The organism is Rhizobium sp. ZX09 (assembly GCF_017357485.1).
GTDB lineage: Bacteria > Pseudomonadota > Alphaproteobacteria > Rhizobiales > Rhizobiaceae > Agrobacterium > Agrobacterium pusense.
Genome location: NZ_CP031364.1, coordinates 626,116 through 737,293, shown reverse-complemented (window position 1 = coordinate 737,293; position 111,178 = coordinate 626,116). Strand labels below are relative to the sequence as shown.

Annotated in this window: 121 protein-coding genes, 2 tRNA genes and 1 other RNA gene (2 of these 124 running past the window's edge); 87 read left to right on the top strand and 37 right to left on the bottom strand. The window is 58.5% G+C overall.

What is annotated here, in order from left to right:
- Positions 1-1,017, top strand: the 3' portion of a protein-coding gene (locus tag BTN45_RS18115) for an FAD-binding dehydrogenase (protein WP_207590405.1). The gene continues 630 nt to the left of window position 1, outside the view; the window shows 1,017 of its 1,647 coding nt (coding positions 631-1,647); its start codon lies off the left edge, out of view; the stop codon is at positions 1,015-1,017.
- 1 nt (position 1,018) lies between these two features.
- Here BTN45_RS18115 and BTN45_RS18110 read toward each other — a convergent pair whose 3' ends face one another.
- Entirely contained in the window at positions 1,019-2,818 is a 1,800-nt protein-coding gene (locus BTN45_RS18110) for an ABC transporter transmembrane domain-containing protein (protein ID WP_207590403.1), read from the bottom strand.
- Positions 2,819-3,078: 260 nt separating this feature from the next.
- Here BTN45_RS18110 and rpmE point away from each other — a divergent pair, with 260 nt between their 5' ends.
- Entirely contained in the window at positions 3,079-3,300 is a 222-nt protein-coding gene (gene rpmE / locus BTN45_RS18105) for a 50S ribosomal protein L31 (protein WP_003497640.1), read from the top strand.
- 152 nt (positions 3,301-3,452) lie between these two features.
- Here the strand turns inward: rpmE and BTN45_RS18100 are convergent, their stop codons facing one another.
- From BTN45_RS18100 to BTN45_RS18090, 3 genes are all read right to left on the bottom strand, one after another.
- Complete coding sequence (locus BTN45_RS18100) at positions 3,453-3,968, bottom strand: DUF1465 family protein (protein ID WP_003506184.1); 516 nt, start codon at positions 3,966-3,968, stop codon at positions 3,453-3,455.
- A 401-nt stretch (positions 3,969-4,369) separates the two neighbouring features.
- Entirely contained in the window at positions 4,370-4,561 is a 192-nt protein-coding gene (locus tag BTN45_RS18095; RefSeq protein WP_207590397.1) for a DUF1192 domain-containing protein, read from the bottom strand.
- Positions 4,558-5,847 (bottom strand): MFS transporter, encoded by a 1,290-nt coding sequence (locus BTN45_RS18090; protein WP_207590396.1) that lies wholly within the window; start codon positions 5,845-5,847, stop codon positions 4,558-4,560. Before BTN45_RS18090 ends, BTN45_RS18095 begins: the two co-directional genes overlap by 4 nt.
- Before the next feature lie 137 nt (positions 5,848-5,984).
- On the opposite strand from BTN45_RS18090, the gene BTN45_RS18085 reads away from it, so the two are divergent.
- Positions 5,985-6,140 carry a hypothetical protein gene (locus tag BTN45_RS18085; RefSeq protein WP_004445774.1) on the top strand — a complete coding sequence of 52 codons (156 nt, stop codon included), beginning with the start codon at positions 5,985-5,987 and terminating at the stop codon, positions 6,138-6,140.
- Between the two features lie 54 nt (positions 6,141-6,194).
- Here BTN45_RS18085 and BTN45_RS18080 read toward each other — a convergent pair whose 3' ends face one another.
- The 5 genes from BTN45_RS18080 to tkt form a co-directional block, all read right to left on the bottom strand.
- A complete protein-coding gene (locus BTN45_RS18080) occupies positions 6,195-7,220 on the bottom strand; it encodes a class I fructose-bisphosphate aldolase (RefSeq protein ID WP_004445772.1) in 1,026 nt (341 codons plus the stop codon).
- A 191-nt stretch (positions 7,221-7,411) separates the two neighbouring features.
- Positions 7,412-8,614, bottom strand: coding sequence for a phosphoglycerate kinase (locus tag BTN45_RS18075; protein WP_207590395.1), 1,203 nt, complete (start codon positions 8,612-8,614; stop codon positions 7,412-7,414).
- Between the two features lie 67 nt (positions 8,615-8,681).
- Positions 8,682-10,547 (bottom strand): potassium/proton antiporter, encoded by a 1,866-nt coding sequence (locus BTN45_RS18070; protein ID WP_207590394.1) that lies wholly within the window; start codon positions 10,545-10,547, stop codon positions 8,682-8,684.
- 315 nt (positions 10,548-10,862) lie between these two features.
- Positions 10,863-11,873 (bottom strand): type I glyceraldehyde-3-phosphate dehydrogenase, encoded by a 1,011-nt coding sequence (gene gap, locus BTN45_RS18065; RefSeq protein ID WP_004445768.1) that lies wholly within the window; start codon positions 11,871-11,873, stop codon positions 10,863-10,865.
- Positions 11,874-11,935: 62 nt separating this feature from the next.
- Entirely contained in the window at positions 11,936-13,918 is a 1,983-nt protein-coding gene (gene tkt / locus BTN45_RS18060; protein WP_004445766.1) for a transketolase, read from the bottom strand.
- A 324-nt stretch (positions 13,919-14,242) separates the two neighbouring features.
- Here tkt and BTN45_RS18055 point away from each other — a divergent pair, with 324 nt between their 5' ends.
- The 7 genes from BTN45_RS18055 to BTN45_RS18025 all read left to right on the top strand — a co-directional run bounded on the left by BTN45_RS18055 (position 14,243) and on the right by BTN45_RS18025 (position 19,099).
- Positions 14,243-14,515 carry a DUF4164 domain-containing protein gene (locus BTN45_RS18055; protein ID WP_004445765.1) on the top strand — a complete coding sequence of 91 codons (273 nt, stop codon included), beginning with the start codon at positions 14,243-14,245 and terminating at the stop codon, positions 14,513-14,515.
- Between the two features lie 10 nt (positions 14,516-14,525).
- Positions 14,526-14,903 carry a cell division protein ZapA gene (locus tag BTN45_RS18050; RefSeq protein WP_004445763.1) on the top strand — a complete coding sequence of 126 codons (378 nt, stop codon included), beginning with the start codon at positions 14,526-14,528 and terminating at the stop codon, positions 14,901-14,903.
- A 76-nt stretch (positions 14,904-14,979) separates the two neighbouring features.
- Positions 14,980-15,138, top strand: a non-coding RNA gene (ssrS, locus tag BTN45_RS18045) — 6S RNA.
- A gap of 229 nt (positions 15,139-15,367) precedes the next feature.
- Positions 15,368-16,630: a hemolysin family protein gene (locus BTN45_RS18040; RefSeq protein WP_004445761.1), complete on the top strand. Its 1,263-nt coding sequence runs from the start codon at positions 15,368-15,370 to the stop codon at positions 16,628-16,630.
- Positions 16,630-17,247, top strand: coding sequence for a 5-formyltetrahydrofolate cyclo-ligase (locus BTN45_RS18035; protein ID WP_207590393.1), 618 nt, complete (start codon positions 16,630-16,632; stop codon positions 17,245-17,247). Before BTN45_RS18040 ends, BTN45_RS18035 begins: the two co-directional genes overlap by 1 nt.
- Positions 17,248-17,319: 72 nt before the next feature.
- A complete protein-coding gene (locus BTN45_RS18030; RefSeq protein ID WP_004445757.1) occupies positions 17,320-18,144 on the top strand; it encodes a TIGR00282 family metallophosphoesterase in 825 nt (274 codons plus the stop codon).
- Between the two features lie 112 nt (positions 18,145-18,256).
- Positions 18,257-19,099: an MBL fold metallo-hydrolase gene (locus BTN45_RS18025; RefSeq protein ID WP_112556209.1), complete on the top strand. Its 843-nt coding sequence runs from the start codon at positions 18,257-18,259 to the stop codon at positions 19,097-19,099.
- Positions 19,100-19,136: 37 nt separating this feature from the next.
- Here BTN45_RS18025 and BTN45_RS18020 read toward each other — a convergent pair whose 3' ends face one another.
- On the bottom strand, positions 19,137-19,640 hold the full coding sequence (locus BTN45_RS18020; protein WP_004445753.1) for a pyridoxamine 5'-phosphate oxidase family protein: 504 nt from the start codon (positions 19,638-19,640) through the stop codon (positions 19,137-19,139).
- A 198-nt stretch (positions 19,641-19,838) separates the two neighbouring features.
- On the opposite strand from BTN45_RS18020, the gene BTN45_RS18015 reads away from it, so the two are divergent.
- A complete protein-coding gene (locus BTN45_RS18015) occupies positions 19,839-20,585 on the top strand; it encodes a YebC/PmpR family DNA-binding transcriptional regulator (RefSeq protein WP_004445751.1) in 747 nt (248 codons plus the stop codon).
- Positions 20,586-20,640: 55 nt separating this feature from the next.
- On the opposite strand, the gene BTN45_RS18010 is transcribed toward BTN45_RS18015, so the two are convergent.
- On the bottom strand, positions 20,641-21,642 hold the full coding sequence (locus tag BTN45_RS18010; RefSeq protein WP_004445749.1) for an LLM class flavin-dependent oxidoreductase: 1,002 nt from the start codon (positions 21,640-21,642) through the stop codon (positions 20,641-20,643).
- Positions 21,643-21,865: 223 nt separating this feature from the next.
- Here BTN45_RS18010 and ruvC point away from each other — a divergent pair, with 223 nt between their 5' ends.
- The 24 genes from ruvC to BTN45_RS17890 all read left to right on the top strand — a co-directional run bounded on the left by ruvC (position 21,866) and on the right by BTN45_RS17890 (position 46,160).
- Positions 21,866-22,378, top strand: coding sequence for a crossover junction endodeoxyribonuclease RuvC (gene ruvC / locus BTN45_RS18005; protein WP_207590391.1), 513 nt, complete (start codon positions 21,866-21,868; stop codon positions 22,376-22,378).
- Positions 22,379-22,407: 29 nt separating this feature from the next.
- Positions 22,408-23,025: a Holliday junction branch migration protein RuvA gene (ruvA, locus tag BTN45_RS18000; RefSeq protein WP_207590389.1), complete on the top strand. Its 618-nt coding sequence runs from the start codon at positions 22,408-22,410 to the stop codon at positions 23,023-23,025.
- 122 nt (positions 23,026-23,147) lie between these two features.
- The gene (ruvB, locus tag BTN45_RS17995; RefSeq protein ID WP_004445743.1) at positions 23,148-24,188 is read left to right on the top strand and encodes a Holliday junction branch migration DNA helicase RuvB; all 1,041 of its coding nucleotides are present in this window, start codon (positions 23,148-23,150) and stop codon (positions 24,186-24,188) included.
- A gap of 52 nt (positions 24,189-24,240) precedes the next feature.
- Positions 24,241-24,459 (top strand): DUF2945 domain-containing protein, encoded by a 219-nt coding sequence (locus tag BTN45_RS17990; RefSeq protein WP_207590387.1) that lies wholly within the window; start codon positions 24,241-24,243, stop codon positions 24,457-24,459.
- 33 nt (positions 24,460-24,492) lie between these two features.
- On the top strand, positions 24,493-25,074 hold the full coding sequence (locus tag BTN45_RS17985) for a DinB family protein (RefSeq protein WP_207590385.1): 582 nt from the start codon (positions 24,493-24,495) through the stop codon (positions 25,072-25,074).
- Entirely contained in the window at positions 25,071-25,595 is a 525-nt protein-coding gene (locus tag BTN45_RS17980; protein WP_077985784.1) for an NUDIX hydrolase, read from the top strand. The genes BTN45_RS17985 and BTN45_RS17980 overlap by 4 nt, the downstream gene beginning before the upstream one ends.
- Complete coding sequence (locus BTN45_RS17975; RefSeq protein WP_207590383.1) at positions 25,592-26,128, top strand: NUDIX hydrolase; 537 nt, start codon at positions 25,592-25,594, stop codon at positions 26,126-26,128. The genes BTN45_RS17980 and BTN45_RS17975 overlap by 4 nt, the downstream gene beginning before the upstream one ends.
- Complete coding sequence (gene ybgC / locus BTN45_RS17970; protein WP_004445735.1) at positions 26,125-26,565, top strand: tol-pal system-associated acyl-CoA thioesterase; 441 nt, start codon at positions 26,125-26,127, stop codon at positions 26,563-26,565. Before BTN45_RS17975 ends, ybgC begins: the two co-directional genes overlap by 4 nt.
- A 261-nt stretch (positions 26,566-26,826) precedes the next feature.
- Positions 26,827-27,546 carry a protein TolQ gene (gene tolQ / locus BTN45_RS17965; protein ID WP_003523238.1) on the top strand — a complete coding sequence of 240 codons (720 nt, stop codon included), beginning with the start codon at positions 26,827-26,829 and terminating at the stop codon, positions 27,544-27,546.
- 57 nt (positions 27,547-27,603) lie between these two features.
- Entirely contained in the window at positions 27,604-28,065 is a 462-nt protein-coding gene (gene tolR, locus BTN45_RS17960; RefSeq protein ID WP_004445732.1) for a protein TolR, read from the top strand.
- A gap of 9 nt (positions 28,066-28,074) precedes the next feature.
- Positions 28,075-29,244: a hypothetical protein gene (locus BTN45_RS17955; protein ID WP_072493288.1), complete on the top strand. Its 1,170-nt coding sequence runs from the start codon at positions 28,075-28,077 to the stop codon at positions 29,242-29,244.
- 20 nt (positions 29,245-29,264) lie between these two features.
- A complete protein-coding gene (gene tolB / locus BTN45_RS17950; RefSeq protein WP_004445729.1) occupies positions 29,265-30,572 on the top strand; it encodes a Tol-Pal system beta propeller repeat protein TolB in 1,308 nt (435 codons plus the stop codon).
- Between the two features lie 209 nt (positions 30,573-30,781).
- The gene (pal, locus tag BTN45_RS17945; RefSeq protein ID WP_004445728.1) at positions 30,782-31,315 is read left to right on the top strand and encodes a peptidoglycan-associated lipoprotein Pal; all 534 of its coding nucleotides are present in this window, start codon (positions 30,782-30,784) and stop codon (positions 31,313-31,315) included.
- A gap of 158 nt (positions 31,316-31,473) precedes the next feature.
- Positions 31,474-32,481, top strand: coding sequence for a tol-pal system protein YbgF (ybgF, locus tag BTN45_RS17940; protein WP_004445726.1), 1,008 nt, complete (start codon positions 31,474-31,476; stop codon positions 32,479-32,481).
- A 31-nt stretch (positions 32,482-32,512) separates the two neighbouring features.
- Positions 32,513-33,853: a tRNA lysidine(34) synthetase TilS gene (tilS, locus tag BTN45_RS17935; RefSeq protein ID WP_207590381.1), complete on the top strand. Its 1,341-nt coding sequence runs from the start codon at positions 32,513-32,515 to the stop codon at positions 33,851-33,853.
- 154 nt (positions 33,854-34,007) lie between these two features.
- Complete coding sequence (gene ftsH / locus BTN45_RS17930; protein WP_004445722.1) at positions 34,008-35,972, top strand: ATP-dependent zinc metalloprotease FtsH; 1,965 nt, start codon at positions 34,008-34,010, stop codon at positions 35,970-35,972.
- 190 nt (positions 35,973-36,162) lie between these two features.
- On the top strand, positions 36,163-37,515 hold the full coding sequence (glmM, locus tag BTN45_RS17925; protein ID WP_004445721.1) for a phosphoglucosamine mutase: 1,353 nt from the start codon (positions 36,163-36,165) through the stop codon (positions 37,513-37,515).
- Between the two features lie 186 nt (positions 37,516-37,701).
- Complete coding sequence (locus tag BTN45_RS17920; protein ID WP_004445720.1) at positions 37,702-38,541, top strand: outer membrane protein; 840 nt, start codon at positions 37,702-37,704, stop codon at positions 38,539-38,541.
- Between the two features lie 212 nt (positions 38,542-38,753).
- On the top strand, positions 38,754-39,932 hold the full coding sequence (locus BTN45_RS17915) for a phosphoserine transaminase (protein ID WP_022563040.1): 1,179 nt from the start codon (positions 38,754-38,756) through the stop codon (positions 39,930-39,932).
- A gap of 83 nt (positions 39,933-40,015) precedes the next feature.
- Complete coding sequence (serA, locus tag BTN45_RS17910; RefSeq protein WP_003506257.1) at positions 40,016-41,611, top strand: phosphoglycerate dehydrogenase; 1,596 nt, start codon at positions 40,016-40,018, stop codon at positions 41,609-41,611.
- Positions 41,612-41,832: 221 nt separating this feature from the next.
- Positions 41,833-42,906: a Tim44 domain-containing protein gene (locus BTN45_RS17905; protein WP_022563039.1), complete on the top strand. Its 1,074-nt coding sequence runs from the start codon at positions 41,833-41,835 to the stop codon at positions 42,904-42,906.
- A gap of 448 nt (positions 42,907-43,354) precedes the next feature.
- Positions 43,355-44,545: an OpgC domain-containing protein gene (opgC, locus tag BTN45_RS17900; RefSeq protein ID WP_022563038.1), complete on the top strand. Its 1,191-nt coding sequence runs from the start codon at positions 43,355-43,357 to the stop codon at positions 44,543-44,545.
- A gap of 206 nt (positions 44,546-44,751) precedes the next feature.
- Positions 44,752-45,948 (top strand): tRNA 2-thiouridine(34) synthase MnmA, encoded by a 1,197-nt coding sequence (gene mnmA / locus BTN45_RS17895; protein WP_207590377.1) that lies wholly within the window; start codon positions 44,752-44,754, stop codon positions 45,946-45,948.
- 135 nt (positions 45,949-46,083) lie between these two features.
- A tRNA-Met gene (locus tag BTN45_RS17890) sits at positions 46,084-46,160 on the top strand.
- Here the strand turns inward: BTN45_RS17890 and BTN45_RS17885 are convergent.
- The 13 genes from BTN45_RS17885 to BTN45_RS17825 all read right to left on the bottom strand — a co-directional run bounded on the left by BTN45_RS17885 (position 46,117) and on the right by BTN45_RS17825 (position 53,149).
- Positions 46,117-47,718, bottom strand: a complete 1,602-nt coding sequence (locus BTN45_RS17885; protein WP_207591674.1) for a recombinase family protein — start codon at positions 47,716-47,718, stop codon at positions 46,117-46,119. The genes BTN45_RS17890 and BTN45_RS17885 overlap by 44 nt on opposite strands.
- Before the next feature lie 139 nt (positions 47,719-47,857).
- Complete coding sequence (locus BTN45_RS17880) at positions 47,858-48,124, bottom strand: hypothetical protein (protein ID WP_207590373.1); 267 nt, start codon at positions 48,122-48,124, stop codon at positions 47,858-47,860.
- Entirely contained in the window at positions 48,121-48,555 is a 435-nt protein-coding gene (locus tag BTN45_RS17875) for a hypothetical protein (RefSeq protein ID WP_207590372.1), read from the bottom strand. The genes BTN45_RS17880 and BTN45_RS17875 overlap by 4 nt, the downstream gene beginning before the upstream one ends.
- On the bottom strand, positions 48,552-49,001 hold the full coding sequence (locus tag BTN45_RS17870; protein ID WP_207590371.1) for an ASCH domain-containing protein: 450 nt from the start codon (positions 48,999-49,001) through the stop codon (positions 48,552-48,554). The genes BTN45_RS17875 and BTN45_RS17870 overlap by 4 nt, the downstream gene beginning before the upstream one ends.
- Positions 48,998-49,447, bottom strand: coding sequence for a hypothetical protein (locus BTN45_RS17865; RefSeq protein ID WP_207590369.1), 450 nt, complete (start codon positions 49,445-49,447; stop codon positions 48,998-49,000). Before BTN45_RS17865 ends, BTN45_RS17870 begins: the two co-directional genes overlap by 4 nt.
- Before the next feature lie 72 nt (positions 49,448-49,519).
- Positions 49,520-50,425, bottom strand: coding sequence for a DUF2303 family protein (locus BTN45_RS17860; RefSeq protein WP_207590367.1), 906 nt, complete (start codon positions 50,423-50,425; stop codon positions 49,520-49,522).
- 59 nt (positions 50,426-50,484) lie between these two features.
- Positions 50,485-50,817 (bottom strand): hypothetical protein, encoded by a 333-nt coding sequence (locus BTN45_RS17855; protein WP_037089328.1) that lies wholly within the window; start codon positions 50,815-50,817, stop codon positions 50,485-50,487.
- Between the two features lie 28 nt (positions 50,818-50,845).
- On the bottom strand, positions 50,846-51,046 hold the full coding sequence (locus BTN45_RS17850) for a hypothetical protein (RefSeq protein WP_207590365.1): 201 nt from the start codon (positions 51,044-51,046) through the stop codon (positions 50,846-50,848).
- Between the two features lie 65 nt (positions 51,047-51,111).
- Positions 51,112-51,294, bottom strand: coding sequence for a hypothetical protein (locus BTN45_RS17845; RefSeq protein ID WP_207590363.1), 183 nt, complete (start codon positions 51,292-51,294; stop codon positions 51,112-51,114).
- 61 nt (positions 51,295-51,355) lie between these two features.
- Positions 51,356-51,502: a hypothetical protein gene (locus BTN45_RS17840; RefSeq protein ID WP_155276033.1), complete on the bottom strand. Its 147-nt coding sequence runs from the start codon at positions 51,500-51,502 to the stop codon at positions 51,356-51,358.
- A 2-nt stretch (positions 51,503-51,504) separates the two neighbouring features.
- Positions 51,505-51,927, bottom strand: a complete 423-nt coding sequence (locus BTN45_RS17835; RefSeq protein ID WP_207590361.1) for a tellurite resistance TerB family protein — start codon at positions 51,925-51,927, stop codon at positions 51,505-51,507.
- A gap of 250 nt (positions 51,928-52,177) precedes the next feature.
- The gene (locus tag BTN45_RS17830) at positions 52,178-52,483 is read right to left on the bottom strand and encodes a hypothetical protein (RefSeq protein ID WP_207590359.1); all 306 of its coding nucleotides are present in this window, start codon (positions 52,481-52,483) and stop codon (positions 52,178-52,180) included.
- A gap of 18 nt (positions 52,484-52,501) precedes the next feature.
- Positions 52,502-53,149 carry a LexA family transcriptional regulator gene (locus BTN45_RS17825; protein WP_207590357.1) on the bottom strand — a complete coding sequence of 216 codons (648 nt, stop codon included), beginning with the start codon at positions 53,147-53,149 and terminating at the stop codon, positions 52,502-52,504.
- A gap of 84 nt (positions 53,150-53,233) precedes the next feature.
- Between BTN45_RS17825 and BTN45_RS17820 the strand changes: the two genes are divergently transcribed.
- The 32 genes from BTN45_RS17820 (at position 53,234) to BTN45_RS17665 (ending at position 80,161) form a co-directional block, all read left to right on the top strand.
- Positions 53,234-53,455, top strand: a complete 222-nt coding sequence (locus BTN45_RS17820; RefSeq protein ID WP_207590355.1) for a hypothetical protein — start codon at positions 53,234-53,236, stop codon at positions 53,453-53,455.
- A gap of 209 nt (positions 53,456-53,664) precedes the next feature.
- A complete protein-coding gene (locus BTN45_RS17815) occupies positions 53,665-54,162 on the top strand; it encodes a hypothetical protein (protein WP_207590353.1) in 498 nt (165 codons plus the stop codon).
- A complete protein-coding gene (locus BTN45_RS17810) occupies positions 54,159-54,410 on the top strand; it encodes a hypothetical protein (RefSeq protein WP_078053411.1) in 252 nt (83 codons plus the stop codon). Before BTN45_RS17815 ends, BTN45_RS17810 begins: the two co-directional genes overlap by 4 nt.
- Positions 54,410-55,795 carry an SAM-dependent methyltransferase gene (locus tag BTN45_RS17805; RefSeq protein WP_207590351.1) on the top strand — a complete coding sequence of 462 codons (1,386 nt, stop codon included), beginning with the start codon at positions 54,410-54,412 and terminating at the stop codon, positions 55,793-55,795. The genes BTN45_RS17810 and BTN45_RS17805 overlap by 1 nt, the downstream gene beginning before the upstream one ends.
- Positions 55,792-56,427, top strand: coding sequence for a DUF4031 domain-containing protein (locus tag BTN45_RS26395; RefSeq protein ID WP_246751705.1), 636 nt, complete (start codon positions 55,792-55,794; stop codon positions 56,425-56,427). Before BTN45_RS17805 ends, BTN45_RS26395 begins: the two co-directional genes overlap by 4 nt.
- Positions 56,424-57,065 carry a hypothetical protein gene (locus BTN45_RS17795; protein ID WP_246751704.1) on the top strand — a complete coding sequence of 214 codons (642 nt, stop codon included), beginning with the start codon at positions 56,424-56,426 and terminating at the stop codon, positions 57,063-57,065. The genes BTN45_RS26395 and BTN45_RS17795 overlap by 4 nt, the downstream gene beginning before the upstream one ends.
- The gene (locus BTN45_RS17790) at positions 57,062-57,355 is read left to right on the top strand and encodes a hypothetical protein (protein WP_207590349.1); all 294 of its coding nucleotides are present in this window, start codon (positions 57,062-57,064) and stop codon (positions 57,353-57,355) included. Before BTN45_RS17795 ends, BTN45_RS17790 begins: the two co-directional genes overlap by 4 nt.
- A complete protein-coding gene (locus tag BTN45_RS17785; RefSeq protein WP_207591670.1) occupies positions 57,355-58,623 on the top strand; it encodes a helix-turn-helix domain-containing protein in 1,269 nt (422 codons plus the stop codon). Before BTN45_RS17790 ends, BTN45_RS17785 begins: the two co-directional genes overlap by 1 nt.
- The gene (locus tag BTN45_RS17780) at positions 58,613-59,299 is read left to right on the top strand and encodes a transcription termination/antitermination protein NusG (protein WP_207590347.1); all 687 of its coding nucleotides are present in this window, start codon (positions 58,613-58,615) and stop codon (positions 59,297-59,299) included. The genes BTN45_RS17785 and BTN45_RS17780 overlap by 11 nt, the downstream gene beginning before the upstream one ends.
- 244 nt (positions 59,300-59,543) lie before the next feature.
- Positions 59,544-60,113: a hypothetical protein gene (locus BTN45_RS17775; protein WP_207590345.1), complete on the top strand. Its 570-nt coding sequence runs from the start codon at positions 59,544-59,546 to the stop codon at positions 60,111-60,113.
- A gap of 161 nt (positions 60,114-60,274) precedes the next feature.
- Positions 60,275-61,009: a MerR family transcriptional regulator gene (locus tag BTN45_RS17770; protein WP_246751703.1), complete on the top strand. Its 735-nt coding sequence runs from the start codon at positions 60,275-60,277 to the stop codon at positions 61,007-61,009.
- A complete protein-coding gene (locus BTN45_RS17765) occupies positions 60,924-62,705 on the top strand; it encodes a phage terminase large subunit family protein (RefSeq protein WP_207590343.1) in 1,782 nt (593 codons plus the stop codon). Before BTN45_RS17770 ends, BTN45_RS17765 begins: the two co-directional genes overlap by 86 nt.
- The gene (locus BTN45_RS17760) at positions 62,705-62,899 is read left to right on the top strand and encodes a hypothetical protein (RefSeq protein WP_112200667.1); all 195 of its coding nucleotides are present in this window, start codon (positions 62,705-62,707) and stop codon (positions 62,897-62,899) included. Before BTN45_RS17765 ends, BTN45_RS17760 begins: the two co-directional genes overlap by 1 nt.
- The gene (locus tag BTN45_RS17755; RefSeq protein ID WP_207590341.1) at positions 62,899-64,440 is read left to right on the top strand and encodes a phage portal protein; all 1,542 of its coding nucleotides are present in this window, start codon (positions 62,899-62,901) and stop codon (positions 64,438-64,440) included. Before BTN45_RS17760 ends, BTN45_RS17755 begins: the two co-directional genes overlap by 1 nt.
- Positions 64,427-65,077, top strand: a complete 651-nt coding sequence (locus BTN45_RS17750) for a hypothetical protein (protein ID WP_207590339.1) — start codon at positions 64,427-64,429, stop codon at positions 65,075-65,077. Before BTN45_RS17755 ends, BTN45_RS17750 begins: the two co-directional genes overlap by 14 nt.
- 99 nt (positions 65,078-65,176) lie before the next feature.
- Positions 65,177-66,832 (top strand): hypothetical protein, encoded by a 1,656-nt coding sequence (locus tag BTN45_RS17745; RefSeq protein ID WP_207590338.1) that lies wholly within the window; start codon positions 65,177-65,179, stop codon positions 66,830-66,832.
- Between the two features lie 76 nt (positions 66,833-66,908).
- Positions 66,909-67,232, top strand: coding sequence for a DUF2190 family protein (locus BTN45_RS17740; RefSeq protein ID WP_142841016.1), 324 nt, complete (start codon positions 66,909-66,911; stop codon positions 67,230-67,232).
- Between the two features lies 1 nt (position 67,233).
- Positions 67,234-67,611 (top strand): hypothetical protein, encoded by a 378-nt coding sequence (locus BTN45_RS17735; RefSeq protein ID WP_207590336.1) that lies wholly within the window; start codon positions 67,234-67,236, stop codon positions 67,609-67,611.
- An 8-nt stretch (positions 67,612-67,619) separates the two neighbouring features.
- Complete coding sequence (locus tag BTN45_RS17730; protein WP_207590334.1) at positions 67,620-68,366, top strand: hypothetical protein; 747 nt, start codon at positions 67,620-67,622, stop codon at positions 68,364-68,366.
- Positions 68,366-68,917 carry a phage baseplate assembly protein V gene (locus BTN45_RS17725; RefSeq protein ID WP_112495636.1) on the top strand — a complete coding sequence of 184 codons (552 nt, stop codon included), beginning with the start codon at positions 68,366-68,368 and terminating at the stop codon, positions 68,915-68,917. The genes BTN45_RS17730 and BTN45_RS17725 overlap by 1 nt, the downstream gene beginning before the upstream one ends.
- Positions 68,918-68,927: 10 nt before the next feature.
- Complete coding sequence (locus BTN45_RS17720) at positions 68,928-69,125, top strand: hypothetical protein (RefSeq protein WP_207590329.1); 198 nt, start codon at positions 68,928-68,930, stop codon at positions 69,123-69,125.
- Entirely contained in the window at positions 69,076-69,453 is a 378-nt protein-coding gene (locus BTN45_RS17715) for a GPW/gp25 family protein (RefSeq protein WP_207590328.1), read from the top strand. Before BTN45_RS17720 ends, BTN45_RS17715 begins: the two co-directional genes overlap by 50 nt.
- A gap of 2 nt (positions 69,454-69,455) precedes the next feature.
- Positions 69,456-70,403, top strand: coding sequence for a baseplate J/gp47 family protein (locus BTN45_RS17710; RefSeq protein WP_246751702.1), 948 nt, complete (start codon positions 69,456-69,458; stop codon positions 70,401-70,403).
- Complete coding sequence (locus BTN45_RS17705) at positions 70,400-71,065, top strand: phage tail protein I (protein WP_207590327.1); 666 nt, start codon at positions 70,400-70,402, stop codon at positions 71,063-71,065. The genes BTN45_RS17710 and BTN45_RS17705 overlap by 4 nt, the downstream gene beginning before the upstream one ends.
- A 12-nt stretch (positions 71,066-71,077) precedes the next feature.
- Positions 71,078-73,342: a hypothetical protein gene (locus tag BTN45_RS17700; RefSeq protein WP_207590326.1), complete on the top strand. Its 2,265-nt coding sequence runs from the start codon at positions 71,078-71,080 to the stop codon at positions 73,340-73,342.
- 10 nt (positions 73,343-73,352) lie between these two features.
- Positions 73,353-73,526: a hypothetical protein gene (locus BTN45_RS17695; RefSeq protein WP_207590324.1), complete on the top strand. Its 174-nt coding sequence runs from the start codon at positions 73,353-73,355 to the stop codon at positions 73,524-73,526.
- Between the two features lie 61 nt (positions 73,527-73,587).
- Positions 73,588-74,991: a hypothetical protein gene (locus BTN45_RS17690; RefSeq protein ID WP_207590322.1), complete on the top strand. Its 1,404-nt coding sequence runs from the start codon at positions 73,588-73,590 to the stop codon at positions 74,989-74,991.
- A gap of 59 nt (positions 74,992-75,050) precedes the next feature.
- Positions 75,051-75,425: a hypothetical protein gene (locus tag BTN45_RS17685; protein WP_207590321.1), complete on the top strand. Its 375-nt coding sequence runs from the start codon at positions 75,051-75,053 to the stop codon at positions 75,423-75,425.
- A 109-nt stretch (positions 75,426-75,534) separates the two neighbouring features.
- Positions 75,535-76,998: a phage tail protein gene (locus BTN45_RS17680; protein WP_207590320.1), complete on the top strand. Its 1,464-nt coding sequence runs from the start codon at positions 75,535-75,537 to the stop codon at positions 76,996-76,998.
- A 12-nt stretch (positions 76,999-77,010) separates the two neighbouring features.
- Entirely contained in the window at positions 77,011-77,523 is a 513-nt protein-coding gene (locus tag BTN45_RS17675; RefSeq protein WP_207590319.1) for a phage major tail tube protein, read from the top strand.
- A gap of 75 nt (positions 77,524-77,598) precedes the next feature.
- The gene (locus tag BTN45_RS17670; RefSeq protein WP_207590318.1) at positions 77,599-77,868 is read left to right on the top strand and encodes a phage tail assembly protein; all 270 of its coding nucleotides are present in this window, start codon (positions 77,599-77,601) and stop codon (positions 77,866-77,868) included.
- A gap of 124 nt (positions 77,869-77,992) precedes the next feature.
- Positions 77,993-80,161 (top strand): phage tail tape measure protein, encoded by a 2,169-nt coding sequence (locus BTN45_RS17665; protein WP_207590317.1) that lies wholly within the window; start codon positions 77,993-77,995, stop codon positions 80,159-80,161.
- Here BTN45_RS17665 and BTN45_RS17660 read toward each other — a convergent pair.
- On the bottom strand, positions 80,158-80,526 hold the full coding sequence (locus tag BTN45_RS17660; RefSeq protein WP_207590316.1) for a hypothetical protein: 369 nt from the start codon (positions 80,524-80,526) through the stop codon (positions 80,158-80,160). The genes BTN45_RS17665 and BTN45_RS17660 overlap by 4 nt on opposite strands.
- Before the next feature lie 33 nt (positions 80,527-80,559).
- On the opposite strand from BTN45_RS17660, the gene BTN45_RS17655 reads away from it, so the two are divergent.
- The 6 genes from BTN45_RS17655 (at position 80,560) to BTN45_RS17630 (ending at position 83,793) form a co-directional block, all read left to right on the top strand.
- The gene (locus BTN45_RS17655; RefSeq protein WP_080810740.1) at positions 80,560-81,024 is read left to right on the top strand and encodes a phage tail protein; all 465 of its coding nucleotides are present in this window, start codon (positions 80,560-80,562) and stop codon (positions 81,022-81,024) included.
- 4 nt (positions 81,025-81,028) lie between these two features.
- Positions 81,029-81,241 (top strand): tail protein X, encoded by a 213-nt coding sequence (locus BTN45_RS17650; RefSeq protein WP_207590315.1) that lies wholly within the window; start codon positions 81,029-81,031, stop codon positions 81,239-81,241.
- A 2-nt stretch (positions 81,242-81,243) separates the two neighbouring features.
- On the top strand, positions 81,244-82,404 hold the full coding sequence (locus BTN45_RS17645; RefSeq protein WP_207590313.1) for a contractile injection system protein, VgrG/Pvc8 family: 1,161 nt from the start codon (positions 81,244-81,246) through the stop codon (positions 82,402-82,404).
- A gap of 43 nt (positions 82,405-82,447) precedes the next feature.
- Positions 82,448-83,089 carry a M15 family metallopeptidase gene (locus BTN45_RS17640; protein ID WP_207590311.1) on the top strand — a complete coding sequence of 214 codons (642 nt, stop codon included), beginning with the start codon at positions 82,448-82,450 and terminating at the stop codon, positions 83,087-83,089.
- Positions 83,089-83,334 carry a hypothetical protein gene (locus BTN45_RS17635; RefSeq protein ID WP_162736230.1) on the top strand — a complete coding sequence of 82 codons (246 nt, stop codon included), beginning with the start codon at positions 83,089-83,091 and terminating at the stop codon, positions 83,332-83,334. The genes BTN45_RS17640 and BTN45_RS17635 overlap by 1 nt, the downstream gene beginning before the upstream one ends.
- Positions 83,335-83,469: 135 nt before the next feature.
- Complete coding sequence (locus tag BTN45_RS17630; protein WP_207591660.1) at positions 83,470-83,793, top strand: phage holin family protein; 324 nt, start codon at positions 83,470-83,472, stop codon at positions 83,791-83,793.
- Between the two features lie 165 nt (positions 83,794-83,958).
- Here BTN45_RS17630 and BTN45_RS17625 read toward each other — a convergent pair whose 3' ends face one another.
- The 4 genes from BTN45_RS17625 to BTN45_RS17610 all read right to left on the bottom strand — a co-directional run bounded on the left by BTN45_RS17625 (position 83,959) and on the right by BTN45_RS17610 (position 85,644).
- Positions 83,959-84,624: a hypothetical protein gene (locus tag BTN45_RS17625; protein ID WP_207590309.1), complete on the bottom strand. Its 666-nt coding sequence runs from the start codon at positions 84,622-84,624 to the stop codon at positions 83,959-83,961.
- An 86-nt stretch (positions 84,625-84,710) separates the two neighbouring features.
- The gene (locus BTN45_RS17620; RefSeq protein WP_207590305.1) at positions 84,711-85,019 is read right to left on the bottom strand and encodes a hypothetical protein; all 309 of its coding nucleotides are present in this window, start codon (positions 85,017-85,019) and stop codon (positions 84,711-84,713) included.
- Entirely contained in the window at positions 85,019-85,246 is a 228-nt protein-coding gene (locus tag BTN45_RS17615; RefSeq protein ID WP_207590304.1) for a hypothetical protein, read from the bottom strand. The genes BTN45_RS17620 and BTN45_RS17615 overlap by 1 nt, the downstream gene beginning before the upstream one ends.
- Positions 85,247-85,404: 158 nt before the next feature.
- Positions 85,405-85,644, bottom strand: coding sequence for a hypothetical protein (locus BTN45_RS17610; RefSeq protein WP_207590303.1), 240 nt, complete (start codon positions 85,642-85,644; stop codon positions 85,405-85,407).
- Positions 85,645-85,939: 295 nt separating this feature from the next.
- On the opposite strand from BTN45_RS17610, the gene BTN45_RS17605 reads away from it, so the two are divergent.
- The 4 genes from BTN45_RS17605 to BTN45_RS17590 all read left to right on the top strand — a co-directional run bounded on the left by BTN45_RS17605 (position 85,940) and on the right by BTN45_RS17590 (position 89,963).
- Positions 85,940-88,399 (top strand): SIR2 family protein, encoded by a 2,460-nt coding sequence (locus tag BTN45_RS17605; RefSeq protein WP_207590301.1) that lies wholly within the window; start codon positions 85,940-85,942, stop codon positions 88,397-88,399.
- A 144-nt stretch (positions 88,400-88,543) separates the two neighbouring features.
- The gene (locus BTN45_RS17600) at positions 88,544-88,804 is read left to right on the top strand and encodes a hypothetical protein (protein WP_207590299.1); all 261 of its coding nucleotides are present in this window, start codon (positions 88,544-88,546) and stop codon (positions 88,802-88,804) included.
- Complete coding sequence (locus BTN45_RS17595; RefSeq protein WP_207590297.1) at positions 88,804-89,142, top strand: hypothetical protein; 339 nt, start codon at positions 88,804-88,806, stop codon at positions 89,140-89,142. The genes BTN45_RS17600 and BTN45_RS17595 overlap by 1 nt, the downstream gene beginning before the upstream one ends.
- 515 nt (positions 89,143-89,657) lie before the next feature.
- Entirely contained in the window at positions 89,658-89,963 is a 306-nt protein-coding gene (locus tag BTN45_RS17590) for a hypothetical protein (protein WP_207590295.1), read from the top strand.
- A 28-nt stretch (positions 89,964-89,991) separates the two neighbouring features.
- On the opposite strand, the gene BTN45_RS17585 is transcribed toward BTN45_RS17590, so the two are convergent.
- Positions 89,992-90,066, bottom strand: a tRNA-Gly gene (locus BTN45_RS17585).
- Between the two features lie 254 nt (positions 90,067-90,320).
- On the opposite strand from BTN45_RS17585, the gene BTN45_RS17580 reads away from it, so the two are divergent.
- From BTN45_RS17580 to pbpC, 6 genes are all read left to right on the top strand, one after another.
- A complete protein-coding gene (locus BTN45_RS17580; RefSeq protein ID WP_207590293.1) occupies positions 90,321-90,830 on the top strand; it encodes a prolyl-tRNA synthetase associated domain-containing protein in 510 nt (169 codons plus the stop codon).
- 53 nt (positions 90,831-90,883) lie between these two features.
- Entirely contained in the window at positions 90,884-91,852 is a 969-nt protein-coding gene (gene trxA / locus BTN45_RS17575; RefSeq protein WP_207590291.1) for a thioredoxin, read from the top strand.
- A gap of 67 nt (positions 91,853-91,919) precedes the next feature.
- A complete protein-coding gene (locus BTN45_RS17570; RefSeq protein WP_022563035.1) occupies positions 91,920-92,591 on the top strand; it encodes an LON peptidase substrate-binding domain-containing protein in 672 nt (223 codons plus the stop codon).
- A gap of 10 nt (positions 92,592-92,601) precedes the next feature.
- Positions 92,602-92,790 carry a Trm112 family protein gene (locus tag BTN45_RS17565; protein WP_035209134.1) on the top strand — a complete coding sequence of 63 codons (189 nt, stop codon included), beginning with the start codon at positions 92,602-92,604 and terminating at the stop codon, positions 92,788-92,790.
- Between the two features lie 119 nt (positions 92,791-92,909).
- Positions 92,910-98,366, top strand: coding sequence for an alpha-2-macroglobulin family protein (locus BTN45_RS17560; protein WP_207590289.1), 5,457 nt, complete (start codon positions 92,910-92,912; stop codon positions 98,364-98,366).
- The gene (pbpC, locus tag BTN45_RS17555) at positions 98,363-100,441 is read left to right on the top strand and encodes a penicillin-binding protein 1C (protein WP_207590287.1); all 2,079 of its coding nucleotides are present in this window, start codon (positions 98,363-98,365) and stop codon (positions 100,439-100,441) included. Before BTN45_RS17560 ends, pbpC begins: the two co-directional genes overlap by 4 nt.
- A gap of 118 nt (positions 100,442-100,559) precedes the next feature.
- Here pbpC and BTN45_RS17550 read toward each other — a convergent pair whose 3' ends face one another.
- Together BTN45_RS17550 and BTN45_RS17545 are read right to left on the bottom strand one after the other, a co-directional pair.
- Complete coding sequence (locus BTN45_RS17550) at positions 100,560-100,859, bottom strand: hypothetical protein (RefSeq protein WP_004445697.1); 300 nt, start codon at positions 100,857-100,859, stop codon at positions 100,560-100,562.
- A 679-nt stretch (positions 100,860-101,538) separates the two neighbouring features.
- Positions 101,539-102,702: a M20 aminoacylase family protein gene (locus tag BTN45_RS17545; protein ID WP_004445691.1), complete on the bottom strand. Its 1,164-nt coding sequence runs from the start codon at positions 102,700-102,702 to the stop codon at positions 101,539-101,541.
- Positions 102,703-102,866: 164 nt separating this feature from the next.
- Here BTN45_RS17545 and BTN45_RS17540 point away from each other — a divergent pair, with 164 nt between their 5' ends.
- Both BTN45_RS17540 and BTN45_RS17535 read left to right on the top strand, forming a co-directional pair.
- Positions 102,867-103,985 carry a D-alanyl-D-alanine carboxypeptidase family protein gene (locus BTN45_RS17540; protein WP_168246997.1) on the top strand — a complete coding sequence of 373 codons (1,119 nt, stop codon included), beginning with the start codon at positions 102,867-102,869 and terminating at the stop codon, positions 103,983-103,985.
- 192 nt (positions 103,986-104,177) lie between these two features.
- Positions 104,178-105,320, top strand: coding sequence for a GTP-binding protein (locus BTN45_RS17535; protein WP_207590285.1), 1,143 nt, complete (start codon positions 104,178-104,180; stop codon positions 105,318-105,320).
- Positions 105,321-105,525: 205 nt separating this feature from the next.
- Here BTN45_RS17535 and BTN45_RS17530 read toward each other — a convergent pair whose 3' ends face one another.
- The 5 genes from BTN45_RS17530 to BTN45_RS17510 all read right to left on the bottom strand — a co-directional run bounded on the left by BTN45_RS17530 (position 105,526) and on the right by BTN45_RS17510 (position 109,433).
- Entirely contained in the window at positions 105,526-105,777 is a 252-nt protein-coding gene (locus tag BTN45_RS17530) for a sulfurtransferase TusA family protein (protein ID WP_207590283.1), read from the bottom strand.
- Positions 105,774-107,069 carry a murein L,D-transpeptidase family protein gene (locus tag BTN45_RS17525; RefSeq protein WP_006697153.1) on the bottom strand — a complete coding sequence of 432 codons (1,296 nt, stop codon included), beginning with the start codon at positions 107,067-107,069 and terminating at the stop codon, positions 105,774-105,776. Before BTN45_RS17525 ends, BTN45_RS17530 begins: the two co-directional genes overlap by 4 nt.
- Before the next feature lie 191 nt (positions 107,070-107,260).
- Positions 107,261-108,214: an acetyl-CoA carboxylase carboxyltransferase subunit alpha gene (locus tag BTN45_RS17520; protein ID WP_004445681.1), complete on the bottom strand. Its 954-nt coding sequence runs from the start codon at positions 108,212-108,214 to the stop codon at positions 107,261-107,263.
- Positions 108,215-108,276: 62 nt separating this feature from the next.
- Positions 108,277-109,263, bottom strand: a complete 987-nt coding sequence (gene xerD, locus BTN45_RS17515; protein WP_207590281.1) for a site-specific tyrosine recombinase XerD — start codon at positions 109,261-109,263, stop codon at positions 108,277-108,279.
- Positions 109,260-109,433, bottom strand: coding sequence for a hypothetical protein (locus tag BTN45_RS17510; protein WP_034497628.1), 174 nt, complete (start codon positions 109,431-109,433; stop codon positions 109,260-109,262). Before BTN45_RS17510 ends, xerD begins: the two co-directional genes overlap by 4 nt.
- Before the next feature lie 188 nt (positions 109,434-109,621).
- On the opposite strand from BTN45_RS17510, the gene BTN45_RS17505 reads away from it, so the two are divergent.
- Together BTN45_RS17505 and aroB are read left to right on the top strand one after the other, a co-directional pair.
- Entirely contained in the window at positions 109,622-110,203 is a 582-nt protein-coding gene (locus BTN45_RS17505; RefSeq protein WP_004445677.1) for a shikimate kinase, read from the top strand.
- Between the two features lie 5 nt (positions 110,204-110,208).
- A protein-coding gene (aroB, locus tag BTN45_RS17500) for a 3-dehydroquinate synthase (protein ID WP_207590280.1) crosses the window boundary here: on the top strand, positions 110,209-111,178 show its 5' portion. Its footprint extends 164 nt past the window's final position; only the first 970 of its 1,134 coding nucleotides appear in the window; the start codon lies at positions 110,209-110,211; its stop codon lies off the right edge, out of view.

The window sequence follows — 111,178 nt, the reverse complement described above, 5'->3', positions numbered from 1 at the left end:
TTCAGTATTTCCGCTGCTGCGGTCATTGTCAGTTCCGGCGGCATCGGCGGTAATCAGGAGCTGGTGCGGCGCAACTGGCCCGTGGAACGACTGGGCCAGCCGCCGCAAAACATGGTTTGCGGTGTGCCGGCGCATGTGGACGGCCGCATGATCGCCATCACCGAGGCGGCGGGTGGCGGGGTCATCAACCGTGACCGCATGTGGCATTACACCGAGGGTGTCAAAAACCACGACCCGATCTGGCCAGGTCACGGCATACGCATTCTGCCTGGTCCTTCGTCCTTCTGGTGCGATGCGAATGGTGACCGGCTTCATGCGCCGGCCATGCCTGGCTTTGATACGCTTGGCACACTGAAGATGCTGGGTGAACGTGGCAGCGGTTACAGCTGGTTCATTCTGACCAAAGCGATCATCAAGAAGGAGTTCGCGCTTTCAGGTTCGGAGCAGAATCCTGATCTGACGGGCAAGAATATGCGCCTGTTGCTGAAAAGGTTGGGAAAGGAGCCGCCTGGACCCGTGCGGGCTTTCATGGAACGGGGCGAGGATTTCGCCGTTCGTGATACGCTGGAAGAATTGGTGCCTGCGATGAACGCCATCGCCGGAAATGATCGTCTGGACACCAACCACATCCGCCGGCAGATCGAAGCGCGCGACCGCGAGATTGAAAACGGCTTTAGCAAGGATACGCAGGTAACGGCAATCCACGGTGCGCGCCGTTACCTCGGTGACCGGCTGATGCGGACGGCGAAACCGCATCGCCTGCTCGATCCTGCCATGGGGCCTTTGATTGCCGTGCGTCTGCATGTGCTGACGCGCAAGACCCTGGGTGGCCTGCACACCGACCTTGAGGCGAGGGTGCTGGACGCCGGCGGTGAGCCGGTGCCGGGGCTTTATGCCGCTGGCGAGGTGGCTGGTTTCGGCGGTGGCGGCATGCATGGATATAACGCGCTTGAAGGCACTTTCCTTGGAGGATGCCTGTTTTCCGGGCGCGTTGCGGGGCGCAGCGTGCTGACGTAACTCAGGCCTGTGCGCGCAGTTCTTCGGGCCCGGTCTGGAATTGCAGACGGGCGAGCCGGGCATAGAGACCGTTCTGGCGAATGAGACTCTGATGCGTGCCTTCCTCGATGATGCGGCCTTCATCCATCACCAGAATGCGGTCGGCTTTGAGAACGGTGGCAAGGCGGTGGGCGATGACAATGGTGGTGCGGCTGCTCATGAGCTCATCGAGAGCCTTCTGTACCAGTGTCTCGCTTTCCGCATCGAGCGCCGAGGTGGCCTCGTCCAAAAGCAGGATAGGTGCGTTGCGCAGGATGGCGCGGGCAATGGCGATGCGCTGGCGCTGCCCGCCGGAAAGTGTTACGCCGCGCTCTCCCACCTGGGTGTCATATCTGTCGGTAAGGCGTTCGATGAAGCTGTCGGCCTGCGCGGCGATGGCGGCGGCGCGCACTTCTTCCCGTGTCGCGTCAGGCCGTCCAAAGGCGATATTGTCATGGATGGAGGAGGCGAATATAGCCACATCCTGCGGGACGATGGATAGACGCGCCCGCAGATCGGCGAGCTTGACGTCGCGGATATCAGCGCCGTCAATGGTGATACGGCCCTGCTGCGGATCGTAAAAGCGCATCAGCAGCGAAAAGACCGTGCTCTTGCCCGCACCGGAGGGTCCGACGATGGCGACGGTTTCGCCGGCACTGACTTTGAAGGAGAGGCCGGAGACGATCGGCCGTCCTGCCGCGAGCGGGTAGACAAAATCGACATTTTCGAATGCGGCTTCGCCACGCGGTGGCTGGGGCAGAGTGACGGGCGCGGCGGGATCGAGAACCGGCGAGCGCTCGTCCAGCAGTTCGGACAGCCGTTCCGCCGCGCCGCCGGCCTGCGCCAGTTCTCCCCAGACTTCCGAGAGCTGGCCAAGGCCGCTGGCCGCGATGACCGAATAAAGCACGAACTGACCGAGCGTTCCCGCGGTCATGCTACCGGACAGGACGCTTTGCGCCCCATACCAGAGAATGCCGACAACGCTGCCGAAGACGAGCGTGATGGCGACGGCGGTGAGGATGGAGCGTGCGCCGATGGCGGCGCGTGCGCCTTGATAGGCCGCTTCCACCGAAGCGCCATAACGGGCATTCGCCAGCGTCTCGGCATTGAAGGACTGTACGGTGCGGCTCGCCCCAATCGTCTCGGAAGCATAAGCGGCGGAATTGGCCAAAGTGTCTTGTGTCATGCGGGAGCGGGCGCGAACCGAGCGCCCGAAGGCAATCAGGGGAAAAACGATAAAGGGAATGGCCAGCAGCGCGAGGCCGGAAAGACCGGGGCTGGTATAGATCATCATCGCCACGGCGCCGCAGCACATAATGATGTTGCGCAACGCCACCGACGCAGATGAGCCGAATGCGGAGCGGATCTGCACCGTGTCAGCCGTCAGTCGCGAGGTGAGCTCGCCTGAGCGGTTGGCATCGAAGAATTGCTGTGACAGCGTGGTGAGGTGGGCGAACACATCGCGGCGCAGATCGGCGACGACCCTCTCGCCGATCGTCATGACATAATAATAACGCATGGCGCTGGCGAGTGCGAGAACAACCGCAATGGCCAAAAGCATGGCGAAGTAGCTGTTGATCATACCGCCATCAGGCGTTTGGAAACCGTGATCGATGATGCGGCGAACGGCGAGCGGCAAGGCGAGAGTCGTGGCGGAAGACAGAACAAGTGCAAAAAGAGCCGCAGCCATCAAGCCACGATAACGCCTGAGATAAGGAAACAGGCCAAGGAGCGGTTTCAGGCTTCTCTGTTTCACCGCTTTATGCTGTTCGATGTCTGCCACGTCCTCTACGCTCCTCGTTCTCCGCCATTTTTCGGCCTTTTGCGGGCGAATTTCCGGTCTGCGGTAAAATTCCTGCCCGGCAGCCATCTCCTTTCACAAGGGGATAGCAGGCTCTTGTTATCTCGGCGACCTTCATGTATAGGCTCCGCATCGAATTGGGAAGCCATAGCCCATCTGGACTATGGCTTCATTTATTGAATTGGCTCAGTTGACGCAATTGCGGCAAATGGACCGCACGTCACTTAACCAGGAAGATTGTCATGAAGGCTGATATCCATCCCGATTATCACACGATCAAGGTGGTCATGACCGATGGCACCGAATACGAAACCCGCTCTACCTGGGGTTCGGAAGGCGCCGTCATGAACCTTGAAATCGACCCCAAGTCCCATCCGGCATGGACGGGCGGCAACCAGCAGCTTATGGACCGCGGTGGTCGCGTTTCCAAGTTCAACAAGCGTTTCGGCGGCCTCGGCCTCTGATTCCCTTGCGGACGGATTGTTAAAAAAGCCCGGTTTGACCGGGCTTTTTTGTTGCGCTGTTTTGGCGTCGGCATCTACCCGCATGACCGCTGAAACAAAAAAAGCAGGCCGGCGAGCCTGCTTTCAAATTGTCCACTCAATGTGGTGTTTTCTCAGTTGATCGAGAAAGCCGTGCGCAGAAGGTTGAGCTGCGCCTGAACGCTGTTCTCATTGTCCGGCACCTTCGCGGCTTCGGAGGGGCGATAGATTTCGCGGTCGAGCAAGGCGATGCGGTTCTGGAGACGCAGCGAGCGCTCGATAAGATCGCGGAAGGACTCCGGCAGGTCGTTCCAGCCGGGCGCGTTGCGGTCGACGTTAAAGCTGTCGAGGCGAACCTTATTCTTCTCGCTCAAAACCTGATCTCGGGTCATTTCACCGTTGTTGACGGCGCGCTGGAGAAGCAGCCAGGAGGCCATCTGCATCAGGCGAGTCGTGAGGCGCATCGATTCCGCGGCATAAAGCACTGAGGCCATGCGCGGCAAAACTTTCGAGGCAGCGCGGCCGGCGCCGTCGAGATAGCTTGCAGTTTCCTCGACCAGGGTCATGCCTTCGGTATAGAGGGTCTTGAACTGGTTGGAAGCAGCCGCGCGCCCCGCAAAGCTTATGGTATTTAAAACCTGTTCCGACATTTCTTTAAATCCCTGCTCACGCACCACACTGTCAGGCAACGACGATCCGGATATTTTGTTCCGGCCTTTAGTGTTTTCAGGATGGTATCTTTACCTGAAATGCGCAAGGCAATTATTAAAGAAGGGTTAATACCCACAGTTTTACCGAAGCCGGCGGCGGCAAAAAAAGAGCCGCGAAAGCGGCTCTCAAGGTAAAACAGGGAGAAAAATCAGACCAATTCGCCGAATGGAGAAGATGCCTGAAATCCAGAAGAACTGGACATGTATAGTAATCTCTCAGAAAGCTTAATTTTTGGTTAATGGTAAACGAAAGACTGACCCAAAACCTCTTATTTTGGAACGCACGTTGAACCGATTCTGCCGTTAGGCACGTGCGGGCCGGGTTTATTGGTCGCCGCGCATCAGGATCGGAAAAGATTCTCCGCCGCCTGTCTTCCCGCGGATTTCCGCTTTCTTTCCTCTTCGAGTCGGGTGATTTCGGCGTGGAGAAGCTCGATCCGGCTGTCCAGTTCGTCCACGGAGAGGAGGCTGAGATCGCTGCCAATCTGGTGCGCAGCGGGTTTTTGCGGGCGGTCGTCGTCAAAGAGGCTCATATGCCTGCTCCTTTTTCCACGTAGTCCCCCTCCTCGCCGGGATATTGCGGCGCGCGCGGGTCAAGCGCAATACTCTCCGGTGTCACCAGCGGCGAAGGCGTCGTCGGCATCATCGTCGAGAAATTGTCCTTCTCGTCGGTTGAAAGCGCGGCGCGCCTGCGGCTTCTGATAATGGCATAGGCAGTAATCAAAATATGGGCGACGGCTGTGACCAGAAACAGCGCATAGGGCCCGGAATAGGTCATGACAGCGCCGCCGAGCGTCGGTCCGATAATGGTGCCGACGCCGTAAAGCAACAGCAACCCGCCTGAAACCTTGACGAAATCCTCGGACGCCGCAAAGTCGTTGGCGTGCGCCACGGCTATGGGATAGAGCGCATTGGCGGCTGCACCGTAAACGGCGATCATCGGAATCAGAACGTAGACGTGATGCGGCTGCACGGCTGCGACCGCAAGTCCCGCGACGGCGCCAAGCCCCGCGAGGCCGGCCAGCACGTAACGACGGTCTATCCTGTCCGAAAGGCGACCCGCCGGGAACTGCGCCAATGCGCCGACGAAAATCGTGACGGACACCATGATGGCGATCATGGTCGGATCCAGGCCTGCCCGGGCACCGAAGACGGCGCCGAGCGTGCCGTAAGCACCGTTGGCGATGCCGATCATCAGAATGCCGACGAAGGAGACCGGGGAGTTGCGATAGAGCGCCGGCAAATCCAGTTTCACCTTCTGCAAGGGCTGTGGACTGGCCGCCTTTGAAAGCGTTGCCGGCAGAATGGCGATGCAATAAATGATGCCGCAGATCATGAACAGCGAGGTATTGCTGATATCTCCCATCGGCACGATCATCTGTCCCGCCACGACGCCCAGAAGCGTGATGGCGATATAGAGCGAAAAGATCATGCCGCGGCTTTCGTTCGTGGCGCGCTCGTTCAGCCAGCTTTCGATGATCATTGAGGTGCCGGCGGTGCAGAAGCCGGTAAGCGCACGCAGCGTAATCCACCAGACGTCATCAACGATGAGACCGGTCATGAGCACGGTCAGGCATACCAATGCGACGAAAGACGCAAAAGCCCGCACATGGCCAGCACGGCGCACGATGGCCGGCGCGACAAAACAACCAACAACGAAGCCCGCAGCCCAGGAGGTTCCGAGGAAACCAAGTATCTCGTTGGAGTAACCTTCTGCCGAGCCACGCACTGGCAGAACGAGGCCCTGAAGACCGTTGCCGAGAAAGAGAAACAGAGTGCTGGATAAAAGAGCGAATACGGGTAGAAGATTTCTGCTCATGACAACACTCTCATGCGTTCGGACGGACGGTCGGACAGGTCATACAACGGGAGTTACCCGAATGAGTTGCACTCTTCTGGTGAACGGTAAAAATGTCCAGCCTGTGACGATGCAGAAATAAAGAAAAGGCTCAATAAATGACGAAGGCGATCGGCCTTTTTTTACTGCTGGCCATGGCCGTCCAGATTATCCGGCCGCTCGGCCTGCCGGGGCTGAAGAAACGGGGCGATTGCTGGAAGATAGCGGTTGCCGCCTTTGTCATCTGGTCGGTAACGCTGCTTCTGCGCCCATAAGAAAAAGCCGCCCCGGGAGACGGCTTTCATTCACTAAAGCTCTGGAGCGAAGCCTCAGGCTGCCTTTTCGAGTTCCTGCTTCCAGTTGCCCTTGGCCGCTAGACTGTTCATGGCGGCGCGGTGCGTGAAGGCGCGCTGGCCGGCAGCGACATTCTCCTGCTTGCCGCCCCAGGTCTTGAGGGCCGTATCCTGAAGCGCGCGGCCGTAGGAGTAGGTGAGAGACCAGGGCAGGTCATAACCGGAATTCATGGCGGAGAGATGCGCCGTTGCCTCTTCGGAGGACTGGCCGCCGGAAAGGAAGGCAATGCCCGGAACGGCGGAAGGTACGGTCGCCTTCAAGACCTTCACGGTCTTTTCCGCCACTTCCTCGACGGAAGCCTTGCGGGCCTTCTTGCCGTCGATGATCATGTTCGGCTTGAGGATCATGCCTTCGAGGTTCACGCGGGCGTCGAACAGGTCCGCGAAGACGGTCTGCAGAACCCATTGCGTGACTTCCGCGCAGCGGTCGATGTCATGCGTGCCCGGCTCGCCGTCCATCAGGACTTCAGGCTCAACGATCGGCACGATATCCGCCTGCTGGCAGAGAGCGGCATAACGGGCGAGCGACTGGGAGTTTGCCTTGATCGAACCCCAGCTCGGGCGCTGTTCACCGATTGTGATGACGCCGCGCCACTTTGCGAAGCGCGCACCGGCTTCGTGGTACTTGCGCAGGCGCTCATAAAGACCGTCGAGGCCTTCGGTGATGAATTCATGCGGGTGGAAAGCCATCGGCTTGGCGCCGATATCCACCTTGATGCCCGGCAGGCTGCCAGCCGCCTTGATGATATCAACGAAAGGCGTGCCGTCGGCGGCCTTCTGGAACAGGGTCTCTTCGTAAAGGATAACGCCGGAGATGTATTTCTTCATGGCGTCGTCGGAGCGGAACAGCATTTCGCGATAGTCGCGGCGGGCGGTCTCGGTGGACTCCAGATTGATGCTGTCGAAACGCTTTTTGATCGTTCCCGTGGATTCGTCGGCGGCGAGCAGGCCCTTGCCGTCGGCGACCATTTTGATTGCGATGTCTTCGAGACGTTCGGTCATTTGCTATTCTCCCAAGGCACAATAAATTTCCGATAACAGAAGTTCCAGGGCAGGGAAATGGCACGCTAACTCATTGAAACGATTGAAATGATTTCAATCGTTTGAAACTTTTCCTCCTGCGTGCACTTACCAAAAGACAAGGTCGGACAAGCATGGCTTGTCCGACCTTGTGTCAGGCAAGTAGGGTAAGTTTACTTGGCGGCGGTCAGGATGGCAACGCCCGGCAGTTCCTTGCCTTCCATCCATTCAAGGAAGGCGCCGCCGGCGGTCGAAACATAGGAGAAATCCTCGGAAACGCCGGCATGGTTGAGCGCGGCCACGGTGTCGCCGCCGCCTGCGACAGAGACGAGCTTACCGGCCTTCGTGCATTCCGCGGCATGTTTTGCGGCAGCCACGGTGGCTGCATCGAAGGGTTCGATTTCGAAGGCGCCGAGCGGCCCGTTCCAGACCAGCGTTTCCGCGCGTGAAATCCAGGCCTTGATGCTTTCAACCGATTTCGGGCCGACATCGAGCACCATGGCGTCAGCGGGAATGGCGTTGATGTCGACCGTTTCATTGGCCGCACCGGCCTTGAATTCGCGGGCAACGACGCCGTCTTCCGGCAGCACGATGGCACAGCCGGAGGTCGCGGCTTCGATCATGATCTGCTTTGCGGTCTCGGCCAGATCATGCTCGCAGAGCGATTTTCCAACCTGGGCGCCACGGGCGGCGAGGAAGGTGTTGGCCATGCCGCCGCCGATGACGAGGGCATCGACCTTCTTGACGAGGTTCATCAGAAGATCGATTTTGCTTGAAACCTTCGCGCCGCCGACGATGGCGACGACGGGACGCACCGGCTGGCCGAGGCCCTTTTCCAGAGCCTCAAGCTCTGCCTGCATGGTGCGGCCGGCATAGGCGGGCAGGTGGCGGGCGAGGCCCTCGGTGGAGGCGTGGGCGCGATGCGCGGCGGAGAAGGCGTCGTTGACATAGATATCGCCATTGGCCTCCAGAGCCTCGACGAAGGTGGGATCGTTCTTTTCTTCGCCCTTGTGGAACCGCGTGTTTTCCAGAAGCAGGATATCGCCTTCATTCAGTTTCGCAACGGCCTCCGCCGCCGGCGCGCCGATGCAGTCGGACGCGAAGGAGACGGCATGGTCCAGCACCTCCTCAACTGCTGGTACGATCTGGGAAAGCGACATGTCAGCCACGGGTTCGCCCTTCGGACGGCCAAAATGGGCAAGCAGAATAACCTTTGCGCCCTTCTTGGAAAGTTCCAGAATGGTCGGCGCGACCCGCTCGATACGGGTCTTGTCCGTAACTTTGCCATCCGCGACCGGCACGTTGAGATCAACGCGGACGAGAACGCGCTTTCCGGCAATGTCGTTGAGGTCATCGATGGTCTTGAAGGCGGGCATAGGTCGATCCTGATTTGTTGCGAGTTCGGCAGGGACCATACTATGCCTGATTGCCGACGCAAGCCGGTCAGGCTTCATTTTCTCTCACGGTGTTTGAAGGTGCGACCACGTCTTGTGCGGTAGCGGTGGAACGCGACTGACGCCGCTGCGCCAGATAGTCGCGCACCCGTTTGAAAATTTCCGAGAAGCTGATGAAGATTGGCAGCGTGGTAGCCGGTTCGACCGGCTCCAGCGAAATTCCGACACCCGCTATCGCCTCATGTTCGTCCAAAGTCCGCACGATCAGAACGATGGAGCCGAGGCGCACGCGGTCGGCATAATCGGCCCGTCCGGCAAGACGTGTCTCGATGAGTTCTGCGATGCTCATTGCCTGTTCTGCTGGCGCAAGCAGGCCGGGACCATAGGCGGCATCAAGCTCCTTCGCCGGCCGGGCGGGAGAGATCGCGAAGGTGCCGAAGAAATCGGCGTCGTCATCGGCGACGGGCAGGGCGCTCGCGAAGAGCCGGTCGATCAGGCGGGAATAACCGGGGGCGATGAAGAGATAGACAAGATCATTTTCACGCAGCCGCCCGGCATATTGGTAGCGAATCGATTTGCCGTCACGCACCACCAGCGAAGGCATGGCCCAGCGGGGAATGCGCTCGCCCTGCAGGATGGCGCTGCCCTTTGCCACGCGGTAGGAAATCAGTTCGTGATTGGCCGTGCCGGGAAGGTCAACCTCCAGCTTGTCCACTTCGCCCATGCGCGGCGGCACGATCAGCCCCAGCCTTGTTGCCACCGGTTTGATGGTCCAGCCCTGCACGAGGAGCGAAACCAGCACGATGATGAAGGCGGCATTGAAATAGATCTGGGCATCATCAAGTCCACCGAGGATGGGCATGATGGCAAGCAGGATGGAGACGGCGCCGCGCAGGCCCACCCAGGCGACGAAAGAGGTTTCCTGTTGAGTGTAGTTAAACGGCATGAGGCTGAGCCAGACCGCGAGCGGACGGGCGACGAAGATCAGGAACAGCGCCAGCAGGATGGCTGGAATGGCGATTGCAGGAAACTGCGACGGTGTGGCAAGCAGGCCGAGCATCAGGAACATGATGATCTGTGCCAGCCACGTCAGCCCTTCGTGGAAGCGACGGATCGTTTCCTTGGCGAAGATCCTGCGATTGCCGGCGACAATGCCGGCGACATAGACCGCCAGAAAGCCGCTGCCGCCGATCGTGCCGGTGAAGGAAAACACGAGCAGCGCCAGCGCAAGCACAAAGATCGGCGCCAGCCCGCGATCGGCGGCAGAACGGTTGACCACGGCGGCGATCATGAGACCGCCCAGCACGCCGACGATCACGCCGAGGCCCATTTCCTCAACAAAAAGCAGCAGAAAACCGCTGTCGATACCGGCCAGGCCCTGTCCTTTGGCGATGATCTCGACCAGGGCGACTGTGAGGAAGATGGCCATTGGATCGTTGGTGCCGGATTCGACCTCCAGCGTGGAGCGCACCTGATCGCGGATGTGGATGCCGCCGATGCGCAGCAGGAAAAACACCGCTGCCGCATCGGTGGAGGCGACGATGGCACCGAGCAGCAGGCCCTCTAGCCAGGAGAGCCCGAGCAGGAGGGCGGCTGCGCCCGCGAAAAAGACGGATGTGAGAATAACGCCGACCGTGGCAAGCGCCATTGCCGGTGCCGCGGAAAGCCGGAAAGACTGGATCGACGTGCCAAACCCGGAGTCGAACAGGATGACGGCAAGTACCAGCGAACCGAGCATATAGGCGAGAGGGTTGTTGGTGAATTCGATACCGAGTCCGTCCACACCCGCCGCAAGTCCAATCACAAGGAAGAGCAACAGCAGCGGCGCGCCGAAGCGGTAGGCGATGAGGCTCGAGAAGGCGGCGACGAGGACGAGAACAGTTGCCACCAGCAACAACAGATAAAATGATTCCACGTCCACCGCCTCTTTCACGCCGCGCTGGCCACCGCAATGATTGCTCTGCACGTTCGCAGTCAATGCGCCACGGGTTGCGGTCTGTCAGCGCTCGGTTGGCGGCGTTGAAAGGTAACGCAAGGCGGGGTGTATCGAAAGATACGGCAGGGCCGAAGTGCATTGCGCACGACCGTTATCCCTGAGTCCCTTGTCCGTTTCAAAATGGACCAGACAAAGGCAGGAAATTGAAAACATGGCGGCACTGTAGAGGAAAACCGGGAATAAAAAATCCGGCGGGATCGCTCCCGCCGGAATGCATCGACTGATGGGTATTCGTTAGATGGTCTTCGCGAAGGCGACAGCCGTATCCGACATGCGGTTGGAGAAGCCCCACTCGTTGTCGTACCAGGACAGGACGCGCACGAAGTTGCCTTCCATGACCTTGGTCTGGTCATTGGCGAAGATCGACGAGTGGCTGTCGTGGTTGAAATCGCGGGAAACCAGCGGCTCGTCGGTATAGCCGAGGATGCCCTTCAGCTGGCCGTCGGAAGCCGCCTTGATGGCTGCGTTGATTTCGGCAACGGTCGTGCTCTTCTTGGCCACGAACTTGAAGTCGACAACCGACACGTTCGGGGTCGGAACGCGGATCGACGTGCCGTCAAGCTTGCCCTTGAGGTGTGGCAGGACGAGGCCAACAGCCTTTGCGGCGCCTGTCGAGGTCGGGATCATGGACAGGGCTGCGGCGCGGGCGCGGTACAGATCCTTGTGCATGGTGTCCAGCGTCGGCTGGTCGCCGGTGTAGGAGTGGATCGTGGTCATGAAGCCATGATCGATGCCAACGGCGTCATCGAGAACCTTCACGACCGGCACGAGGCAGTTGGTGGTGCAGGATGCGTTGGAGATGACGAGGTGATCCTTCGTCAGCTGGTCATGGTTGACACCGAAGACGACGGTGAGATCGGCGCCGTCAGCGGGAGCCGAAACGATGACGCGCTTGGCGCCGGCCGTCAGATGGGCAGCAGCCTTGTCGCGGGCCGTGAAGATGCCGGTGCACTCAAGCGCGATATCGACGCCCAGTTCCTTGTGCGGCAGCGTTGCCGGGTCGCGAACGGCCGTCACCTTGATCGGCTTGCCACCGCCAACGATGATGGTGTCGCCTTCGACCTTGACGTCGGCCGGGAACTTGCCGTGGATCGAATCGTAGCGCAGCAGGTGAGCGTTGGTTTCAACCGGGCCGAGGTCGTTGATGGCGACGACTTCGATATCGGTGCGGCCGGATTCGACGATGGCGCGCAAAACATTGCGGCCGATGCGGCCGAAGCCGTTAATGGCAACTTTTACAGTCATTTACAGTCTCCCGATCAAGAATGGGCTTGGTCTTTGCTGAATGGTGAGGGCTTGGGAAGCCCTTACGCAAGTTTTGCCTCGACTGCGGCGACGACAGCTTCTGCCGTGATACCGAAGTGCTTGAAGAGATCCTTCGCCGGGGCGGACGCTCCAAAGGAGTGCATGCCGACGAAAGCGCCATCGTTACCGATGAAATAATCCCAGCCCTGGCGGATGGCGGCTTCCACCGCGATCTTGACCGGAGCCTTGCCGATGATGGCGTTGCGATAGGTTTCCGGCTGTTCCTTGAAGAGTTCGAAGCAGGGAACGGAAACGACGCGGGCGGATACGCCCTTGTCCTTCAGCGTTGCGGCCGCTTTCAGAGCCACTTCGACTTCCGAACCGGAAGCGAAGATCGAAACCTTGGCGTCGCTGGCGGAGACGAGTTCGTAGGCGCCGTAAGCAGACAGGTTCTTCTCTTCATATTCCTTGCGCGAAGGTGCAAGGTTCTGGCGGGTTAGGGCCAGCGCAGACGGACGATGCTTCTGTTCCAGCGCCAGCTGCCAGCATTCCGCCGTCTCGGTCTCATCCGCCGGGCGGAAGACGAGCAGGTTCGGAATGGCGCGAAGGGCAGCGATCTGCTCCACCGGCTGGTGGGTCGGGCCGTCTTCACCAACGCCGATGGAATCATGCGTCAGAACGTGGACGACACGGATGCCCATGAGGGCAGCAAGACGGATCGACGGACGGCAGTAGTCCGAGAAGATCAGGAAGCCGCCCGCATAAGGAATGAGACCGCCATGCAGTGCGATGCCGTTCATGGCAGCAGCCATGCCGTGTTCGCGGATGCCGTAGTGCAGATAACGGCCGGAGAAGTCCGTCGGCGTGATGGACTTCATCTGGCTGGTCTTGGTGTTGTTGGACGGCGTCAGGTCGGCAGAACCGCCGATCATTTCCGGCAGCACGCCGTTAATGACTTCGAGCGAGTCTTCCGAGGCCTTGCGGGTCGCAACGGTCGGGTTGTTCTCGATGATCTTCTTCTTGAAAGCATCGATCGAGCTATCGAAATTGCCCGTCAGGTCGCCGGCGAAGCGGCGCTTGAACTCGGCTTTCTTGCCGGCCTCAGCGGCTTCGAGGCGGGCTTCCCAGTCCTGACGCGTCTTGGTGGAGCGCAGACCGGCAAGACGCCATGCATCCAGCACGTCTTCCGGAATGACGAAAGCTTCGGCTTCCCAGTTCAGGCTCTTGCGGGCCGCAGCGATTTCTTCTGCGCCGAGCGGGTTGCCATGAACCTTATGGGTGCCCTGCTTGTTGGGCGCGCCGAAACCGATGACGGTCTTGCAGGCGATGAAGGTCGGGCGGTCCGATTTCTGCGCGGCTTCGATGGCAGCGGCGATCGCATCCGGATCATGGCCGTCAACACGGATGGTGTTCCAGTGAACCGCCTGGAAACGGGCAATCTGATCGGTGCTGTCGGAGAGGCCAACTTCGCCGTCGATGGTGATGTTGTTGTCATCCCAGAAGAGAACGAGCTTGTTAAGCTTCAAATGGCCGGCAAGCGCGATGGCTTCGTGGCTGATGCCTTCCATGAGGCAGCCGTCGCCGCACAGTACATAAGTGAAGTGGCTCTGCAGGTCGGAGCCGAACTCCTCTTCCAGCTTGCGTTCGGCGATTGCCATGCCCACGGCGTTGGCGATGCCCTGGCCGAGCGGACCGGTGGTCGTTTCGATGCCGGTGGCGTGGCCATATTCAGGATGGCCGGCGGTCTTGGAACCGAATTGACGGAAACGCTTGATCTCGTCGATCGTCATGTCCTCGTAGCCCGTAAGATAGAGCAGCGAGTAAAGAAGCATCGAACCATGACCTGCCGACAGCACGAAACGGTCGCGATCCGGCCAGAGCGGCGCCTTGGGATCGAATTTCAGATAACGGGTGAAGAGAACGGTGGCGACATCAGCGGCGCCCATCGGCAGACCGGGATGGCCTGAATTGGCCTTCTCCACTGCATCCATGGCAAGAAAGCGGATCGCATTTGCCATCCGGTTGTGTTTGTCGCGAGAAATCATGGCTTTTCCGTCTGTTTCCGGGTGAAAGGAGATAGTTTTACGCAACTATCCAAAAAGCGGGTTGATCCATAGCAGGTGAGGCAGGCAAGTCAATAAATCGACGGGCAATTGCGGTTCTGCGGTCGATAAAAATCGTTTCGCAAAGCGGGGGCTGGAACGGATTTCGTGTCCCGCCCGGCCCGGTTTCTTCGTTCATCCACAGAGCAAAACGCCACAATGCACTGGTTTGATTGACGGGATGGTAAATCGGGTAATAACCTCGTGAGCGTTTAAATAGCCTGAAACCGGACGATTCGGCCGGTGGCGTGCGAGTTGGAAAAAACGATGTCGGCTGAGAAGACCTTACAATCTGCGCTGACGGAGCTGAATGCTGCCATCACAAATCTCGAAAATGCCATCGATATGCGTATCGAGCGGCAGAGAGAGACCGGCGAGATCGATAACGAGGTGAAGCGCGTCCATGTCGACCGCGCCAGACTGGCGCAGGAACTGGACCAGGCCGAGTTTCGCGCTAACCGTCTTGAAGAAGTCAATCGCGAGGTTTCGCGCCGGCTGGTGACGGCCATGGAGACGATCCGCGCGGTGCTGGATCGATAGGAGCGGTATCATGGCGCAAGTTACTGTTATGATCGACGGAAAGGCCTATCGCATGGCGTGCGAAGCAGGCCAGGAAGACCACCTGACCGACCTTGCCACCCGTTTCGACCGGTATGTCGGGCATCTAAAGAGCCAGTTCGGAGAAATCGGCGACCTGAGGCTAACGGTGATGGCTGGTATCATGGTGATGGACGAGCTTTCCGAGCTCAACCGCAAGATCGAGAAGCTGGAAGGTGAGGTCGCATCCCTCTCCCGCAATCGCGATGGCATGGCCGAGCACAAGGCGAAGTCGGATGAGATGGTGGCGCTTGCCATCGGCGATCTGGCCGACCGGCTGAACGGCATTACCGAAAAATTGCTGGACCGCCCAAAACCGGCGGCACACTGATCATCCGGAATTCCGAAGCGATAAAATTTCGCTCTGCGCCTCTGGCGGTTTTTCCCGATCCGTCCTATATCTTGAATGCGTTCTGCGCTTCTCGACAGGAACCACAATCCCTGGGGCCATACTCGATCCAAAGGGAGCTGTCCCTGGCCAGTCCCGTGGGGCTGGACACACGGTGCCCACCTACTTTTGTAGGCACCCAGGATCGTAAATCTCCATCGGTCGCCGTGGAACGCGCTTGAAGTTTCGGGACAATTCCGATGCTTCCCTGTACCCTCGAGATAGTCGACAGTCATTTTTCATAACTGCCGGGCACGGCTTTTTTATATTCCTGTCATTGCAATGGCGGAACAATTCCCTATTATCCGGATTGGTATGTCTGTCATGCCCTTTAAAAAGGGGCGCTGCGGCCAAAACCGCGACGTGCCGTTCAACAGCCCAAAGAGCTAAACTTGTTTACTGAAATTATGATCGTGGTCCTGCTCACCGTATTGAACGGTGTGCTTGCCATGTCCGAGCTTGCCGTTGTCTCCTCCAGACCGGCGAGGCTAAAGGTGCTTGCCACGCAAGGCAGCAAGGGCGCCACACAGGCGCTCAGCCTTTCCGAAAACCCCGGACGCTTTCTTTCTACAGTGCAGATCGGCATCACGCTGGTCGGCGTCCTCTCGGGCGCATTTTCCGGCGCCACGCTCGGTGCCCGCTTTACGGCGTGGCTTCTGGAGCAGGGTGTTCCTGACCGTGCGGCCGATGCAATTGGCGTCGGCTCGGTCGTCGTCGCCATTACTTATCTGTCGCTGATCGTCGGCGAACTGGTGCCAAAGCAGATTGCGTTGCGCGATCCTGAAAAGATTGCCGCGCGTGTTGCGCCTACCATGATGCTGCTGTCCAAGGTCGGCGCGCCGCTGGTGTGGCTGCTCGACCGGTCGGGTAAGGCCATTCTGGCGCTTCTCGGCCATAGTGGCGAATCCAACGCGTCGGTTACCGACGATGAAATTCGCACCGTTCTGGCCGAAGCCCATAGCGCCGGCGTGATCGAGACCGAAGAATCGGCGATGATCACCAGCGTCATGCGCCTTGCTGACCGCAACGCGCGCGGCCTGATGACGCCGCGTCGCGACGTGGAAGTGGTCGATATCGAAGACAGCGCCGAGGAAATCCGCGAGCAGCTTCGCGGGACGCAGCGTTCGCGTCTGCCGGTGCGCAACGGCGCGTCCGACGAAATTCTTGGCGTGCTTTTCGCCAAGGACGCCTTCGATGCGCTGGCCTCCGGCAAGGAGCTCAACATTCGTGAGCTTCTGCGCGAGGTGCCCGTCGTGTCCGACCTGACGAGCGCCGTTGACGTCATCCAGTCGCTGCGTCGCTCCACCGTGCACATGGTCCTCGTTTATGACGAGTACGGCCATTTCGAAGGTATCATCAGCTCCGGCGACGTGCTAGAGGCCATTACCGGTGCCTTTCAGGAAGATGACGACGAAGAGCCGGCCATGGTCGAGCGCGAGGACGGTTCGTTCCTCGTTGCCGGCTGGATGCCTGCCGATGAGTTCGCTTATCGCATGGGCTTCCAGATCAATGAGGACGCCGAGTTCGAGACCGTCGCCGGACTTGTCCTGGACGAGTTCCGTCGCCTGCCGGAACTGGGTGAACATGTAACCCGCAACGGCTGGCGTTTCGAGGTCATCGACCTTGATGGTCACCGCATCGACAAGGTTCTCGTGAGCCGGGCCGCCTGATGCCCGGTGACGTTGCCGAAAAAGCAAGGTTGCGCGGCGAACGGCTCGCCGCGCGAGATGCTCTGACACTGGCGGAACGGCACGAGAAGAGCCGGTTCATTACCGCCCACGGTGCCGCGGATATTCCCCTTGTGCCGGGGACCGTCATCTCCGGCTTCATGCCGATCCGCTCGGAGGCGGATACCCGTCCGCTGATGGAAGCGTTGCGGGCGAGGGGCGGACGTCTCGTCCTTCCCGTTGTGCTGGATCGTGAAACCATTGTCTTCAGGGCTTTCGAGAGGGATACGCCGCTGGTGAAGACCGGCTTCGGCACGACCGGTCCGGGTGAGGATGCGGAGCTTCTCGATCCCGATATACTGCTCGTACCTCTTTCCGTCTTCGATGGACACGGGCAACGGGTTGGTTATGGCGCAGGCCATTATGACCGCGCCATCGCGCGGTTGCACGCCAAGGGCAAACAGCCCGTTCTCATCGGTGTCGCCTTTGACTGCCAGGAAGTGGCAGGCATCCCCGCGGAACCGCACGATGTCTCGCTTCACGCCATTCTGACGGAAAGCGGTCTGCGCTGGTTTTCAGCCCCGTTGTCGATCTCCGATAGTGGGCAAAAGACGCTTTAGCACTTTTTAAAAGATGGATTACCCGTTAGAGGGGACGAAATATCGAAACATGCGCAAGATCGGGGCGGGTGAATGAGGCTTCTTTTTCTCGGAGACATGGTTGGCAAGACCGGACGCACGGCTGTCTGGGAGCGATTGCCGGGGCTGATTTCCGATCTGAAGCTGGATTTCGTCATCGTCAACGGTGAGAATGCTGCTGGTGGTTTCGGTATCACCGAGGATATCTATCTCGAGACCATCAATGCCGGTGCCGATGTTGTCACCACCGGCAATCACGTCTGGGATCAGAAAGAGGCGGTTTCCTTCTGCGAGCGCCATGACCAGTTCCTGCGGCCCGCCAATTACCCCGAGGGTACGCCGGGCAAGGGCTCGGGCATTTTTTATGCCCGCAACGGCGCACGCATATTGGTCGCCAACATCATGGGGCGGGTCTTCATGCATCCGGAGCTGGACGACCCCTTCAAGTCGGCGGAAAGCATTCTTGCTGCCTGCCCGCTGAAGGAACAGGCGGATGCCATCATCTTCGATTTTCACGCCGAGGCGACCAGCGAGAAACAGTGCTTCGGACATTTCGTGGATGGCCGTGCAAGCTTCGTCGTCGGCACCCACACCCATGTTCCGACAGCTGACGCACAGATATTGAACGGCGGAACCGCCTACATGTCGGATGCGGGCATGTGCGGCGATTATGACAGTTCCCTCGGAATGGACAAGGAAGAGCCGATCAACCGCTTTATCTCCAAGATGCCGAAGGGCCGCTTTGAGGCAGCGAGCGGGCCTGCCACGATCTGCGGTGTCGGGGTGGAGATTTCCGACCGGACTGGGCTTGCGGAAAAAATTGCGCCACTGCGCATCGGGCCGCGACTTTCGGAAACGCTGCCTTCCTTCTGGGTTTGATCCCGCCGAAGCGTTCACAATGACGAGAGTGCCAGCCTTCAGTTGCTGATGTAACTGGACGCTCGGCAAAACCTGTCCCATCCTCTCAGCTTCGCAAGTTCAGGGGAGTGGCATGATGCTGCGCGTGCTAATGCTTGCAATAACAGGACTGATCGCCTGTTCGGGAGCGGCCTTCTCCCAGTCGGCGAGCCGTCCTCCCGTCAGCCAGTGCCAGGCGATCGCCAGCGCCATTCCGGGCGTGATGTTCGCGCGCTTCGATGCGCGCAGTGTTCAGCTGGCTCAGGCCACGGCGAAGGAAGAGGTGAAAATCAGCTTCATCGGCCACTCCACCTACCTGATCGAAAGTCCCGGCGGGGTAACGATTGCCACGGATTATAACGGCGTCTATCGCCCTCCCGTCATGCCGACGGTGGTGACCATGAACCGGGCGCATTCAACACATTTCACCCTCAATCCGGACCCGGCCATTCAATATGTGCTGCATGGCTGGAGCGATACGCCGGGAGAAAAAGCCGAGCACAAGGTGCTCGTGGGCGACGTTTACATCCGCAATGTCTCAACCGACATCCGCAACCGCTGGGGAGATTATGAGTCTTTTCAGGAAAACGGCAATTCCATCTTCATCTTCGAGGTTGCCGGGCTGTGTATCGGCCATCTCGGCCATCTGCATCATGAGTTGACGGACACGCATTATGCCGAGATCGGCCGCCTGGATGTGTTGATGGTGCCTGTCGATGGTGGTTTGACCATGGGGGCCGACAGCATGAGCAGGGTGGTCAAGCGCCTGCGCTCCGCGCTGATCCTGCCGATGCATCGCACCGGCCCGCCGCTGGAGCAGTTTCTGACCATGTTTGGCGAAAATTTCGCTATCGCCTATGCAAGCGATCCGGTCATCCGGGTCTCGATGAGAAACCTTCCCCGCCAGCCGCAGATACTGGTGCCGAAAGGCATGTAAATGGCGACGGGCGGGGAAAGGCTCGGGGAGCGGGTTCTCAGGCGAAGGTGAGGTGCTGGCGAACGCCGACGTCGGGCGTCTTGTCATCCGACATGTTTGCCTTGGCGATTTCCCAGCCGAATTTCAGCGTACTGTCCGTCGAAGCCCAGATATCGGCATCATCGACATGCAACGCCAGCATGGTCAGTTGCGGATCGCTCTTGCCGTGCTCGTACCAGGCGGCGGTGACTGAATTCCAGTATTCGTCGATCTTTGATTTGTCATCTCGCGCTTCGAGGACGCCCGAAAGGCAGGCGTGATAATCATGATCCTTGCCCACGAGGCAGAAATGTGCACGGGATCCGGATTTGAGCGATTTTACCAGATCTGTATCTTTTTTGGAAAAAAACCAGATCGTGTTGGTCTTGGGGTCAGCGTGGGGCGCCATAGGCTGCATGTGACTGTGCAGGCCCTCAAGGCCGAGCATGCCGGCATGGACGGAATTGATCTCGTCCCAGAGCTGGCGGGCCGGGGCTTCTCTTGCTTCAGTCAGGCTGACCATATGTCTTCTCCTTCCGGTTTGGGGCTGCGGCGGAGTGGACAAGATGGCCTTCTCCGTCGCGTTCATGATCAGAACGAAGAGCGGATAAATCAGTTCCTTCTGTTGTTGCGGCAAGAGAAAGCGCCTGCGGGCTTGAACGATGAGCCTATCGCACTTATAAGGCCCGCAATCTCCAAATTACGATAAATCAGGTTTTCCATGGCTGGTCATTCACAGTTCAAGAACATCATGCACCGCAAGGGCAAGCAGGACTCCGTGCGGTCCAAAATGTTTTCCAAGCTTGCGCGCGAAATCACCGTTGCGGCCAAGACGGGCATGCCCGACCCGAACATGAACCCGCGCCTGCGTCTGGCCATCCAGAACGCCAAGGCCCAGTCCATGCCGAAAGACAATATCGAGCGCGCCATCAAGAAGGCTGCGGGTGCCGAAGGCGAGAACTATGATGAGGTCCGCTACGAAGGCTACGGCCCTGGCGGCGTCGCCGTCATCGTCGAGGCGCTTACCGACAACCGTAACCGCACTGCCTCCAATGTACGATCCATCTTCACCAAGGCTGGTGGTGCGCTGGGTGAAACCGGATCGGTCTCCTTCTCCTTCGACCGTGTCGGCGAGATTTCCTACAAGGCGGAAGTCGGCGATGCAGACAAGGTGATGGAAGCGGCCATCGAGGCCGGTGCGGACGATGTTGAATCTTCCGAAGACGGCCACATCATCATCTGCGGTTTCGAAGCGATGAACGAGGTGTCCAAGGCGCTGGAAGGCGTGCTGGGCGAAGCCGAAAGCGTCAAGGCCATCTGGAAGCCGCAGAACACGGTACCGGTAGATGAAGAAAAGGCACAGTCGCTGATGAAACTCATCGACAACCTCGAAGACGATGACGACGTGCAGAACGTCTATTCGAACTTCGAAGTGTCGGAAGAAATTCTCGCCAAGCTTTCCGCCTGACGTTTTCACGTTCCTAAAAAAAGCCCCGGCAGCGATCCGCGCCGGGGCTTTTTGTTTAGGCGGCCTTTTTGATGGATGTCCGCACGTCGGCGAAAATCTCGACCGACCGCAGCCGCTTTTCGATGTCGTGGATCGGCATTGAGACAATCAGTTCATCCGCCTGTGTTTCAGCCAGAAAACCGTCGAGATGACGCTGGATCGTTTCAGGCGCGCCAACGGCGGCAAAACGCAACGTGTGCTCCACGGAGAAGCGCTCCATCTCGTTCCAGTAGCCTTCCATGCTGTGCACGGGCTTCGGGAACTGCGTCCGCACATTGCGCCGCAGATTGACGAATTGCTGCTGTGACGAGGTAAAGAGATGCTGCGCCTCCTCGTCGGTATCGGCGCCGACACCCATCACGCCCACCATCACATAGGGCTTGTCCAGCACCTCGGAGGGCTGGAAACGCTCGCGATAGATATGGATCGCTTCCATCAGCATGTCAGGGGCAAAATGGGATGCGAAGGAATAGGGCAGGCCAAGGGCTGCGGCCAGATGCGCACTATAGGTGCTGGAACCGAGCAGCCAGAGAGGCACGTTCGAATTCATGCCGGGTACGGCGAGGATCGCCTGATCCTGCTGGGGCGGGCCGAGATATCTTTGCAATTCGACGATGTCGTGCGGGAAATTCTCCGCACCGGCGTCGAGATTACGGCGCAGCGCCCGTGCGGTGCGCATATCCGTTCCGGGGGCGCGGCCCAGGCCAAGATCGACCCGGCCGGGCAGAAGTGCTGCAAGCGTCCCGAACTGTTCGGCAATGACGAGCGGGGAGTGGTTGGGAAGCATGATACCGCCCGAGCCGACGCGGATATGTTTCGTGGCCGCACCCACATGGGCGATAACGAGCGACGTCGCGGCGCTTGCGATGCCCGGCATGCCGTGATGTTCGGCCAGCCATATGCGGTTATAACCTTGTTCTTCAGCCTTGATCGCCATCCGGCGGGAGTTTTCGAGCGCCGCGCTGACGCTCTCGCCCTCGCCGATGGGCGAAAGATCGAGAAGGGAAAAGGGGATCATCCGACGCTCCTGCGTAATCTGGGTCTTTGCAGCGGATGTAAGGCGCGTCTACGGATTTACCAGACAAGTCGCGTAGAATTGAAGGATGGATCAAAAAAATTGGCCTTTGCCAAAGGTCGGTACTGGCACAACTTTGGTCCTGACTTGACGTCTGTATCCGGGAATGTTGTCGTTTTGTTCACTTATCGCTGGCAGTCTCGCGGCCGGAAAGATAAGGTACCTCATGCAAAAGACGATTCGGATCATCGGCATCGACCCCGGACTACGGCGCACCGGCTGGGGCGTGATCGACACATTGGGAAACAGCCTGCGTTTCGTCGCTTCCGGCACGGTGACTTCAGATGGCGACATGGATCTCGCCTCCCGGCTTTGCCAGCTTCATGACGGCCTAGCGGAAATCGTGCACAGCCATCAGCCCGACGAGGCGGCTGTGGAGCAGACTTTCGTCAACAAGGACGCGGTGGCCACGCTGAAACTCGGACAGGCGCGCGGCATCGCCATGCTTGTTCCGGCGCGTGCCGGTTTGCCGGTGTTCGAATATGCGCCGAACGCCGTGAAAAAAGCTGTCATCGGCGTGGGGCATGGTGAAAAGCAGCAAATTCACATGATGCTGAAAATCCTGATGCCAAAGGCCGAGTTCAAGGGTAACGATGCGGCGGACGCCCTCGCGATCGCAATCTGCCACGCCCATAATCGCGGCGGTGACAGGGTGCGTCGGCTGCTGGCGGCCGGTTAATTTTAAGTCTCATTGCAGCGGGCGCGATCATGATCGGAAAACTGAAGGGCAGCATCGAGGAAATCGGCACGGATTACGTGTTGGTGGATGTGCATGGCGTCTGTTACGTCGCCTATTGTTCGGCGCGCACGCTGTCGAAAATAGGCTCCGTCGGAGAGGCCGTGATCCTCTTCATCGAAACCTATGTACGAGAGGACCAGCTCAAGCTTTTCGGCTTTCTTTCGGCGCTGGAGCGGGAATGGTTCAACCTTTTGCAGAGCGTGCAGGGCGTCGGATCGAAAGTCGCTCTTGCGGTGCTTTCCACCCTGTCGCCCACCGAGCTTGCCAATGCCATAGCGCTGCAGGACAAGGCGTCAATATCGCGTGCGCCGGGGGTTGGGCCCAAAGTGGCCGTGCGCCTCGTGACCGAATTGCGCAACAAGGCCCCGGCTTTCGCGGGCGAGGCGTCCGGGGCTGTCGGACTGAAGCAGGAACTCGGGGAGGGTGTAGCCTCCGCGCCGGTGGCGGACGCCGTATCTGCACTCACCAATCTCGGCTATTCGCGTGACCAGGCCGCCAATGCGGTCGCCGCGGCGCTGAAAAATGGCGGTGAGGGCGCGGATAGCGCCAAGCTGATCCGGCTGGGGCTGAAGGAGCTTTCACGGTAAGGTGAGCCCGTTACACAAGCGTCCGGACGCGGTGTTGAATTTCGTGACGCGCCCTGGCGCGACAGCCATGTTATAGCGGCGAAGACGACCTCATTAATTCTAGAAATAATGGAATGCCCTGAATGAGCGATGCGGACAGACTGATCACCCCGGAAAAGCGCGGTGAGGACATCGACACCACCCTGCGTCCGCAGTCGCTGGACGACTTTACCGGGCAGGCGGAGGCGCGCGCCAATCTCAAGGTCTTCATCGAGGCCGCCAAGAATCGTGGCGAGGCGTTGGATCACGTGTTGTTCGTCGGTCCGCCCGGCCTCGGCAAGACCACGCTGGCGCAGATCATGGCCAAGGAGCTTGGAGTGAACTTCAAGTCCACCTCAGGGCCGGTAATCGCCAAGGCGGGCGATCTCGCCGCGCTCCTGACCAATCTTGAAGAGCGCGATGTTCTCTTCATCGATGAAATTCATCGCCTCAACCCGGCCGTGGAAGAAATCCTCTATCCGGCGATGGAGGATTTCCAGCTCGATCTGATCATCGGGGAAGGCCCGGCGGCGCGTTCGGTGAAGATCGATCTTTCCAAATTCACGCTTGTCGCCGCCACCACCCGCCTCGGCCTCTTGACGACACCGCTGCGCGACCGTTTCGGCATTCCCGTGCGTTTGTCCTTTTACACGGTTGATGAACTGGAACTTATCGTCCGTCGCGGTGCGCGGCTGATGGGTCTCAACATGACGGATGAGGGTGCCCGTGAAGTGGCGAGGCGGGCGCGTGGCACGCCCCGCATTGCCGGACGGCTTCTGCGCCGGGTGCGCGACTTTGCCGAGGTGGCGCGGGCGGAAGCCGTTACCCGGGATATCGCCGACGAGGCTTTGACGCGGCTCTTGGTCGACAATATGGGTCTTGACCAGCTGGACATGCGGTATTTGACCATGATCGCCGTCAATTTTGGCGGAGGCCCGGTCGGCATCGAGACCATTGCTGCCGGACTGTCGGAGCCGCGCGACGCGATCGAGGATATCATCGAGCCCTATATGATCCAGCAGGGTTTCATCCAGCGCACGCCGCGCGGGCGTATCCTGACCGCCACGGCCTGGAAACATCTGGGCATGCAGCCGCCGAAGGATCTCGAGGCGGCACAGTTCCGGCTCACGCTTGAGGACGATTGAGGGGAACAAACCCGCCTTGCCGGCTTTGATCGTCTTTGGCACGGAGATGGTCATGTCTGGATATCGCAAGGGTACGAAGGTCCGCTGGAACTGGGGCACGGGTACAGGTGAAGGGAAAATCCTTGAAGTCTTCACCGAAGATGTCGAAAGAACGATTTCCGGTTCCACGATAAAGCGTAAGGCCAGCAAAGACGAACCCGCTTATCTCATCGAACAGGAAGATGGCGACAAGGTTCTGAAAAGCAGATCAGAGCTCGAACGCACCGATTGAACGACGCCGTTAGGTGTTACGGGAGGGATGCCGATGCCTTATGATCCGCTGCGGGTTTTCCGCAAACTTGCGCGCAACAACCGGCTCGCCAATTACCGGCTGCATCAAGCCTGTCTCCAGCTTTCGCAGGAGGAGTTTGTTGCCCGCCGCATCAGTTTCTTCCCGACGCTGCGTGCGACGCTCAATCATATCTACACTGTCGACCGCTTTTATATCGATGCGTTGCAGGGCGGCACACTGGGACTGGCCGCCTTTGCCGTAGAGGAACCCTTTGCCAACATGCCGGCGTTGCAAGGCGCCCAGACAGAGCTTGACGAGGTGTTGATTGCCCTTGTCGACGGGCTCGATGAAGATCGCCTCGCCGCTACTGTCAGTATCCACCGCGGCAGGCGTATCCAGCAGGATCGCTGCGACGACGTTCTGTCGCATCTCTTCCAGCACCAGACGCATCATCGCGGGCAGGCGCATGCGATGCTGTCCGAGACCCCGGTCAAGCCGCCGCAACTGGATGAATTCATTGTGGGAGATGATGCAAAGGCGAGAAAAGACGAGATGGATGCATTAGGGTGGACGGAAACCGATTTGATGTTTCCAGCCCGCAGGCCCGCCCAATGACACACGATACCAAGCAGGACACCCGCATCCGCATCAAGTTCAAGCCGAAGCGCATTTTCCAGATGCGGGTCGCGGGGCTGGCCTTCCGCGATGGCCACGTCCTGGTGCACCGGGCCACACATGAAAAATTCTGGACCTTTCCAGGCGGGCGTGCCGAAATGGGTGAGCGCTCAGAAGAAACGCTGGCGCGCGAAATGGTCGAGGAGCTCGGTGTGGAAGCCAAGATCGGGCGGCTTCTGTGGGCGGTCGAAAATTTCTTCCATTACGAAGGCAAGGACTGGCACGAACTCGGCTTTTATTACCTGATGGACCTGCCGCAAACGCTTGCCTTTCATCCCACCGACATTATTCACCGTGTTCAGGATGGCGATAACGAGCTTGAGTTTCGCTGGGTCGCGGCAACCCGGCAGGCATTGACGGAGCTTGATATTCCCCCCTATTTCATCGCCGACGAAATAGAGAACCTGCCCAGGACCACGAGACACCTTGTCTGGCACGACGGCGATCTGGACGATAAATGACCTCTCCGCCCCAACGTCACATGATCCGGTTGGATCGCAGACCGCAGCTTTTCAGCATGCGCGTGGCAGCCCTCATTTTTCAGAGTGGTCATCTTCTGGTGCAGCGTGGTGCAGGGGATGACTACTGGGCCTTGCCTGGCGGTCGGGCTGAAATCGGAGAAAGCTCCGAGCAGACCATTGTTCGCGAGATCGGTGAGGAACTTGATCGGACGTGTTCGGTGGAGCGCCTTTTATGGTCGGCCGAAAACTTTTTCGCCTATGACGGTTATTGGGCCCATGAATTGGGATTTTATTATCTCGTTTCGCTGGGCCATCCCCTGCCATTCCATGAAAACCACATCGTCCACAGGGTGATGGATGGCATCGAGGTCGAATTCCGCTGGCTGCCTTCACGAACTTCCGCGCTGATCAGGAACGATCTGCGCCCGCGCTTCATCGCAGAGCGCATCGAGGCGTTGCCCCCGCGGCACGAGCATCTGATTGTCCGCGAGGGTCGCTCCGACGCTAATGAAAATCCCAAGGAGACATTATGAGCGAGCTTTTGGTTTCGCTGTCGGGTGAACTGATCGAACACGGTCACCGCCTGATGCAACGCGTCTATTACGAGGATACCGATTTTTCCGGCCTGGTTTATCACGCGCGGTACCTGCATTTTCTTGAGCGCGGCCGCACCGATTACCTTCGTTGCCTCGGCTGCGAACAAAGTGCGCTTCTGACCGCTGATGAAGAAGGTCTGGTCTTCGTCGTGCATCGCATGGAGATCGATTTTAAAAGCCCCGCCCGGATGGATGACGTGCTGACGGTGACCACCATCACCGAGAAGGCCGGGGGCGCGAAAATGGTGCTCAATCAGGAAATCAGGCGCGGTGAAACGCTGCTCGTCGCCGCCAAGGTCATCATAGCCGTCATCAATGCCAACGGCCGGCCAAGGCGTCTTCCCGAGACGGTGGCGGAAAAATTTCTGAAGTAATTGACGGGCCGGATCAGTAAATCCGCCGGGCGTGGCCGGGTTGTAACACTCCTTTAACCATAATGGTGTCTTACTTTAGCAACTGGCATTTGTGCAGCGCACGCCTTCCTTTCACCAAATTTATTGGCAAGTAAGGCTTACTGGCAAGTATCGGGGTATGGCTAAGGGGTTGGCGGCTGTTGCCGCAGGACTTCGAGCGTTAACACGCGTTTGAATCGCCCGGTCCCGTACCGGGCGTTTGGATTCGGGGATTGGATATTTATGGAACAGGCAGGTTTGGCAGCGGCGACGCATGATGTAAGTCTCTGGGCGCTGTTTATGCAGGCGGGCCTCATCGTTAAGCTCGTGATGATCGGGCTTATCGCCGCCTCGGTCTGGACGTGGGCAATCGTCTTCGACAAATATGTGAGCTTCGGCAAGGCGAGGCGCCAGTTCGACCAGTTCGAACAGGTGTTCTGGTCGGGCCAGTCTCTTGAAGAGCTCTATCGCACGCTGGCGGAGCGCCAGAATGGCGGTCTGGCCGCAATTTTCGTTTCGGCCATGCGCGAATGGAAAAAATCCTTCGAGCGTGGCGCACGTTCGCCCATCGGCCTGCAGATGCGTATCGACCGGGCAATGGACGTGACCATGGCGCGGGAAAGCGAACAATACGAGGCGCGCCTCGGCTCGCTCGCCACCATCGGTTCGGCCGGCCCCTTTATCGGTCTCTTCGGCACGGTTGTCGGTATCATGACCTCGTTCCAGGCGATTGCCGGTTCGAAGTCCACCAACCTCGCGGTCGTGGCTCCCGGTATCGCGGAAGCGCTTCTTGCCACCGCGATCGGCCTTGTCGCGGCTATTCCCGCGGTTATCGCCTACAACAAGTTCACGGCTGACGCGCACAAGCTTTCCGCCCGAATGGAAGGTTTCGCCGACGAATTTTCGGCAATCCTGTCGCGACAGATCGATGAAAAACTTCAGACACGGCAGGCCGCCCAGTAAGCGGCCGACTGGAATGCCGTCGAGTGATTTGCCGCAAGGCAAAACGGAGTAGATGATATGGGTATGTCAGCAGGTGGCAGCGGCGGCGGTTCCGGCGGACGCCGGGGTGGACGCGGCGGACGGCGCAGAGGCGGCGCGATCAGCGAAATCAACGTGACGCCGCTGGTCGACGTCATGCTCGTGCTGCTCATCATCTTCATGGTGGCGGCGCCGATGATGACTGTCGGCGTGCCGATCGACCTGCCGCAGACCTCCGCCAATGCGTTGAATTCAGACACGCAACCGATCACCATTTCCGTCAATGCCAATGGCCAGATCCATTTGCAGGAAACGGAAATCCAGGCGGCTGAAGTGGCGGACAAGCTGCAGGCAATCGCCACGACCGGCTATAACGAACGCATTTTCGTGCGCGCGGATTCCGTTGCCGCCTATGGCGTCGTTGCTGATGTGATGGCGCGTATCCAGGCGGCCGGTTTCAAAAATATCGGCCTTGTGACCCAGCAGAAACAGGACAATTGACGTAAAGCGATGAAGGGCAGCCTTACCACATCCGCGATCGTGCATGCGTCGCTTCTGGCTTTCGCCCTTGTCTCCCTGGGCTCGCCGGAACCCCTCGACGTGTCTCAGGCTGAGGCACTGCCGGTGGAGCTGGTGCCCATCGAGGAACTGACCCAGATACAGCAGGGCGATAAAAATGCGCCCAAGGCGGAAAAATCCGCGCCTGTTCCGACAACCCGTCCCGATATCATCGAGAACGCGCAGAATATTGGCAATAACACCGCGGATATCGAGGCGCCGCCGACGCCGACCGCCAAGCCTAACGACAATATCGCCGCGGCCGCACCGCCAAAGCAGGAGAAGCCGCAGCCCGTCGTTGATACCAAAGCGAATGAGGTGAAGGAAATCGTGAAGGAGGAAACCTCGGCTCCCAAGCCGCAGGAAATGGCCGCCTTGCCGCAGACCAAGCCTGAAGTCGCACCGCAGCCCAAGACCGAGCCGCCGCCGCAGGAAACCAAGGCGGAAGAACCGCCGCCTGCCACGCAGGAGCCGGCAGAAATACCGGTGCCGCAGAACGTTCCCCGTCCGAATTCGAGGCCCGAGCCGCCGAAGCCGGAAGAGCCGAAACAGGCCGAGACGAAGCCAGCGGAACAGAAACCGGCCGAAAAGCCAGCTGAGAAAAAGCCGGATCAGGCAAAGTCGACGGACAAGCCTTCCGATAAGAAGCCCGGCGAGAAGAAGCAGGAGACTGCGAAGTCCGCTTCCTCGAAGGAAAGCGATTTCAACGCCGACGATATTGCCGCGCTGTTGAACAAGCAGGCGCCTTCCGGCGGCGGCGCAAAGCGCTCGACGCAGACGGCAGCCCTTGGCGGCAAGAAATCAACGGGCGGCTCGACGCTCAGCCAGACGGAAATGGATGCGCTACGCGGCGCGATCCAGAAGAACTGGCAGATCATTCCCGGCATGGCGGATGCCTCGGACGTTCGCGTCCGGGTGACCATGAAGCTCGACCGTGATGGCTCCATCATCGGTCGGCCCGAGATCGAGGCGACGGGCGGTTCCGAAGGGACGCGCCGTGCCCTTTCCGGCGGAGCTTATCGCGCCATCATGCGTTCTGCTCCGTTCACGAACCTTCCTGCCGACAAATACGATGCATGGAACGAAGTCGTCGTGAACTTCGATCCCAGTGAATTGCTATGAATGCTGAAAGGCCTGGCAACATGAAGATATTTTCGCCGATCCGGCTGGTGCTCGCTGTCGCGGCCCTCATGTCGGTTTTCTCCGCACCGGCTTTTGCACGGGTGGAAATCAATATCAACAAGGGTAATGTCGAGCCGCTGCCGATTGCCATCACCGACTTCATGTCGAGCGACGGCATCGGCGCGCAGGTCTCCGCGGTCATCGCCGCCGACCTGCAGCGGTCCGGTCTTTTTGCGCCGGTCAACAAGAACGCCTTCATCGAAAAGATCAGCAATCCGGATCAGCAGCCGCGTTTCGAAGACTGGAAGGTCATCAACGCGCAGGCGCTCGTTACCGGTCGCGTGACGCGCGAAAGCGACGGCCGCCTGCGCGCCGAATTCCGCCTGTGGGATACCTTCGCCAATCAGCAGATGACGGGCCAGCAGTTCTTCACCCAGCCTGAAAACTGGCGCCGTGTCGCTCACATCATAGCGGATGCCATCTACGAGCGCGTCACCGGTGAAAAGGGCTATTTCGACACCCGTGTCGTTTTCGTCTCCGAGAGTGGTCCGAAGACGGCCCGCAAGCGGCAGCTGTCGATCATGGACCAGGACGGTTTCAACGTCCGCAACCTGACCAACTCGAACGACATCGTCCTGACACCGCGTTTTTCGCCGAGCCGCCAGGAAGTCACCTACATGTCCTTTGAAGGCCAGCAGCCACGCGTTTATCTGCTGCAGCTGGAAACCGGACAGCGTGAAGTCGTCGGCAACTTCCCAGGCATGACGTTCTCGCCGCGCTTTTCGCCTGACGGGCAGAAGGTGATCATGAGCCTTCAGCAGGATGGCAACGCCAATATCTACACCATGGATCTGCGCTCTCGTACCACGACACGCCTGACCAACACGTCGGCGATCGATACGGCCCCGTCCTATTCGCCTGACGGTCAGCGTGTTGCCTTTGAAAGTGACCGTGGCGGCCGCCAGCAGATTTACGTCATGAATGCCGACGGTTCCGGCCAGCAGCGCATTTCCTTCGGCGATGGTTCGTATTCCACGCCGGTCTGGTCTCCGCGCGGCGATCTGATTGCCTTCACCAAGCAGTCTGGCGGCAAGTTCTCGATCGGTGTGATGAAGACGGATGGTTCGGGCGAACGAATCCTGACCAGCGGCTTCCACAATGAAGGGCCAACCTGGGCACCGAATGGCCGCGTACTGATGTTCTTCCGCCAGAACGCGGGTGCGGGCGGTCCGCAGCTCTATTCGATCGATCTGACGGGCTACAATGAACAGCTCATCAAGACACCGACCTTCGCTTCAGACCCGGCCTGGTCGCCGCTTCTGGACTGATATGACTGCCATCACGGCGCCGGCTTAAACCGGTGCCGTGATGTTTTACGCATACCACAGGGAAATGTGCCTCTTTCTTGCCGCAAAGTGTTGTGAGGGAGCAAAAAACTGGGACATTTCCTTTCTGTTAACCATAAGCGTTTGCCGGCTATTAACCGCGATCAGTTAGTGTCCGGCAACGTTATTGAAATCCTAAGGAGAGACCGGCGATGAGCCGTACACATATTTCGGCACTCAGCCCCATGCAGAAACTGGCCCGTAACCCGGCTGTCATCGCCATGACGCTCGCGCTCGCTCTCGCAGGCTGCGCGAACAAGAAGAACATGCCGAACAGCGCCGGTGAACTCGGCCTTGGTGGCGCAGGCTCTGCAACGCCGGGCTCCCAGCAGGACTTCACGGTCAATGTCGGCGACCGCATCTTCTTCGACACGGACTCCACCTCGATCCGCGCCGACGCCCAGCAGACCCTGCAGCGCCAGGCACAGTGGCTTGCCCGTTACCCGAACTACGCCATCACGGTCGAAGGCCATGCCGACGAGCGCGGCACGCGTGAATACAACCTGGCACTTGGCGCCCGCCGTGCGGCAGCAACCCGCGACTTCCTGGCCTCTCAGGGTGTTCCGGCAAGCCGCATGAAGACGATCTCCTACGGCAAGGAACGCCCGGTCGCGGTTTGTGACGACATTTCCTGCTGGTCGCAGAACCGTCGCGCGGTCACGGTTCTCGGCGGCGCAGGCATGTAATCGCCTGACGTTTTTGTGAACGTAAATAAAGGGCGGTCTTCGGGCCGCCTTTTGTTTTTTTCATAGTTTGGCCGAAGTTAAGTTGCTTTTTCGGTCGATATGGAAAAAATCCGGCTTGCACTATTCCGGTGCAAATCAGTTAAGGCAGGACGAATGAGATGAAGAAACTTGTCGTGGCGGGAATGCTGGGGCTTGCAGCCTGCACCGGCTTGAGCGGCACAGCCGTTTCGGGTCCGCTGTTCGGTGCGGGGGGTAGCTTCGGCACGATCAATTCTCAGCAGCAGCCCCCGGTCGTCCGGGTTCAGGCCAATGAAGCCTATCGGGTTCAGCAGCTTGAAGAACAGATCCGGCAACTCAACGGCCGCATCGAGGAAATGAGCTTCCAGCTTTTGCAGATGCAGGAAACGATCCGCAAGGCGCAGGAAGACAATGAGTTCCGCTTCCAGGAACTGGAAAGCGGAAAGGGCGGAAGTCCTGCAGCAACGCCGAAAAAGAAGGCAGAGGCAAGTCCGGTCAGTCCGGCGACGCCCCCGACCGACGACGTTGCAACGATCATCGAAACGCCACCCGAGGGTGGCGCTTCCGTTTCACCGTCTGCTCCCTCCAGTGCTCCGACAGGCGCGCCGGGTGAGACCACGCTCGGTTCGATCGAACTTGATTCCAAGGGGATGCCTATTGGCGGCACGCTCAATTCAGGCGCCAACAATTCTTCCGGCAGCCTTCCCGGCGTGACGACAGGCAGCAGCACGCGCAAGACCGATCCCGTCAATACAGCGGCGCTGACCAGCGAAGGCGATATCTACCAGGCCGCTTACGGTCATGTCCTTTCCGGTGATTACAAGCTGGCGGAGCAGGGGTTCCAGCAATATCTGCAGGGTTACCCCAAGGGCACGAAAGCCGCGGATGCGAGCTTCTGGCTGGGTGAAGCGCAATATTCCCAGGGCAAGTTCAACGAAGCCGCGAAGACCTTTCTTAACGGCCACCAGGCCTATGGCAAGTCTCCGAAGGCTCCGGAAATGCTGATGAAGCTTGGCATGTCCCTTGCCGCTCTCGATAATACCGAAACAGCCTGCGCCACTCTGCGCGAGGTGCCGAAGCGTTACCCCAATGCTTCGAAGACCGTGCTGAACAAAGTCGCCAGTGAACAGAAGCGGCTGAGCTGCTGATCCCTTTTCTCGTTGATGGTGCGGTCTGACCATGCCTGCCACGACCAGCATTCCAGACGAAACCGGGCTTGTCCCGCTTGAGGCTGCGCGACTATTCGTCGCAAAATTGCACAAGCCCGCGCATATTCTCGTGGCAATTTCCGGCGGCAGCGATTCCACCGGTTTGTTACTCGCATTGCAAGAAGCCTCCATGTGTTCAAGGGATGAAGTGCGATTGTCGGCCGTCACGGTCGATCATGCGCTTAGGCCCGAGTCATCCCACGAGGCAAACAAAGTCGCCTCGTTGTGTGCCGGGCTTGGAGTCTCTCACGCAATCCGCCGTTGGGATGATCCAAAACCAGCATCTGGTTTGTCCGATGCCTCGCGGCAGGCGCGTTACCGGCTGATCGCAGATGTCGCGGATACGATCGGCGCAGATGTCATCGTGACAGGACATACAAAGGGGGACCAACGGGAAACGGTTGCGATGCGCGCCGCCCGCGGCAATCGGGCTGATAATCTCGGCTTATCAGGTATGGCAGACGCCGTGCTCTATGGTGGGCGTCACTGGGTCGTGCGGCCATTTCTTCACTGCGACCGCCAAGCCATTCGCGATTATCTTCTCGAAAGGGCGCAAGGCTGGATCGATGATCCAAGCAACGAAAATCGCAAAAATGAGCGGGTGCGGGTGCGGCAGGCGCTGGCGGATACGCCATGTCTTTTTCAGAATGTGACATCCGACATAAGGTCGAAATTATCCGCACGCGCAGCGCGGTTTATACAGCTTAACTCTCACTTTTTTCTCCTTGGTTTAATCAGGATCAATGCTGAGAGCCTTGGCGAAGACCCTACCATCATCCGGTATGCGCTGTCGGCGCTATCAGGCGTTGTCGGCGGTCGACGATATCCAATGGCTTCCGACACGATGGACAGAGTGATGGCGCTTGTCGCGAAGCGCGAACCGGGGAGGACAACGGCGAATCGCGTCGTGTTTGATTACCGCAAGGATGCCCTCTACCTGATGCGGGAAAACAGAAACATTCCATCACTGCAAATGCCGCCGGGCGCGAGGATGGTTTGGGACGAGCGCTTCGAGGTGTTCAACCATTCCGATGCAGAGATAGTCGTCCGCGCTTTTGGCGCCGGAGACCCAACGGGTATTCCTATCAAGCCTTCCGGTTTCATTCCTCCGGGGATATTGAAGCGCTCCAAACAGACGATGCCCGTCTTCGTGCGCGAAAATCACGATCTCCCATTTCCGGGGTCAGGCGTGGCGGCGATCCGCCCGCTGCTTGCGCCTTATGATCTTTTTCTACCGCGTTTCGACCTTGAGTTGGCCAATGTGATTGCCACGCGCCTCCTGCGCGCCGCTTACCCACAGCCCCCGGTTTAAATCGGGCCTCATTTTCGTGAATTGCCTTGGAACAGTTTTTACACCAAAACGCATCAGATAATGCGCTTTGCCTTGGCAAGGGCAGATGTCGTCCTTATGTTAAGGGCACGTAATAGCGGGCAGTAGTTGTGCCCGTGTGAGTTCGGGGAGTTCGATGAACCCAAATTTCAGAAATTTCGCCTTGTGGGCCGTGATCGCCCTCTTGCTGATCGCGCTGTTCAGCATGTTCCAGACGTCGCCGACGCAAACGGGTTCACGGGAGATTCCGTATTCCCAGTTTCTCCGCGACGTGGATTCCGGGCGAGTTCGCGACGTGACCGTCACCGGTAACCGGGTTCTTGGAACCTATACCGAAAACGGCACGGCCTTTCAGACCTATTCCCCCGTCATCGACGACAGCCTGATGGAGCGCTTGCAGAGCAAGAACGTGACCATCGTGGCGCGCCCGGAAAGCGATGGCTCCTCGGGCTTCCTGAGCTATCTCGGCACGCTTCTGCCGATGTTTCTCATTCTGGGCGTCTGGCTGTTTTTCATGCGGCAGATGCAGGGTGGTTCGCGCGGCGCGATGGGCTTCGGCAAGTCCAAGGCCAAGCTCCTGACGGAAGCCCATGGCCGCGTGACGTTCGATGACGTCGCAGGCGTGGATGAAGCCAAGCAGGATCTTGAGGAAATTGTGGAATTCCTGCGTGACCCGCAGAAGTTCCAGCGCCTCGGCGGCAAGATTCCGCGGGGCGTTCTGCTTGTTGGTCCTCCGGGCACCGGTAAGACGCTTCTTGCGCGTTCCGTCGCAGGTGAGGCAAACGTGCCGTTCTTCACGATTTCCGGTTCGGATTTCGTCGAAATGTTCGTTGGCGTCGGTGCCAGCCGTGTGCGTGACATGTTTGAGCAGGCGAAGAAGAATGCGCCTTGCATCATCTTCATCGATGAAATCGATGCCGTCGGTCGTCATCGTGGCGCCGGCCTCGGCGGCGGTAACGACGAGCGCGAGCAGACGCTGAACCAGCTCCTGGTCGAAATGGACGGTTTCGAGGCGAATGAAGGCATCATCCTCATCGCCGCCACCAACCGCCCAGACGTTCTCGACCCGGCACTTCTGCGTCCCGGCCGTTTCGACCGTCAGGTCGTTGTGCCGAACCCGGATATTGTCGGCCGCGAGCGCATCCTCAAGGTGCATATCCGCAACGTGCCGCTGGCTCCGAATGTCGATCTTAAGGTTCTCGCCCGCGGCACCCCCGGTTTTTCGGGTGCGGACCTGATGAACCTCGTCAACGAAGCCGCCCTCATGGCCGCCCGCCGCAACAAGCGTGTGGTCACCATGCAGGAATTCGAAGACGCCAAGGACAAGATCATGATGGGTGCGGAGCGCCGCTCTTCCGCCATGACCGAGGCCGAAAAGAAGCTGACTGCCTATCACGAAGCCGGTCATGCCATCACCGCTCTGAAGGTTGCCGTGGCCGATCCGTTGCACAAGGCGACGATCATCCCGCGCGGCCGCGCACTTGGCATGGTCATGCAGCTGCCGGAAGGCGACCGCTATTCCATGAGCTACAAGTGGATGGTGTCGCGCCTCGTGATCATGATGGGTGGCCGCGTTGCCGAAGAACTCACCTTCGGTAAGGAAAACATTACCTCGGGCGCGTCTTCGGATATCGAGCAGGCAACCAAGCTTGCCCGTGCCATGGTGACGCAATGGGGCTTTTCCGATGCGCTCGGCCAGGTCTCCTATGGTGAAAACCAGCAGGAAGTTTTCCTTGGCCATTCCGTCTCGCAGTCGAAGAACGTCTCCGAAGCCACAGCCCAGACGATCGACACGGAAGTTCGCCGCCTTATCGATGAGGCCTATGCCGAGGCTCGCCGCATTCTGACGGAAAATCACGATGGTTTCGTTGCGATTGCCGAGGGTCTGCTTGAATACGAAACCCTGACGGGTGACGAGATCAAGGCCCTGCTGAAGGGTGAGAAGCCCGCCCGCGATCTGGGCGACGATTCTCCGGGCAGCCGTGGTTCCGCAGTGCCGAAGGCCGGCACCAAGAAGGACGGTCCCAGTGAAGTGAAGGGTGACGGTGAAGCAAAGGGCGACGGTGAAGCCGAAGGCGGCATGGAGCCGCAGCCGCATTGATCGACCGCGTCTGTTAGAAATTGTAAAAGGCCATCCGGGTTTCCGGGTGGCCTTTTCATTTTGGTAACAAGATATAAGCCATTTTTGCGGTAATTTACGTGCTGTTTATCGTGGTTTGTGGCATCTAGCCAAAAACGCTTCCGGCTGTTTTCAGCTTATGCCGGAATGCTGGAAAAGATTTGGAGTTCAAATGGCACGCCGTTATTTCGGAACCGATGGTATCCGCGGACAATCGAACGTCTTCCCCATGACGCCTGATCTGGCGATGCGGGTTGGCATTGCCGTCGGGACGATTTTCCGCCGTGGCCATCATCGCCATCGCGTCGTCATCGGCAAGGATACGCGCCTTTCCGGCTATATGCTGGAAAACGCTCTGGTTGCCGGCTTCACCGCCGCCGGTCTCGATGTCTTCCTGCTCGGCCCGATCCCGACGCCGGCCGTCGCCATGCTGACCCGCTCGCTGCGCGCCGATATCGGCGTGATGATCTCGGCCTCGCACAATCCCTTCTCCGACAACGGCATCAAGCTTTTCGGGCCTGACGGTTACAAGCTTTCCGATGAGCTGGAGCTGGAGATCGAAGACCTCCTCGACAAGGATATCTACGCCCAACTGGCGAAACCTGCCGAAATCGGCCGGGCGAAGCGCGTCGATGGCGACATCTATCGTTATATCGAGTTCGTGAAGCGCACCCTGCCGCGCGACGTGACATTGAGCGGCCTGCGAATCGCCATCGACTGCGCCAATGGCGCGGCTTATAAGGTGGCGCCCGCGGCTCTCTGGGAACTCGGCGCGGAGGTCGTCACCATCGGCAACGAGCCGAACGGCATCAACATTAACCTCGAATGCGGTTCCACACACCCGGAAGCCCTTCAGAAAAAGGTCCACGAGGTGCGAGCCGATATCGGCATTGCGCTGGATGGTGATGCGGACCGCGTCATCATCGTTGATGAACGCGGTGAGATCGTCGATGGCGACCAGCTGATGGCCGTCATCGCCGACAGCTGGGCCGAAGACAACACGCTCCGCGGCGGTGGCATCGTCGCAACTGTCATGTCCAATCTCGGCCTTGAGCGTTTTCTTGGCGACAAGGGCCTCACCCTTGCCCGCACCAAGGTGGGCGACCGCTATGTGGTCGAACACATGCGCAACCACAATTTCAATGTTGGCGGTGAGCAGTCCGGCCATATCGTGCTGTCGGATTACGGCACGACGGGGGATGGGCTCGTTGCGGCATTGCAGGTTCTCGCCAAGGTCAAGCGCTCCGGCCGCACGGTGAGCGAGGTTTGTCGCAAGTTCGAGCCCGTGCCGCAGCTTTTGAAGAATGTCCGTATCTCCGGTGGCAAACCGCTGGAAAACCCGGTCGTGCAGCAGGCAATTGCGGATGCGGAAAGTGCGCTTGCCGATAATGGCCGCCTCGTCATCCGCCCTTCCGGCACCGAACCGCTGATCCGCGTGATGGCGGAAGGCGACGATAGCGCGAAGGTGGAGCGTATCGTCAATGATCTTGTCGGCATCATCGCGAATGCCCGCTCTGCCGCGTGAGGCATAGCAACAATAAATCAGCAAAAAGCCGGCCTTCCGCCGGCTTTTTCTTTGAGTATTTACTAATAAATATAGTGAATGAGCGTGGTTAATCGGGACTTAACCATTTTACGTCAATCTCCATGACTGAACAGTTCACTGGCATCTGCTGCCGCAAACGCACGTGCCTCTTCTGGAGTGGAAGTCATGAAAAACGCCCTGGCCGGATTTCTGGCCGTCCTGCTGACCGGCACCAGCGCCATTGCCGCCGATCTTTATCAAGCTGAGCCTGCGCCGACCTATGCTCCCGAAGTGGAGATCACCCAGGCAAGCGGCTGGTATCTGCGAGGCGACGTCGGTTATTCTTTCAATAAGCTGCGTGGTGCCAATTATTATCAGGGTGGCCCTGGTGGCTATCTCGCTGATTTCGATACCGCGAAGATCGACGATAGCTATGTCATTGGCGCCGGTGTCGGTTATCAGTTCAACAACTATTTCCGCAGTGACGTGACCTTCGACTATATGGGCAAGTCGGATTTTCGTGGCTCCACGAGCGGTTTCTGCGGTTCCGTTCCCGGCCGCTGCGTCTCGGAGGATCTTAGCTCGGTTCGCGCCTATACTCTGATGGCAAATGCCTACGTCGATCTCGGGACTTACGGACGTGTGACGCCGTATGTCGGCGGTGGTATCGGCGGCTCCTACGTCAAGTGGGACAAGCTGCGCAACACATCCTGCAGTGTCAATGGTCTTGGCTGCGACCCGACCACCGAACACGGCGGCAGGGGCAAGTGGCGTTTCGCTTACGCTCTTATGGCTGGTGCATCCATTGATGTTACCTGTAATCTGAAGGCCGATATCGGTTACCGTTTCCGTCACATCAACAAGGGCGATATGTTCGCTTATGAGAATGGCGGCGGCCCCGGTCGTGACAAAGGTCTTTATTCGCATGAGGTACGCGTTGGTGGCCGTTATGTCTTCAATGGCTGCGATACCGCTCAGTACATGCCGCCTGCCGATATTCCGCTGCAGCCTGCCGTCTACAAATAGACGTCACGTCCCGCTGATAGTTTCGGGCCGTCCGCATCCTCCGGGTGCGGGCGGTTTTGTTTTATCGGCATGTGGCAAGGGACATGACGCATATGGACCAAGATTCTTCTGCGTAGCGACATATTCCGCTTGACTGGGATCGGCGACAGGAATAGCAACGGCGTCAGGACACTCCACCCTAACGTGGAGCGCCTATCTGGAAGGGTAGTCAAATGACAGATATCGTGAAGCCGGACGTCCGTCCGGGCAATACGCATTTTTCCTCTGGTCCCTGCTCGAAGCGCCCCGGTTGGTCGCTAGATGCTCTCTCCGATGCGCCGCTCGGTCGCTCGCATCGCGCCAAGGTTGGCAAAGCCAAGCTGAAGCAGGCCATCGATCTCACCCGTGAAGTTCTTGATGTTCCCGCCGATTATCGCATCGGTATCGTTCCCGCATCCGACACCGGCGCCGTTGAAATGGCGCTCTGGTCGCTGCTCGGCGAACGTGGCGTCGATATGCTCGCCTGGGAAAGCTTCGGCGCCGGCTGGGTCACCGACGTCGTCAAGCAGCTGAAGCTGAAGGACGTTCGCAAGTTCGAGGCCGATTACGGTCTGCTGCCGAACCTTGCCGAAGTCGATTTCGACCGCGACGTGGTCTTCACCTGGAACGGTACGACCTCTGGCGTTCGTGTTCCCAACGCCGATTTCATTCCCGCCGACCGCAAGGGCCTGACCATCTGCGACGCCACCTCGGCGGCTTTCGCGCAGGATATGGACTTTACGAAACTCGACGTCGTCACCTTCTCCTGGCAGAAGGTTCTGGGCGGCGAGGGCGGCCATGGCGTCATCATCCTGTCGCCGCGCGCCGTTGAGCGTCTCTTGAGCTACGCACCGGCATGGCCGCTGCCAAAAATCTTCCGCATGGTTTCCGGCGGCAAGCTGATCGAAGGCATCTTCACCGGTGAAACCATCAACACGCCGTCCATGCTCTGCGTTGAAGATTATATCGACGCGCTGCTCTGGGCAAAGAATCTCGGTGGCCTGAAGGCGCTGATCGGCCGCGCCGATGCCAATGCCAAGGTTATTTACGACTTCATCGAGAAGAACGACTGGATCGCTAACCTGGCCGTGAAGCCGGAAACTCGCTCCAACACGTCTGTTTGCCTCAAGATCGTCGATCCCGAGGTCCAGGCGCTGGATGCCGCGGCACAGGCCGATTTTGCCAAGGGCGTCGTCGCCCTGCTCGAAAAGGAAAATGTCGCCCTCGATATCGGCGCTTACCGCGACGCCCCGTCCGGTCTGCGCATCTGGGCCGGCGCCACCATCGAGACGGCTGATATGGAAGCCGTCATGCCCTGGCTCACCTGGGCTTACCAGACGCAGAAGGCAGCACTTTCCAAGGCTGCCGCCTGATTTTGATACCGGCCCTGCGCTGATGCAGGGCCGCATAGTTCCCGCTTTCAAAACTGCACCGTTTTTCAAGGAGCCCGTGAACCATGGCACCTCGCGTACTCGTATCCGACGAACTGTCGGAAACCGCCGTCCAGATTTTCCGTGATCGTGGCGTCGAAGTCGATTTCCAGCCGAAGCTCGGCAAGGACAAGGACAAGCTTGCTGAAATCATCGGCAATTACGATGGCCTGGCCATCCGCTCTGCCACCAAGGCAACCGAAAAGCTGATCGAAGCCGCGACCAACCTCAAGGTCATCGGCCGCGCCGGCATCGGCGTCGACAATGTTGACATCCCGGCCGCCTCGCGCCGCGGTATCATTGTCATGAACACGCCATTCGGCAACTCCATCACAACGGCAGAACACGCGATTGCGCTGATGTTTGCCGTCGCCCGCCAGCTTCCGGCAGCCGACAGTTCCACGCAGGCCGGCAAGTGGGAAAAGTCGAAGTTCATGGGTGTCGAAATCACCGGTAAGACGCTCGGCGTCATCGGTGCGGGTAACATCGGTTCGATCGTTTGCTCGCGTGCACTTGGCCTCAAGATGCACGTTCTCGCCTACGACCCCTTCCTCTCGCCAGAGCGCGCGCAGGAAATGGGCGTCACCAAGGTTGAGCTGGACGAGTTGCTAGCCCAGGCCGATTTCATCACCCTGCATGTGCCGATGACCGACAAGACGCGCGGCATCCTCAACGCTGAAAACCTTGCCAAGACCAAGAAGGGCGTACGTATCGTCAACTGCGCCCGTGGTGGTCTGGTGGATGAAGCTGCCCTTGCGGAAGCCATCAAGTCCGGCCATGTCGCCGGTGCCGGTTTTGACGTGTTCGAAGTCGAGCCCGCCACCGAGAGCCCGCTTTTCGGCCTTCCTAACGTCGTCTGCACGCCGCATCTTGGCGCTTCGACCACGGAAGCACAGGAAAACGTTGCCCTGCAGGTTGCCGAGCAGATGTCGGATTACCTCGTCAAGGGTGCCGTGTCCAACGCCATCAACATGCCGTCGATCACGGCTGAGGAAGCGCCGCGTCTGAAGCCCTTCATCCGTCTCGCGGATGTTCTCGGGTCTTTCGTCGGCCAGGTACAGGAAAGCGCCACCAAGGAAATTGAAATCCTTTATGACGGTGCAACCGCCAACATGAACACGAAGGCGTTGACCAGTGCATTGCTGGCCGGCCTCATCCGCAGTCAGGTTGCCGACGTGAACATGGTTTCGGCCCCGGTCATGATCAAGGAGAAAGGCATCATCCTTTCCGAGGTCAAGCGCGACAAGACCGGCGTTTACGACGGTTACATCAAGCTGACGGTGAAGACGGAAAACCAGATCCGCTCGGTTGCCGGCACGGTGTTCTCGGATGGCAAGCCACGTTTCATCCAGATCAAGAACATCAACATGGATGCCGATGTCGGATCGCACATGATCTACATCACCAATACCGACGTTCCCGGCATGATCGGCTTCATGGGCACCACGCTCGGCGAGGCTGGCGTCAACATCGCCAACTTCCAGCTTGGACGTGAAAAGGAAGGCGGCGACGCCATCGCCCTGCTTTATGTCGACGGTCCGGTTTCCGAAGAGGTGCTGGACAAGCTGCGCGCCAACCCGGCCATCCGCCAGGTCAAGCCGCTGACGTTCAACGTCGACTGATCTATCGTTCCTCCCAAGGGGACAATAGGAACCGGTGCAGGGGAAACCCTGTGCCGGTTTTTGTTTTTCCAGCTTTCGAATTGCGGCAGATTTCACGCGCCTCACGCCTTGGTTGCATATCACAAAAAATTTAAGCCGAGCGGTCTAAAAATGATGATCATGAGTTGCTATATCGCCTGTTGAGATGCCGCTCATGGGAGGGCGGCCAATAGGAGATAACGATGTTTGCTGCCTTTCGGCGCTTCAAGGGTTTGTTCGCAGTCGCCGCGCTTGGTATCGCGGTTTCTTTTGTGGCGGTTGATATGGCAGAAGCACGTCGCGCCAGCGGCGGTTTCGGCAGCCGTGGCACGCGGACCTACTCCGCTCCGCCTTCGACCAGCACTGCGCCCGGCCAGACCGCGCCGATTAACCGCAGCATGACGCCCAACACCAACCAGGCAGCTCCTGGCGCTGCTCAGCCGGCACGTCCTGGCGCACAGGCGCCGCAACAAAATCGTGGCCTCTTCGGCGGCATGATGGGTGGTCTGATGGGCGGCCTGCTGATGGGCGGTCTGTTCGGCATGCTTCTGGGTGGTGGTTTCGGCGGCATGGCCGGTTTCTTCGGCATGTTGCTACAGGTTGCGCTGATCGGCCTTCTGGTCATGCTCGCCATGCGTTTCTTCGCGTCGCGCCGTCAGGGCCAGCCCGCTTATGGATCGGCCAACGGCTCGCACCGCACGGATCATTCCGGCTCCTCCTATAATGGCGGTTCGCAGGCGGGTCCGGCCGCATCCTCGTTCAAGATCCCGAAGATCGGCGCGATGGCCGGCGCTGCGGGCGGAGCGGCTGCTGCTGCCGCAACGGCAAAGCCCACGCCCCACGCCAACGCCATCTCGGAAGGCGACGAAATCGGCATCACGCAGGGCGACCTCGAGACGTTCCAGAAAATGCTGGAAGACGTGCAGGCTGCCTATGCCGCCGAGGATTATGGCACATTGCGCAAACTGACGACGCCCGAAGCCATGTCTTATCTCGCTGAAGAACTCAGCGATAACGCGACCAGCGGTGTGAAAAACGACGTGCGCGAGGTGACGCTACTGCAGGGCGATGTCGCCGAAGCATGGCACGAAGAAGGGCAGGACTACGCGACAGTCGCGATGCGCTACTCTGCCATCGACGTGATGCGCGACCGCACCTCAGGCAAGGTGATCGAAGGTGACGAGCAACATCCGTCCGAATCGGTGGAAATGTGGACCTTTGTCCGCCGCCCCGGCAACGACAACTGGCAGGTCGCCGCCATCCAGGCCGCCGCCTGACGAATCAGAGCCTCTTAAACGGATAAGGCCCGGCGGTCGCATCACCGCCGGGCCTTATCCGTTTCGTTCGATAAGCTTCCTAAAAAGCATGGCGGGATGCCGCCAAAAAAGATTGGGAGATCTTACGGGTGATATATCCGCCAGCCACGCGCGGCGGATTCGGCTTTCCCCTGCCATGCAAGGCCTTGAGGCTTGTTTGCCTCGGTATGTCCTTGGTGCATGGCTCATCCGCTTCACGGAATTGCCTTTTTTCATTCATCCGGCATTCAGTCCCCGCGTCCTAACCACAGGGCGTACACGTCAATGTGACTTTTCGTGCCGGTTCTAAACCGCTTTGGGAGCGGAACCTCAGCCGCAAAAACGCGTTGACAATCCAATTCCCGGCATCTCGCAGGCCGGGCTGGGTGGCCGGGCAATGCACGGCCCGCGAGAACGGAGAGCTATCGAAATGAAACGCTTTGACCTGATCGACGGGATGCGTGGTTACTTCCTTGTCTTCATGCTGATCAACCATCTGGTGTTTGCCGGCGGCTTCTGGCTGGTGGAAATCAACCATCGCCAGTTCGCCTTTGTCGAGGACGCGCAGGGCTTCGTATTCCTGTCCGGCCTGCTGATCGGCATGGTATATGCGCGCAAGATGATGAAATATGGCTATGACGCCGGTAAACAGATGATCTGGAACCGCGCGCTGGAACTCTATCGTTATGCGATGGGTCTCGTCATCGCCGTTCTGTTCTTCCGTATGATCATCCCGCATGCGCCCTATATCTGGTACAATTGGCTCGGCATGACGTCTTTCGACGATCCGCTGCGTCTGGCGGCAATTGCGACATTTCTCTTCCAGCCGACCTTCATGGACATTCTGCCGCAATATATTGTCTACATGATTTTCGCGCCTGTCCTGGTGAAGCTCTGCCTCGATGGCAAGTGGGCCTATGTCATGGCCGGCTCGCTGCTGGTCTGGATGGCGGGACAGCTTGGCCTGCAGCAGATTGTGACGACGCCTCTCAATGAACTCGTCAAGGGCGCGGACGAACAGGGTATTCGCGTCAGCTTCAACCTGCTCGGCTGGCAGCTGGTGTTCTACTCGGCGCTGGTGATGGGTGCTATGACGGCGCAGAACCGCATTCCGTGGAAGAAGATTTTCTCCCCGGAGCACACCTGGCTGCCGAAGGCCGCGCTTGTCATCTGCCTGTTCTTCATGCCGCTCCGCATCGCTACCGCGTGGGGTCTGATGCCGGAATTCATGATGGGCAAGTTTTCGACGATGGAAATCCGCGCCGATTTCGGCCCGGTCTATCTCATCAACTTCCTCGCCGTCGGCGTTGGCCTCACCTGGCTCGTGATTGCCGGACCGCATCACCACCGCCCGCTCGTGCGCTCAATCGCCGAAGGCGTTATCTGGGTGCTGTCGCTGAAGTTCCTGCAATTGCTCGGCCGCCACTCGCTGCAGGTCTATGTCTGGCACGTGGCGATCGTCTACGGCGTTTATTATCTCGATGGACGCACGGCCGAACTGTCGCAGCTGAACAAGACGCTGATCGCCTTCACGGCCATCGGATTGCTGGCCATGCCCGCCCTGTGGCGGGAGCGCGACAAGTGGTTCGGCAGCAGCGGCCAGAAGACGGCTGGCGCCTGAAGCCCTCTACAAGGGGAATCAGACGGCTTTACGGGGCGGTTTTCCGCCCCGTACTTGCGTGTGAAGCCATTCCTTTCTATATGCAGCCCTTAAATCCGCGGTATGGCGAGACAGGACGGCCCTTTTAGTGGGCAAGGTTTCTCGCGGCGGATGACCGACAGGCGGCGGGGCCTTTACCCCCGTTATGACTGACGATGGGAAAAAACGTGAATACGCTCGATTTTGACAAGAGGCCGGAAGATACCCGGATCGTTGTCGCCATGTCCGGTGGCGTCGATTCTTCTGTTGTGGCCGGTATCCTCAAGCGCGAGGGCTACGATGTCCTCGGCATCACCCTCCAGCTATATGACCATGGCGCCGCCGTGCACCGCGCCGGCTCCTGTTGCGCCGGCCAGGATATCGACGATGCGCGCCGGGTCTGCGAAACGCTGGGTATCCCCCATTACGTGCTGGATTATGAAGCGCGGTTCCGTGAAACCGTCATCAACCCCTTTGCGGAAGCTTATGCGATGGGTGAGACGCCCATTCCCTGTGTTGCCTGCAACCAGACGGTAAAATTCGCCGATCTTCTAGCGACCGCGCAGGAACTGGGTGCCGATGCGCTGGCCACGGGCCACTACATCCGTTCGCGGCCCAACCCCGTTCCCGGCCAGCCGGGCCGCCGCGCGCTCTACCGGCCGATCGACAGCGACCGCGACCAGAGCTGGTTCCTGTTCGCAACCACGCAGGAACAGATCGATTATCTGCGCTTCCCGCTCGGTGGCCTCTCCAAGGCCGAAACACGGGCTTTGGCGGAAGAAATGGGGCTTGTCGTTGCCAAAAAGGCCGACAGCCAGGATATCTGTTTCGTGCCGCAGGGCAAATATACCGATATCATCAACAAGCTGAAGCCGAATGCGGCTCTGGCGGGTGATATCGTGCATCTCGACGGGCGTGTGCTCGGCCGCCACGATGGCATCGTGCATTATACGATCGGCCAGCGCCGCGGTATCGGTGTTGCGACGGGCGAGCCGCTTTACGTCGTGCATCTCGATGCGCGTGGCCGCCGGGTCATCGTTGGCCCACGTGAGGCGCTGGAAACCCGCCGCGTCTATCTGCGTGACATGAACTGGCTGGGTGATGGCGACCTGGCCGTTGACGCCGGGCAGGGCTTCGCCTGCTTCGCCAAGGTGCGTTCCACCCGTCCTCCGACGGAGGCAGTGCTGCATGCGGATGAGAATGGTATCTATGTGGACCTGATGACCGGAGAGGCGGGTGTCGCGCCCGGTCAGGCCTGCGTGATTTATTCCGCGCCGGGCGCGGATGCCCGCGTGTACGGCGGCGGTTTCATTGAACGGTCCGAGCGCTCGGCGGAGGCCGAGGCGTCGCTCAAGGCGCTTCTGGAAAAGCCGGTTGCCGCCTGAAACCACTCACTTTTTGCAGCGATGCGGAAAGCGAATTTTTTGCGCATCTTGCGCTTGACACTTTGGGGAGCGGCACCTTATAAGCCGCTCATCCTGATGGAACGGCCGGTCACATGACTGTCACGTTTCCCCTGTGGCGGGGTAGCTCAGGTGGTTAGAGCAGCGGAATCATAATCCGCGTGTCGGGGGTTCAAGTCCCTCTCCCGCTACCAACACTTCCGACGACAATTCCGGTTTAGTCAGGCTTGCAAGATATCCTTTGATTTCAATCCTGTATTCCTCGCCCGGTGCGCGGGGGTCAACGATGACGCTCGCGACGACGTTTCGAAACGCTGCGACCATATCCGGGTCCGGCGTTTCGCTGTTGAGAGAAAGGATATCCGCGAGGCGCTCCAGATCATCTTTGAATTTTTTCAGCGCAAGCGGAAACAGTTCCACAACGTTCGTGGGATTTTCCATGCCTGCCAGATCGGCAGAGAGCTTGTCGCGGGTGGCCCGCAGTCCGGGCAGAATACCCTGTGCATCCTCGTCCTCGATCAGTCCCATCGCGAGCTTTTCAACGACGCGGGTTATGGCCTTCTTTGTTTCGTCCAACTGGCGCTCGATGCTGGCCCGGTTTCTCCGTAGTTCGCTGGCTGCGCGTCGGCGCTCTTCTTCATATTCCTTCACATACGCGCCGATGACAGCGGTGTCCGCGAATTGCTGGCGTAGCGTGTCCAGCACTTTCATTTCAATACGTTCGACGTAATACCGTCCCGCATTCTCGCATGTTCCCGATTCACGGTGGATGCTGCAAGCAACGCGCGGCCCGCTTCTATCGCCTCCGATGGCGGACATGCTGCCGCCGCAGGCGCGGCATCTCAGGAGGCCCGATAGGAGGCGCTTTCCGCGAGGGGCGCTCCTTCCTTTGTCTCCAGCGCGTTCCCGCTTTTGTTTTTGGACCGATAGGAAAAGCGCTTCGTCAACGATGCGCAGGTGCGGAGCATCCGTGGTGATGACCTCGCTGGCTTCGTTCGTCCGCGACACCCGTCGCCCTGTGCTCGGGTCTTTTACCATGTGGACGCGGTTCCAAACGATCTGGCCATTGTACATGGGGTTGCGCAATATGCCGTAGCTGCGCGCACCGCTCCCGTTCAAAGTCGATGCATTCCAGTGCTTTCCACGGGGCGGGGCGATTTCATCGGCATTCAAGCCGCCCGCAATATTCCTGGGGGCCACGCCTGCCGCATACAAGCGGAAAATTCGGCGCACAACATTCGCTTCTTCGGGGATGATTTGAAGCTCTCCCGGCTTGCCCGGCACGGGTTCGTAACCGTATGCCTTGCCGCCTGCACTGCGCCCGGAGCGCACGACACCCACCATGCCGCGCTTCGTCTTTTTCGCACCTTCCTCGCGCTGCATCTGGCCAATGACGCCGTACATTCCAACTTGGACGGTGTCGATTGCGCCGCCATTGACACAATTGATCTCGATGCTTCGAAATTTCAGCAATTTGTGAATGTGGGCAAGATCGGCGATGTCGCGCGATATGCGGTCCGTGTGTTCGGAAATGAGGATATCGAATTCGTTGCGTTCAGCGGCCTGCATCATTTCTGTGAGACCGGTGCGGCCAAACATCGAAGCGCCAGATTTCGCACGGTCATGAAAAGAGCGCACAATACGCACGCCAAGCCGCTCGGCATGAGCTTCGCAAAGGCGCAGCTGATCTTCCACAGACTTGTCGTTTTGCAGGTCGGTGGAGTACCGGGCGTATACTACAGCACGTTTCATTGCATTCTCTTTGTGGGTTGCGAGGGTGCTTCGTTAGACATTGCTTCCGGTTCGGCGGCAACGTCAAGCCTCGCGCGACGGCGTGCCAGCGCCTTTGCGAGTTCAATTAGGGGGTTTTCTGGTTCTGTGGTTCGTGTGGTCATACCTCGCTGGCCTCCTGTTTGGCGGCCATTACTCGCGTCGCCTTAAGGTCTATCTCGTTGGTAATTACTTCCAGCGTGCGGGCGCTATAAGTGCTGCGGTCAGTTTTAAATTCCTTAATCCCGAGTGCCCAAAGGCAATTCTCTGCTCGCTCTCGCGCCCATCGTTTTTGTGTTGGGCTGAGCGCGTTTTCGCTGAACGCGGTGAGGGCGACAAAGCAATGGGCAAGCACATTTCCCTTGTCGTTGGCGGTCGCTTTTTTCATGTGCCGCCCTCCTGCATTGCGGGTGCAGCGGCGTAGAGCTTCGTCCCGTACCGAAACCGCTGGAGGTCAACCAGCGCGACCAATTCGCGCTCTCCGAAAGCTTCCGGGTCGCCATGTTTCGAGACGATCTTCGCAACCGCCCTGTCATGCGCCCTTGCTGCGAGAGCGTTCTCAACCGCATCTAGCGCCGCCTGCAAATCATGGAGGTCGGTCAACCCGGACGGTTTGAAGACTTGGGCCATGGTATGGACCCCGATGCTGTAAATTTTCGGTGGCTGCGCCTCGCGGCTCACGATAACGCGCAGATCGTGGGCGGCGCGCAACGTGGTGTCCGACAGTAAGCCGCCGTTGCCACCCTTGCCGCCTGCGCCGTTCATGTCGAATTCGACGCAATCAATAAGCTTCTTCGCTGCTTTGATGATATCTGTCATCGGGTCGCCTCAAGGTTTTTCCGCCAATCGAAAAAGCCAAGCGCGCCTTTGACTGGGATGAATTCGCAGGGTTTGGGATTGGCCAGCACGAAACCGTAGGGGCCGAAGAACCACGGGCTTTCGTGCCGCGTGACGCAATCTACGATTTCGGCGGTTCCGACGATGCCGCCGCGCGGCAGACGGCGTTCGTCTTTTCGGCCCGGAAAGATAAGTCCGGTTTGGCATTCGGGATGCAGGGCGGCGCGGGCGACGTAGAGGCCGTCAAGCCACTCGTTCGCCGTCATGCCCTTGGCGGCATGGATGCAGACCGGCCCGCGATACTTCGTTGCCCACGTCCGGTTTTCGACCGGCTTGCCAAGTTCGAAAATGCAGTGAACCCACGGTTGTCGAACCGACAGCGCCAGTTGCGGCAGGGCGGCGCCAACGGAGAGCTGTTCGGGCGTCATGCTTCGCCCTCATGACTATTGCGAAAAAGGAGCTTGAATCCTGTAAGCGTTCTATAAGGGCCATCTTCTGGAAGAGGCAGGCGGGGCGCAGTTGGCGCGAGGTGGGCTGCGAGGTGTAGCGGCCTTTCCGCAACTGACCTGAGCGCGTGGGCGTAGTATTTTTCCCACCAAAAATTATCGAAATGGACGGCCCTATAAGGCGGGCGCAAGTGGTTCGGCGCTTCCAACGACTTCGGATTGAAGACGACAACGGCAACCTTGTCCACGATGTTGCGCTGATGCAATTCGCGCTGCATATGGTGCCTCTCGTCTCCGGTAGCTACCACGACGCAGTCACCCGGCTGGACACGTTCAAGCATCGCGAACGTGCGCCCGGTGCGACGTGACATGTTGGTGAAGATTTCCAGCGATGCCGCAAGAAATGGATAGATTGTGTCGTCTTGCATTGCGTTTCCTTCCGGCCGGCTTCTGTTGTGCTGGATGGAGGCGGGCGGCGACCGCCCGCGCTCCGGGTGAAATCAGGCCGACATTTCCGGCTTGCCCGCGAATTTCGGCAGGGCAAGTTCTGCGGCGGTTTCGTGCAGGGCGAAGTTGACGGCCTTGGTGATGTGGATGTCGGGCCGGTAGAGCATGCACGTCCACGAAAGCGTGCCTTCACGAAGGCGGTAGCGCAGGCGCACCGGCAGGCGGATGCTTTCACCCTGGAAGAACGGCGCGATGTTGAGGACGAAGACGCCCGGCACGGTGATCGGGTCGCCGTTGGCGTTCTTGTGGTCTTCCTCGAAAACGATCTGGCTTTCGCCCGTTTGCAATTTCAGGGCCGTCTTAACGCGGGTTTCCGCGTTAATCTGCAAGCCCTGCGAAAGCACTACCAGTTCATTCGGATAGGCAATCTTGGCCCGGAACAGCAATTCGAGGTCTTTCACCTCGTCAGAGTCCGGCGAGGCCAGTTCGGCGATATGGTCTTCGATGAATTCCGCAAACTCGTTTTGCGTCAGCGCTTTGCCATGGATTCCCTGCCAAGCTTTCCACTCTTCGGAAAGCGGGAATGCATAGTGGACACGGTGCTTGCCGTTGTCCGGGTCGTTGCCGTGGTAGTCGATAACGGCGGTGAAGGCGGGGGTACGCCAGTCCGTCATGGCAAAGATCACGCTGTTGTCCGTCTTGTGACGTTCGACCAGCTTGACGAAGGAGTCCAGCGTTTCAACATTGGCGGTGCCCTGCTTGCGCTCGGGGCGGGTGCGCCATGGCGCAAAGACTGCCGACACGTCAGACAGCTTGCCACTGGTCGGGTCCAGCAGCGCCGGGACGGTCGGGGGAATGCCCTTGGCGTCGGCAGGTGCCGGAACCTGCACAATCGCGGCGTTGGTCTGCGCCGCAAGCTTTGCGATCTCGGCGACGGCAGTTTGGGTGAGTTGGTCCATTTCGGTTCCTCTGTTGGTGCGCCGGTCACTGGCCGGTCGCGGTTGCTAGGGTTGGGAAATCAGCCTGCGGAGACTTCGCGCGGCGAAAACATGTCGTGCTGGCGGGGATGCTCGGTCGAAAGTGCGCCGTCTTCGACAACCCAAAAGACCGAGTTCTTGCGCGGCAGCTTCGGGGTTTTGGATTCCATGTCGGCGGCAATCGTCACCATGCCATCCTTGACGGACAGGGAGAGTTTCAGGGTGACGGAACCCTTGAAAGACTGCATGGGGTTCGCTTCGGACATGTCTGAAAGCTTTTCCAGCGTCTGGCCGATCTCGGCGGAAAAGGCGGGATTAAGCTGGCCGTTTTCCAGCATGCCGATAATGGTGGAGGCATCGCGTATTTTCTTCATGCGGATGGTTCCTTGTGGTTGAGGAAGGTCACACGCGCGCTGCGGCGGCGTGGTAGCGTTCGATTTCGGCCAGCCGTGTGGCGCAAAGCGCCGCGCCGCCGATGGTCGAAAGAATGAGAACCGCAGCAACGCAGGCCAGAAAGAAGCGGCAATAGGGTTGCTCGCGTTCCTTACGGAATGTGCCAAGCTGCTGACGGTTAAGCGGGTACATCGGGGAAATCAGGATCAAAACTGCCTCCATCTGTTTCGGATGCCGCCTCGGGTGGGAGGCGGTCACCGAATCCGGACGTGGCATCAGGCGGCGTCACGCTGCGAAAGCAGGTTGGCAAGCGCGCGTGCTTCCTCGCCGTATTCCTTGATCTGCGCGCGGGTGAAGCGAATGGCGATCTGGTCTTCGGTGCAGCCTTCGCCAAGGCGCAACATTTCGTCGGCCATGTCGCTGATGATCTGCTTTTCTTCGTGTTTACGTTCCTGCATGTCGTGTTCTCCTGATGGCTTGGGTGGGGCGAGCCTTTTTCCTCATGCTCAGGAGGGCTTTTCAGCGGGACAAGCGGCCTGCGACGAAGCCGATTGCGACCAGCAGGACGCTGGAAACGAGGTCCATGGCGAAGGAAAAGAAGAGGGCCTGCATCGTGACGAGAAGGCCCGCCGCCGTCGCCAAGGCGATATTCTTTGCGGTCGCCATGGTTAGAGATACTTGGCCAGATCAAGCCCGACCGTGGATGCGATCTTGGCAAGCACTGCTTTTTCGTCGTCAGAAATGCCGCCGCTGTCTGCCACGTCGAGCGCGACCAGAAGCACGGTTTCGCTCATATCGTGGTCGGCCTTGATGTCTTCGATTTCCTTGAAGAGACCGGCCTTGCCCACGCGGCCAACGGCGCGGCTGCACATCTTGTCCATCGCCGTTTCGATGGCTCGGGCATCGAACGCGCCGGAAAGGGCGGCGTTGGATTTCACGGCGGCGACAGCGGCCAGAAGTTCCTTGTCGTCAAGCTCGCCGTCAGCAGTGGCGACGAGTGCCGACGCGGCGCAAACCGCTTCCAGAAAATCGGTCTTGCCGGAAAACTTCTTTGCCTTGTCTCCGACGAGGCTTTTGAACATTGCAAGCATAAGGCTCCATCCTTCTTTCGTTAAGGGAGCCGGGCGGCAGGTTCACATTTCGAGGGTGCGCCGCCCGGCATTCTGCCCGAGCCGCAACGAGGCTAAGCGGCTTGGATGGAGAAGTGGTATATTATGCACCACCACGCTGTCAATACGACGTGGTGCAGATTGTACCACTATGGTGGTACGTATCGTATCCGAAAATTTTAGGCAAAAAAAACCCGCCGATTGGCGGGCTTTTGATTTCGGTCGCTGATTCTTAGGCTAGTAGCAGTTTTTCGGCTTCGGCTTTTATTTGTGTCGCTACCACCGCGAGCAGTGCAGGGAACTTGTCTGGATAAAATCGAGCTTCCGTTTTGAAGGGGTGATCTGTTGAGCGGTTTATCCCGAAAACTAGCCCCTCATCTGTTAGGGAGGTAAAAGTCTTGATCTCGCCGGAACCGGTGGTGGATGGGTATTCAACTTCCTTAGCGTGCCCCGATTTCCGCAATGCGCATAATATGCTCGCCGCATTCGCGCTGGTATTGGTCATCTTGACTAGCGTAGTTAAGCTTTCAGGCTTCATGCTTCCCCCGAAGTGAATTTACATTTCAATAATTGAACGTTTAACCCTGCCGACTACCGTGATGGTGCCTTTAAATTTTGGTGGGGCAACTTCATGATATGAAGCTGGCTGGAACGGCGGCTCTTCATTCTGACGGTATCGTTTGTACGTTGTATTTCCTTCTTCATCCGTCACAATGTAGCAAGCGTTATGAACTAGGCGCCTGTCCCGAAGGTTTGCGAAAACTATGGAATCTGGCGGCGAAATCTTGTTCATGGAATTGCCGTCAACACGAAGTGCTATCCATTGCCCTTCCGGCAAGTCGAGCGCGGGAACCGTGGGGAAATCGGAAAGGTTGCTGACGCCATCGCTGCTCACAAGCTGTCCGGCGCTAACCGCAGATATAAGAGGAACGTCGGTGACGCTTACCGGCTCTATGTCAATGTCTTCCGGCGCTCCGGTCCCGAAGTAAAGCCACTGTAGAGACACACCAAAAGCGCGCGCATACTTCTTGGCGTCTGCCGGACTGAAGCCATTCTGCCCGGAATCGTGAGCCTTGTAGGTGTTAACAGACCAGCCAAATTTCTTCGCGACAGCTTTGACGCCGCCAAAACCAGAATTGAGTCTCGCCTGCTTTAGCCGCTCGGCGCGTTCGGCGCGCTGGAACTGATCTGCTGATTTGCTCATGGTGTGAATCATACCGCCTTGTGGGGGTGCAGATCATGTTCCTCCAGCTTGACGACATGGTGGTGTATATTGTACCACCATCACATGACCCACGCCGATCTTATAAATCTCTGGCCTTCGCTCTCGGTGTTCGCTGATGAAATCGGTGCGCACTATGAGACGGCAAAAGCTATGCGCCGCCGGGCGTCAATCCCGCCTGGTTATTGGGTTCGCGTGGTTGATGCTGCCAATCGTCGTGGTTTCGCAGACGTAACTTATGAACGCCTCGCAGAGCTTGTGGCGATTCCTTTGGAGGCCGCAGAATGATCGGCCTCGCTTCCCTTTCGCGCGGCCAATCCTCCCGGCCTGCTGCGACCCGCGCCGGTGCGCTTTCCTTCTTCTCGCCCGGCGCGGGCAACTCTCGTTTTGCATGTGGGCCTCCGTAACTTCCTGACGCCCTGAAACTCTCATCTCCAATCAATTCCCACCACGGGAAAAACGCCGGGATTTTCCCGGCGCGGGAAAGGTATTGTCTCATGATTTCGAACGCATGGTTTCATCGCATCAAAGCCGCGCAACGTGACCTTATCCGCCTCGTGGGCGGTATCGAGCGTGCTGCGGAAATTTCCTCGATTTCGAAAAGCCACATCGGGCGCATGAACAATGCGACCGACCCGGAATTGATGCCGCTGCACGCTGTCTATGCGCTGGAAAGCGAATGCGGCGTGCCGGTCGTCACCTCTGCGATGGCAGAACTTAACGGGCGGCGACTGGCCGACCCGGAAAATGAACGGGCCGCCGAACAGTGCGTCGTCGTCACCTATTCCGAAATGGTCCGTAAGGCTGGCGATCTGATCTCCGGCGGCGCGGTTGCTATCGCCGACATGGTTGTGACGCCAGCCGAAGCGACCAAAATGGACCGTGATGCGGCGGAACTGGAAGCCGGTCTGGCCGCATTTCGCAAAGCGCTCGCCAGTGTGAAAGCCAACGGCGGTCACAAGGTCGGGCTTAGCGTCGTCGGGGGTGCGGAATGAAGCGCCAGACCGATCCGGCTATCACCGAACTGATGAAGCGCCCCTTGTCCGAACGTGCAAGGGGCTTTTTGCGGCATGTGAAATGCGAGGGCGGCAAGTTGGATTTGTCCGCTCTTGGCCTCGCTTACCATATCGTTGCCGAAGAATGCCGCAACTGCGGCTATCTCCACATTACTGCCGATGGAGAGACTGCCAAGCTTACCGGCTTAGGGCAGGCGTACCTTGATCGTTTGATGAGGTCGCACTGATGGCCCCTTACAAGCAAGTCAAGCTTCCCAAGCCCGGCCCGAACGCTCTTGCGATCATTACCACCGCCGTTCGCGATGGTGTAGTGACAGTCGAATCGCAGCAGCAGGGTATCAGCGCGAATAAGTCCGTTAGCAACGGTTACCTGACTCGGGACAAGAAGGACGGCAAGACCTACTATCCGACCGACCGCGCCTGCGAAATGCTTGCCATGCTGGAAGGCATTGCCGAGCCGGGCGACATGCCGGAACGCGAAACGGAAACAGCCGTGGTGCTGGTCGCGGACGCTTCCGGGCTGGTCGCCACGGTAGAGCGGGCGCGTGCGCTGCTGGACGAAGGCGACGTTATGAACGCCCGCATCGTCGCATCGGTTGCCTATAATCAGGCGAAGACCGCCGCGCAGTTCGCCGAACAGATCGGCGCAACCGAAAAGCTGGTCGCCAAGGCGCGGCGTATGCAGGCCGACGCGCTCTTGATCGAAGCTCGCGCAAAAATCCTTATCGCCGACAAATGGGACGAGGCGCAGGCGGCTGGCGAAGCTGCCAAGCACGGTCGCCCGAAAAACGTTCCCGATGAGAACGTTTTTACCGCGCAGCAAGCGGGACTTTCTCGCAAGGAAATTCACGAAGCCCGCAAGCTCGCTGCTGCGGAACATCGCGAACCCGGCATTGTCGAACGGGCGATTCAGGCGCGGCTTGCTGCCGGGCTGGAGCCGACGAAGGCAAATCTTCGTGTGGCGGTCGGCACGGCGACCGCAACGAAAGAAGAGCGCGGCGCGAACCTCTACGAGACGCCGCCGGAGGCGATGTTTACGCTGTTGGCTCTGGAAGAATTCACCGCATGCGTGCTTGAACCGGCCTGCGGACGCGGTGCCATCTCGCGCATGCTGGAAGCGCTCCACTACAGCGTGGTGCTGGCCGATATAAACGACTACGGAACGGCGGACAGCAACGGCGAATTGCAGGCGGTGCAGGACTTCTTGACCTCGCAGCCGCCGGAAGCCAGCTCATACGATATCGTCACAAATCCGCCTTACGGCGATATACTCAATGCCTTCGTGGCCTACGCCCTGCGCGTCTACAGGCCGCGCAAAATGGCGCTTTTGCTCAATCTGAATTTCCTGTGCGGGTTCGCGGACGATGACCGCAATTTCGTTATGGATGATTGCCCGCCCGCTCGCGTCTACGTCTTCAAGCGCCGCCTTCCAATGATGCACCGCGACGGATGGGACGGCAACAAAGCCAGCAGCCGCATGAACACGGCTTGGTTTGTTTGGGAACGTGACGAGGCCGGAAACTATGGCAGTGCCACCGTTGTCCGCCGCGTGGACTGGAAGGATTTCCAGCCGCAGCAAACCGCCGTGATGGCGGAAAGCGAGGCGGCATGAGCGTTTACGTTGACGACATGCGCGCCCCGTTTGGCAACATGGTGATGTGTCACATGTGGGCGGATTCGGATGACGAACTGCTTGCGATGGCGGATCGCATCGGCGTGCAACGCAAGTGGATTCAGGGGCATCCTATTCTTTCGTTTGGCAAGCATCGAAATGCCAGTTGGGTTCATTTCGATATCGCCACCTCGAAGCGAGCGCTTGCGGTCAAATTTGGCGCCATCGAAACAGATCGGTTCGGCCCGGTTATTCACACGACAAAGCTACGGCTTGCGGCGGCGATTTCCGCAGGGAATGACGATGCAGTTCGGTCGGCGCGCGAACGCCTCGCTTCATACGAAGCCATTCGCGTTCGGCACGATGGCGCGCAGGCACGGCAAGGTGGTCTTCGCGAGGGTGACTTTGCCGCATTGGCCGATCTGCTTTGTACGGAACCGCTTTTCCATCGCTTCTTAGAAATGCGGGACCAGACGCGCGCGATTTACAACGAAGGTCATGCCTCCACCGTCCTGAAAAGCGTGATTGGTATCGCCAGCAAAACACAACTCAACACGGACGAACGCGCGCAGTCGGCTTTCATCGCACTGCGGACGGATTTCGACGTGTGGAAAAAGAGGGTTTCCGTGTGAGCGACCGCATCTTTCCAGAAGTTTCCATCCCCTACGGCGACAAGTCCACGAAGGCCATGCAGATCACATGCGCCTGCTGCGGCGCTGTCGCCTATTTCCCGCATCAAACCGGGGTCAATCGCAAGCCGCCAATCGCGGCAACTCAGCACTTTCAGAACAAGGGATGGGTGGTCGGAAGCAATCCGCGCAAGGATTTCTGCCCGATCCACGCCGTCCCGGCCAAGCGTAAAGGACAGAAAGCCATGGCGGACACGGTAGCGACGATTGCAGACAGGCCACGCGAAATGAGCCGCGAGGACCGGCGCATTATCAATGACAAGCTGGATGAGGTTTACGCCAAAGACGCCTATAAATCCCCCTGGACGGATTCTGCAGTGGCGAAGGATTTGGGCGTACCGCGTGATTGGGTGGCGCAAGTCCGCGACCAGTTCTTCGGTCCGGCAGGCTCGAACCCGCTTTATGACGAGTTCCTGAAAGAGACAAAGCTGTTGGAAGGTGCGTTCCTCGCCTGCGAGGAAGCGACTGCGCGCGCCGAAAAGGCCGCTTCTGACCAGCGCCGGGCGCATGGTGATCTTTGCAAGGCGATGGACAGCTACCGCGCTCTGGCGCGCAAGGTAGAGCGGGAAATCAGCCGATGACCGACCTCATGCCCATCGTTGAAATTCTGGCGGACTGCGAGACGGACGCGGCGCGCGCGGACTGGCTCTTGCGCGCGCCGCAGGGCGTCATCTACCGCGACCATACGACTATCCGCCGTGTCTTGCAGGAAGCGCATTTTACGCTCGGCGTGGACGCGCTGGACGTAGAATTCGCAGCCATCAACGCCACGCGCCTGCCGGACGGCGGATTGCCGCATACGGTCGTTCTCGGCGTCCATGCTGTGCGCTCATTCCTGCGCGACGTGGTGCGGAAAGGCGGTGCAAAGTGATGGAACCGGATCACGGCGCAATGTCGCGCGCATGGTCTTGGCGTCACGCGGTCGGTAAATCCGGACTGCCGCCGATCACGCGCCTTGTGCTGCATACGCTTGGCCTAAAAATGGATGCGACCGGCGGTTCCTGCTATCCGCCGATTTCGGAACTGGTGGACCTGACGGGCCTCGACAAGAAAACCGTCCTGAAACACCTCGAAATCGCCGAAGAGAGCGGTTGGATTGTCGTCACGCAACACGGTTTTCGCGGCCAGAAATGGAAGCGGAACGAATATGTTGCGCGGTGGCCGGGACGCGACCTTTCCGGCAATGCAGCCAGCAACGAAGATAGCGAAGGTGGTGGAAATCCTCCACCACGTTCCGACGACGCACGCGCCTCCCAAGGTGGTGGAACAGTTCCACCGCGTTCCGTCGCCAAGGTGGTGGAAATCGTTCCCGAAGGTGGTGGAAATGACGACCGGAAGGTGGTGGAGGAGTTCCACCAAGATAAGAATCTTCCAACTAACATTCCAGAAAACTCTCCAGCCGCTGGCGCGGAAGAGGGAGTTTTGAAAAAGGTTGATCGAAAAAAGATAGAGCACGCTTTCACGCTGTGGTTCGCGACGTGGAAAAAGGGCGATATCGAATATGCCCGCAACGCGTGGTTCGCTCTTTCCCCGGAAGATCGGACCGAGTGCGTGGAGCGGACGCCTGCCTATCTCCGTTGGGCCAAGCCTGCCGACCTGATGGCCGCAGCGGTCTACCTCAAAAACCGTCACTGGCGCGACCTGCCGGAACATGTTCTTGCTGAGCCGATCAACGCCCATGGCATTGCCAAGGTCTGCGGCAAGCTCTGGATGGGAACGCGCCTTGAGGCGTTGTCGAAAGAGCCGACCGGCCTGCTGTATGTAACCAGCTTTGACGAAACCCGTATCGCCAAGGGCATGATTTCCCGCGAACAGCTTATGTTCGAAAAGCGCCGTGACAATGGCTGGCCACTCGTCAACACCATGCGCGATCTTGCCCGTCGCCGCGAGCCTTTCAACACTTCGCTCTCGCTTCTCCCGTTGGTGCAGGACTTCCGGCAGGTGCACCGCGATAGCGATCTGTTCGCGGCTTGGAAGCGCCTGCATGAGCGCAACGGCTGGCCCTTTATCGAGCATCCGCCCGAATGGGTCTACTTCCCCCCGATCGATGACGGGGCTGACGATCTTGAAGCGGCAGTTGATGCCGCACTTTCCGAATTTCTTTCCACCATCAGCGAGGGACGCACCAATGATGCATAACGTGAAGATTTATGCCGCCAGCAAGCCGGTCAACCCGGAGCTTTATGACCTGTCGCGTTTCGCGTCTCTGTTCTACCAGATGCAGAACACGAAGCGACTCAACGTCACCATGCTCTCCATGGCGGCGGAGAATCAGCCGGGGAAACACGAATGGTTCGTGGTGGAGACGAAGCATAAGGCGGAAAAAGCTGTTGAAGACGCCCTTCGGAAAGCTGGCGTGAAAGTTTTTCTCCCACTGGAAACCATCGGTGAAACGGTCGTTCGCGGTCGCATTATCCCTGCTGTTTCGCGTCCTCTTCTGCCGGGTTATGTACTGGTCAACATCGTCTATTCTCCCGCCGCAGTCTGCGGTATTGCCCGGCTGGAAGGTGTCGCGGGCTTCGTTGGCGGGATGGTCCACCCTCATCGTGTATCAGACGAGGAAATGAATCGTTTCAAGGCTTTCGGCGATGACGAGACTGCGCCGGACGTGAAGCACTGCGAGCAGTTCAAGCGCGGCGATAAGGTTCGTTTCGTGCTTGGCCCCTTCGCCAGTTTCGGTGGCACCATCCTGAAACTGCGCAAGGATCGGACCGTTGACGGCGAGCGCGTAGCTACCGGCGCTGTGGTGGCGGTGGACGTGTTCGGCAAGGTTTCAACCATCGAAGCCCCTCTTGCATTGCTCGAACAGTTGTGACTATGCATAGCGCAGGATGATCTGCTGATCCTGTGCAGGCGCGCCGGTTTCGACCGGCGAGTGGGGTTCCAAAACCTCCACGCTGGTAAGCCGGGGCAGACCCTGTCTTGACCCTCTCGCCAGAGAGACCGATTCAAGGCCAGTGCGACAGCTATATCATCGGCGGACTTGAGTGAAGGCGACCCTAACCCGGTCGCCTTTTTCGTTTGCGTAGGGTGTAGGCAACTTCCGGGAAAATCTGACGATGGCTGTTCTGTCTATGAAATGGGCCGACCGCAATCTTGCGGAGTACGGCGACCGGATAGTGGCTCTTAAAACCAAGTTTCCGACCGTTCTGTCCCGCATCGTCAATCAGGTCGGCAACAGGTCGAAAACTGTTGTGGTTCGCACACTGACCAAACAGACCGGATTGCCGCGTGCCACCATCGTTAAGGCCATCGGCAATCCGGCAACCGCAAGGCCGGGCCGGTTGGTCTACGACATGACCACGCGGGGCGGCAACATTCGCCTCAAATATCTTCGTCCGAAGGAAACCGAAGCCGGTGTCGTGGCTCGACCATTCGGAAAGCCGACGCTCTATCCCGGCGCGTTCCTGCGTGGCGGGCAATTCCCCGACCGTAAGCCGGTGGCGCAGTTCAACGGGCATGCCTATTACCGGCTCAATCGCTCCGGCACGAAGATCACCTTCGCCCGCTCGGGCGTCTTCATCCCGAAGGAAATGACCAGCGGCGCGACAGCCGAAGCATTCCACCGCATTGCAGCGCCCTTGCTGAAAGAGCGGGTCGAAGCCGCCCTTGCCAAGCTGGTCCCCTGACCGGCCACCCCGACCCCCGACCTCGACCCGCCCCATCCCCCCCCTCGGTCGGGTCCTCCCCCAAAAGAGGCCAAGTAGCGGGTGTGGGCGACTGCGGGATTTCGCTCTGTGAATAAAATTATAGGGGGGTTCCACCGCCCTTTCGATGGAATCGGAATCAGATGGCAAAGAGCTATCCTGACGAGTTGCGTGAACAGGTCGTGGCCTTCATGGATGAGGGCCACACGGTTCGGGAGGCGGCGGCAAAGTTCAACGTCAGCCCGAGTTTCGCGGCCAAATCGCACAAGAAACATGCGGAAGCTGGCGAAAGCCTCCCGCTGCTTAACGAAACGGCACCTGCCGAACCGGAAAAGCCCTCGCTCGATATCGAAATCACCGCATCCGAACTGGCGGAACTGCTGAAGGTTTCGAAGCGGGCGGTCTCGGATTTCGTAGAGCGTGGAATCGTGGTGAAGACAGAACGGAATCGCTTCGATCTTCGCCAGTCCATCCAGCTTTATTGTGAGCATTTGCGTGGTGTTGCCGCCGGTCGCGGCGGCGACGGCGCGGATGTTCTGACCGCCGAACGCGCCAGACTGGCGCGAGAACAGGCCGACCAGACGGCCATGAAAAACGCGGCGATGCGCGGCGAACTGATTTCGATGACGGACGTGCGAAACGAGTGGGTTTCGATAGGCCGACGCATCCGCAACGCTGTTCTGTCTGTGCCTTCGCGCTGTCGGCAGATGCTGCCGCATCTCACGACCTACGATGTGGACCTGATCGGGCAGGAAATCCGGTCGGCGCTTACCGAACTTGGTGACGAGGACGATGACAACGGCGCTGGCGACATTGCGGCGAGCGGTATGGGACAGCCTGTTGCCGCCGCCGAAACTTCGGCTGTCGGAATGGATTGAACATACCGTCCATCTGCCGGAAGGCGTTTCATCACTGACCGGCAAAGTTCGGCTGTGGCCCCCGCAGCGTGAAATTGCCGACGCCATTGGCGATAGCGCGATTGAGCGGGTAACGCTGGTCAAGCCGGTCCGCGTCGGCTTCACGACGCTGCTGACCAGCGCCATGGCAAGCTTTTGTTCGAACGACCCGTCCCCGATCCTTTCGCTTCTGCCGACAGAGGCCGACTGCCGCGACTATATGGTTTCGGACGTTGAACCGATTTTCGATGCCTCGCCAGCGCTTCGCGGTCTTTTGACCGGTGATACCAGCGAAGGCGGACGCAACACGCTTCTTGCCCGTCGCTTTCCCGGCGGGTTCCTGAAAGTCATTGCCGCAAAGGCACCGCGCAACCTGCGCCGTCACAATGTCCGCATCCTCTTCATTGACGAGGCGGACGGCATGGACGCGACGAAGGAAGGTTCGCCGATCCTGCTGGCGGAACGCCGCACGCTGTCGTTTGCGGACCGCAAGATTGTCATGGGTTCGACGCCTGTCTACGAGGCGACCAGCCATGTATTGCGGGCCTATGAGCAATCTGACAAGCGTATTTATGAGGTGCCTTGCCCCGAGTGCGGTCACTTCCATGAAATCACATGGGCCGATATCCATTGGCCCGAAGGCGAACCGGAAAAGGCGTATTATGTTTGCGTCGAATGCGGTTCCGTTGTGGAGGAACGGCACAAGCCGGGCATGGTGGCGAATGGCCGCTGGCGCGCTCTTCGACCGGAAATCAAGGATCATGCCGGTTTCCGCATGAACGCCCTGATATCGCTTTTGCCTAACGCCTCCTGGGGGCGGCTGGCGCGCGAATTCGTCACGGTCAAAAACGACCCTTCGACGCTGCAAACCTTCGTTAACACCATCCTAGCCCAAGGGTGGAAAGAGGATGGCGACGAACTGGACGATATCGAGCTTGCGGGCCGGGCCGAAGATTTCGGGCTGGAAAATATCCCGGTGCAAGTGCTGATTATCACGGTCGGCGTGGACGTGCAGGATGATCGTCTGGAAGCAACCTTCGTCGGTTGGGACAAAGAGGGCATCCCCTATGTTCTCGGCCATACGGTTGTGTGGGGTCGCTATGATGACCATACCACATGGGCGGAACTGGACGTTGCCCTGACGACGCAATGGGACCATCCGCTTGGCGGCAAGATCAAGGTCGATGCCGTTTGCGTCGATAGCTCGGACGGCGAGACCATGGAAACGGTCTATCGCTTCGCGTTCCCGCGCTTCAATCGCCGTGTTCTGGCAATCAAGGGTGCTGCGGGCAACCGGCCATGGATTGAGCGCTCCAAGACCAGCGTGAAGGGCGGACGGCTTTTCATCGTCGGCGTGGACGGCATCAAGAGCCACATTTTCGGCAGGCTGACGCGGCCCAAGACCATCCGGTTTTCGAAAGACCTGCCGGATGTTTGGTACGAGCAGCTTGCAGGCGAAAAGATGGAAGTCCGCTATTTGCGCGGCCAGCCAAGCAGACAGTTCGTTCCGATACCGGGCCGACGCCATGAGGCGCTTGACTGCACGGTTTATGCCTTCGCCGCCCGCCAGATGGTCAATGCAAATTGGGCGCACCGCGAGGGCGAGCTTTCGACACCGCCGGAACCGGCGGTCGCAACCTACACACAAGAAATCGCGAAACCGGAGTGGCTTGCATAATGGCGACTACAGACGATCAAATTGCTGCGCTTGAAGATGCAATCGCTATGGGCGCGCGAAAGGTGATATTCCACTCTGGCGGCACGCGCCGCGAGGTGGAATATCACTCTCTCAAAGATATGAGGGAGGCTCTTGCCGCCCTGAAATCCACTCGGTCGGGCGGCTCCCGGACCATTTACGCGGCGCTCGACTGATGAGCCTCGCTAACGTTCTCGACCGGACCATTGGTTATTTCTCGCCCGAAGCTGGCCTTCGGCGCGCGAAAAGCCGCTTCGCGATGAATGCTCTTCGCGATTACACTGGCGCAGAAACCAGTCGCCTGAAATCCGGCAGGCGCGCACCATCAACATCGGCGGACGCAGAAATTGCGCGCGCCGGTCGGACCCTGCGCAACCGCATGCGCGATCTCGCCCGCAACAATCCTTATGCTGCGAAGGCGATCCACGAACTTGTTACCCACGCCATCGGCGACGGCATTATTCCGCGCTCGAAAAATAAAAAGCTCAACAAGCTTTTTGCGGAGTGGAGCAAGGTTTGTGATGCGGACGGCGATCTTGATTTCAATGGTATCGTCAACCTGACGGCCCGCGAAATGTTCGAAAGCGGGAACGGCCTTGTTCGCCGCCGCCGTCGCAGGCTGGAAGACGGTCTACCCGTCCCGTTGCAATTGCAGGTGCTGGAACCGGACCTGATCGACACTACCAAAGAAGGCGTTCTTTCCGATGGTGGCAAGATCATCCAAGGCATCGAATTTGATGCCATCGGCAGGAAGCGTGCTTACTGGATGTTCGGTTCGCATCCGGGCAACAGCTTCTTCGACCCGAAGTCCACGATTGTTTCGAAGCCGGTTCCTGCGTCCGACATTGCCCACGCTTTCGAAAAGCAGCGGACGCAGGTAATGGGCGCGCCGTGGGGTACGCCAGCGATGGCCGACACCTACGATCTGGCGTCTTACGAGCAGGCGGAATTGACGCGCAAGCGGCTGGAAGCCTGCCTTGTTGGTGTGATGACCGGCGGCGATGAAGGCGACCAGCTTGGCATGCCTATGGCGGATAACAGTCCAGCCAAGCCCGGCATCTATGATGTGAACGGCAGGCGCGTGGAAAAATTCGAACCCGGTATGTTCTATAATGCCGTTGGTGGCCGGGGCATGGAGTTTTCGCAACCGGCAGTGACGGACAGCTATGATCCTTACAAGGCATCTATGCTGCACACCATCGCTGCGGGCTGGCGCGTTCCCTATGCCATCATGTCGGGCCGGTTGGACAAAGTGAACTATTCGTCCAGCAAGATCGGGCTGGAAGGATTTCGCCGGACGATCTCCGCCGTTCAATGGCTCATCATCATTCCGATGCTGCTACAGCCTATTTGGGATTGGTTCTGCGAAGCCGCGTACTTCGCCGGAATCATCAGTTCGCCCAAGGTTGCCGTGGAATGGTCGCCGCCGCGCTTCTATTCAGCCGACCCGCTGAAAGACGTGAACGCCCGCATCAAGGAAGTGCGGTCGGGCTTCCGCTCGCTATCCAGCGTCATTGCCGAGATGGGTGAAAACCCGGATGACGTGCTGGATGAAATCCAGTCCGACAACAAGAAAATCGACAAGCGCAAGCTTGTCCTCGACAGCGACCCACGGCGGATGTCTCAGGCCGGGCAAGCGCAGCAGCGGGACGAAACAGACGACCCGCCCGACGACAAGTCGGAAGACGACAAGGACCCCGACGATGACGAAACTTGAACTGCGCAAAGCGCCTGCGTCCCTGCCGATGCAGGTTCGCGGGCAGGACCTGAATGTTAGTTCTATCGATGCGGAGGCGCGCACCGTTACGCTGGTTTTCACAACCGGCGCTGCGGTGCGCCGCCTGCGCTATACCGGATGGGATACGGCTGTCCCGTTCGATGAAATCCTTGTCGTCAGCGAAAGAGCGCTGGACCTGACGCGCATGAATTTGGGTGCGCCGGTTCTCGACAGCCATTCCCGGTGGTCCACGTTCTCGCAGATCGCCGTTGTTGAACGGGCGTGGATCGAAAAGGGCGAAGGATGGGCGACCATCCGTTTCCCCAAGGCCGGAATTGATCTGGCCGCCGACCGCATGTTCGGACTGGTCTCTGACAAGATCATTAAGAATGTGTCGGTTGGCTACTCCATCGATAAGATCCGAGTGGAGGAAGCGGCGAAGAAAGGCGAGGTCGAAAAGATTTTCGTAGAGCGCTGGACGCCAAACGAGATTTCATTTGTGACCGTACCGGCCGATCCCGGCGCGCAGGTCCGATCCAGCGAAGCCACGTTCCCGCTCTCTATCCAGTCCGCGTCATGTCTCGACCTTCGGGCCGCACGCATGCGCATGGCCGAAGCCGAACGCCGCTTCACCTGAACACTCATTCCAATTTTTCCAGTTCGCCGCCTGACTTCCACCGGGGATGCAGGGCGACGGCGCTTGTCCTGCCCGGTAATACAAAAGGAACCGCACGCCATGAAAAAGGCTGCATATGTTTTCGCGACCGTCGCCGCAATCGTCTGCTTCGGTCTCGCCTTCACCATTCTTTCCGCCGACCCTTCCCACGCGGCCTCGCTGATCGGACACGATGCATTCGTGCAGACGCGCGGCATGCTGGATCATGTCTATCAGGCCACCCCGGCACTTCTCGCACTCCGGGCGAAAGCCACCGACCTGACGACGCGCGCGGAAAGCAAGCGTGCGGAACTGGTGGAGGGGCTGTCCGATGAAGCCGCCCGCGCCATCGAAAAGGATCATTCTGCGATTCTTACCGAACTGGACGGTGTGCGTGCCGAGATTACCGCGCTTGAAAACGCGGAGAGGAACGCGCCGACGCCTGCCGACAACAATCCGCAGGCCATCGCGCAGAATGCCGTTCGTGCCGAACGGGACCGCGTGACTGCTATCGAAGAACTGGCGGAGCGTGCCGGACAAGCGAGCTTTGGTCGTGACCATATTCGCTCCGGCACTTCTCTGGACACTTTCCGGGGGTTGCTTCTGGATCACATGGTGACCAGTGAACGCGCTACGCCGACCGATAGCCGCGTTCGCGTGCAGGTTGGCAATGACGAAGCCGATACCATTCGTTCGGCCCGTGTGGAAGCTCTGGCATACGGTCTCGGCGCGCCGGTCCCGCAGGCCGGTCCGTCTGCCGCCGCCCGCCAGTATATGGGCCAAGGTCTGGTCGATATCGCTGCCGATTGCGTGAACTTCCACGGTCGCCGCATGCTGAATGCCCGCGATATCGACAACATCTTCAGCCGTGCCGCGCATTCGACTTCTGATTTCCCGGTGATTTTTGAAGGCGCTGTCAATCGCACGCTGGAACAGCGCTACGCACTGGCGCAGCCGACCTTCAAGCGCTTCGCCCGCAAGAAGAATTTCCGCGACTTCCGCCCGGATACGATCGTCAAGACCGGCGATTTCCCGATGCTGGAAAAGATTCTGGAAAACGGCAAGATCAAGTTCGGTTCGTTCGGTGAAGGCAAGGAAGCCGTGCAGGCTTTCAGTTACGCCATCGCCCTGAATATCAGCCGCCAGATGCTCATCAATGACGATCTTGGCGCCATCGCCGAACTGCTGACGAGCTACGGCGCTTCGGTTGCCCTGTTCGAAGAAGTCACCTTCTACGGCGGTGCGTACAACGGCAAGCTTGCGGACGGCAAAACCGTCTTCCATGCTGACCATAAGAACCTTGCTGCTGCTGGTTCTGCGATTACTGTCGATAGCGTCGGCGAAGGCCGCAAGTCGATGGGTCGGCAGACCTCTCTGGATGGCAAGCCGTTGCTCGCAAACCCGGCGCGTATCATGCTGGTCGGCCCGAACCAGTTGACCGATGCGGAAAAGCTGCTGGCATCTATCACGCCCGCCACGGTCTCCACGGTCAATATTTTCTCCGGTAAGTTCGAACTGGTGGAAACGTCGCAGATCGCGGACAATTCCTGGGACCTCTTCGCCGATCCTTCGACCGGCTCCAATTACCGTTGGGGTTACCTCGAAGGTTACGAGGCTCCGCGCGTTCGCATGGACGAACCCTTCGGTTCGCAGGGTTTCAGCATGTCGGTGGAACACGACTTCGGTTGCGGCGCGACCGATTTCCGCTTCGGCTATCACAACCCCGGCCAAGCGTAAGCCGCCTGCCTGACTTCGTTGGGGGAGCCGACCGGCTCTCCCTTTCTCCGTCACGTTGATCGCAAGGAAGATCACCATGAAAAACTATCGAGGCCCCGCCGATACGGTGGAAGTCACCGCGCCCGCCGATGTCAATTCCGGCGACGGCGTTCTTGTCGGCAAGCTGTTCGGCGTAGCGGAGTTTTCCGCCAAGGCTGGCCAGCGCGTCAATATTTCCCGCTCGGGCATTTTCACCCTGCCCAAGACGAACGCGCAGGCATGGGCCGAAGGCGCAGTCCTTTATTGGGATGGTGCCAAGCTGACCACCGCCGATAATGCTGGCGCAAACACCAAGGTCGGTTACGCCGCCGCGGTCGCCGCCAATCCTTCGGCGACCGGCGACCTCATCTTGCATCAGTAAGATGGTGGACTGGCGAAAACTGGAAGCTGCCGTTGACCGGAAGGTTGGCGGCGCTTTTGGCGAGACGGTCCGCCTTTCGTTCTTGGCGAACGGCAAGACGGACCCGGACCGCCCGCAGATCGTCATCCGCTGCGAGGCCCTGCACACGGAAGACGACACAACGCGACCCGCAGGCAATGCGGTGAGCGGCCCCCATCGCGTCCGTTTCGCTGCGGCGGATGCCGTACTCTTTATTGACCGCTCCACCTACGAAGGCCCGGCGCTGAAAACCGGAGACAAGGTGCGGGCAATGGATCGGGCAGGCGAACCGGTATGGTTGGTCGATTTTGTCAGTGACCGGCATAGCAACCTTATCGCTGTTGCCCTGAAAGAACTTTAGGAGCCTCCATGTCCTTCATCCGTTTTGCTGCCCGCATCTCCGCTGTGGAGGCGATCAAGGGAAACACGGTTGTCGGTTCCAACGTGCTGGACAGCGAAATCGGCGTGCTCGATATCGCTGCCGATGGCTCCTTGCGGACGGATAAGGATAAGCCTTTCATCTCCGTCTACACGGACGGTTCGAAATTGATGGAGGGTCTTGAGCTTCGCTCGCTGGCATCGCCGGGGCAACTCGATATCGTTTTTGAGGCTGGCGTGACCACGGCGCACGCCGTCACCGATGCCGAGACGGACGAAAGTGTTATTCTCGGAATGCCCGCGACCGACGCGACGTTTGAGTTTCACCTTGATATGGCGCTCCGTCAGACCGGCGACGCTCTCAATAACTCGGAGAATGAATGGGCGGAAATCTTCCGCTCTCTCTGTTCGTCGTTTCAATCCGCATCGCGCTCGCGCATCAGCGGCGATACGAACGGCGTGCGGCTTGCCGCGCACCAACTGAAAATCACCGCCAATATGGTGGCCGAACCATTGTGCGGGCAATTGCTCAATCCCGGCTCTCCCTTCGCCAAATTCCTCGCCAAGTGCGAAAGTGATCTTGCTCCGAATGATCCTTCCATGGCGGAAAAAATTGCTCTCATTCGTGCGCAGCTTTCCGGCAACGCCAGCGAATTGCAGACCGCCATGCGGCGATACGGTCTTATTCATGACGAGGCCGACGCCATGTTGATCACGCCTTTCGAGGGGTCGCCCTGATGGCCAGTTTGGTGGACCAGATCACGGACCTTTATGTGCGGATGGCCGAACTTGAGCGCCGCAACCGCAACCGGCGGCGCAAGGGTACGATTGCCGAAGTCAGTGACGACAAATCCAAGTACCGCGTCAAGCTGTCGGAACAGGCGGGAAAACCCTACCTGACGCCATGGATCAAGGCGCGGACCCTCGCTGCCGGTGGCGTCAAGGTCGATGTCCTCTACAGCGTCGGCGAACAGGTGGATGTTGTTTCCGAAAACGGCGACATGACCGACGCGCAGATAGATTTTTCCACCTATAGCGACGACAACGCCCGCGAGAACAGCGACACGCCGTTTCATATCAAGATCGGCGATACCGTCATTGAAGCGTCGGCGGGACAGGCGAAAGTAACGTCGCCGAAGGTGATTGTTGAATCGCCGAACGTGCAACTTGGCGGTGACGGCGGCAAGCGCGTTGCCCGGATCGGCGATCTAGTGCACGTCATGTCCGGTTCTTCATCTGGGAAATGGCCGATTGTGGAAGGCTCGGAACACGTCTTCGCGGTGGACTGAGGAAAGCCCCATGAAAAACTATAAGGTTCGAACCGGCTGCGAAATCGCCGGGCGCTGGCGGTCGGCTGGCGAAATCATCCCCCTGACCGACGACGAAGCCCGCGAGCTTGCGCCGCCCTTCGGCAATGTCGTTCTCCCTGAAAAAGAGGATAGCGCCCATGGCAAGCTCAACCGGCGTAAGCGGCAAGACCGGCGCGCCGCTGAATGATTGGCCGCATACGCAGCAATCAATCCGCAAAATTCTGAGAACGCCGAAGGGTTCGCGCGTTATGCGCCGAAACTTCGGCAGCAATGTTACTGATTTTATCGACGGCAAGATGACGCGGCGGAACGTGCTTGCACTCTATTCCGCCGCAGCAACGGCAATCCTCGAATGGGAACCGCGCTTCCGCATGACTGCCGGGCGCGTGACCCAAGCCGATGCCGGTGGCGTCATCGCGCTCGATATCTTCGGCACCTATTATCCTCGCGGCCATCGCGGCGATTACTCCATTGCGGAGAGCGCCAGCGTCCGCGTCATTTATCCGGGCAAATGACCATGGCGATTTACGCACCGACGACGATTGATGTTTCGCGCCTGCCGTTGCCTGATGCGATTAGCTCGCTGGATTTCGAGACGCTTTACAGCGAATTCAAGGTTCGCTTCCTCGCGTTCTGGAACACGCTGCGTGCGGTCGATCCGTCGCTACCTGAATATGACGTGCAGGATCTCGAAACGGACCCGGCGGGCGTCGTCGGTGAAGCTTGGTCTTACCTGCGTCTTTTGGACCGCCAGAATGTCAATGACACGTTCCGGTCGCTTCTGGCGGCATATGCGAAGGGGTCCAATCTGGACGCCATCGCTGCAAACAGGAACATAGTCCGCCTGACCGTGGTTCCCGCAACCGCGAATGCGGCGGCGATCATGGAGGGCGATGACGCACTGTTGCGTCGCTATCTGCTGTCGTACGATCTGCCGTCCGCCGGTTCTGCCGGTCGCTACCTCTATGATGCGTGGACGGCGTGGCCGCAATCTGCTGACAAGGCCCTTGGCCTTTGGGATGCGCGGGTGAATGGTCGGGCGGTCCATGGCCGTCGCGGTGATACGGATGTTGTTGTCATTGGCCCGATGGGCAGGCTTCCGACCGCCTTGGAGCTGGATACCGTTCGCGCCTCGGTCACGAACCCAAACCGTGCGCCGGAAGCCGTGGCTATCTCGGTCATGGCCGCCGGGCGGACGGAATACGCGGTATCGCTTGTCCTCGAAATTCCGGCGGTCGGACCGTCTGCCGATATCGTCCGGCAGGAAGCGGAAAAGCGTGTCACCGCAGCGGCAACCGCCCGCATCCTCATCGGCGGCGAAATCCCCGAAGCCTTGTTTTCGGGTGCAGCTTTCGGTGAAGGCGTAATCCGGGTGCGCGACCTCGCGCCGGTCATTATCCAGCCCGACGCCTACAAGGTGCCGGTGATGACCAGCCTTAACATCGCTGTCGAGGTGCGGGCATGAGCGACGTAGGTGTGTTGCTGCCGTCATCGGCGGAGCCATTCGAAAAGGCGCTTGCCGCCGGTATGTCGGATGATCTGCCGATACCTTACGCGGTTCTGATGGACCCCTACCAGACGCCTGCACGTTTTCTGCCGTGGCTGGCCGTGCATCATTCGGTCGATCTCTGGTTTGATGATTGGACCGAAGAGCGCAAGCGGGAAATGATTGCACAGTGTGCCGGGGTTTCGACTCTCTATCCCGCGTCTCCCTTGGGTGCGCTGAAAGGCACGCTTGCCGGGCTGAAACGCTACCTCGCGTTTGTTGATGCGGAAATTGTGGATCGCATTGCGCATCCGAACCGCTTCACCTTCGGGCGCGCGGTGATTGGTCGAACGCCGATAGCGCATCAGCCATTCGTTGCGCATTACCTCGTCCGCGTCACGCTGACAGCGCCGAAGAACCGCTTTCAGATTGGCCGCAGCGCCTTTGGGCGGGCGGCAATGACGGCCATCAACCTTGAACCCATCCGCCGCGCCAAGCGCGCCATGACGACCGCCAAGACGCCGGAAACGCTCTATTCGGTCTCCTTCGCGTGGCGGCGCGGCATCACCTTTAACGACAATATTTTCATCGACGGAAGCCATGCCATCGGCGGTTACATGGATCGCAAGCGGCTGGATTGAGGGTAACGACACATGCAGCGCACTTCCTTTGCAGAAGCTGAAATCGCCGATCACGCGGATTTCGAAGCCATCGGCTTGCAGGCGCAGGCCGCGACGGATGGTCTTTGGCTCGATGCCATCGGCTATCCCGCACATTGGGCCGCTTTTACGGTGGCGCGTAAATCGGCGCAGGAAATTACCGTTTCGGCTGGCCGGTACGTCGCCGGGGAAATCGTCTATGCGCAGGAAGCGCCGAACGATATCAACCTTCAGCTTCAAATCCCTGTTGCTGCATCGGATCAGCGATGGGTTGCAATCCTCTTGCGTGGCAAGGAAGTCACCGACGCTGCAAACCGGCCGTTCGAAACTTCCGACGATCCCGAAACCAGTGTCATCGTTAACCGTACAACGCCCAAGACGATCCGCCGGGTTGTGGAACTCATCGTCCAGCCGGGCGATGCGAACCCGGTTCCGGTCAAGCCCGTGGTGGCGTCTACGGACGCGTGTATCGCCTTCGTGCTCCTGACTTCGTCGGGCGTTGACGCTATCGAGCCGGGCAACAGCGACCGCGTCAAAACCCTCTTCGAAGTCGAGGGCCGCGTGACGGCGCTGGAAGTCGATCTTGACGGCCTCTTCATGCGGACCGAGACGATTGAAACGCAGATCGTTAATATTCAAGCCAAGCTGACGGAAATTCCCCGTCCGGTCATCATTCGCCAGATGCAACGCGATATCGGCGCGGCCCGCTTGAAAGTCGATTTGCCGGACGAAGCCCGCGCCTATGTCTTCGACAACGGACTTGTCAAAGATCGATGGGACATGGCGCATGTGGACTGGCTCGCCCGCATCGAAGAGGGCCTGCGTTTCGGTTTTGCCGCCGAAGCGCAGGCGCGGCTTGAAGTGCAGGCAGAAGACGATCCCAAGATTGCGTTTCGCGGTCGCCGCATGGTGCCAGCGTTTGACGAGGTCACGCGCATTGCCAACACGTCGCTGGATGGCACTCTGAACATCTCGCAGTTGGTGCACACTGAAACCACGCTTGTTCGCAGGGAAGCATCCCGCATTCGTATTACCTACGGCCCGACGCAATGGGCCTGTGAGAACGTCGCGGGCTGGTCTGGACTAGGGGGCGATTCCAGGGTGGGGCAAATGCTCAATGTTGGCGGTGAAACCTTTGAGGTTGTCTATCGCGATGCAAATCTTGGGCCCGGCCACCAAACTTACGGCGTTCGGCAAATCCGGTACGAGATTTATAACGAACCCTTCTGGGAATACGTCACTGAAAACGTTGGCGTGAATGGCTCGATTTATGGTCAGTCATTCCTTGTTGCGCAGCCTATGCAGGTGACGAGCCTCGATCTGTCATTTGCCCGCGTTGATACTGACGGCGACGTGCATGTGTTCATCGTAGAAACGACGACTGGCGGCATGCCGCGTTTCGATGCGGTGCTGGCGCAGGGCAAGCTGAACCACGCCGATCTTGTTGTCGGCTGGAATAAGGCTGTGCTTCCTATCACGCTACTGGAAAGCGGAAAGAGGTATGCTTTCGTCACGGTGACCACAGGCGCGCACGCGCTGCATATTTCCGGGTCGAACAAGTACACGGGCGGAACGCAGTTCCTGACGACTGACGGCGCATTTGCCCAAGGTTCGATGGAAACAGATATCTGCTTCCGGCTCAACGCCGCCCGCTATCGCAGCCCTCGCACCGTTATCCCGATGCAGGCTCTGAACCTTGCGGACGGGATGACGCAAATCGACATGCTGTTTGCCGGTTGGGTGCCGGGTGGTTGTGCGCTCGGCTGGGAAATCCGGCCTTCCGGCTCGTCCGTCTGGACCGAACTGGATGACGGCGACCCGGCGACGAACCCGCTTGTCGGCCTTCCGGCTTCGGTGGAATTGCGCATGGTGATGATGGGTACTGCTGACTTGCAGCCGATGATCCAGCTTGACGAAAAAGCGATTTCCCGTGTCGCCCGCAACCGCAACACAATGCGAGCCGTCACCAAAAGCTTCCAGTTCGGCTTTGCGACGACGCATATCCAGACACAATACACGCTGGATGCTTTCGATGCGGACCGCCACACATTCACACCTGCCATCATGGTCGGCAACGCGGTGGTAAACCCGGACACAACGGAAGTCATCGTTGATACGCAGGTGCCGACGCGCCGGACGTATCTTTCCACATATACGCTTGGCGCAGCCGCGAATGCTGCTCGCATGCGTCCAGCCGCCACCACCAACAATGTCGTATCCGTCCCATTCGTGCAGGACGCGTTCATTGCCGCGCTTTAAGGAGTCTCAAATGGCTTTCCAGATCAACCCGGAAAAATCCTACGAGGTGAAGCTGTCTCGCCCGGTAAAGCGCGGGGCTTTTACCTACAAGCCGCTCAACGAAATCACGATGCTTGGAAAGGTGGTGGCGGCCATCATCGAACAGGAAGGCGACGAGGTGCTTGATTATGCCAGAGAGGTCTAACGGCTATCAGGTGCCCTCATACCCCAAGACACTCATCGACCGCATTCTGTGGAATTTCACCATGGGCGACGTCGATGAGCGCCTTCGGGTAGTGGAGGCGCGCGCTGCATCTTTCACCGAACTTGAAGAGCGTGGCATTCAGGCTTCGCTCGACTATATACAGATCAACGTCGCGCCGCAGATCGTCAATTTGCAGCAGTCAATCACTCTGGCCCAAAACCAGATTGATCAGATCATTATTGGCGGCAAGGCACCGGATGCTCTCAAGTTCGGCGGCCAATTGCCAGCCTACTACGCGACGGCAAGCGCTCTCGCTGACGGCCTCGCTGGCAAAGTGCCAAGCGCACGCAAGGTCAACGGCAAGGAACTGTCTGACGATGTGATCTTGGCGAAAAGTGATGTGGGGCTTGGTAACGCCGACAACACTTCCGACAAGGATAAGCCGGTCAGCGATTTGCAGAGGGCCGCTATCGACGCCGTTGCACAGTCCGCGTCCACGAAGGCGAGCAGGCGTAATCGCCACCTCAACCCCGCTTTCCAAGTCTGCCAAGATCGGGCGGCAGGGGCAACGATTGATGTCGCTTCGGCACTTTACGTCTTTGACGGCGTTTTTCTGAACAGTACGGGCGGCGGCGTATTGAGGGCGGGTCAAGCTCTAGCGGTAACTCCCGGCGGTTCCGGGACTAGATTTCGCTCATGGGTAGTCACAGCAGATTCAGCGTATGGCACTGGCGATTATTACGGCGTTGCGTTCAATATCGAGGGTCACGATGTTGCCGATCTAAAGTTCGGCACAGAAGGCGCGCGCCCGTTCACATGGCGCGGTGTCGTCAACCTTCCGCAAGGGACTTACGGCCTTTCGTTCACCAATAATCAATCCGCGTCCATGTCTTATGTGAAAATGTTCACTGTCACGGCGGCGGAGGCGAACAAGGATAAGTTGGTGACTGCGGTAGTTCCGGGGTGCGCAACAGGTACTTGGATCAAGGATAATACCGGTGTCGGCTTGTCAGCGCGAATTACGTTTGCCAGCGGTAGTAACTTCATCACTAATCAGGAAGGTCAATGGATTAACGGCAACTTTGTAGGTACGGCGGCGCAAAGCCCGGGGGTAGGCACGGTAGGTAATGTCTTCGAGGTTGCTGATATTGGCCTTTATGAGGGCAACAACCTTCCGGAATGGGAATTGCCTGACGCAAAAGCCGTTTATCGTGATTGCCTTCGGTATTTCGAAAACGGTGAGGCAACTTTCAACGCTTATGTGCCGGGACCGAATTGGACTTATGGCGTAAACATTGCGTTCGCTGAAAAGAAGCGTGTGGTCCCCAACATGTCCTCAATCGTATTGGAAGGAAGCTTTTCCGGGGTCGATCCAAAAACGTTTGAAAGCTTCTATCACTACATGCAGAGCAATGGCGGAAACAATTACAGCCGCATCTATTGGACGGCGAACGCGAGGCTTTGATTATGATTACCGAAATCAGACTTACAGCGCCGCCTCCGTATACAACCGCGAAAATTGTAATGTCGGACGGTACGGAATGGTCAGATGATCTTTCCCTACCAGCCGACAGCCACATCAGGCGTATGCGGGATGACTGGCTGGCGGCGGGCAATGTCCCCATCGCCTTCGTTGCGCCCGCGCCTGTTGCGCCGCCGATCCCGCGACTTGGCTTTTGGCTTGCCGCCGCTGAAATCGGCGTGACCAAAGCAGGCGTAAAGGCCCATATCGACGCCATGCCCGAGGGCGTTGAGAAACAGCAGGCGATTGTTTATTTCGAGGACGCGCAGCTTTATCGGCGCACTGATCCGCTGTTGAACCAAATGGCCGAACTCGAAAACATCACGCAATCGCAGCTTGACGATCTGTGGACGTGGGCGCTCGCAAACTACGCCTGACGACCTCATGACAATCCGCCTCGCCCGATCTGGCGTGGCGCTTCCTCATCTCCGGCCTTAGCCGGAACCCTCCTTCAAAAATTTGGAACCTTCAACGGAGACCAGCCGAATGGTTGACCTGTCCTATCATCATGGCGTCAAGCTTGTCGAAAGCGCCGACACTCCTTCGCTTGTGCGCGTCCAGCGCAGCGGGATCACGTTCGTGAACGGAACTGCGCCCGATGCCGACCCCGCCGCGTTTCCGCTCAATTATCCGACAATCGTCCGGTCATTGCCGCAGGCGGCGGCGCTCGGCGCGGCTGGCACTCTGTTGGAGGATGTGACCACCATTTTCAACGAAGGTGGCTCTTGGTGCATCGTCAACCGCGTTCCCGAAAGCGCGGATGCTGCGACCCTGCAGAATAACCTTATCGGCGACCCCGTGGCTAGAACTGGCCTTTATGCGGCGCTTCGCGCTAAGGCGATTACCAGCTACCAGCCCCGCGTCCTCATTACCGCAGGCGATACGGGTGCATGGATTGAGGGCGGAGTTGTCTCGGTGTCGCTGACTTCCGAAGGCGACAATCTGACGGAAGTGCCTGACGTGACGGCGACGGGTGGCGGCGCAGACCCCGGTAAGGTGTTGCCGACACTCAAAGCAATCATGGGGACTGGCCCGAACGCCAAGAAGGTGGTTGGGGTTGAGGTCGTCGCTCCCGGCAAGAAAATGTCGGCGGCTCCGCTCTTGACCTTCACGGGCGGGGGAGCCGATGCGGGTAAGGTTCTGCCTGCCGCCACGGCCAATGTCGGCGACGTGGCGAACCCGTTCGTTTCGGCGCTCAACGCCATCACCCCGAAAATCCGCGCTCGCGCTTATATCACGGGACCGAATACGACCGACGCGGAAGCACTTCGGTTCCGCAAAACCGTCAATGGCGGTCGCATTCTCATCATCGATCCGAAGACGATCAAGAACGTCAATGGGGTTCCGGTGACGAAGCCGGTGGCACCTGTCTTCGCTGGCGTTCGTTCCCGCGTAGTGGCGTCGGCGGAAGGGTTTTCGGGGTCGGTCTCGAACAAGATCATCCGCACCATCGACGGCGTTGCGCGCACGATCTCCTATCCCGATGACAGCAATTACCTGAATGAAAATCAGGTCGCAACGATCATCAATGAACGCGGCGGTTTCAGGACGTGGGGTAGCCGTCTCGCGATTGATGATCCGCTGTGGCAGTTCGACAGCGTGCGCGCGACCGCTGATATGGTCAATGAAGCGCTGGAAGACCTCTACTTCCTCTATGTGGACCGTAAGACCACGAAGGGTATCTTCAAGCTGTTTGTCGAAGATGGGAACGACGCCATGCGCGTATTCCAGCGAAACGAAGATACGCTTGGCGGTAGCGTCTGGCTCTCTGACGTTAACACGCCGTCTCTGATGGCGAACGGCAAGACTTTCTTGGAAGTCGAGTTTGAGCCGGTCGCGATCATGGAACAAATCCATATCACCACCCACCGCAATATCGTCCGGTATCAGCTGCTGCTGGACGAAGTGAATGGGGCTATCGAACGCCCCGCACTTTCGCCCGCCGAGTAAGGAGCTTTCGACATGGCGCAAAAAACTCTCCCTTCCTACATCCTGCGGAACTGCATGTTGTGGGCGGACCGTCAAAGCAAGCTCGGGCAGATCGGCGATATCACGCCGCCGGTTCCCGAAGCCGTCCGCGAGGATGTCCGCAATGCCGGGATGATCAAGGCCCGCAAGGTCCATCTCGGTTACAACGCGCTGGAATTCAGCTTCAAGATGCCGGGCATGGACCCGCAGATTTTGAAGCTGCACGGCATCAAGATCGGTTCTGAAACGCCCTTCATGATTACCGGCGCGCTGGTTGATGAGGATGGCACCACGCACAGCGCGGTGATGACTATTCGCGGCAGGGTCTTCAAGCCGGATGCCGGGACGTGGAAGGCTGGCGAGCTTTCCGAAAACGACTACGGAGTCGACGTGAACTATTACAAGCTCGAAATTGACGGCGAAGAAATCTACGAGATGGACGATTTTGATTTCAAGGTCGGTGGCGTCTCGCAGTTCGGCGATATCCGCAACGCCTTGCTGCTGTAACGGCTGGCGCTTCTTCCTTCCCCAAATCCTTCCAATCCGGCCCGCGCTCTGCGGGCCATTTTTTCAGGTGATCCCATGGATTCCGTAAATGTAACGCTCGCCAAGCCGGTCGAGCTTGAGGGCAAGACCTATTCCCAACTGACGTTCCGCGAACCGGAAGTCGGCGACCTCCTGTTAGCGGATAGCTCTTCTCCTGGCATCGGCCAGATGGTCGCGCTGCTGGCCCTCATTTCTGATGTGCCTCTGCCTGCCTTTAAGAAGATCAAGGGCGGCGACTTTAAGAGCATCGTCGCCAAGACAAAACCGCTCTTGGGAAACGACCCGACGAACACGACTGGCGAATAGTCGCCGTCTACGTTGCCGATACTGCGAAAACATCGCTCGATGTCATCGAGCGATGGCCCGCCCGAAAGCTCCTTGCATATTTCAACACCTGCAAGGAGTACCGGAAAATCATGAGAGAATGACCATGGCTGTCCAGCAAAGCACTCTTCGCGTCTCCCTTCTTGATGATGTATCTGCCCGCGCGAAGCATATCACGCGGTCGCTGGATGGCCTGCGGGCGCAATCTGTTTCTGCCTTCGCACCCATGCGCGGTTTGATCGGGCAGGCTGTCGCCCTCGGTGCTGGTTACTTCGGCGTCACGCGTGGCTTCGAGGCGACGGCAGGCGCGGCCATCAGTTTCGAGTCTGCGTTTGCGGACGTTAAAAAGGTGGTCGAAGCCAATGACGAACAGTTTGAAAACATGCGCCGCAGCATTCGGCGCATGTCCGGCGAAATCCCGCTGGCCGCAAACGACATTGCCGCACTGTTCGCCGCCGCAGGTGAAAGCGGTATCGCGACCGAAGACTTGCAAAGCTTCGCGGAAATGGCTGCGCGCGTCGGTATCGCCTTCGATCTCGGCGCAGGCGAGGCGGGCGAAAGCCTTGCCAAGCTGAAAACGCAGCTTGGTTTGACGGTCGCCGAGACCGGCGACATGGCCGATGCCATCAACCATCTGTCCAACAACATGGCGTCTAAGGCCAAGGATGTGACCGAATTCATGTTGCGGGTCGGCTCCTTCGGTGAAATGGGCGGCTTCGCAAAAGAAGAACTTGCGGCCATGGGTAGCGCCATGATCTCCGCCGGTTCGGATGCCAGCACGGCGGGCACCGCCATGTTGAACGTCATCCGCGCATTGACGAAAGGCGAGTTTGCCAAGAAGTCGCAGCGGGACGCCGCCAAGGCGCTCGGGCTGCATCTGCCGTCCATCGCCAAGGATATGCAGAAAGACGCGAAAGGCACCATGCGCAAGGTGCTGACGGCGATTGCGAAAGCGCCGAAGGATAAGCAGGTTTCCTTGCTGTCCGAATTCTTCGGCGACGAAGCGCGCGCCTTCATGCCGCTGGTCGGCAATATCAAGCTGCTGGATCAAGCGTTAGACAGTGTGGCCGACCGCACGAAATATGCAGGTTCGGCATTCAATGAGTACATCCAGCGCGCCAGCACCACGCAAAACGTTCTGGACCTGCTTGGGAACAAGATTTCCAATGTCTTTGCGGAAATCGGCGACAGCATGTTGCCGACCATCCGCGAGGGCGCGCAGGGCATCGGCGAAGTGCTGGACACGCTCGGCAACCGCGTGACGATCTTCGACCAGATCACGAATTTCACGAAGGGATTTGCGCAGGGCTTCGGCTATACGGGCGGCATGAAGGAATTCATGAACGATCTAGGTGACCTGTTGCTTGGTCCTGTCGATCCGAATGCCGCCGACCGCATTGGAGCAATCTTCATGCGGGCAAAGGAATGGGGCGCTTCGATCCGCGAATTGAACGATGCGATTAAGGGCAACCCTATCGCCAAGTTTTTCGCGGAAATGTCTGGCTACGGCTTCCAGCTTTTTGCATGGGGCATGGGTATCTCCATGTTGGCGGGCACCATTCGCAAACTCGCGGCGGCGCTTTTTGTGTTGTCAGGCGCAAGCACGTTGCTCGGTGCTTTGAAAACTATCGGTTCAATCGCGGCAATTGCTGGCGGCGGTGCTGTGGCGGGTGGTGCCGCTGCGGGGGCTGGAACTGGTTCGGCGGGTGCGGCGGCAGGCGGAGCGGCGACGGCTGGTTTGCTCGGGCGATGGGGTTCGATCGCTACCGGCCTAGCTCGTATAGGCATCTATGGAACCGCTGGCGCTGGCCTTTGGGAAATGGGTAAGGCCACCTATACCGGCGACACCTTTTATAAGCAGGGAAAAGCGTGGCTTCCCGGCCCGGAAGACTTGCTGCACGCGGTCGGAAGCTATTTCGCGTCATCCTCGCCTTCGACCGCTCTTCCAGCTTCTGCGTCTGCGCAGTTGTCGTTGGATGCAGCGCGTTCGGCTCGGGCTGCGGGCTTTGGCAAGTCTACCGACAACCTGCCGGGAAAAACTATGGATGATCTAGGAATCCGAACGGTTCGGATTGACGCATCATCTCTCGCCCAAATGGAGCGGCCCTCCGGCACGCAAGACGTGCGAGTAATTAACCCGCAGCGCCCGGATATCACGATCCATGCGCCAATTACGATAACAGGGGTGGTCGATCCGCGTGCCGCTGCGTCTGCGGCAGTCAGCGAGATTTCGAATGCGCTAGCTCCGAACCTCGAAGGGTCATTCAGTGATTAAGGTTTAGCCTCGTAAACCACCCACCACTGTTCGCCCTCTTCGTATGCGCGGTAACTGATCGGGGCTTTCTGACCGTTGGCAAGCATGGCTATGCCTTCGCATTCCAAGCGGGTATCAGTTTTTGAAACCTGTTTGGGATCGATGACGCCGACAACTTTGACCTGAAAGGCGTTCGTGTTCTCGGTAGAGATTTTCACAACATCAGGCACTAGGCTCTTGCAGGTGTAAGCCGTTGCACCAAAAAGCTGGACGGAAACGGAATCCCAGTTGCTATAGGCATATATCGCTCCTGCGATAATCGCCGCCCATATGATGCGCTTCGGCCATTCGTTTGCTGCTGGTGTTTCCGTCTGGCTCTCAGTCATTCCGCGTCCCCCAACGTTAAATTTAGGTAGATCATGACCGGCGTAACGTCAATGATGCTCGGGGGCTTCGCCTTCGAGGGTTTGGGCTTTGGCTATCAAGGTGTCAAACGCAAGGTGAACACCCCTTGGGTGGATATGCCTGTTGGGCAAACCCTCAACCAGCAGCAATGGACCGGCCCCACTTCCGACGAAGTGACAATCTCTGGGGTGCTTTTCCCCGAAGAGTTCGGCGGGCAGTCGCAGCTTGACGGTATTATTGCTGCGTCGATGGCCGGAACCGAAATGATGCTTGTGACCGGCGATGCCGCGCAGGGCGTCATACAAGGAATGTTTACGGTCCAAAGCGTCGAAGAGGATCGCAGCTACATTAACCGCCGGGGCGAGGCCGGGCGCAACGCCTATTCTATCACGCTCAAGCGCTCCGGTTCTGGCACGTTGCCAAGTGCGGGCGGTCTGGTGGATCGGGCTGCATCCTTCCTGTCCGAACTTTTCCGGTGAGCACATGGCGACAATCTACATAACACGGCAGGGCGAGACGGTTGACCTCGCCTGCCTCGCTTTTTATGGGCGCACGGCCAAGGTGGTCGAAGCCGTCATCGATGCCAATCCGGGTCTTGCCGCGCTCGGTCCTGTCCTTCCGCTTGGCACAAAAATCACCATGCCGGACATTCCCGCCACCAGCACGGCCAAGCCGTTGACCAGCCTTTGGGACTAATCATGAAGCCGCACGTGGAAGTGAGTATCGACGGCGTGCCAGTGGCGGGCCATTTTTATGAACGTTTGCTCTCCCTTACCGTCACTGACGAAGAGGGAATGAAATCCGACACTGTGGACATTGAATTGAATGACGGCCCGCCGAACTTTCTGGCGATCCCGCGTAAGGGTGCAATCATTTCGGTCAAGATGGGTTTCGGTGACGATCTCGTGCCGAAAGGCGTCTTCACCGCGGATAAAGTCAACGTCGATTGCCTGCCTTATAAAATGTCGATTTCCGGTAAGGCTGCGGACCTTCGCAGCGGAAAGCTGAAAGAGCGGCAGGAAAGGTCATGGGATAAATCGAAGCTCGGCGATATCCTATCTCAAATCGCCAGCGAAAGCGGCTTAACCCCTGCCGTTGATGATGACCTTGCGGACTTCGAATACGACTGGCTGGCGCAACAGGACGAAAGCAACATCAATTTCCTGCGGCGGCTGGCGGAGCGGCATAACGGCCTCTTCGCGGTCAAGCAAAGACGACTGATTTTTACCCGGCTTGGTTCCGGGTTGTCTGCATCCGGCGCGCCGCTCGGCTCCATCATCCTGACGCCTGAGAAAATCAAGGTCGGAAGCCTGAAAGTCGAAATCAACGACCGCACGAAATACAGCAAGGTCGTGGCATACTATCAGGACTCCGATAAGGCGGAGCGCGTGGAAATCGACGCGGATGCGAATGCGGATGGCGATAGCGTTTACCGTCTGCCGGAACCTTATGCATCGCCCGCCGAAGCCGACAAGGCCGCGCAGGCGAAAGCCAAGGAATTGCAGCGTGGCGAAGGCTCGGTGTCTGTAACCGTGATCGGAGACGCGGGAATAGATGCGGGCTTGCCGCTGCTCTTCGCCGATATCCGCCCCGGCGTGGACGGCGTGCCTTACATCATCAAGACGGCCAAAACCGCCTACACGAAAACAGGCGGTCTCGAAGTCGCGGTTTCGGGCAGGCTTTACGATGGCAAATCCGCAACCGAGAAATCGGCCGGCACGGAAAGCGGTAGTTCTAGTGCCACCTCGGACACCTCAAAAGCAACTGGCAAGGTTGCGCCCAACAGTGCGCCCGGAACCCCGGCCACGCCTTCCTCTTTCCTGACGCCGCGCCGCTTCGGTCGGACGGACGAAAACTAAACGGCATTTAGCCGACAATCCCCCTGAAAACTTGGAGACTATAATGGGTTACGTGCTTTCCCAACGCAGCCTTGCGCGCCTTGATGGCGTGCATCCCGACCTTGTGCGCGTCGTTCATCGCGCCATCCAGATCACCGACATTGATTTCGTGGTGACGGAAGGTGTTCGGACGCTGGAGAAACAGAAGGACATGGTTGCGCGTGGCGCTTCCAAGACCATGAACAGCCGCCATTTGAAGGCCGCGAACGGTTACAGTCATGCGGTCGATCTGGCGGCGCTGGTCGGCGGTTCTGTTGTATGGGACTGGCCGCTTTATGCCAAGCTCGCCAAGGCCATGAAACAGGCCGCAAAGGAACTCGGCATTCCGCTCGAATGGGGTGGTGACTGGAAGTCCTTCAAAGATGGTCCGCACTTCCAGTTGCCATGGAAACAGTACCCTTCGGCGGGGCCGGTCGCTGGCAAGAAGTACACCGCCGAAACAGAAACACAGGCTAACTCGAAGGCGCTGGCGATCTTGGGCGGCGGCGTCAGCACCGCTGTTCCCGTTGGGCAGGAGCCTTTGACGAAGGCTGTTGAGGTCGTGTCGGCGCAACAGGGCGAGCTTTCTTCCGGCGAATGGGCGCGCATGGCAGTTGCCGTCTTCATCGTCAGTATCTCCGTCTATCTGGCATGGCGGAAACTCTGATGCGGATTTTTGACGCAGCATTGATCGGGGGTGGCATCGTAGTCGGTGCCGCCCTCATGGCCGCGCCCGCCTACTATGTCGGCAAGGGTGCGGGGAAAGCCGAAGTCGCGGTCGGACTCCAGGACGATCGTATCACCATTCTCAAAGACGGACAGAAGATCGATGAAGGCGCTTTGCAGGCTGACGATTTTGATTTGTGCGGGCTTCTCGGCGGCTGCGTGCAGCCCGACCGTGAAGGCGATTGAGCCTTGCGATTTGCTTGTGCCGATCAACCCGCGCCCGGAAACAAATACCTACCTTATCACCCACGACCGGAGCGCTGCCGTTGATATTGCCCGGCATCGCGGACGTTATGCCCTCTATTGCGGAAAGCCCGAGTGATGCCGGAAAAGTACACCTCTTTCATCGAACTGATGAATGCGTGGGTTGGTGGTGCCTTCACCACCATTATCGCCTCCCTGCTTGGTCGCTTCATGTGGCACGGCAACGAGGCGCGGAAAGGTCGCCGTAAGTTTTTCGGCATCGAATTGTTTTGGGAACTGCCTGTCGCTCTCGGCATGGCGGTTATCGGCGAAAGTGCAGCCGCCTACGCCGATCTTGGTCAGCCTGCGTCAACCGGGCTGATTGCGCTTCTGGCCTATCTCGGGCCGCGTGGTGTCGAAGCGCTCTTCCATAAGTGGTTTGACCGCCGCATAGCCGATTGACGGATTGTGCATCAAAACGTGAAAGCCGCCCGGTTCGCCGAGCGGCTTTTTTTGTTTGGGGCATGCATTACGCCGGAAATAAAAGTACTAAGAATTCACACTGCCCGTAACCCATCATAATCTGATGCTCTTGGTCAGGTAGAGGCTGAGCAGAATTTAGTAGTGCTATGGCGCGGATTGAATAAGTGTTGGAGCCGAGGAATTTAAGATTGATTTCTTGAGATCGACTGCACGTCTTAACTCGCGAATGAAGGTGTCCTTTTTCGATCTCAACAGCTCAGCTTCAAGCTCCGCAATCTCTTTCCGTTCATCTTCCGAAAGATTTAAATCTACCATAATTTGCTCTTTCGGAACGGATGGTGGTTGCAGGTAGTCTTTGAGTTCGTTGAATTGTTCATAATTAATGTGGGTGGCGCAGCCAGCTATCCAGTACTTTTCGAAATTCTCGACATTCAGATCATCCATAACGTTCGAGACTGACTCGGCACAAGCATCCTGCGCTGTAGGAAACACCTTAACGAAATTTGACGACCTCCAATTCCTCTCATCATCTTCGTCTACGGGAACGCCTGAGAATTTTTGCAGAAGGTTTAACGCAAAAACTCTTTGCCCCTCTCTATCATCGTTCATGTTTTTGGGGTCTGATAGCATTGTTAGCGCGAGCTTGACCATTTCGATGTCCATCTCTCGATCTTTGCTCCAAAAGCCGGTAGTAGCCACGATGATTGTGCTTGCTGCACCGAAGAGCGTGCCAAAAACAGCGGTGCCAACAGTTTTAGCCCAAGATGAAAACGCACCCGTAGCTTGTCCTTTTGTAACATCGTCACCCATAGTCCCCTCCATGCGCCTCGCAAAGGTAACTTGTCACTCTCCCTGTTTCGTTGTGTCAAGCTTTTCATTGCCATGGAGGCCGAACCTTACGGCCAATCTCTCTTTGCTCGCGCCAGAACAAAACAATTCTTCTCACGGTTACCGCAGCCAAGGCACCTCAAGACCGGTTCCATGGATATGATGGGCCGGAATTTTCCATAACGGCGCTGTAGCGCCCATCTGTCGAGCATGCTGACGCGCTTGCAGCGCCAGCATTGCGCGCCGACGACATACCATTGCGGCAGGTCTGCCAACGTCGCCGAATGGTCCCGCTGAGGCACAACGATGCCGGTGGGTTTCGGCGGCATGTTGTCGTTATTGCCGCCGGTCAAATCGATACCGCGACGATGGCGCATTATTCTCGCTCGGCGCTCGGCTTCCATCCGCGTGTGTATCCCCGGCCCATGGCTGTGGCGGCGATGGATAGCTGATTTTGCAGATGGTGGATTTCGTCCAGCAGTGTTTCCACGGCAGCAACCGCGTTGCCGTCATGGCATTGGATCACATAGGCCGCGATATCATCCGGCTGTTTAGTTGCGTTCGGGCGCACGTTTCCAATCTCCTTTTTCAGAGCGGTAACCATCCAGTCTTGTCATTCCAAAATCATTGAGTTCGTGCTAGTGCACTACTCAGGCAGGCAGGCGTCCGGTTGGCGCGCTGACACAAATCCCCGGTGGAAACAAAGAAACAATTTCCGGGTGGAAACATGAGATGGTTCGACTCCATCCTGCCGCCGGTCAATCAGTCCGGCATTAAGTCGGCGATCTGCCCGTGCGAGACCAGCAAGCGTGGATTTGCCATGCTGCCGCTTTCCTCGTCCACGGTGACCGAGTATGCCGCAACGCCTATGTGCCGGGGTGCCATGGCGCTCGCCATTTTTTCGGCGGATGCTGCGCTGGTGGCGGGCCTCATATCGCCCGGCACGATGCCGCCGCGCCCCTTTTTGAACTGCACTACAATAATCTTTTCCGCGTCAGACATGTCTCTTGCTCTCTCGTTTGTTCTATAAATGTTCTCATTTACGAAGAGAGTCAATATGGAGTAGCTCCCCCATGTTGTCGGGCCGGTAAAGTTTTACAGCCGTATTGAAAACATTGAGAGAATTTCGACGCGAAGATACGAGTTTTACCCATAACATATTGAAATGATAGAGATAGATCGAGCTTCCCAAGCTGCTTGGCGGCGGCTTGTCCTTAACAAACCGCTAGCCGCCCTTCAATCATGCTTGACGTAATTTAGTAATACTGCAACTTTAACGAAAACTTTGGGGGAATTCGTGTCTACGCCTTTACAACAGCTTATTTCTGAACTGGACCCTGCCCGTACGATATTGCTTTTTGGCTCTGGTTCTTCAATTCCGTCTGGCGGTCCTTCAGTCGCCACACTCATCAAAGCTTATGCAGACGAATTCAAGCTACCCGAAGAGGGCTTTTCCCTTAGCGAGATTACCCAACTTGCCGAAACAAAAACAAAGTCTCGCAGAAAAATAATTGAACTGCTTAGGAAAAATTGTCGCAATTTAAAACCAACCGGTGGGTTGAGAAATATTCCTTTTTACAATTGGAAAGGAATTTACACGACGAACTATGATACCCTGATAGAACAATGCTATGAGTTACATCGGAAATCTGTCAGGGTTTATTCATCAGATTTTGACTTTACTGCTGATCCGAAAGCCTATGACATTAATTTGTTCAAAATTCACGGAACGATCGATAAGGATGAATGTGATGGACATTTAAGTCGCATAATCCTAACCGACAGCGACTATACGAAGACATCAGACTACCGCGATCAAATTTGGGATAGGATGCGGGTTGACCTAACGGCGACCGATCTCGTGATCATCGGTCATTCTCTAGGCGATGTTCACATCAAAGATATAGTAACGCGGGCGCTCGCTCTTAACGCGAAAGCAGGAGGGTCTGGTAGGGTTTGGCTTCTGATTTATACTGAGGACGAAAATCGTGCTGCCCTCTATGAACAGCAGGGGCTCTCGGTTTGTTTTGGAGGCATTGACCAATTCTTCGCAGCTCTCGCAAAAAATGGTTCTCAGTTGCCTGCGTCCAGCAAGGAATCGACAGACCCTCTGGATGCTGTTCCGGCATTACGGCCTCTGGCAATAGATATTGAGCATTCCATCAGTGCGACCTCGCCAGATTTCAGTGCGATGTTTGCTGGCTGGCCTGCAAGCTACTCTGATGTCCGGGCTGGGTACACTTTCCGGCGAACAGTTTCAGAAGAGATACTCGAGTATTTAAAGAGCGAATATTCACTTAGCGCCACTGTCATTGGAGCCAGTGGTGTCGGTAAGACAACGGCGGCAAAACAAGTTTTGGTATCGCTAAGGGCAAGTGGATGGAAGTGCTGGGAACATGTCGGCGCGGAGAGCTTAGACGCTCGGTTATGGGAGCGGGTGGCCGAACTATTGCGAGAGTCCGGTGAAGTCGGAGTACTATTTGTTGATGATGCTCATATGCATATGCAAGGCACGAACGACCTGATTGACGCACTTGCTATTTCCAATAATGCCCATCTCAAGGTTCTTCTAACGACGACGCGAAATCATTGGATGCCGCGCATTAAAACCGTCAACCTTTTTCGACACGGCCAGACGTTTGGTATGTCATTGCTTACGGACAGAGAAATTGAGCTACTTCTTGACCTTGTTGAGCGTGTGCCGGAAGTGAAGCGTCTGGTAGAGGCTGATTTTATAGGTTTTGACCGCGCCGCCCGTCGCCGCCGATTGGTGGTTCGTAGCCAAAAAGACATGTTTGTTTGCCTGAAGAATATCTTTGAGACGGATTCGTTTGACACGATTATTCTACGAGACTACGCGTCGCTCGCGCCCGAACTTCAGGAAATCTTCAGGCATGTGGCTGCAATGGAAGCTTCTGGCATCCAAGTTCACCGCCAGCTCGTGATTAGAATTCTGAACATTGGGGCGCAGAACATCGGTGGAATCCTCGATGGCCTGGCGGACATCATCCACGAGCGTGAGCATAGTTCGAAACTCGGGATTTTCGGATGGCGATGCCGCCATCAGGTTATCGCAGCCATCATCACCAAATACAAATTTAATGACTTGAACCGCCTTATTAAACTGTTCGATGACGTAATAGATAATATCAATCCGACCTACGACTTGGAAATCAGGTCATTACGAGAGCTTTGCAATACGGATACGGGCATTCCTAAAATCCCCGATCTGCATACTCAGAACCGCCTGCTCGCAAAAATGATTTCACGTGCTCCGGGTGAGCGAGTTCCTCGGCACCGACTAATCCGAAACCTCATTGATTTGCGGTCGTTCAATAATGCACAGACTGAAATACGACTTTTTGAGAAGGATTTCGGAAAGGAAGGACCTGTACATCGATACAGCATCAAATTGTTAGTGGCACGCGCTGTCCACACTGACGGACTTATGAATGAAGACCGTATCGCGATGCTAGAAGAAGCGTATGAATTGGCGGTCCGTGGTGCGCACCGCTTTGCTTCGAACAAACACATACTAAAAGCCTTTGCCGAACTTGGAATTGAGTACTACAAGCTCACAGGCTCCCTCAGTTATTTTGACGAGGCGATGTCGTTACTGAAAGGTGCGGAGGAGACCGTTGGCGATCCTCAAATCACAGCTATCATTTCGAACTTCACTCGTCGGCTCGCTGGAAACTGGACAGATCAGTCCGGCGAGGGTCTAGACGACGAGATACCTGAGTTTGATGCTGCGTGATATCATTTAACGCAGCGTACGCGAGTTTCACGTTAATAGGTTGTAAAGCGTTGTCCGGCGTTGATTGAATAATGTAGGGCTATTGCAAAAGCGGCGGACGTAACGATCTAATGCTCTGTAGCTGTCGGCAATGTAAGGTGCGTAATGCAGATTTTTTTAGTGCTAGCTGAAACTGACCGGGCGGATTTTGATGAAAAAATCCGGCGTGAGTTTGGCGACAACAGCAAACGTATTACCTCTGGTCAGTGGCTAGTGGCGGCTAACGATACGCCTCAAGGAGTTTCCACACGTCTAGGAATCGGGAACGGTGCTTTCGGAAGAGTTATGATCGCGATCGTCACTCAGTACTGGGGTTGGCACGATAAAGAAATATGGAGCTGGATAGGACTTAAAGGTGCGGCATAATGGCGGATCCTAAGACTGGCGCTCCCCCAAAGGAAGGTACACCCTCAAGCGCCTTCACCGATCAATTTCATGCGATGCAAATGCTTATCGAGTTGTCGAAGGATATCGCAGCACTTTCGACAAAAACGGACCGTCTTATCTCGGATAATGAAAAGCTAAGCTCTGATGTTTCCGACCTCTCAAAGAAGATATCTCGCTACGAGAACCGATTCTTTGGAGGAGCTTTCGTCCTTCTTGCCATCGCTAGCATGATTGGTTGGTTTTTCGGAGCTCAACTGACGGATTTAAAAGATCAGATCACTCAATCTACATTAAAACTGCAACAGCAGTCGAAATAGTCTGATTTTGGAGAATGCTATCGCGATCCGAGTAGAGAACGTGCTCGCGGTGTCTAAGCATAGTGATCCCCGCTCTGATGATTATCGTCGCAGCATCCAGCGAACCCTATCTTCTGGGTTTAACGGCGTCGGCGTTGATCGTTGAACTTGTGAAGACCTGCTGCGATATCGACTGGGTATGATGTGTAGTTTGTTCCGTGTTATTTTCGGAAACGTACTTTTTCATGGCCCGAAGCATTTCTATTCTCCATGATCCTAGGCTTATTAGCTCTTCGTCATGTCGTCTGTAGTTGGCCGAACGCCCTCCCGCTACCACTTTTCTTCATACGAAAAAACCATACCTCACCGTGCAGCGCGGGAGTTCGTTGCTTGTCTCAGCGGAAAATAGCAATGGATCAGGCGCCTTTGCCGGCGAATCTCGCCCAAAAAAAGGGAAACCCGCTACTGCTGAAATGCAGCCAGCGGGCCTCAACCTCTACCCCTCCCACAAGGGCGGCTGCACAAAAGCACACTGAATGAAATATGGCAAGATCAAGGCGTTCATATTGTTGTTGCTGACAGGGTTGTTCTGCCATTCAGCCGCGTATGACGGGGCTCTCACCGTAGTTTTAAAGGGGCGGGCGCAAGAGACGACTTTAAAGAGGGTAAAAAAAATGCCCGCTGGCAGCGGGCAATCAGAGGGAACTGAGGTTAGGAGCCTCAGCGTTCAAACGGCCATCCTCGATATAGGTTCCGCCCGGGGGACGATTTTTGTACCGCTCGTACACAAACAATATGAAGCCGATGACGCCGAAACGAAAACCGCCGCTGCGAAAAAATAAACATCCGGAAGGTCATGACTTGGGAAACTGGAGCGGGCGAAGGGATTTGAACCCTCGACCCCAACCTTGGCAAGGTTGTGCTCTACCCCTGAGCTACACCCGCTCAAATCCACCGGTCCGGGGTAGTATGCTGAACCGTGGGCCGCCGAAGCGGCGACGGGCGCTATATCGCTCAATCGATTTTGGAATGCAACAGGGAAATGACAAAAACGCGAAAATTTCTTTGAGAAATGCGACAAGCGGCGGAAAAGATTGATAATTTTTCCTGCAGCCGATTTTTCCCGCGTTGCCAATGGGCGGCTGCCCCCTTAATCATGACGCAACGACAATGGAATCGGCAGAGGCAGGTGGCAGCATATGGCGGAAAATTCTCGCAAGACGGCAGCGGAGCTGTTCGAATTTCTCGATGGGCTCGGAATTTCGCACACCACGAAACAGCACGAGCCTGTCTTTACCGTCGCGGAATCGCAGTCATTGCGCGACCTGATCCCTGGGGGCCACACAAAGAACCTCTTTGTAAAGGACAAGAAGGACCAGTACTTCGTTCTGACCGTGGAAGAAAACGCGGTGGTGGATCTGAAAAGCGTCCATAAGATCATCGGTGCTGCAAGCCGCGTCTCCTTCGGCCGGCCGGAAAAAATACTCGAATATCTGGGTGTGGTGCCGGGTTCGGTCACGGTGTTCGGCGCAATCAACGACACGGACCGGCAGGTCACCTTTGTGTTGGATAGCGCGCTGCTGGAAAACGAACTTGTCAATGGCCACCCGCTCTCCAACGACCAGACGACGACAATCGCATCCGCGGATCTCATTCGCTTTCTCGAGGCGACCGGACATACGCCGCTTGTCTTGAAAGTCAGCGAGTGAGATACGATCTTTGCTTCAATCAAGACATATGACAGAGGTTACGGGAGACCGGCATGAGCGACACGAATAATCCTTACGGCGGTTCCTACGGCGGGCAGATGTCCGCAAGCGCGCACTATAGTGGCGAGCTGAATGGTGCGTCCTCCGGACACATCAAGGACACAACGACGGCTGGTTTCTCCAAGGACGTTCTCGAAGAGTCACGTCGTCAGCCAGTTCTCGTGGATTTCTGGGCGCCCTGGTGCGGCCCGTGCAAACAGCTGACGCCCGTGCTCGAGAAAGTCGTCAACGAAGCGAATGGCCGCGTGAAGCTCGTGAAGCTGAACATTGACGACCACCCGTCCATTCCCGGACAGCTCGGCATCCAGTCCATTCCGGCAATCGTCGCTTTTGCCGATGGCCGGCCGGTCGACGGCTTCATGGGCGCGGTGCCGGAAAGCCAGATCAAGCAATTCATCGAAAAGATTGCCGGCCCTGATGCAGGCGATCCCAAGGCGGAGATCGAGGCCGTTCTGACCGAAGCGAAACAGCTTCTGGCCGATGGCGATTTTAACGGCGCAGCACAGCTCTTTGGCGCCGTCATGCAGGCGGATCCGGAAAACCCCGCAGCGATTGCCGGCATTGCCGAATGCATGATCGCCGCCAGACAATATGAGCGGGCCAGTGAATTGCTGTCGTCACTGCCGGCGGAACTCAATGAGGATGCGGGCATTCAGCTCGTTTCGAAAAAGATCGCCCAATATGAGGAAGCCCGCAAGATCGGCGATCCCGTGGCGCTGGAAAGCGAACTGGCAGCCGACCCGGATCGACACGAGGCACGGGTTAAGCTTGCGAAGGTGCTGAATGCGCAGGGCCGGCGCGACGAGGCGGCGGATCATCTGCTCTACGTCATGCGTAAGGATCGGACCTTCGACGACGACGGCGCGCGCCGCCAGCTTCTCGAATTTTTCGAGGCCTGGGGCTTTAAGGATCCGGCGACCGTCGCGGGCCGCCGGAAGCTTTCGTCGATACTGTTTTCTTAATGCGGGCATATCCCGGCCAGGCGGTTGATCCGCCGGCCGGCAGCAGTGAACAGGGGGCTTGATTCCCATGCATGTCGGAAATGCAAGATATGTGAAGAGCGACGACCTGCCGGAAACCGTGCCGGTTTTTCCCCTTCCCGGTGCTCTTCTGTTGCCGGAAGGCCATCTTCCACTCAATATCTTCGAGCCAAGATATCTTGCCATGATCGACACGGCGTTGGCGGGTCACCGTCTCATCGGCATGGTGCAGCCAGCCCTTCATGTCATTGAATCGGGCCTAGAGGGCGGGCCGTTGAGTGCGGTTGGGTGCCTTGGCCGCATCACCTCCTTTTCCGAAACCGGCGATGGCCGTTACATCATCTCGCTCACAGGTGTGTGCCGTTTCCGTCTGCTGGAGGAGGTGGAGGCCGGCAAGCCCTATCGCAGTTTCCGTCACGCGCCCTTCATCGCCGATCTCTCCGGCGAATACGATGAGGAGGCCGTGGACCGTGAAAACCTGCTGCGGGTGTTCCGCTCGTTTCTGGATGCCAACCAGCTGGAAGCGGATTGGGAGAGTGTGGAAAGGGCCGGCAACCGTGTTCTGGTCAATTCGCTTTCCATGATGTCTCCCTTTGGACCCGCCGAAAAACAGGCGCTGCTGGAAGCGCCCGATCTCAAGACGCGGGCCGAAACATTGATCGCCATCACCGAGATCGTTCTTGCCCAGGGATCGGGTGAGGGCGGCAACGTGCTGCAGTAGGATCGCCGCCATGGACGACAGGATGAACAACGTCGATCCGAAGCTTCTCGAATTGCTTGTCTGCCCTTTGACGAAGGGCCGCCTTTCCTATGACCGTGCCCGCAATGAACTCATCTCCGAAAATGCGCAGCTTGCTTATCCAATTCGTGACGGTGTGCCGATCATGCTCATCTCGGAAGCGCGTAAAATAGAGGACTAATCGCAGCTTCTTTTACTCTCCACAGATTGTCATGGCGCGAATTGACGAAGATGCGTTGACAACCATGCGTGGATTTGACCAGAGTCCCGCCCGACATGTCTGTTGCGGGGAGAGAACTGATGTCGTTGCGCGCGCTCGTCCGGATTTCGCTGGTTGCGGTCTCAGCCGCCATGATTTTTGCGCCAGCCATGGCGGCGGAACCCTCCCGCAAGGTCGTGACCACCCAAAATGGCGATTATTTCGGCTTCGATCTCAGGACGGAGCAAAACGTCTCGTTGGAGCAATGTGGCGAGATTTGCGCCGGAGACACATCCTGCAAAGCCTTTACCTACAATCCAAAGGTGAAATGGTGCTTCCTCAAATCTGATTTCAATCAGCTGAACGCCTTCCCCGGTGCGGTTGCCGGCAAGATTGTCGAAGCGGCGACGGAAGCCGATATCGGCGCGCCACAGCGCCTGTCCTTCGTCACTGACAGCCTGCAGCAGGAAGCGCGCCGAATGAAATCCGGCCTTGCGGCGAATGACGGTGAGGGCGGGCAAGGCGTGGAAGCCCTCGTACAGACGGCGCGGCAGCAGGCGGCCGGGGGCAATATTCCCGATGCGGTTACGACCTATAAGCAGGCCCTTGCGATCACGCCAGACGACGGCGCGCTCTGGGCGGAGCTTTCCGAAAAGGCGGCGCAGGTCACCGATAATTATTCGATCGCAGGGCAAGCGGCGTCTGCCGCCATCAATGCCTATCAGCTGAGCCGAACAGTCAGCGCCCGCACCGAAGCCCTGAACCGGCTGGCGAAGGCATTTGAAAGAACCCAGAATTATCGCGCAGCCCTCAATGCCTATAAGGAAAGCCTTGCGCTTACCGACGATTCACAGACAAAGGCGGCCTATGCCGACCTGCGCACGCGCCAGGGTTTTCGCGTCATCAACAATACGGTGGATACGGACAGCGTAAGCCCGCGCGCCTGCGTGCAGTTTTCCGAACCGCTGGTGAAGAATGGCGTCGATTATTCTTCCTTCATCACGCTGGATGGGGCAGCTCCCAAGGCCATCGAGGCGAAGGGCAGCGAAATTTGCGTCGAAGGCCTGACCCATGGCCAGCGCTACAAGATCGCACTGCGCGCCGGCCTGCCGTCTTCCGTGGAAGAGCCGCTGGAAAAACAGGTCAATCTCGATATTTACGTGCGTGACCGCACGGCCAGCGTGCGCTTCACCGGCGAGAATTTCGTGCTGCCGGGCAGTGCGCGCCGTGGCATTCCGATTGTCTCTGTGAATGCCGACAAGGCCGACCTGAAGCTTTATCGCGTCGGTGACCGCAATATCACCGCGCTGCTGGCAAATTCGCAGTTTCTGACGCAGATGGACGGTTACAATGCCGACCGGATCGAAAACGAAATCGGCGAGCTTGTCTGGCAGGGCTCGATTGATATCCAGCCCGATCTCAACAAGGATGTGGTCACGAGTTTTCCAGTGGATGAGGCCTTGCCGGAGCGCAAGCCGGGCATCTATGTGCTGACTGCCGTGCCGCCGGGCACGGCGCCGGAAACCTGGGATTCGCGCGCCACCCAATGGTTCCTCGTGTCGGATACCGGCATCACCACCTATGCCGGAACGGACGGTTTGAATGTATTTGTCCGTGCACTCGGCAGCGCCAAACCGCTTGCGGACGTGGATCTGCAGCTCCTGGCCAAGAACAACGAGGTGCTGGGCACCGCGAAAACCGATGCGGACGGCCGCGCGGTGTTCTCTGCCGGCCTGATGCGCGGCACGGCGGCTCAGGCGCCTGCCATCCTGACGGCGCGCAACGGCGATAAGGATTACGTGTTCCTCGATATGACCCGTGCAGGCTTCGATCTTTCGGATCGCGGCGTGACGGGACGTGCAGCACCCGGTGCTATCGACGTGTTCAGCTGGACCGAACGTGGCATCTACCGTGCCGGCGAGACCGTGCATGCCGCAGCCCTGGCCCGTGACGTTGACGGCAAGGCAATCGAGGACCTGCCGCTCACTTTCATTTTCTCACGCCCTGACGGGGTGGAAGACCGGCGCTTTGTCAGCGACGGCAAGGCGCTTGGAGGTCATGCGGTGGATCTGCCGTTGCAGGCAAATGCCATGCGCGGCACCTGGACATTGCGCATCCATACCGACCCGAAAACGGCTGCGATCAGCGAAAAGAGCTTTCTTGTCGACGATTTTGTGCCTGACCGCACCGAGTTTGACCTCTCGAGCAAGGCAAAACAGATCGATCCGGGCGCAGAAACGGCAATCGACGTCGATGGCCGTTATCTTTATGGCGCGCCCGCTGCCGGCCTGACGCTGGAAGGAGAGGTCGCGATCAAGCCGACGCGCACCAGCGCCGATTTCGAAGGTTATTTCTTCGGCCTGGCCGATGAGGAAAGCGAAGAGGAAAACCGCACGACGCTTGCCGATCTGCCGGTCCTGGATGAAGAGGGCAAAGCGAGCTTCAACGTTGATCTCACCGATCTGCCATCCACAACGCAGCTTCTCTCCGCCAACATCACCGTGCGCATGCGCGAAGCCGGCGGCCGCGCCGTGGAACGCTCGCTGGCGCTGCCCATCAAGGCGGAAGCATCCGTCATTGGCATCAAGCCGCAGTTTTCCGGCGATCTCGCCCAGAACTCCGTTGGACGTTTCCATATCATCGGTGTCAGTGCCGATGGTGCCAAACAGGCGATGAATGGCCTGACCTGGAAGCTCATCAAGGTAGAGCGTAACTATCAATGGTATCGTCAGGGTAATTCCTGGCGTTATGAGCCCGTGGAATACACCAAGCAGCAGGAAACCGGCACGCTTTCGGTCGACGCCAATGGCGGCGAAATTTCCGTGCCGGTCACCTGGGGCCGCTACCGGCTGGAAGTGGAGGGTGCGGGTAATGGCGCACCGGTTTCCAGTGTCGAATTCGATGCCGGTTTCTATGTCGAGGCAAGCTCGACGGAAACGCCGGATGCGCTGGAAATCGCGCTGGACAAACAGAGCTACAAGATCGGCGATACGGCCAAACTCAAGGTCTCCTCACGTTTCGCCGGTGAATTGATGATAACGTCCGGTTCGGAAAAGCTGATTGCGGTACAGAATGCCGAGATCGGCGAAGAGGGCGGCGAGATCGACATTCCGGTCACCGAGGAATGGGGCGCTGGCGCTTATGTGACGGCGACGCTGTTCCGCCCCGGCGACGCGCAGGAAAGCCGTATGCCCATGCGCGCCATCGGCATCAAGTGGCTTGCCGTCGATCCGGCCGAGCGCAAGCTTGCCGTCACACTCGGCGCGCCGCAGAAGACGCTGCCGCGCCAGCCGCTCGAAATTCCGATCACGGTTGCGGGGGCTGGTGTGGGCGAAAAGGCCTACGCCATCGTTGCGGCGGTCGATGTCGGCATCTTGAACCTCACCCGCTATGAGCCGCCGAAGCCGGATGAATGGTATTTCGGCCAGCGCCGGCTGGGACTGGAAATCCGCGACCTGTATGGCCGCCTGATTGACGGCTCGCTTGGCGCCACCGGCCGGCTGCGCACCGGCGGTGATGGCGGCGGGGCGGCCCTTCAGGGCAGCCCGCCCACGGAAAAGCTTGTGGCCTTCTTTGCCGGTCCGGTCGAACTCGACGCTAACGGCAAGGCGACTGTGAGCTTCGATATTCCGCAGTTCAACGGGACGGCCCGCATCATGGCGGTTGCCTGGACGAAGACCGGCGTGGGACATGCGGTTTCCGATGCCATCATTCGCGATCCCGTCGTGGTAACGGCCAGCGCGCCGAAATTCCTCGCCCCCGGCGATATCTCGCAATTGCGGCTTGATATCGCCAATACGGATGGCGACGCCGGCGACTACCGGCTGGATGTGACCAGCAATACGGCTCTGACGGTCGATCAGGGTGAAGTGTCGCAGACACTTGCGCTGCAAAAGGGCGGCAAGTCGTCTTTGACCGTTCCGCTGACGGGCGAACAGCCCGGCAATGGCGCGATCACAATCAAGGTCTCCAATGCGGCAGGTGTCTCGCTTGAGCAGGTTCTGAACATTCCGGTGCGCCCGGCCGTTCTTCCAGTCACGACGCGGCGCGAAATCAAGATTGCGCCGAACAGCAGCCTGACGATCAATGGCGATCTTCTGGCCGACAGCATGCTCCTCGGCTCGTCCGTCGCCGTTAATGTCACGCGCTCGCCCGCTTTCGATATCCCGGCGCTGGTGATGATGCTGGACAAATATCCTTATGGCTGCGCCGAACAGACGACGAGCCGCGCGCTGCCGCTGCTTTACGTCTCGGAACTGACGAAGGACAGCGGCATGGCTGAAGATCCCGACACCCGTAAGAGGGTTCAGGAAGCGGTCTACCGCGTGCTGTCCTTCCAGTCGAGTTCCGGCAGCTTCGGCCTCTGGTCGCCGGGTTACGGCGATCTGTGGCTCGATGCCTATATTACCGACTTCCTGACCCGCGCGCGCGAGCAGAAGTATGATGTCCCCGAAGCGGCCATGGTGCAGGCGTTGAACAACCTGCAGAACGGCCTGTCCTATGACAGCAATGTCAAGGATCGCGGCAACGAGATCGCCTATTCGCTTTATGTGCTGGCGCGCAACCGCAAGGCGGCGATCAACGATCTGCGTTATTACGCCGATACTGCGCTTGCCGATTTCCCGACGCCGCTTGCCAAGGCGCAGGTTGCCGCAGCCCTTTCGCTTTACGGCGACCAGGCCCGTTCGAAGACCGTGTTCGGTGCGTCGCTCGACATGGCCAGCCGCGCCACCAATGTCAGCTTCGCCCGCGCCGATTACGGCTCGGCCCTTCGCGACGGTGCGGCGGCGCTGGCGCTGGCGGCGGAAAGCCGTCCGGTTCCGGCCGTCGTGCCGCAGCTTGCCGGTGCCGTGGCAAAGGAATGGGAAAAGAAGCCCTATACCAGCACACAGGAGCAGGCATGGATGCTGCTGGCCGCCCGGGCCGTGAAAGGCGAGGACAAGGATATCCGTCTCGATGTGAACGGTGATCTGCAGACCGGCGGTTTCGGGAAGCGGATGAGCGGCGACGAGTTGCTGGCCGCACCGCTGAAGATCGCCAATGCCTCGGCTGATTCGGTCACGGCCGTTGTCACTACGGTGGCCCCGCCGGCTCAGCCGCTCGCTGCCGGCGGCGAAGGCTTCACCATCACCCGCACCTATTACTCCATGGACGGTGAAGAGGTGAACCCGAGCGACGTCACACAGAACGAACGTTATGTCGTGGTTCTGAACGTGGTGCCGCAAAATAACTGGCAGTCGCGCATTCTGGTGACGGATCTACTGCCTTCCGGTTTCGAGATCGACAATCCGAGCCTCGTCAATTCGGCCGAACTGTCGAATTTCGACTGGTTGCCTGAAACGGAGGCGGCGCATACAGAATTCCGCTACGACCGTTTTGTGGCGGCCTTCGATCGCTCGGCAGGGGACACTTCGGAAATTACGCTGGCCTATGTCGTCCGCGCGGTCACTCCCGGTACTTATGATCATCCGGCGGCGTCTGTTGAGGATATGTACCGGCCGCAATTTGCCGCCCGCACCGCAACCGGCCGCGTGGAGGTGCGTTCGGCGACCCCATGAGGCGGAAAAAAGCTGTCATCGTCGGCTTCGTTATGGCCGCATTGCTTATCGGCGGTGCGGCCTTCGGTCTCGATGCGCTGGACAAGGCCTACCCGCCGCCGCTCGAGACAGCGCGGCAGCGATCCTTCGAGGTGTTGGACCGCGACGGCAAGTTGCTGCGTGCCTTCGCAACACCGGATGGCCGCCGGCGGCTCGACACCAAGGCGGCCGAAGTCGATCCGCAGTTCCTGCGGATGCTGGTCGCCTATGAGGACCAACGCTTTTACGACCATCACGGTATCGATCCCTGGGCCTTGCTGCGTTCCGCGTGGCAACTGGTGAGCAACGGCCGGATCGTATCCGGCGCCTCGACGCTTTCCATGCAGGTGGCGAGGCTGGTCGAGCCGCGCGCCGATCGCTCCTTCTCGGCAAAGCTTCTTCAGGCCCTGCGGGCTATTCAAATCGAACGGCGGCTCAGCAAGGCGGATATCCTCGATCTTTATCTGAATATCGCGCCCTATGGCGGCAATCTCGAAGGCATACGCGCGGCCAGCCTCGCCTGGTTCGGCAAGGAGCCGGGAAGGCTCGACACGGCCGAGGCAGCCCTTCTGGTCGCCCTGCCGCAATTGCCAGAAAGGCGTCGCCCGGACAGGTATCCCGAGGCGGCGAGACAGGCAAGGGAACGGGTCTTGCAGAGGCTTGCCGTCGAACGTGTCGTGGGTGAGGGCGAAGCGGAACGGGCGACGCTTGCGGGCGTTCCGACCAGCCGACGCGATCTGCCGGCGTTAGCACCGCACATGGCTGCTGCCGCGCGTGCGAAATTCCCCAATGCTGCGGAAATACGCTCGACGCTGAAGCTGTCGATCCAGCGGGAACTGGAAGGCGTGGCTCGCCATGCAGCAGGAAAAATCGGCGATAAGGTATCCGTCGCCATCGTCATGGCCGATGCAGAGAGCGGGGATATTCTGGCGGAGGTCGGCTCGGCTGATTATCTCGATACCGCGAGGAGGGGTTTCGTGGAGATGAGCCGCGCGGTGCGCTCGCCCGGATCGACCCTCAAGCCATTCATTTATGGCCTCGCCTTTGAGGATGGCCTGGTCGGTCAGGAGACCATCATCGAGGATCGCCCGGCTGATTTTTCCGGTTACCGGCCGCGCAATTTCGACATGCATTATCAGGGCGATGTCAGCATCAGGCAGGCGCTGCAACTGTCGCTCAACGTGCCCGCCGTGAAATTGCTCGACGCGGTGAGCCCATCGGCGCTGATGGTGCGGTTCCGGCGGTCTGGCGTCACACTCGCGTTGCCCGTCAACGAAGCACCCGGGCTCGCCATTGCTCTCGGAGGCGCCGGTATTTCGCTTGTCGATCTTGTCCAGCTTTATGCCGGGCTAACAGGTGGCGACGGTCCGGTACGCCTCGGTGATGGCGTCCGCTCCGCCCCGGAACGACTGGAAGGCGACCGATTGTTTTCCGATGCCGCAATCTGGAACGTTTCGGACATCCTGTCCGGCGTGCTGCCGCCACTCGGCATGAAACAGCGCGGCATCGCCTACAAGACCGGCACCAGCTACGGTTACCGCGACGCCTGGTCGATCGGGTATGACGGGCGGCACGTGGTCGGCGTCTGGGTCGGCCGCGCCGATAACGGCGCCGTGCCGGGTATTGCCGGTTATGCGACGGCCGCTCCCATCCTCTTCGAGGCCTTTGAAAAATCGGGCGTGGCCATCACGCCAATGCCGGCAGCACCCTCCGGCGTCGCGCGCGTGAGCGTGGCCGACCTTCCGGCAAACCAGCGGCGTTTCACGACGACCGCAAACGGCCTGCTTTCGGCTTCAAGACGTGAAAGCGCCCCGCGCATCGTTTATCCGCCCGAGGGCGCGCGGGTGGAGCTTTCCGGCCAGTCGGGCATCTCGCCACTGGTGCTGAAGCTCCAGGGCGGGCGTGCACCCTTCCGCTGGCTCGCCAACGGTTTGCCTCTGCCGGATGCATCCCACCGTCGCAGCAGTGAATGGCGCCCGGAAGGGCAGGGGTTTTCCACACTCACGGTGATTGACGCCGATGGCCGTGCATCGAGTGTCCGGATTTTCGTCGAATGACGACGGCGCGTCCAAGTCAACAACGGCCGCCGAGGGCTCCTGTAAGACAGGCCTTGTGACCGTCTCGTCAACCAAGTGCGGCAAGCCGGTCAACCGCGGGGAGATGACCGGTCCAATCCTATTGAGCCACATCGAACGAATGGCGGTCGATCCGCTCCTGAAGCGAAGCCACAACCGCTTGCAGAAACTCCCGGCGTCTTTGATTGGTCGTTGCCGCCAGCGTCACCTGCAACCGGCTGCTGATCCTGTTCAGGAAGCCAACATGGTTGAAGCTGTCGGCGGCTATATTCACCTCCACCTCGTCCATGTAATGCGCCAGATGCGGTTCCAGCGCGAGATTTGCATCCGTCTGGTAGCAGGCAGCCATCTGTTCTCCAAGCGTGGACATCTGCACATATGGACCATATTCGTCGATCATCAAATCTCCCTCGTCTCGCGCGTCCCACTTCGACAGGCGCCTCATCGTCACTGATAGGAAATAGGAAGCGATTGCGGGCTTTCAACGTTCCCTTGCGAAGCTTTGAACTTTCTGTGTTCTAGGAGGAAACGCCATTATGTCGGTCGATCTGATATTTGCCAATTGCAGGCGACCAGGCTGGCGAAGAATACGCTCCACTTCTCGCGCCCGGACCAGCTGTCTGCTGGTCGCTATCCGATTATATCATTGATTTTAAAAAATTTTCAGGAAATGGTGTCCACGAGAGGATTCGAACCTCCGACCCCAGGATTCATACCGCTTCGGCTTTCGCCGCCGCCCTGCCTTGTTGGGAAGGGCGTTCGTGGTCTGGACTGTCCCTTCACCATGGGCCGTGAGGCCTTTAGGTGCTGCCCATCCAGTCTCTACACCTTCACCGGATTTCTCCGGAGCTTGGCTCGGGATTGGCATGCTGGAAGACCAGCGAAGCTTTCCCCGACTTTGAGCAGATCGATTGCGTCGTTTCCGGGCGCAACCCCCAATTTGTCTTAGGAATCCTGTGCTCTATCCTGCTGAGCTACGTGGACACTGAATTGCTCTTTAACCTGACCCAGCCGGCGGATCAACCGCGTTCTTCATCGCGGTTGATCTCGTCCTCCGCTTTCTTCGCGTTGGCCTGACATCAGCTCGTCAGGCGCTGTTCTGCAAGTTTCACCCAATAGGAGATGCCGTAGGCGATGGCTTCGTCGTTGAAGTCATAACCCGGATTGTGGAGCCCGGCCGAATCGCCATTGCCAATGAAGATGAAGCAGCCGGGCCTTTCCTTCAGCATGAAGGAGAAATCCTCTCCTGCCATGGAGGGATCGACATCGGGGTCTACATTCGGTTCGCCAACCACATCGCGGGCCACACGGATAGCGTGGTCGGTTTCAGCGGCGTGGTTGAAGGTCACCGGGCAATAGCGCTCATAGACGACTTCGGCTTCTGCGCCATTGGCAAGCGCAATGCCTTCCGCCATCTGCTTGATACGTTCCTGGGCGAGATCGCGCACTGTCTCATCGAGGCTGCGCACGGTGCCGGCGATCAGCGCCTCGTTGGGAATGATGTTGTGGCTGGAGCCGGCCTGAAAGCGCGTGACCGAGACGACAACGGAGCGGATCGGATCGGCATTGCGTGAGGCGATCATTTGGAGGTTGCCTACGATCTGCGCGCCGATGGTGATGGGGTCGATCGTGCGATGCGGCTGGGCCGCATGGCCGCCTCGGCCCTTGACCGTGATTGAGAACTTGTCCGGTGCTGCCATGATGCCGCCCTTGCGGATGGCGAAGGCGCCAAGCGGAATGCCCGGCATATTGTGCATTCCGTAAACTTCGTCGATGCCGAAACGCTCCATCAAGCCGTCTTCGACCATGGCGAGCGCGCCGGCGCCGCCTTCTTCCGCTGGCTGGAAAATGACAGCGATCGAGCCCGCGAAATTTCGGGTCTCGGTGAGGTACTTCGCCGCGCCGAGAAGCATCGCGGTGTGGCCGTCATGGCCGCAGGCGTGCATGGCGCCGGGCGTTTTCGATGCCCAGGCTTTGCCGGTTTCCTCGACTATGGGCAGCGCGTCCATATCCGCGCGGAAGCCGATGGTGCGATTGCCTGGAAGATTGCCCCTGATGATGCCGACGACGCCGGTGCGGCCGAGACCGGTCACGATTTCGTCAACGCCGAAAGATTTCAGCTTCTCCGCGACGAAGGCCGCGGTGTTGTCGACATCATACAAAATCTCTGGATTTTCATGCAGGTGATGCCGCCATTCGCTGACTTCCTGCTGGAGTTCGGCGGCTCTGTTCAAAATCGGCATTCGTTCATTCCTGGGTTCATCGGTGCGGCGTTTTGTAAAACTCCATCCTCCGTGGTGGATAGTGCGCCGCATAATTGACGTAATCAATGTACTTTGCCATTGCTAGGACATATATGGTGAATATTGCCATTCCCCGACTGAAGACGGGAATTCGAGGACTAGCCTTGCCACAGACTTTCAAATCGCCAATCGCCGCCCGCCGGCTTTCCGCAGCCATTGCCATCATCACCGCCGGTGTCGTCGCCGCGGCCCCGGTGGCCAATGCCAATCCGAAAATGGTGGTCGATGTCAAAACCGGCAAGGTGATCTCGCACCAGGAAGCCTTCCGCAAATGGTATCCGGCCTCGCTGACCAAGCTGATGACCGCCTATATCGCCTTTTCGCAGATGAAGGCTGGCAAGATCAGCCCGCAGACCGAAGTGGTGATGAGCAAGAAGGCCGCCGACCAGCCCGCCTCCAAGATGTATTTCAAGCCCGGCCAGAAACTGACGATGGACAGCGCGCTGAAGCTGCTGCTGATCAAGTCCGCCAACGATATTGCAGTCGCGATTGCGGAGACCATCGGCGGCAACACGGATAATTTCGTGGCGCAGATGAATGCGCAGGCGCAGCGCCTCGGTATGAATTCCACGCATTACGTGAACCCCAATGGTCTGCCGGGGAAGGGCCAGTACACGACGGCCCGCGACCTCGCGCTGCTGGCGCTGATCATCAAGCGGGAATTTCCCGAATATGCGCATTATTTCTCGCTTGAGGGCGTCACCACCGGCAAAAAGAATTACGCCAATTTCAATATGCTGGTTGGCCGCTTCGATGGCGCGGATGGCATGAAGACCGGCTTTATCTGCGCTTCCGGGTTCAACCAGGTGGCATCAGCCGTGCGCAATGGCCGCTCGATCATCACTGTGGTGCTGGGTGCCGATAGTCTCGCGGGTCGAACCGACCAGTCGGCCGATCTTCTGCAGATGGGCCTGACGTCTCCTTCCGGTCAGGGTGTCTCGCTCGCCTCGCTTGCCCCTTATGGCGATACCGCAGAGGTCAACGATATCAGCGCCGAAATATGCAACCCGAAGGCGGCCAAAATCCGCAGTGAGGGACGTGACGATGCCGGCCGCATGGTCATCCATTCGCCCTATGTGCAGGAAATGACCCGCCCGCCGGAATATTCCTTTGCCGGTCTTATACCGGGCAGCGAGACGGTCGCGGTTAATGCGCCCAAGGGCGCGGCCGCAAAGGGCCAATTGGCGAATGTGCCGATCCCGATCCCGCGCCCCACATTCTGACGGACAGGCGAAGGTGCCGGGAGAGGTCTCCCGGCCGCCTGCCATTTGGCTATTCGCAGATCGATCATGTTATGATATTACAGTGGCGCTCGCGGCTTCCAGCCTCGGGCGATTTGTTTTAGCTTCATGCCGTTGCGGGTTTTACGTCCTGAACTGACTTCCCCAAAGCGGCAATCAACATACAGGCCAGACATGTCTCGCGATCGTATCCCGGTTTCCATTATCACCGGATTTCTCGGCGCCGGAAAATCGACTCTGCTCAATCGGCTCCTCAAGGATCCTGACATGAGCGACGCAGCGATCATCATCAATGAATTCGGCGATGTCAGCATCGATCACATGCTGGTCGAAAGCGCGGGCGAGGGCATTATAGAACTGGCGGAAGGGTGCCTTTGTTGCACCGTGCGCGGCGAACTGGTGGACACGCTGGCGGAACTGATGGACGGTATCCAGACCGGCAAGCTGAAGCCGGTGAAGCGCGTGGTCATCGAAACGACCGGCCTTGCCGATCCCGCTCCCGTCATGCAGTCGGTCATGGGTAACCCGGTCATTGCGCAGAATTTCGTGCTGGTTGGCATGGTCACTGTGGTGGATGCCGTGAATGGCCTCTCCACACTCGACAATCATCAGGAAGCCGTGAAACAGGTGGCTGTGGCCGATCGTCTTGTGGTGACGAAACGAGCGCTCGCCGATGACGCCACGATTGCGGCATTGACTGCCCGCCTAGAGGCGCTCAATCCGCGCGCGATCATCGAGGACGGTGACAAAACCGACTGGAGCGCAGCTTATCTGCTCAATAACGGCCTTTACGATGCCGGCAATAAAACTGCCGATGTCAGCCGTTGGTTAGGCGAAGAGGCGCTGCACGATCACCACCACCATGATCATGCACATGATCACCATCACGGCGACCACGATGATCACCACCACCACCATGACCACGACGTGAACCGCCACGATGCATCCATTCGTTCCTTTTCGATCATACACGACGAGCCGATAAGCCCAATGGCCATCGACATGTTTGTGGATTTGCTGCGCTCGGCGCATGGTGAAAAGCTTCTGCGCATGAAGGCCATCGTGAAGCTCACGGACAATCCGGACAGGCCGTTGGTGCTCCATGGCGTGCAGACGATTTTTCACGCGCCGGAGCGTCTTTCCGCCTGGCCGGACCCCGCCGATCAGCGCACGCGCATGGTGCTGATTACGAAGGATTTGCCGGAGGCTTTCGTGAAGGACCTCTTCGCTGCCTTCACCAGCGCGCCGGGTATCGATCGCCCGGACAGGCAGGCGCTGACGGATAATCCTTTGGCGGTTTCTGGGTTGCGGTTTTAGGTCGCGCGACGCCGTTGAGATCGGCGCTTGGAGTGACCCCCCTCTGCCCTGCCAGGCATCTCCCCCTCAAGGGGGGAGATTGAATCGAGGCGAGGTTTCGGCCATCTCAACATTTGAGAATGAAGCGATGGGAGACCTTCTCGCCGATCTCCCCCCTTGAGGGGGAGATGCCCGGCAGGGCAGAGGGGGGTAACCACGGGCAACGTCATTGCGAGTCGCTCTTACCGCCCTTCACAATCCGAAACCGATGGCCCTTATCCAGCGCCGTCGTCTCCACCAGACGATGCCCATCCTCATTGCACATATGTGCAATATCGATCACCGCCAAAGGATCGGTCGTCTCGACGGTGAGAACATCCCCCGTCTTCAGCGTTGCAAGTTTCTTGCGGCTTCTCAAAACCGGAAGGGGGCATTTAAGCCCCCTCAAATCATAGATGATCTCGCTTGTTGCGGTCATTCCTTGGCCCAGAACTTCCAGAAGGGCTTCTTCTCCGGTGCTTCCGGCGCCGGGGCTGCGGAATAGGCAAGCGGGTTCATGGCTGGCACCGGAACGCTCTGGGCAGCAGCGCCAGTCTGGCCTGCTGCAGGCGTAGCCGAGGCAACCATTGTCGGGGCAGCTGGTGCCGGGTTCGATTGCGGCGCCGTGGCCGGCTGGTTAGCCGAAGGGCGAGGGCCACGCAGCGCCGAGGCGGTTGCGGTGGTCGCTGGCGAAGACGATGTCACCTGCTGCGCCTTCTTCTCCATCAGCGCGGCATATTCCGTTTCCTTCATCAGCTTGCCGGCCTTCAGCGCCGAGCCCGTCGGGGCATAGGCGGGTTCGCGGCCCTTGCGCTTTTCGGCCACCAGCGCCTTGCGCTCGGCTTCGCTCGGGTCGTACCAGGCCATACCTTCATATTTCTTCATCGCCTTTTCATAGGCGAGATCGTAGGTCTTCTCATAGCTCGAAAGCGCGCTGACGAGTGCAGGCGGCGTGCTCATGGGCGGGCACTGAGCCGACGCGTTGAAGCTGCCGCCTTCCGCCTGCTGGTTGAAGACATATTTCTTCTCGCAGACATTCACTTCCGGCGGACGTTTGGTGACTTCGAAATTGTCGTAACCAACCTTCAGCATCTTCCAGAATTCGAGGTGCTCGCTCTTGCGATGACGGGCCATGTTTTCCGCCGTCATTCGGAAAGGAAATGCCTGCAGCTGAACTGTCTTCTGGCCGCCCTTGAAGGCATCGCGGGCAAAACCGTAGATTTCAAGAATCTGCGCATCCGTCATCGAGTAACAGCCTGATGATGAGCAGGCGCCATGGATCATCAGGTTGGTGCCGTTGCGGCCATTGGCAGCATCGTAGCGGTTCGGGAAGCCGGTATTGATGGCGAGGTAATATTTCGAATTCGGATTGAGATGGGCTGGCGTCAGGTTGTAGAAACCTTCCGGCGCCTGCCGGTCGCCTTCCTTGACCTTGGGGCCGAGTTTTCCCGACCATGCGCAGATTTGATATTCGGCAATCTTGTCGAAACGGTTATCGCGCTTGGCCTTCCAGATTTCCAGCGCACCTTCTTCCTTGAAGATACGGATCATGATCGGCGACGTGCGGTCCATGCCCTTCTTGTCGATCTCGGCCAGAATGGACGGAGACAGCGGGTAATCAACCTTGTTCTTGATGTGCGACACATCACGTTCGACGGTTTCGAGTGTATCGTTACAACCGGCGAGAACGAGCGCGGTACAGGCAAGAAGTGCAAAATGTGTCAAACGCATGATCTGATCCGAAAGACGATGGCACGAAGTGGCGGCAGTTCTATACCGTTCCGTGTGCAATTTAAATACGGTATTAACCGTTTACATCTTCTTAACTCAAATCGGATCCGCCCCCGCGGCCGCCGATCCATCTTTTGATGTGACCGGACTATGGCCGAGTTGGGGCGATAGCGGCGGAAATTAAGGCCGCCTTAGAGATTACGGCCGATATCCAGGAATTTCTGGCGGCGTTCGGCCCTAAGCTGCGTGCCCGAGCGCTGGGAAAGATCGGCCAGCGCCTTGGCGATAACGTCGCCTGTCGCGCTGATCACGGTTTCCGGGGCGCGATGCGCGCCACCGATCGGCTCGGGAATGATACCATCAATGACGCCGAGCGACTTCAGGTCTTCCGAGGTGATCTTCATGTTGGTCGCGGCTTCCTTGGCGCGGGTCGAATCGCGCCAGAGAATGGAGGCCGCACCTTCCGGCGAGATTACAGAGTAGATTGCATGTTCCAGCATGTAGACGCGGTTGCCGGTGGCAATCGCGATGGCTCCGCCCGAGCCGCCTTCGCCGATGACGACGGAGACGATCGGCACCTTCACGTTCAGGCACATTTCCGTCGAGCGGGCGATGGCCTCGGCCTGGCCGCGCTCTTCCGCACCGACGCCGGGGTAGGCACCTGCAGTGTCGATCAGGGTGACGACCGGCAGCGAGAAGCGGTCGGCCAATTCCAGCACGCGGATAGCCTTGCGGTAACCTTCCGGGCGCGGGCTGCCGAAATTATGCTTCAGGCGGCTCTTGGTGTCGTTGCCCTTTTCCTGGCCGATAATTGCGACGGGCTGTCCGTTGAAACGGGCAAGGCCGGCCTGAATGGCGGCGTCTTCGGAGAACTTGCGGTCGCCGGCAAGCGGCGTGAAATCCGTAAACAGCGCCTTGGCGTAATCGACGAAATGCGGACGCTGCGGATGACGCGCGACCTGCGTTTTCTGCCAGGCGTTCAGCTTGGAATAGATGTCCTGCATCGCATCGTTGACGCGCGATTCCAGGCGGTTGATCTCCTCCGAGGTGTCTATGCTCTCGTCTTCATCGGCAAGCTTCTTCAGCTCGATGATCTTGCCCTCAAGGTCCGAGATAGGTTTTTCGAAGTCGAGATAATTGTGCATGAGATCCGTTTCCGATCGTTTTGCGCAAGGTTTGACCGGATTATCCGGCGGTTCCGGTCGCTCTAATCAAGGTTTTTGCCCTGTTTGGCAAGGGGGTGATGTGTTTGTACCAGCTCTTGCAAGCGTTCTTCCAGCACATGTGTATAGATTTGTGTCGTGGAAATGTCGGAGTGGCCGAGCAGTTCCTGCACCGCGCGCAAATCCGCACCGTTCTGCAAGAGGTGGCTGGCAAAGGCATGGCGCAGCACATGCGGGGACACTGCCGAGGGGGGCAGCCCGGCCCGAATGGCGATGTCCTTGAGGTCACGGGCGAAGACCTGACGGGGCAGATAGCCTTCCTTGCTGTTGGATGGGAACAGCCACGGGCTATCCGTCGCTTCGGCCTTTTTCGTTGCCTTGCCTTTTTCTGAGACAAGCGCCTTTCGGGCGGCTTCATATTTTTCCATGGCCTCGATGGCCGCTCGGGAAAGGAGAACCATCCGGTCCTTGTTACCCTTGCCGCGGATCATCAGGAAACGTCCTTCCTGACGTAGCACTTTGACCGGAAGCGAGACGAGTTCGCTGACACGCATGCCGGTGGCATAAAGAAGCTCGAGCAGCAGATGCATGCGGATGCGCGCGAGCTGGCCGGGACCCTCGGTTGCCGCTTCCTGCGCCGCGAGCCCAAGGAGACGGTTTACATTGGCGACGCTCATCGTTTTCGGCAGGGCAAGGCCCTTCTTGGGCGCTTCGATGATGCCGGTCGGGTCGTCACTGCGCAGGCCTTCCGAATAAAGAAAGCGATAAAACTGCCGCATGGATGAGAGGCGTCTCGCCTGCGAGGTCGCAGCGAAGCCTTGCGCGGAAAGATGGGTCAGATAGGCGGAAAGGTCCGATGTGGCGGCTTCTGTCAGAGACTGGCCGCGGCTCCCAAGGAATTCGCGCAGATCCGTCAGATCACGCTCGTAAGATACGAGCGTGTTGGCGGCTGCACCCCGCTCGGCGCTCATCATCTCCAGAAAACTCTCCAGCCGCGCGCTGTCGCGCCCCGCCGCCGGTTGACCGCTCATGGGGTGCGCCTTGCCGGTTCTGCCCCCGGTGGGTTCAGCCTTTCCGAGGGAATGCGCACCGTTACTTCGCGGTCGCGGGGCTGAACGACCATGACAAGCAGCACCATGCCGCCATAGACCAGCCCCGCGATGGTCGCCAGTATCATCGTGAAGCGGAAGAGGGTGGGCATGGCAGCTCCGTGAAGGTGGCGGTCGAAACGTATATGCGGTGCGGCGAAACCGGCGGCAAGCTGAAAAAGCCTGCCACTGTCACCACCGCATGCGGCGATCATTGTGATTCACCGCAATTCAGTCAGCAATTTGGCTTGACGCTTCGTAAACATTTGCAGATATCCATGCCAAACGGGCTTTCAAATTTATGAGTGAAACGAATTTATCCGTCCCGGCCACACTCGGGGAGCAAGCGCGGGCAAAGCTCGGACGGCGCAATATCGTCTTTGTCGGACTGATGGGCGCCGGAAAGTCGGCGATAGGCCGCATGGTTGCCCAGCAGCTCAGGGTTCCCTTCATCGATACGGATGTCGAAATCGAACGGGTTTCGCGCATGACGATATCAGAACTTTTTGCCACCTATGGTGAAGAAGAATTCCGGGCGCTGGAAACGCGGGTCATCAAGCGGCTGCTGCGCGGCGGGCCCAAGGTCATCTCAACCGGCGGCGGCGCCTTCATAAACGACAATACGCGCCGGCACATCAGCCGTGGTGGGATTTCGCTGTGGCTGAAGGCGGATCTGGAGGTGTTGTGGGAGAGGGTGAACAAGCGTGATCACCGCCCGCTTCTCAAGACCGAAAACCCCAGGGCCACGCTGGCGGCCCTGATGGAGAAGCGCTATCCGATCTATTCGGAAGCAGATCTCACCATCGAATCCCGTGATGTCCGCAAGGAAATCATCGTGACCGAAGTGCTGGCCGCCATTGCCGGCATCGAACAGAAAGACTGATTCCCATGACGCCTTCTGAAATCCACGCCGATGAACGTCTCGTCCATGTGCCGCTCGGTGAGCGGGCCTATGACATTCTGATCGGGCCGGGCCTCATCGGCCGGGCTGGCGGCGAAATCTCGGCGCGGCTGAGGGGCCGGCGTGCGGCGATCATCACCGATGAGCATGTCGCGCCGCTCTACCTTGAAGGCTTGATGGACGGACTGCAGACGGACGGCATCGAGGCTGTTTCCCTGACCCTGCCGGCCGGTGAAAAGACCAAGAGCTTCGAGCATCTCGTCACTGTCTGCGATGCGGTTCTAGCCGCAAGGGTGGAGCGCAATGATGCGGTTATCGCGCTTGGCGGCGGCGTGATCGGCGATCTCGCCGGTTTTGCGGCCGGTATCGTCCGCCGCGGCGTACGTTTCGTGCAGATACCGACCTCGCTTCTGGCGCAGGTCGATTCCTCCGTCGGCGGCAAGACCGGCATCAACACCCGCCACGGCAAGAACCTCATTGGCGTCTTCCACCAGCCTGATCTGGTGCTGGCGGATACGGCGGTGCTCGATACGCTCAGTCCGCGCGAATTCCGCGCCGGCTACGCCGAAGTGGTGAAATACGGCCTGATCGACAAGCCGGATTTTTTCTTCTGGCTGGAAAAGAACTGGGACGACATCCGCAACGGCGGCCCTGCCCGCATCCAGGCGATTGCGACCAGCTGCCAGGCCAAGGCAGACGTGGTGGTGGCCGACGAAAAGGAAAACGGCGTACGCGCCCTTCTGAATCTCGGCCACACCTTCGGTCACGCACTGGAGGCGGCGACCAATTACGACAGCAAGCGGCTGGTGCATGGTGAAGGTGTCGCCATCGGCATGGTGCTGGCGCACCAGTTCTCTGCCCGCCTGAACCTCGCAAGTCCTGACGATGCCGCGCGCGTCGAAGCGCACCTGAAGGCAGTCGGCCTGCCTACCACGATGAAAGATATTCCTGGAGAAT

Bases quoted from the DNA above. Each gene is read 5' to 3' on its own strand.
- BTN45_RS17855 (WP_037089328.1), bottom strand. From the start codon at position 50,817: ATGAAGAAAATACGCGATGCCTCCACCATTATCGGCATGCTGGAAAAC.
- BTN45_RS17695 (WP_207590324.1), top strand. From the start codon at position 73,353: ATGGCTTTCCAGATCAACCCGGAAAAATCCTACGAGGTGAAGCTGTCT.
- BTN45_RS17675 (WP_207590319.1), top strand. From the start codon at position 77,011: ATGGCGCAAAAAACTCTCCCTTCCTACATCCTGCGGAACTGCATGTTG.
- BTN45_RS17625 (WP_207590309.1), bottom strand. From the start codon at position 84,624: ATGGGTGACGATGTTACAAAAGGACAAGCTACGGGTGCGTTTTCATCT.
- BTN45_RS17865 (WP_207590369.1), bottom strand. From the start codon at position 49,447: ATGCAAGACGACACAATCTATCCATTTCTTGCGGCATCGCTGGAAATC.
- BTN45_RS17650 (WP_207590315.1), top strand. From the start codon at position 81,029: ATGGCGACAATCTACATAACACGGCAGGGCGAGACGGTTGACCTCGCC.
- BTN45_RS17550 (WP_004445697.1), bottom strand. From the start codon at position 100,859: ATGATCGACGAATATGGTCCATATGTGCAGATGTCCACGCTTGGAGAA.
- BTN45_RS17955 (WP_072493288.1), top strand. From the start codon at position 28,075: ATGAAGGGCAGCCTTACCACATCCGCGATCGTGCATGCGTCGCTTCTG.
- BTN45_RS17580 (WP_207590293.1), top strand. From the start codon at position 90,321: ATGGCGGAAAATTCTCGCAAGACGGCAGCGGAGCTGTTCGAATTTCTC.
- BTN45_RS18015 (WP_004445751.1), top strand. From the start codon at position 19,839: ATGGCTGGTCATTCACAGTTCAAGAACATCATGCACCGCAAGGGCAAG.
- tolB (WP_004445729.1), top strand. From the start codon at position 29,265: ATGAAGATATTTTCGCCGATCCGGCTGGTGCTCGCTGTCGCGGCCCTC.
- tolR (WP_004445732.1), top strand. From the start codon at position 27,604: ATGGGTATGTCAGCAGGTGGCAGCGGCGGCGGTTCCGGCGGACGCCGG.
- BTN45_RS17805 (WP_207590351.1), top strand. From the start codon at position 54,410: ATGGCCCCTTACAAGCAAGTCAAGCTTCCCAAGCCCGGCCCGAACGCT.
- BTN45_RS17610 (WP_207590303.1), bottom strand. From the start codon at position 85,644: ATGTCTGACGCGGAAAAGATTATTGTAGTGCAGTTCAAAAAGGGGCGC.
- opgC (WP_022563038.1), top strand. From the start codon at position 43,355: ATGAAACGCTTTGACCTGATCGACGGGATGCGTGGTTACTTCCTTGTC.
- BTN45_RS17840 (WP_155276033.1), bottom strand. From the start codon at position 51,502: ATGGCGACCGCAAAGAATATCGCCTTGGCGACGGCGGCGGGCCTTCTC.
- ybgF (WP_004445726.1), top strand. From the start codon at position 31,474: ATGAAGAAACTTGTCGTGGCGGGAATGCTGGGGCTTGCAGCCTGCACC.
- BTN45_RS17845 (WP_207590363.1), bottom strand. From the start codon at position 51,294: ATGCAGGAACGTAAACACGAAGAAAAGCAGATCATCAGCGACATGGCC.
- BTN45_RS17765 (WP_207590343.1), top strand. From the start codon at position 60,924: ATGACAACGGCGCTGGCGACATTGCGGCGAGCGGTATGGGACAGCCTG.
- BTN45_RS17620 (WP_207590305.1), bottom strand. From the start codon at position 85,019: ATGCGCCATCGTCGCGGTATCGATTTGACCGGCGGCAATAACGACAAC.
- pbpC (WP_207590287.1), top strand. From the start codon at position 98,363: ATGAGGCGGAAAAAAGCTGTCATCGTCGGCTTCGTTATGGCCGCATTG.
- BTN45_RS17885 (WP_207591674.1), bottom strand. From the start codon at position 47,718: ATGAAACGTGCTGTAGTATACGCCCGGTACTCCACCGACCTGCAAAAC.
- BTN45_RS18010 (WP_004445749.1), bottom strand. From the start codon at position 21,642: ATGATCCCCTTTTCCCTTCTCGATCTTTCGCCCATCGGCGAGGGCGAG.
- BTN45_RS18030 (WP_004445757.1), top strand. From the start codon at position 17,320: ATGAGGCTTCTTTTTCTCGGAGACATGGTTGGCAAGACCGGACGCACG.
- BTN45_RS17640 (WP_207590311.1), top strand. From the start codon at position 82,448: ATGGGTTACGTGCTTTCCCAACGCAGCCTTGCGCGCCTTGATGGCGTG.
- BTN45_RS18090 (WP_207590396.1), bottom strand. From the start codon at position 5,847: ATGAGCAGAAATCTTCTACCCGTATTCGCTCTTTTATCCAGCACTCTG.
- BTN45_RS17750 (WP_207590339.1), top strand. From the start codon at position 64,427: ATGACGAAACTTGAACTGCGCAAAGCGCCTGCGTCCCTGCCGATGCAG.
- BTN45_RS17670 (WP_207590318.1), top strand. From the start codon at position 77,599: ATGGATTCCGTAAATGTAACGCTCGCCAAGCCGGTCGAGCTTGAGGGC.
- BTN45_RS17560 (WP_207590289.1), top strand. From the start codon at position 92,910: ATGTCGTTGCGCGCGCTCGTCCGGATTTCGCTGGTTGCGGTCTCAGCC.
- pal (WP_004445728.1), top strand. From the start codon at position 30,782: ATGAGCCGTACACATATTTCGGCACTCAGCCCCATGCAGAAACTGGCC.
- BTN45_RS18085 (WP_004445774.1), top strand. From the start codon at position 5,985: ATGACGAAGGCGATCGGCCTTTTTTTACTGCTGGCCATGGCCGTCCAG.
- BTN45_RS18080 (WP_004445772.1), bottom strand. From the start codon at position 7,220: ATGACCGAACGTCTCGAAGACATCGCAATCAAAATGGTCGCCGACGGC.
- BTN45_RS17685 (WP_207590321.1), top strand. From the start codon at position 75,051: ATGTCGGACGGTACGGAATGGTCAGATGATCTTTCCCTACCAGCCGAC.
- BTN45_RS17770 (WP_246751703.1), top strand. From the start codon at position 60,275: ATGGCAAAGAGCTATCCTGACGAGTTGCGTGAACAGGTCGTGGCCTTC.
- BTN45_RS17990 (WP_207590387.1), top strand. From the start codon at position 24,241: ATGTCTGGATATCGCAAGGGTACGAAGGTCCGCTGGAACTGGGGCACG.
- BTN45_RS17595 (WP_207590297.1), top strand. From the start codon at position 88,804: ATGGCGGATCCTAAGACTGGCGCTCCCCCAAAGGAAGGTACACCCTCA.
- BTN45_RS17905 (WP_022563039.1), top strand. From the start codon at position 41,833: ATGTTTGCTGCCTTTCGGCGCTTCAAGGGTTTGTTCGCAGTCGCCGCG.
- BTN45_RS17720 (WP_207590329.1), top strand. From the start codon at position 68,928: ATGAAAAACTATAAGGTTCGAACCGGCTGCGAAATCGCCGGGCGCTGG.
- BTN45_RS17825 (WP_207590357.1), bottom strand. From the start codon at position 53,149: ATGAGCAAATCAGCAGATCAGTTCCAGCGCGCCGAACGCGCCGAGCGG.
- BTN45_RS17870 (WP_207590371.1), bottom strand. From the start codon at position 49,001: ATGACGCCCGAACAGCTCTCCGTTGGCGCCGCCCTGCCGCAACTGGCG.
- rpmE (WP_003497640.1), top strand. From the start codon at position 3,079: ATGAAGGCTGATATCCATCCCGATTATCACACGATCAAGGTGGTCATG.
- BTN45_RS18025 (WP_112556209.1), top strand. From the start codon at position 18,257: ATGATGCTGCGCGTGCTAATGCTTGCAATAACAGGACTGATCGCCTGT.
- tilS (WP_207590381.1), top strand. From the start codon at position 32,513: ATGCCTGCCACGACCAGCATTCCAGACGAAACCGGGCTTGTCCCGCTT.
- BTN45_RS17730 (WP_207590334.1), top strand. From the start codon at position 67,620: ATGTCCTTCATCCGTTTTGCTGCCCGCATCTCCGCTGTGGAGGCGATC.
- BTN45_RS17880 (WP_207590373.1), bottom strand. From the start codon at position 48,124: ATGAAAAAAGCGACCGCCAACGACAAGGGAAATGTGCTTGCCCATTGC.
- BTN45_RS17915 (WP_022563040.1), top strand. From the start codon at position 38,754: ATGACAGATATCGTGAAGCCGGACGTCCGTCCGGGCAATACGCATTTT.
- BTN45_RS18100 (WP_003506184.1), bottom strand. From the start codon at position 3,968: ATGTCGGAACAGGTTTTAAATACCATAAGCTTTGCGGGGCGCGCGGCT.
- BTN45_RS17680 (WP_207590320.1), top strand. From the start codon at position 75,535: ATGGTTGACCTGTCCTATCATCATGGCGTCAAGCTTGTCGAAAGCGCC.
- BTN45_RS18075 (WP_207590395.1), bottom strand. From the start codon at position 8,614: ATGCCCGCCTTCAAGACCATCGATGACCTCAACGACATTGCCGGAAAG.
- BTN45_RS17505 (WP_004445677.1), top strand. From the start codon at position 109,622: ATGAGTGAAACGAATTTATCCGTCCCGGCCACACTCGGGGAGCAAGCG.
- BTN45_RS17735 (WP_207590336.1), top strand. From the start codon at position 67,234: ATGGTGGACTGGCGAAAACTGGAAGCTGCCGTTGACCGGAAGGTTGGC.
- BTN45_RS17775 (WP_207590345.1), top strand. From the start codon at position 59,544: ATGGCTGTTCTGTCTATGAAATGGGCCGACCGCAATCTTGCGGAGTAC.
- BTN45_RS17645 (WP_207590313.1), top strand. From the start codon at position 81,244: ATGAAGCCGCACGTGGAAGTGAGTATCGACGGCGTGCCAGTGGCGGGC.
- BTN45_RS17660 (WP_207590316.1), bottom strand. From the start codon at position 80,526: ATGACTGAGAGCCAGACGGAAACACCAGCAGCAAACGAATGGCCGAAG.
- BTN45_RS17545 (WP_004445691.1), bottom strand. From the start codon at position 102,702: ATGCCGATTTTGAACAGAGCCGCCGAACTCCAGCAGGAAGTCAGCGAA.
- BTN45_RS18050 (WP_004445763.1), top strand. From the start codon at position 14,526: ATGGCGCAAGTTACTGTTATGATCGACGGAAAGGCCTATCGCATGGCG.
- BTN45_RS17510 (WP_034497628.1), bottom strand. From the start codon at position 109,433: ATGCCCACCCTCTTCCGCTTCACGATGATACTGGCGACCATCGCGGGG.
- BTN45_RS17810 (WP_078053411.1), top strand. From the start codon at position 54,159: ATGAAGCGCCAGACCGATCCGGCTATCACCGAACTGATGAAGCGCCCC.
- BTN45_RS17755 (WP_207590341.1), top strand. From the start codon at position 62,899: ATGAGCCTCGCTAACGTTCTCGACCGGACCATTGGTTATTTCTCGCCC.
- BTN45_RS17745 (WP_207590338.1), top strand. From the start codon at position 65,177: ATGAAAAAGGCTGCATATGTTTTCGCGACCGTCGCCGCAATCGTCTGC.
- BTN45_RS18095 (WP_207590397.1), bottom strand. From the start codon at position 4,561: ATGAGCCTCTTTGACGACGACCGCCCGCAAAAACCCGCTGCGCACCAG.
- BTN45_RS17615 (WP_207590304.1), bottom strand. From the start codon at position 85,246: ATGGTTACCGCTCTGAAAAAGGAGATTGGAAACGTGCGCCCGAACGCA.
- BTN45_RS17705 (WP_207590327.1), top strand. From the start codon at position 70,400: ATGAGCGACGTAGGTGTGTTGCTGCCGTCATCGGCGGAGCCATTCGAA.
- BTN45_RS17815 (WP_207590353.1), top strand. From the start codon at position 53,665: ATGATTTCGAACGCATGGTTTCATCGCATCAAAGCCGCGCAACGTGAC.
- BTN45_RS17760 (WP_112200667.1), top strand. From the start codon at position 62,705: ATGGCGACTACAGACGATCAAATTGCTGCGCTTGAAGATGCAATCGCT.
- BTN45_RS17780 (WP_207590347.1), top strand. From the start codon at position 58,613: ATGATGCATAACGTGAAGATTTATGCCGCCAGCAAGCCGGTCAACCCG.
- BTN45_RS26395 (WP_246751705.1), top strand. From the start codon at position 55,792: ATGAGCGTTTACGTTGACGACATGCGCGCCCCGTTTGGCAACATGGTG.
- BTN45_RS17520 (WP_004445681.1), bottom strand. From the start codon at position 108,214: ATGCACAATTATCTCGACTTCGAAAAACCTATCTCGGACCTTGAGGGC.
- BTN45_RS17655 (WP_080810740.1), top strand. From the start codon at position 80,560: ATGACCGGCGTAACGTCAATGATGCTCGGGGGCTTCGCCTTCGAGGGT.
- BTN45_RS18040 (WP_004445761.1), top strand. From the start codon at position 15,368: ATGATCGTGGTCCTGCTCACCGTATTGAACGGTGTGCTTGCCATGTCC.
- BTN45_RS17690 (WP_207590322.1), top strand. From the start codon at position 73,588: ATGGGCGACGTCGATGAGCGCCTTCGGGTAGTGGAGGCGCGCGCTGCA.
- BTN45_RS17570 (WP_022563035.1), top strand. From the start codon at position 91,920: ATGCATGTCGGAAATGCAAGATATGTGAAGAGCGACGACCTGCCGGAA.
- gap (WP_004445768.1), bottom strand. From the start codon at position 11,873: ATGACTGTAAAAGTTGCCATTAACGGCTTCGGCCGCATCGGCCGCAAT.
- BTN45_RS18035 (WP_207590393.1), top strand. From the start codon at position 16,630: ATGCCCGGTGACGTTGCCGAAAAAGCAAGGTTGCGCGGCGAACGGCTC.
- BTN45_RS17740 (WP_142841016.1), top strand. From the start codon at position 66,909: ATGAAAAACTATCGAGGCCCCGCCGATACGGTGGAAGTCACCGCGCCC.
- BTN45_RS17710 (WP_246751702.1), top strand. From the start codon at position 69,456: ATGGCGATTTACGCACCGACGACGATTGATGTTTCGCGCCTGCCGTTG.
- BTN45_RS17630 (WP_207591660.1), top strand. From the start codon at position 83,470: ATGCCGGAAAAGTACACCTCTTTCATCGAACTGATGAATGCGTGGGTT.
- BTN45_RS17525 (WP_006697153.1), bottom strand. From the start codon at position 107,069: ATGCGTTTGACACATTTTGCACTTCTTGCCTGTACCGCGCTCGTTCTC.
- BTN45_RS17820 (WP_207590355.1), top strand. From the start codon at position 53,234: ATGACCCACGCCGATCTTATAAATCTCTGGCCTTCGCTCTCGGTGTTC.
- BTN45_RS17875 (WP_207590372.1), bottom strand. From the start codon at position 48,555: ATGACAGATATCATCAAAGCAGCGAAGAAGCTTATTGATTGCGTCGAA.
- BTN45_RS17535 (WP_207590285.1), top strand. From the start codon at position 104,178: ATGTCTCGCGATCGTATCCCGGTTTCCATTATCACCGGATTTCTCGGC.
- ftsH (WP_004445722.1), top strand. From the start codon at position 34,008: ATGAACCCAAATTTCAGAAATTTCGCCTTGTGGGCCGTGATCGCCCTC.
- tkt (WP_004445766.1), bottom strand. From the start codon at position 13,918: ATGATTTCTCGCGACAAACACAACCGGATGGCAAATGCGATCCGCTTT.
- xerD (WP_207590281.1), bottom strand. From the start codon at position 109,263: ATGAGCGGTCAACCGGCGGCGGGGCGCGACAGCGCGCGGCTGGAGAGT.
- serA (WP_003506257.1), top strand. From the start codon at position 40,016: ATGGCACCTCGCGTACTCGTATCCGACGAACTGTCGGAAACCGCCGTC.
- BTN45_RS17665 (WP_207590317.1), top strand. From the start codon at position 77,993: ATGGCTGTCCAGCAAAGCACTCTTCGCGTCTCCCTTCTTGATGATGTA.
- BTN45_RS17785 (WP_207591670.1), top strand. From the start codon at position 57,355: ATGGAACCGGATCACGGCGCAATGTCGCGCGCATGGTCTTGGCGTCAC.
- BTN45_RS17715 (WP_207590328.1), top strand. From the start codon at position 69,076: ATGGCAAGCTCAACCGGCGTAAGCGGCAAGACCGGCGCGCCGCTGAAT.
- BTN45_RS17975 (WP_207590383.1), top strand. From the start codon at position 25,592: ATGACCTCTCCGCCCCAACGTCACATGATCCGGTTGGATCGCAGACCG.
- ruvB (WP_004445743.1), top strand. From the start codon at position 23,148: ATGAGCGATGCGGACAGACTGATCACCCCGGAAAAGCGCGGTGAGGAC.
- BTN45_RS17830 (WP_207590359.1), bottom strand. From the start codon at position 52,483: ATGAAGCCTGAAAGCTTAACTACGCTAGTCAAGATGACCAATACCAGC.
- BTN45_RS17565 (WP_035209134.1), top strand. From the start codon at position 92,602: ATGGACGACAGGATGAACAACGTCGATCCGAAGCTTCTCGAATTGCTT.
- BTN45_RS17700 (WP_207590326.1), top strand. From the start codon at position 71,078: ATGCAGCGCACTTCCTTTGCAGAAGCTGAAATCGCCGATCACGCGGAT.
- ybgC (WP_004445735.1), top strand. From the start codon at position 26,125: ATGAGCGAGCTTTTGGTTTCGCTGTCGGGTGAACTGATCGAACACGGT.
- BTN45_RS17860 (WP_207590367.1), bottom strand. From the start codon at position 50,425: ATGGACCAACTCACCCAAACTGCCGTCGCCGAGATCGCAAAGCTTGCG.
- BTN45_RS17635 (WP_162736230.1), top strand. From the start codon at position 83,089: ATGCGGATTTTTGACGCAGCATTGATCGGGGGTGGCATCGTAGTCGGT.
- BTN45_RS17920 (WP_004445720.1), top strand. From the start codon at position 37,702: ATGAAAAACGCCCTGGCCGGATTTCTGGCCGTCCTGCTGACCGGCACC.
- BTN45_RS17530 (WP_207590283.1), bottom strand. From the start codon at position 105,777: ATGACCGCAACAAGCGAGATCATCTATGATTTGAGGGGGCTTAAATGC.
- trxA (WP_207590291.1), top strand. From the start codon at position 90,884: ATGAGCGACACGAATAATCCTTACGGCGGTTCCTACGGCGGGCAGATG.
- BTN45_RS18020 (WP_004445753.1), bottom strand. From the start codon at position 19,640: ATGGTCAGCCTGACTGAAGCAAGAGAAGCCCCGGCCCGCCAGCTCTGG.
- BTN45_RS17985 (WP_207590385.1), top strand. From the start codon at position 24,493: ATGCCTTATGATCCGCTGCGGGTTTTCCGCAAACTTGCGCGCAACAAC.
- BTN45_RS17600 (WP_207590299.1), top strand. From the start codon at position 88,544: ATGCAGATTTTTTTAGTGCTAGCTGAAACTGACCGGGCGGATTTTGAT.
- BTN45_RS17725 (WP_112495636.1), top strand. From the start codon at position 68,366: ATGGCCAGTTTGGTGGACCAGATCACGGACCTTTATGTGCGGATGGCC.
- BTN45_RS17590 (WP_207590295.1), top strand. From the start codon at position 89,658: ATGAAATATGGCAAGATCAAGGCGTTCATATTGTTGTTGCTGACAGGG.
- glmM (WP_004445721.1), top strand. From the start codon at position 36,163: ATGGCACGCCGTTATTTCGGAACCGATGGTATCCGCGGACAATCGAAC.
- BTN45_RS18055 (WP_004445765.1), top strand. From the start codon at position 14,243: ATGTCGGCTGAGAAGACCTTACAATCTGCGCTGACGGAGCTGAATGCT.
- ruvC (WP_207590391.1), top strand. From the start codon at position 21,866: ATGCAAAAGACGATTCGGATCATCGGCATCGACCCCGGACTACGGCGC.
- BTN45_RS17980 (WP_077985784.1), top strand. From the start codon at position 25,071: ATGACACACGATACCAAGCAGGACACCCGCATCCGCATCAAGTTCAAG.
- tolQ (WP_003523238.1), top strand. From the start codon at position 26,827: ATGGAACAGGCAGGTTTGGCAGCGGCGACGCATGATGTAAGTCTCTGG.
- BTN45_RS17835 (WP_207590361.1), bottom strand. From the start codon at position 51,927: ATGCTTGCAATGTTCAAAAGCCTCGTCGGAGACAAGGCAAAGAAGTTT.
- BTN45_RS17790 (WP_207590349.1), top strand. From the start codon at position 57,062: ATGACCGACCTCATGCCCATCGTTGAAATTCTGGCGGACTGCGAGACG.
- ruvA (WP_207590389.1), top strand. From the start codon at position 22,408: ATGATCGGAAAACTGAAGGGCAGCATCGAGGAAATCGGCACGGATTAC.